We start from the raw sequence: 110,492 nt of genomic DNA, 5'->3' as shown, positions 1-110,492 counted from the left end.
CGTCCTTGCCGGCCTGGTAGTTCGGGGCGATCAGCGCCACCTTGGCCCAGCCCTTGTCCTGGGCGTACTTGCCCATGACCTCGTGGTTCTGGTCGTTCTGATAGGAGACCGAGAAGAAATACGGGCTGCAGCCCTTGCCGGCCAGGGGCGACGGCCCGGCGTTCGGGCTGATCAGGATCTTCCCGGCGCCGGTCACCGGCTTAGCGATCGCCATCATGACATTGGAGAAGACGACGCCGACGACGATGTCGACCTGGTCGCTCTCCAAGAGCTTGCGGACCTTGTTGACGGCGATGTCGGGCTTCAGCTCGTCATCCTCGACCACCACCTCGGTCGGCAGGCCGCCGAGCGTACCGCCCAACTCCTTGACCCCGAGCTGAAAGCCGTCGCGCATGTGCTGGCCCAGCGCCGCCGGCGGGCCGGAAAGCGTGGCCATGAAGCCGACCTTGAGCTTGCCCTCCTCGGCCTGCGCCGCGAGCGGCACCGTCGCCATCAGTGCGGCCGCCAGCAGGGCCGGAACGCGTCTCGCCATGATGCTCTCCCCGTTTCTTGTCGGACGCCGACCATAGCCGCCGGCCGCCAGTCTTTCACGCGCCTCCGTCGGGCGGAAGCGATTGGGATCCATGTAATCACGAAATGCTTTAAGGTTAAAACAGATTCAGGCCGGGTTGCACCGGCGGCCGGCAGGACTATGGTCGCAGCATGCCGAAGCGAACGAAACCCCGCATGCCCTCCACGATGCTGCTGGTCGGCAGCATGTTCACCGTCGGCGCGATCCTGCTGTTCCTGCTGGCGCGGCATCTCTGGTGGACCGAGCATCGCCCGTCGACCGCGCTGGTCATGGTGATCGCCTTCGACTGGGCGGTGGCCGCGATGGTCGGGTCGATGATCCTGGTCTCGATCACCTCGGGCCGCGGCCGCCGGAGGGCCGGTGCGCGAAGAGGCCGAGTGACGGTCGAGCTGCAGGAGAGCGAACCGCGCCGGACGACGCGGCTGACCGGCCCAGGCACCGAGATGTCCGCCTCCGCCGACATCCAGGTCGGCAGCCGCCTGCCCGCGCTGTTCCTCTTCGCAGCTTCGGCCGGCCTCGCCGCCTTCGTCATCTGGTTCCACCTGCGGGGCCAGTCGACCTGGATCGGCACCGGCGTCTCGCTGGTCCTGGCCTCCTATGTCAGCAACTGGGCCCGCAACGCCTGGCCGCGGCCCGAGACGGGATCCTAGCCGAGGGCGGCGGCGAGGCGGGCGAAGCCCTCCTCGCCCCCCGGCAGGCCGAAGCGCAGCAGCGGTGGACGGGCCGGGAAGGGCCGGACCAGGATGCCGGCGCGGCCGAGCCGGTCCCAGACCCTCGCCGCCTGCGGATGCTCCACCAGCCGGAACAGGTCGGTGCCGCCGCGGTCGGCGAAGCCATGGGCGGCGAGCAGGCCGGTGAGCCGATCGGCAGCGGCGGACAGGCGCGCCCGGGTCTCGTCTTGCCAGCCCCGGTCCGACAGCGCGGCGATGCCGATCTCGATCGCCGGTCCCGGCACCGCCCAGGGGCCGAGCCATCGCGCCAGCCGGTCGATCTCTGCCGAAGCGCCGAGGGCGAAGCCGAGGCGGATGCCGGCCAGGCCGAAGAATTTACCGAACGATCGGAGAATCAGCAGGCCGGGGCGTCCGGCCTCGGCCGCGACGCTGGCCCATGGCGTCACCTCGGCGAAGGCTTCGTCGACCACCAGCAGGCCGCCGCGCGGCGCCAGGTCATCGGCCAGGGCCCGCAGGCGTGCGGAATCGACGATCCGGCCGTCCGGATTGTTCGGGTTGACCAGCACGACGACTTCGGCGGCCGCGGCCTCCTCCAGCGAGCCGACGGTGGCCACCGCCGCGCCCTCCGCGGCCCAGCAGGCGGCATGCTCGCCATAGGTCGGGCCGAGGATCGCCACCCGGGCACCGGGACGCAGCCGGGGCAGCAGCTGGATCAGGATCTGGGTGCCCGGCGCGGCGATGATCGGCGTGCCGGCCGGGGCGCCGTAGCAGGCCCGGGCGATCTCCAGCAGCCGGTGCAGCCGGTCGTGCTGCGGCAGCCGGTGCCACGCAGCGGGGTCGATCGCACGGACCGGATAGGGCATCGGATTGATGCCGGTGGAGAGATCCAGCCAGCCCTGGGCGGGGCGGCCCCAGCGGGCCTCGGCCGCGGCCAGATCGCCGCCATGCGGAACCATGCTCATGCCCGGTCGATCAGGTGGAAGAAGGAGCCGAAGACCGAGCCGGCGCGCCGGCCCATCGGGCCGAGCGGCGCGCCCTCCGCGTCCCAGGCCTCGAACAGCGCCTCGCCCGGCCCTTCGGACAGGATCGAGGCGTAGTGGAACTCGTGGCCGCGCCAGACGGTGCCGACGGCGCCGAGCGGCATCGCGGCGGCCAGGACGGCATGGCGATAGCCGAGATGCAGCCGGCGCTCGGCGAAGGAGGTCTCGACCGGCAGCAGCTCGGCCATGGCGTGGCGGTTCCCCTCGGCATCGGTGAGGCCGGGGGCGAGCACCATGTAGCCGCCGCATTCGCCGGAGACCGTCCGGCCCTGCCCCGCCGCCGTGCGCAGCCCGTCGAGGAAGCGGCGGTTGGCCGCGAGGCGACCGGCCTGGAGCTCGGGATAACCGCCGGGGAGGTACACGGCGTCGGCGGAGCGATCCGGCGCCTCGTCGGCCAGCGGCGAGAACGGCAGGATCTCCGCCCCCGCCTCACGCCAGGCGGCCAGGAGATGGGGATAGGCGAAGCCGAAGGCCATGTCCCGGGCCACGGCGATGCGCTGGCCGAGGGATGGCAAGGCCAATCTCTCAACACTCCCCCTCCCCGTGCGGGAGGGGGCCGGCGGGGGGTTTGTCGATCGAAGAGTGCAGGCCCGCCCAATTGTTCTCTCGGCCCGAGCCCCCTCCCCTACCCCCTCCCGCAGGGGGGGAGGATATCTTGCTGGGCTTCAGAACAAGCTTGGCGCAGCCTTTCCACATCCATCCCCGCCCCGACCGCCTCTCCCGCCGCGGCCAGGAACGCCTCCAGCGCCGCATGCTCGCCGGCCTGGACCAGGCCGAGATGGCGGGAGGGCAGCGCCAGGGCCGGCAGCCGCAGGACGAGCCCCAGCACGGGCAGCCCGGCGTGATCTGCAGCACGGCGCAGGATCGTTTCGTGCCGGGCGCTGCCGACCCGGTTGAAGATCACGCCCACAATCCGGACGTCCTCTCGGAAGGCCTTGAAGCCGGCCAGCACCGCGGCGGCGGAGAAGCCCTGGCCGCCGGCGTCCAGCACCAGGATCACCGGCCAGCCGAAGCGGGCGGCGAGGTCGGCGGCCGAGCCGTCGCCGACGGAGCCGGGCCCGGGCGCGCCGTCGAACAGCCCCATCGCCGCCTCGACGACCAGGAGTTCCGCCCCCTCGGCCTGCTGTGCGGCCAGGGCATCCAGCGTCTGCGGCCGCATCGCCCAGGCGTCGAGGTTGACGCAGGGCCGGCCGCCGGCCGCGGCGTGGAAGGCGGGGTCGATATAGTCGGGGCCGGACTTGGCCGAGGCCACGGCGACTCCACGGTCGCGCAGATGCCGCAGCAAGCCGAGCGTCACCACCGTCTTGCCGCTGCCGGAGGCCGGGGCCGCGATCATCAGGCCAGGGCAAGCCCTCATGGCTACGAGGCCGCCTCGCCCTTCCCGCGGGTGCCGAGCGGGTCCGGGGTCAGGGTCCGGCCGTCGAGCGCGCCGAGCCAGTCGAGCGCCGCGCGCAGCCGCACCACCTCGCCCACCACGACCACCGCCGGGGCTTCCATGCCCTGGGCCGCGACATCCTCGGCCGCCCGGGCCAGCGTGGTCTCCAGCACCCGCTGCTGCGGCGTCGTCGCCCGGCTGATCACCGCCACCGGTTCGGCGGGCGACCGGCCGCCCTCGATCAGATGCGCGGCGATCCGGGCGATGTGCTTGATCGCCATATAGACCACGATCACCGGCGAGCCGCGGGCGATCGCGTCCCAGGCGACGCCGGCGGTGACGTCCCCGGTGGCGTCATGGCCGGTCAGGAAGGTGACGGCGTGGTTGGTGTCGCGATGCGTCACCGGGATGCCGGCATAGGCCGGGCCGCCGACGCCGGCGGTGATGCCGGGGACGATGCGGAACGGGATGCCGGCCTCGACCAGCGCCAGCCCCTCCTCCCCGCCCCGGCCGAAGACGAAGGGGTCGCCGCCCTTCAGGCGCAGCACCCGCTTGCCGGCCCGGGCCAGCTGGATCAGCCGGGCGGTGATGTCGGGCTGCTTCGGCGACGGCTTGCCGCCGCGCTTGCCGGCGAATTCCAGCACCGCGCCGGGCGCCGCCAGGCCGATGATCGCGTCGGACACCAGCGCGTCATAGACCACGACATCGGCCGAGCGCAGCGCATGCAGCGCGTGCAGGGTCAGAAGGCCGGGATCGCCGGGGCCGGCGCCGACCAGCCAGACCCAGCCTGGCTCGAAGGCCGGAAAGGACAGAGGAAGATCAACCATCACCGGAACCTTAAAAGCCATGCGGCAAGGCCGCTAGGCAGCTTGCGACGCTTCCTGTATCGAAACCCGTATGGCCCGTAAACCTGAGGGACCGCTGCGGCGCGGCTGGACCACCGGCGCCTGCGCCACCGCCGCGACCGCCGCCGCCTACACCGCGCTGCTGACCGGCCGTTTCCCGGACCCGGTGACGATCACCCTGCCGCGCGGCGAGACGCCGGCCTTCGCCCTGGCGCTGGAGGGACGCGGCGACGGCTGGGCGCGCGCCGGCATCGTCAAGGACGCCGGCGACGACCCCGACGTGACCCATGGCGCGCTGGTGATCGCCGAGGTGCGGCGCGGCGAGGCCGGGACGGGCGTGCGCTTCCAGGCCGGCCCGGGCGTGGGCACCGTCACCCTGCCCGGCCTGCCGGTGCCGCCCGGCGAGCCGGCGATCAACCCGGTGCCGCGCCGGATGATGACCGAAGCCGTGGCCCGGATCGCGGCCGAGCACGGCGATGCCGGCGATGTGGTGATCGAGATCTCGATCCCGGACGGCGAGCGGCTGGCGCAGAAGACCTGGAACCCGCGGCTCGGCATCGTCGGCGGCCTGTCGGTGCTGGGCACCACCGGCGTGGTCGTGCCCTTCTCCTGCTCCGCCTGGATCCATTCGATCCATCGCGGCATCGATGTCGCCCGGGCGCTGGCACTGAGCCATGTCGCCGGCTGCACCGGGTCGACCTCCGAGGCCGCGGTGGCGGCGCGCTACGGCCTGCCGGACACGGCGCTGCTGGACATGGGCGATTTCGCCGGCGGGCTGCTGAAATACCTGAAGGCGCACCCGATCCCGCGCCTGACCATCGGCGGCGGCTTCGGCAAGCTGACCAAGCTGGCGCAGGGCTTCCTCGACCTGCATTCCGGCCGCAGCGAGGTGGATTTCGACTGGCTCGGCGACCGGCTGGCCGAGGCCGGCGCCCCGGCCGGGCTGGTCGAGCAGGCGCGGCGCGCCAACACGGCCAAGCAGGTGCTGGACCTGGCCTCGGGCGCCGGCATCCCGCTGGCCGATCTGGTGGCCCGGCGCGCCCAGGCGACGGCGCAGGGCGTGGTCGAGGGCAGCGGCGTCGCGGTCGAGATCCTGGTGTTCGACCGCCAGGGCGGGCTGGTGGGAGCCGCCGATGGCTGGTAGGCGCCTGCTGATCCTCGGCGGCACCACGGAGGCGGCGGCGCTGGCCCGAGCGCTCGACGGAGCCGGCGAGTGGGAGGTCGTCACCTCCCTGGCCGGGCGCACCCGGGCGCCGGCGGCGCTGCCCGGCGCGGTGCGGATCGGCGGCTTCGGCGGCGCCGACGGGCTGGCATCGTATCTGCGGAGCGAGCGGATCGACCGGGTGGTCGACGCCACCCACCCCTTCGCCGCGACCATGTCCGCCAATGCCGCAGCCGCCTGCGCCGAGGCGGGCGTGCCGCTGCTGCGGATCGCACGGCCGGCCTGGACGCCGGTGCCGGGCGACCGCTGGATCGAGGTGGCCGATGCCGCCGAGGCGGCCGACTGGCTGGCCGGGGCGCTGCCGGCCGGCGCCGCCGTGCTGCTGACCCTCGGCCGGCAGGAGGTGGCGCCGTTCAAGCGCTGCCCGGCCCTGCGCTTCGTGCTGCGCTCGATCGAGCCGCCCGTGCCGGAGGACCTGCCGCCGGACTGCCTGCTGCTGAGCGAGCGCGGGCCGTTCACGCTGGACGGTGAGCGCGCCCTGATCGCCCGGCACGGCATCCGCGCGGTGGTCGCCAAGAATGCCGGCGGCGACGCCACGGCGGCGAAGCTGGCGGCGGCGCGCGAGGCGGCGATCCCGGTGGTCATGATCCGGCGCCCGGCGCCCCCGGCGACGCCGGCCGTGGCCGCTGTCGCCGGGGCGCTGGACTGGCTGAGGGCTTAGCCAGCCGCGATGACCACGCCCGCCACGGCGATGGCGGCGCCCAGCGCGCGCTCCACCGGTGCGAAGCGCAGCCGGTTCAGGCCCAGCGCCGCGCCGATGCCGATGCCGTGCAGGATCGCGGTCGCCGCGATGAAGCCGATTCCGTAGGTCAAGGCCGAGGAATCCGGGTGCATCTCGGCGCCATGGGCGTAGCCGTGGAACACGGCGAAGACCCCGGTCACCGCCATGCCGACCCAGGCCACCGGCCGCACCGCCAGGGCGATCAGGGCGCCGAAGACGATGATCGACCCGGCGATGCCGAGCTCGACCATCGGCAGGCCCAGGCCCTGGATGCCGGCGATGCCGCCGAGCGCCATCAGGGTCAGGAACGCCAGCGGCGCCTGCCAGATGTAGCGGCCGCCGACCTGGCCGGCCCAGATGCCGACCGCGACCATGGCGAGGATGTGGTCGAGGCCCGAGAACGGGTGCTCAAAGCCGGCCGGGAAGCCGACCACGTCATGTCCCGGATGGGCATGGGCCGCCACCGGCAGCAGCGTCGCCAGCGCGGTCAGGGCAAGGGTCTTGGCGAGTTTCATTGGGATCTCCAGGGTCAGAGCATCAAGGTCACACAGACGCAACTTTCGTGCCGCGCTTGGGGCGCAGCACATGGACATGCGCCGGGTCGTAGAGGGCGCTGTCGGTGAACTCGGCGTCGCCCAGCACGCGGCCGACCAGGATCAGCGCGGTGCGGGTGATCTTCGCCTCGCGCACCTTGGCGCCGATATCGGCCAGGGTGCCGCGGATGATCTGCTGGTCCGGCCAGGTGGCGCGATAGACCACCACCACCGGGCAGCCGGCGCCGTAATGCGGCTCCAGCGCCCGGCGGACGGCCGGGATGTTGCGGATCGAGAGGTGGATCGCCAGCGTCGCGCCGGACCGGCCCAGCGTCTCCAGCTCTTCGCCCGGCGGCATGGCCGAGGCCTTCATCGTGGTCCGGGTCAGGATCACGGTCTGGCTGACGTCGGGCAGGGTCAGCTCGGTGCCCAGGGCGGCGGCAGCCGCCGCGAAAGCCGGCACCCCGGGGGTGATGGTGTAGGGGATGCCCAGCGCCTTCAGCCGGCGGATCTGCTCCGCGATCGCGCCGTACAGCGACGGGTCGCCGGAATGCACCCGGGCGACATCCTGGCCCTGGGCGTGGGCAGCCTCGATCTCGGCGATGATCTGGTCGAGGTGCAAGGGCGCGGTGTCGATCACCCGGGCGTCCGCCGGCGCATGCGCCACCACCGCCTCCGGCACCAGCGAGCCGGCATAGAGGCAGACCGGGCAGCGGGCGATCAGGTCGCGGCCCCGCAGGGTCAGCAGGTCCGGGTCGCCGGGCCCGGCGCCGATGAAATGCACGGTCATGCCCGCTGCGCCTCCGGCTTGTCGCCATAGCCGCGCGGCGTGTAGACGCGCGGGGTGCCGTCGCCGAGCACCAGCGCCCGGCTTTCCGAGGAGCCGACCAGCACCAGAGTCAGCATGTCGACCATCTCGACGGTGAGTTCACCCAGCGTGGTGACGGTCAGGGTCTCGCCGTCGCGGCCGAGATTGCGGCCCAGCACCACCGGCGTTGCCTCCGGGCGGTGTGCCAGCAGGATCTTGCGCGCCCGCGCCAGCTGGAAGCGGCGGCGCTGCGACACCGGGTTGTAGAAGGCGACGACGAAATCGCCCTGCGCTGCCGCCGCGATCCGCCGCTCGATCGCCGGCCAGGGCGTCATCAGGTCGGACAGCGAGATGGCGCAGAAATCATGGCCCAGCGGCGCGCCGATGCGGGCCGCGGCCGCCTGCATGGCCGAGATTCCGGGCACGGTGGTGACCTCGACCCGGCGCCAGTCCGGCCGGCCGCCGCGCTCGATCAGCTCCCACAGCAGGCTGCCCATGGCATAGATGCCGGCGTCGCCGGAGCAGATCAGGGCGACGTCCCGCCCCTCCGCCGCCAGGTCCAGCGCCGCGCGCACCCGCATCTCCTCCTCGCCGAGCCTGTAGTCGTGCCGCACCTTGCCGGCGGCGGCCGGCCCCAGCAGGTCGATATAGAGGCTGTAGCCGACCAGGTCGGTGGCAGCGGCGATCAGCCGGTCGGCCTCCGGCGCCCGCCAGTCGGCCCGGCCCGGGCCCATGCCGATCAGCGCCAGCGTGCCGCGCTTCCGGCCGATCCGGCCGGCGTCGAGGATCGCCTGAGCCTCGGCCACGGCGCAGGTGGCGCGGCGGGATTTGTGCTTCTCGACCACCAGTCGCCCGCCCTCCCCGGCCGCAGCCAGCGCCGCCGACTCGGCCACGCCGTGGCAGCCGATCTCGCGGAACACCAGCTCGGACGGGTTGGCCAGGCGCGGCGTCTCGGCCTCCAGCCTCGCCGGATCGAAGACCCGCAGCGGCAGGCCGAGCGCCCGCGCCGCCGCCTGCAGCCCCGCCTCGTCGGCCTTGAGGTCGACCGAGACCAGCGCCGCCACGGCCTCCAGGGCCAGCCCGGCCCCGTCCAGGGTGTCGCGGATCAGCGCCTCGATCTCCGCTGCCTCGGTGCCGCGCTCGCAGCCGACGCCGACCGCGAGCCTCGCCGGGTGGAACACCAGCCGGTCGGGATCGGGCGGGAGAGTGCGAACACTGGAGACGATCGCCTTGCGCGCCGTCGGGTCGAGCGGCAGGCCGGCCCCGGCCAACCAGGGCAGATCGCCATCGAGGCGGACGGGCTCGCCGGCCAGAAGAGCGGCGGCGAAACTCTTGTAATCGCCGGACTCCGACAGCCGCCAGCCGGCCGGCGGATCGTCCAGCGCCACGCCGAAGCGCAGGTCGCCGGCGGTGGTGATCGCCGGGGCGATGCCGAGGATCTGCGCCACCTGCCGGGCCAGGTCGTTGGCGCCGTGATGGCCGCCCAGCAGCGGCACGACCGCGCTGCCGTCCTCCGCCACCGCCAGCACCGGCGGCTCGTTACGTTTGTCGGAGAGCAGCGGCGCCAGGATGCGGATCAGGGCGCCGGCGGCGCAGAGGCCGATGATCGGCTCGCCCGTCGCGAACAGGCTCCGCAGATGGTCGGCCAGCTTGCCGAAGGCGACATCGGCCCCGGTGACGCGGCAGGCCGGCGCATGAATCGCCGCGGCTGGAAGCAGCGGCTTGAGCCGCTGCGCGGTGGCGAGCCCGCCCGCGGTCAGGGTGACCAGCGCCGTCATCGCCACGCCGCCCCGCGCCGATGCGCCAGGATCATCGAGAAATAGGGCACGGTCTCGGGGTCGACCTCTCGTAGCGGCAGCACGCGCTGATGGCCGAGTGTCGCGCGTTCGACGTAGCGCGCGCTATCATACAATTCAGTTTCTTCAAGCAATTGCGATATCTTCTTGAAGTGTCTGCTCAGCTTCATGATGGCCACGGCCTCGGCGGCCAGAAGCCTCGGGCGCAGCTCCTCCTCCGGCAGCGGCGCTGGCAGCACGGTCAGCACGTCGTTGCGGGCGGCCAGCGGCAGGCCGGTGGCGGCGGCGCAGGCGGTGAGCGACGAGACGCCGGGCACCACCTCGACCCGATGGCGCTCCGCCAGCCGGCCGAAGAGATACATGAAGGAGCCGTAGAAGAACGGGTCGCCCTCGCACAGCACCGCCACGTCGCGGCCGACATCGAGATGCGCGCCGATCTCGACCGCCGCGGCGTCGTAGGCCGCCTGGGCCGGGGCCGGATCGACCCGCATCGGCACGCGGATGGCGATCTCCGTCTGCCCGCCCTGCAGATGCGGCGCCACGATCGCGCGGGCGAGGCTGTCGCCGACATCCGGCGCCGGATAGGCCAGCACCGGCGCCGCCCGCAGCAGGCGCAGCGCCTTCAGCGTGATCAGCTCCGGATCGCCTGGGCCCACACCGAGCCCGTAGAGGGTGCCGGTCATTCCTGCCCCCACGGCTTCACCGCGGCCCATTGCGTCACCGGCATCAGCGGGCGCCAGCCCTGGTAGCCGCCGACCGGCTCGGCCCGCGACACGGCGATGCGGGTCAGGCTGCCGCCGAGCCGGGACTGATGGCCGATCACCGCCGCCTCGCCCTCCGCCGTCACCACATTGGAGACCAGCCGGCCGCCCGGCGGCAGCGCGGCCCAGCAGGCTTCGACCACGCCTTCCGCGGTGACGCCGCCGCCGATGAACACTGCGTCGGGCCGCGGCAGGTCGCCGGCCAGCGCCTTCGGCGCCTCGCCGCGCACCACCTTGAGGAAGGGCGTGCCCAGGGCCGCCGCGTTCTGGGCGATCAGGGCCAGACGGCCGTCATCGCGTTCCACCGCCACGGCCCGGCAGCGCGGGTCGCTGCGCATCCATTCGATCGCGATCGAGCCGCTTCCGGCGCCGACATCCCACAGCACCTGGCCGGGCGACGGCGCCAGCGCGGCGAGCGTCATGGCCCGCACCTCGCGCTTGGTCAGCTGGCCGTCATGGGCGAAGGCGTCGTCCGGCAGGCCCGGCGCGGCCGGCAACACGCGCGTCTCCGGCCCGGCGACGCAGTCGACGGCGATGGTGTTGAGGTCGTCGACCTCCTGGTCGCCCCACTCCGCGGCGGTGGCGCGGGTGAGGCATTCGCCCTCCCCGCCCATCCGTTCCAGCACGGCGAAGCCGCTGCGGCCCCAGCCGGTGCGGCGCAGGAGGTCGGCGAGGCGCGCCGGGGTGGTGCGGTCGGCGCTAAGCACCAGGAGCTTCGCGCCGGGCTGCAGATGCGGCACCACCAGCTCCAGCGGCCGGCCGTGAAGCGTCACCATGCGGGCCTCGACCAGCGGCCAGCCGAGCCGGGCGCAGGCCAGGCTGAAGGCCGAGGGCGCCGGCAGCACCACCATCTCTTCGATCGGGATGCGGCGCGACAGGGTGACGCCGACGCCGAAGCACATCGGGTCGCCGCTGGCCAGGACGCAGACCCGGCGGCCGCGCAACGCCTCGATCTCCGGCACCAGGGCCAGCAGCTGCGGCGGCCAGGGAATCCGGCGGCGGCCGTCCTCCGGCACCATCGCCAGATGCCGCCTGCCGCCGACCACGATCTCGGCGCCGTCATAGAGGGCCCGGGCGGCGGGTGACAGGCCGGCCAGCCCGTCTTCGCCGATGCCGATGACGGACAGCCAGGGTGCGGCCATCAGATACCCTCCCGAGCCAAGGCATTCACCGCGGCCGAGGCCATGGCGCTGCCGCCGCGCCGGCCCGGCAGGGTCAGGAACGGCACGTCGCTCTCGGCCAAGGCCGCCTTGGATTCGGCGGCGCCGACGAAGCCAACCGGGAAGCCGAGGATGGCGGCGGGCTTCGGCGCCCCCTCCTCCAGCAGCTCCAGCAGCCGGAACAAGGCGGTCGGGGCGTTGCCGATCGCCACCACCGCGCCGTCCAGCCGGCCGCGCCACAGCTCGACCATCGCCGCCGAGCGGGTGGTGCCGAGACGGCGGGCCAGATCCGGCAGCGACGGGTCGCCGATCAGGGAAACGACCTCGTTCCCCGCCGGCAGGCGGGAGCGGATGACGCCGGCCTCGACCATCCGGCAATCGACCAGCACCGGCGCGCCGGCCGCCAGCGCCGCCCGGCCGCGCGCCGCGACGTCGGGGGTGAAAAGCAGGTCGTCGACCACCTCGACCATGCCGCAGGCATGCGCCACCCGCACCGCGAGCCCGGCCATATCCGGCGGGAACCGCTCCAGCCGCGCCTCCGCCCGGATGGTGGCGAAGGACTGGCGGTAGATCGCCTCCGGGTCGCGGAGATAGGCGTGCGCCATCGCGCCTCTCACCCGGCCCTCTTCAGGCTCTTCGGCCCCAGCGGATGATCGGCGTGGGGATAGGGATGGTGGTGATGGCCGTGGTCGTGGCTGTGACTGTGACTGTGACCATGCCCATGATCGTGATGGTGATGGTGATGGTGGCCGTGGTCACCATGATGGTGATGGTCGTGCCCGTGATCGTGATGGTGGTGATCATGACCATGGTGGTGGTGACCGTGGTCGTGATCATGGTGATGGTGCGCCGGGCCGCTGCCGATGCCTTCGACGTGGTGGTGGTGGCTTTCCTGCGGTAGGCCGACCTCGGCCTCGAAGCCCAGCACCTGCATCCGGTACTTGCACATCTGGCAGTTCATGTTGCCGGTGCCGTCGAGGATTTCGGCGATGCGATCCTCTAGCGTCTCCAGCACCAGGGGGTGATCGTTCAGGTAGCGCGCCTTGACGAACTCGATCTCCGGATGGCGGACGGCCACGGCGTCGGTGGCGTCGTAGATCCGGTCGACCAGGATGCCGGTGAACAGGAAGTACGGGAACACGACGATGCGGCGATAGCCGAGCTTCGCCGCATGCTCCAGCGCCGGCTCGACCAGCGGGAAGGTGACGCCGGAATAGGCGGTCTCGCCCCAGCCGAAGCCGATGCCCTCCCACAGCATCCGCATGACCTTGGCGACGTTGGAGTTGGCGTCCGGGTCCGAGGCGCCGCGGCCGACCACCACCAGCATGGTCTCGTGCCGGCCGATCGGCCCGTCCTCGCGCTTCGCGTCGGCGATCTCCACCGCCTCCTGCACCCGCTCGCCGGCGGCGCGCAGCATCTTGACGTCGATGCCGAGCTCGCGGCCGTAGCGGATGGTCAGACCCGGATGCTGCGCCTGGTAGGTGTTGAGCACCGAGGGGATGTCGTTCTTGGCGTGGCCGGCGGCGAACAGCATTCCGGGGATCGCCAGCACCTCGGTCACGCCGCGGGATCGCAGCCGGTCCAGCCCGTCGCGGATGATCGGGCGAGCGAATTCGAGATAGCCGTAATCGACCTCGTATTGCGGCAGGCGGCGGCGCAGCTGCAGGGAGACGGCGGCGAACTCGTCCACGGCCCCCTGGTCCCGGCTGCCATGGCCGCAGACCATCACGCCCAGCTTGCCCGCCATCATGCCCTCCTGGCTCCACGCCATGCCGGCACGGCCGGCCCGAGGGACCGGCAGCGGACGGTGGGCGGCACGCGCGGATATCGCTTGGATCTATCCGTCCGATGGAACCCCGTCACGACACGTGTCCCGGGGGCGTCGCGGGACGCACCGTCGACGTCCCGGCCGGCACATTGCTATAGGCTTCCCCTGGAAGGCAACAGCGACGCGACATCCGATGGACGATCTGCGACCCGGCCGGCTCTTTGTGTTCGGCCTCGGCTACAGCATGACCCGGCTGGCGCGGCGGCTGCGCGACCTCGGCTGGCAGGTCGCCGGCACCACCCGCGACGCCGACCGGCTGGAGCGGCTGCGCGACGAGGGGTTCGAGGCCCATGCCTTCGGCCCGGACCAGCCGCTGGCCCCCGCCGCCCTGGCCGGCGCCACGCATCTGGTGCAGTCGATCTCGCCGGAAGAATCAGGTGACCCGGCGGTGCCGGCGCTGGCCGACGCATTGCGGGCGCTGCCGCAGCTGGGCTGGGTCGGCTATCTCTCCACCCCTTCGGTCTATGGCGACCGCGGCGGCGCCTGGATCGACGAGTCAGCCGACCCGACCCCAGGTTCGCCGCGCGGCTGGAAGCGGCTGGAGGCGGAGCGCGCCTGGTTCGCGGCGTTCCAGGACACCGGCGTCGCGGTGCAGGTGTTCCGTTTGGCCGGGATCTACGGGCCTGGACGCAGCGCGCTCGACCAGCTGCGGCACGGCCGCGCCCGGCGCATCGACAAGCCGGGCCAGGTGTTCAACCGCATCCATGTCGACGACATCGGCACGGTGCTGATGGCCTCGATGCGCAAGCCCGATCCGGGGGCGGTCTACAACGTCGCCGACGGCCATCCGTCCAGCCCGAACGACCCGATCGAGCATGCCGCCCGGCTACTCGGCATCGACCCGCCGCCGTTGATTCCGTTCGATCAGGCCGGCCTGTCGCCGCTGGGCCGCGAGTTCTATTCGGAGTGCAAGCGGCTGAAGGTCGACCGGATCACCGAGGAGCTCGGGGTGCACCTGGCCTATCCGAGCTATCGCGAGGGGCTGGATGCGATCTGGGCGGAGGAGCGGGCCTAGCCCCGCCCCTCCATGCCCCCTCACGCGGCCTCGGCCAAACCGCGCTTCTTCAGCAGCGCCTGCGGCTCGGGCGGGCGGCCGCGGAAGGGGCGGTAGGCTTCGGCCGGGTCGCGGCGGTAGCCGGCGGAATAGACGAACTCCGCCAGCCGCTCCGACACCGCCGGATCGAAGATGTCGCCCGCCTCCTCGAAGGCGCCGAAGCCGTCGGCGTCCAGCACCTCCGACCACAGATAGCTGTAATAGCCGGCGGAATAGCCGCTGCCGGCGAAGACGTGCTGGAAATGCGGCGGCCGGTGCCGCATCACGATCGCCGATGGCATGCCGATCCGCTGCAGCGTCGCGCGCTCGAAGGCCGCCGGGTCGGAGGCGTCGGCGCCCGCGGCGTGGAAGTCGAGATCGACCAGGGCCGAGGAGATGAATTCGACCGTGGCGAAGCCCTGGTTGAAGGTGCGCGCCGCCAGCACCCGCTGCAGCAGGGCCTCCGGCATCGGCTCGCCGGTGCGGTAGTGCAACGCGTGGCGGCGCAGGATCTCCGGCCGCTCCAGCCAGTGCTCGTAGAGCTGCGACGGGAACTCGACGAAGTCGCGCGCCACGTTGGTGCCGGCGATCGCCGGATAGGTCAGGTCGGACATCAGCCCGTGCAGGGCGTGGCCGAATTCGTGGAACAGGGTGCGGGCGTCGTCGAAGCTGAGCAGGCTCGGCGTGCCCTCGGCCGCTTTGGCGAAGTTCATGACGTTGACGACGATCGGGCGCACTTCGCCGTCGAGATTCTCCTGCTCTCGGATCGCCTCCATCCAGGCGCCGCTGCGCTTGGACGGCCGGGCGAAGTAGTCGCCGTAGAACAGGCCGACGAAGCGGCCGTCCCGCCCCGTCACCTCCCAGGCCCGGACGTCCGGGTGCCAGACCGGCACGTCGCGCCGTTCCCGGAAGGACAGGCCGAACAGGCGGTGCGCCGTGTCGAAGGCGGCCTCGATGATGCGCTCGAGCTGCAGGTAGGGCTTGAGCTCGCTCTCGTCGAGGTCGAACTCGCGCTTGCGCTGCTGCTCGGCGTAGTAGCGCCAGTCCCAGGCGGCGATCTCGAAATTGCCGCCCTCCTCCGCCACCAGCGCCTGCAGCTTCTCCTGCTCCTGCAGGGCGCGGGCCCGGGCCGGCTGCCAGACCGAGTTCAGCAGGTCCAGCGCCGCCTCCGGCGTCTTGGCCATGGTGTCGGCCAGGCGGAAATGGGCGTAGCTGGGATAGCCCAGCAGCCGCGCCTGCTCGGCCCGCAGCGCCACGGTCTCGGCGATGATCGGACGGTTGTCGGCGGCCGCGCTCTCGCCGCGGGCGATCCAGGCCTTGAACGCCGTCTCGCGCAGGTCGCGCCGGGCGGAGAACTGCAGGAACGGCTCGATGCTGGAGCGGCCGAGCGTGATCGCGTGCTTCCCCGGCTGGCCGCGCTCGGCCGCGGCGGCCGCCGCCGCGTCGCGCAGCTCCTGCGGCAATCCCGCCAGGTCGGCCTCGCCGTCCAGCACCAGGGCATAGGCCTTCTCATCGGCCAGCACGTTCTGGCCGAACTGGGTGCCCAGCGTGGCCAGCCGCTCGACGATCTTGGACAGGCGCTGCTTCGCCGCCTCGTCCAGCCCGGCGCCGCTGCGGGTGAAGCCGAGATGATAGCGCTCCAGCACCCGGTCCTGCTCCGGCGTCAGGCCGAGCTCGGCCCGCCGGGCGAACAGCGCGTCGACCCGGCGGAACAGTGCCGGGTTCTGCTGGATCGCGTTGTGATGCCGGGCCAGCAGCGGCGCGACGTCGCGCTCCACCGCCTCCAGCGCGTCGTTGCTGTGGGCCGAGGTCAGGTTGAAGAAGGCGGCGGCCACGCGGCGCAGCAGGCGGCCGCTGCGCTCCAGCGCCGCGACGGTGTTGTCGAAGTTGGGCTCGGCCGGATCACCGGCGATCGCCTCGATCTCGCGGAGATGCTCGGCCAGCGCCACGTCGAAGGCCGGGCGGAAATGGCTTGCCGCGATCCGCTCCCAGGGCGGGCTGCCGAACGGTGTGTCCCACGGCGCGAGCAGCGGGTTGGCGGAGGTCTGCGTCTCGGAGCTCATCGTGACACCGCTGTGATCATCCTTGGCCGCCAGACTAACGAGGATCGCAACCCCGTGTCAGCAATCCCGCATCGCCGTCCGGACGACGCAGGCTTGTCGAGGCAGCTTCGATATTCAGAGATTTAAAACTTATAAATTTTGCATTGCAGCAAAATATTATAGATCTTTGAATTGTGGTCACAAAGATTTAACCGCCGGATTACTGGTTTCCCAATGGCGGTTCCTGATCGGCCTCGCTAGCATACCCCCGTATTCTAAAACGACAGCCCCGGATATCCGGGGTCAGCAGGGGGTTGCAGATGACGACGCTGACGGTGAATGCGCCGAACGGGATCGACGGCGCCGGGTTCTCCTTCGACGCCCTGGCGCAGCTCGATTTCGACAATCCACGAGTGGCCTCCCTCACCTCTACCGCCGGGCATATCGATTTCGACGGGGTGTCGATCGATCTGACCGGCAGCGGCCTGGGCATCGGGCTGTTCGGGATCACCGGCGTGGTGACCGGGCTGGTGCTGTCCCAGAACGGCGTCACGATCGCCACCATTGCCGGCACCTCGCTCAGCGCCGCGACCACCTATTCGCAGATCGCCAACGGCGATTTCACCGGCTTGGCCAACAGCCTGTTCGCCGGCGACGACACCCAGTCCGGCTCGCAGAAGGGCGACACCCTGTCCGGGCTGGCCGGAAACGACGTCCTCAGCGGCCTCGCCGGCAACGACACGCTCGAAGGCGGCGTCGGCAACGACGTGCTGCGCGGGGGCGCCGGGGCGGACCATCTGGTCGGCGGCGCCGGCATCGACACGGTGATGTACAGCGAAAGCGCGGTCGGGGTGACGGTCGACATCGCCGCCGGCACCGGGATCGGCGGCAACGCCCAGGGCGACGTGCTGAGCGGCATCGAGACGGTCTATGGCAGCGCCGGCAACGACGTCATCCGCGGCGGCGCCACGGCCAACAGCCTGGTCGGCGGCGCCGGCAGCGACGTGATCGACGGCCGCGCCGGCAAGGACGCCATGGGCGGCGGCACGGGCGCCGACCGCTTCGTCTTCGATTCGGCCGCGCACAGCACCGTCGGCGCCCCGGACCGGATCGTCGATTTCAGCCATGCCGAGGGCGACCGGATCGACCTGCGCCTGATCGACGCCAACACCGGCGTCGGCGGCAACCAAGCCTTCCGCTTCATCGGCACGGCGGCCTTCGGCCATCATGCCGGCGAGTTGCACGCGACCATCGCCGGCGGCACCACGACGATCTCCGGCGACATCAATGGCGATGCCAAGGCCGATTTCAGCATCGTGCTGACCGGGGCGATCCACCTGGTCGCGGCTGACTTCCTGCTGTAGCGGTACCGGGCGGGCGTCAGCAGCCGGTGAGCCGCGGCGTCCGCTCCACCTCCAGCCCGAAGGCTGGACGCAGATACGTGCCGGCGACATTGCCGAAGAAGGCCGCGGCCAGCCACAGCCAGCCATGCAGGCTGCCCGACGCGATGCCGGAGAAATAGGCGCCGATGTTGCAGCCATAGGCCAGGCGAGCGCCGTAGCCGAGCAGCAGCCCGCCGACCACGGCGGCGGCGACCTGCCGGCCCGGGATGCGCCAGACCGGGGCGAAGCGCCCGGCCAGCCCGGCGGCCAGCAGCGCGCCGACGACGATGCCGATATCCATCACCGAGGTGATGTCCGTCAGGATGCTGCCGTTCAGCGCCGCGGCATTGGCCGGCTTCGACCAGTAGGGCCAGCTGGCCGGGTCGAAGCCGACCAGCGCCGCCGCCTTCGAGCCCCACAGGGCGAAGGCCGAGGTGATGCCCCAGGGCCGCCCGACCAAGGCCAGGGTGACGAAGTTCAGCACCGCCAGGGCGATGCCGCCCCAGACCAGCGGCCAGGGGCCGCGCAGCAGCCGCTGCAGGCCGCGCGTCGCCGGCGCCTCGGGCGCCACCAGGGCGCCATGGATGCGGCGCTCGCGCAGCACGGTCAGGCCCGCGATCGCGGCGAAGACGGCGAGGTTCAGCAGCAGCGCCGGCCACAGCCCGAGGCTGGCGACCAGCGATACGGCCGGCAGCGAGGGCTGCACCGTCCACCAGTGCAGATGCGCCGCGCCGATCGCCGAGCCGGCGATGAAGAAGACCAGCGTCAGCACCATGCGGGTGGAGCCGCCGCCGACCGTGTAGAGCGTGCCGGAGGCGCAGCCGCCGCCGAGCTGCATGCCGATGCCGAAGAGGAAGGCGCCGACCACCACCGAGACGCCGAGCGGCGAGACGTTGCCGCTGACCGGCTGGCCGAACAGCGTGCCGGCCGACAGCGCCGGGAAGAACAGGATGACGGCCACGGCCAGCATCACCATCTGCGCCCGCAGCCCAGCACCGCGGCCGTCGGCGATGAAGACGCGCCAGGCCGAGGTGAAGCCAAAGGCGGCGTGATACAGCACCACGCCGAGCGCCGCGCCTAGGGCGTAGAGCGCCGCCTGGCGGGCGTCGATCGCGGCGGAAAGCAGCAGCACGCCGGCCAGCAGCACGAGGCCGGCCAGACCGGCGACGCGGAGATTGATCGCCGGGGCAAGGCGCAGAGCGGCGGAATTCGGCCCGCCGGGAAGAGTGACCGTCGACATAGCGTGAATCCGGAAGCGGCCGCCGCCGGGCGGCCTGTCGGCAATACATAATCCTGTGGGATAAAATGTCAAATATTTGAAAAAGACATATGTAGAATGGATTTATGATCGCGAGCCCAATCGACCTCACCATGCGGGACGGCACGACCGGCGTCATCGGATCGTCGCTCGAAGGCCATAGACGCCGATTGACTCGGGCGTTTCCGGATCCATGATCTTTCCATCCATGACACCATCGCTTCGGCCTGTGCCGGGGGAGCGGGTGCCGGTGGGACATCGCGGCCAAGCCCACCACGAGCCGGGATCGGGGCCCCGACTTCGACGATCTGGCCGAGACCTGACCTCGCGACGCGGGCCACCCGTCGCCGCCGTGGGGATGAGACCTCCAACGCCGCGAGGCCCTTCAGGAGGATCGACATGGCCTATCTCGACGTGAGCCCGATGATCGTCGCGCTGCGCACCGCTCCGGCCGAGTTCGACATCCGCCGCGGGCTGCTGCGCCACAAGCCCAGCGGCCACCGGGTGGTGTTCGACCCGCTGGGCGGCAGCGCCCGGATCGAGGCGAACTGCGACTGCGCCCTGCTGCGCATCTCGTACCAGCAGAGCCGCGAGCTGACCGAGGCATATCACGACTGGGAGGAAACCTACTGGCGCACCGTGCGGATCAACCGCGACTTCGCCTCGCATTTCGACCGCCGCTTCTGGCCGAGGCTGGCGACCCATCTCGAGCGCATCCTGCAGGCCGGGCTGGCGGCGTTCGGACGGATCATCCCGGCGCGGCGGCAGGCGGGCGAAAGCCCCCGCGCCCCCGCCGTGCCGCCGATGCCGGCGGAGTGACAGCATCGCCGGTTCGCGACAGAGCGAGATCACGTCAGGGCGAGGCGTATGGGTCGCCTCGCCCTCGGCTCACGCAGATTTCACGCTGAGCGGCCGATCACGTCACGGAGCGTGGCGCTGTTCCGGAGAGACTCCTGTCAACGCCCCAGGACAAGGGGCAAGACAGGGAGGCTCTCTTGTACACGACCAGAGCGATCGGCAGGCCCTCGACCCGACCGGGCGGCACAAGATGCAGCCATCGGCATGGCCTGGGCCATGCCCCCAGAATCGAGCGGCAGCGCCTTACCATCCTGGTGGCGGACGTCGTCGGGTTCAGCCGGCTCGTCGAACTCGATGCCCTCGCCACCGCGCTCGATCTGCGAGCGCTCCGGCGACGCTTCGTCCTGCCGACGGTCCTCGCCCATCGGGGCCGCCTGGTCAGCTCCGCGGGCGACGGCGCGCTGATCGCGTTCCCGCGCCCGGTGGACGCGGTGAACTGCGCCGTCGCGCTTCAGCGCGGCGTGAACACCGAGCAGACGGGCGCCGGCATCGACCCGGGCCTTCGGCTGCACATGGGCATCAGCACCGGTGAAAGCATCGCCGTCGACGGGGAGCTGTTCGGACATCCCCTAAACGTCGCCGCGCGCCTCCAGGCGCTGGCCGAACCCGGGGACGTCTACCTGTCCGAGACCGTGGTCGCCGAGGTCACCGACACCGGGATCGGCTTCGAGGCCCTCGGACAATGCCTGCTCAGGAACATGGCCCAGCCGATCGGCGTCTATCGGATCGCCCGCAGCACATTGGCGGGCTGACAGGGCCGGTCGCCGCTTCGACCGCCAGCCCCTTCCGGACGGCGTGCGCATCCGATTGGCGAGCTTCCCATCCCGAGCCATCGGACGCACGGTCATCTCATTTGACAAGCGCCAGGGGGAACGACCATGCCGCGCTTCGATCCCATTGCCACACCGCATGATTTTTCCGTCATCGACCTGGGCAACCGGGACCAGTTGCTCGCCGTCGGCGAGGAGGTCTTCAAGGCCGCCACGAGCCCGACCGACCTCGCCAACTTCATCCTCAACGCGAAGTCCATCCTGCAGCAGCCGACGCTCCGGAACGGGCTCGATCCCAAGGCCGTCGCCGGCAAGAGCCTGAACGTGGTCGTGGACACCGACGATGTGATCAACATCGTCATCCCGCAGGTTCAGACCAGCTTCAAGGACCCGCAGGAGAAGGAGGACTACCTCAGGAGGATCGGGTTCATCGTCCTCTGCGGCTGCCGGTAAAGGACCGATCCGCCTCGGGACGAGGTGATCCGCGACACGGCGTCGACGAACTGCCGTCGCCGGCTTTCGTCGGGGATGAGCACGACCTCGTCGAGCCAGCGCAGGGCGCGTTCCCGCGTGAACGGCTCCTCCCCTCCCCAGCTCCGGCCGAGACGCTGGAAGAATTCCTCGCCGGCCGCCACGGCCTCCATCGCCCGCCCCGAAGATGCCAAGGCTACCGCCCGCCAGGCGATGAGCTCCGGGACCGTCTCCGGGCCGAGCCGAGTCAATGTCAGCGCGCGCTCATAGGCCCCCGCATGGGTGCAGGCGACGGCCAGGTACCAGTAGAAATAGGCCGGCGGGGCCGGGTGAATCTCGAGGGCGCGCTCGCCGCATCGGATCGCGTCGTCGATCGAGCCGAGATGAGCCAACCCTTCGGCACAGGCGATCAGCGTCATCGGGTCGTCGGGGTTGAGCGCACGCCCCTGCTCGAAATGGCGCCGCGCCTGCTCCGGCATGCGCTGGCGCAGATAGGCCCAGGCCGCGATGATATGGCCGTGGCTGTCCCACGGATCGATCGCGATGGCGTCCCGGGCCAGCCGGGTGGCATGCGCCAAGGTCTCCGGATCGCATCGAGCGCCGGGCACGAGCTGCTGCCACGAGAGCTCGATCGAGGCGAGGCCGGACAGCGGGCGGGCAAAGCCCGGGTCCGCCGATGCCGCGCGATTCAGCAGGGGGATGGCCGCGTCGAAGGCCTCGCTGCTGAAGGTCTCCACCATCCGGTCGCCGGCGAGCCAGAGGTCATAGGCCTCTGCGGTCTCGCCGAGCTGCGGGACGCGCGCCGTCCGGACCACGTAATCGACCCGATGCGCGAAGCTCGCCAGGCCCGGCAGCACGGAGACGAGATCCGCGGCCAGCGGAAACGTCAGCACCTCGACGAGATACTGCAGATTCGTCGCCGTGTCGCACAGGCGCAGACCGTATCGGCAGGCGGCTCCGTCGTGCCGGAGGCCGATCCGCAGCAGATAGGGGCCGGCCTCGGCGGCCTGCTGGGGCGAGGCAATCAGTCGGGTGGAGAAGGTCCGGTATCGGGACAGCGCGGTGACGAGCTCGTCTTCCAGAAGCTGCGACAGGTCGCGGACCAGCTCCGGCGGCCCGATCGCGGGCTGGATGAACACCGCCACCACGGGCGTCCGGTGCGGCATGACCCGTATCGCCGAGCCCGAAGGCGCCGACTGCCGACGGCGGAGGGTATCGACATGCGACCGGAGCTCGGCGGAGGGCTCGATGTCGAGCGACTGGGCGAGAGCCTTGCGGCATTGCTCGAACTGGCGGAGCGCGGCCGCTATGGCGCCCTTGCGCGCATGCAGATCGATCAGGGCGCGATGCCCGCGCTCATGCGCCGGGTCGACGCGGAGCAGCGCCCGGGCCAACGCCTCGATGTCCCGGTCTCTCCCGGATCCCTCGGCCTCCGTGACGCTTTTCTCCAGCGCGTGGAGGATGGCGGCTTGGCGGGATGCGCGCTCGGCTTCCAGCCAATGGTCGAAGGCCGTGCCGGGGGATGCGGCGCCGTCGAGCAGATCGCCGACCCAGCCGGCGCTCGCCTGCAGGACCGCCTCCGCGGTCCCGACCGCCAGCAGGCGGTCCATGCCCAGCGCGTCCACGGCCAGGGCTTGCGTGTCGAGCCGTACGGAGAGGCGGTCGGCGATGAGCAGGTCGTCGGCCTGATCGCCGAGGCTCTGCCGAAGCTCGAGCAGCGCATGGCGCAACGATCCCTGGGCCTGGGCCTGGCCACGATCGCCCCAGAGCAGTCCGATCAGGCGCTCCCGCCGAGCCTGGCCGTTCGGCTGCAGGGCGAGATAGGCGAGGAGACAGAACGCCTTCCGCAAGCGCGGCGTGCGGTCGGAACCGTCAGGTCCGATCAGCCGCGGATCCCCGAAAAGCTTCAGCGCAAAGCCGCCCGCACCCATATCCATGACCGTCGCCCCGCACTCCGGGCAAAGAACGTCGCCAGCAACGAAGCCAACCGCGCAATCATCAGAGAAACACGACCGGACCTTCAGATTTCAGGAATTCTCTCTTCTCTACAGAGAGAAGCCCCAAGATGCGGATATCTTCCTTGATCTATCGATCTATTTGGAAATATTAGAAAACAACTATGCTTAAATTATGTCAATCTTAACGCGATTCCGGGACTGATATTATACTTCGGCTTGAACCATCGACTTGTCGTGGCGAGGCGCGCAGCGTCGTGGCCAGCCAGGGTTTTGTGCCGCTGGATGGCCACGGCCCTTCGGGGCTCGCATGATGAAAAGGCCGAAGAGTCGATCTCAAAGGCCACCGGTATTGCCGTCCCGGATCGCCATGCAGTGCGGATAATCACCCGATCGTCATCAGGCTGGCATTGCCGCCCGCCGCGGCGGTGTTGTTGCTGACCGAGCGCTCCAGCAGCAGCCATTCCAGGGCGTAGAAGGCGCGGCCTGCGGCGAGGTCGTCGCGGGCTGCGCCCTGGACCGGCACCAGCGGACCCGGCCGCGCGGCGATCGCCTGGTTCACTGCGTGCAGCGCGTCGCCGTCGCCCTCGAACAGCACCGCGTCGGCCGGCGCCGAGGCCCAGTCGTCGGCACGGGACAGCAGCGGCTTCAGCGATGCCGGCACGGCGCCGAGCAGTATGTCGGCAACCTCCTTCGGGGCCGACAGCACGGCCTCGTTGCCGGTGGCCAGCGCCGCGCCGATCTGCAGCGCCGCGCCGGTCGCGGTCTGGGCCAGGCACAGCACGGTGCCACGCGGCTCCAGGCTGTAGCTGTTCTTCTCCCCGACCGGGCCGGGCAGCTCGAGGGTCACGCCGAGCGGGCTGCGCGCCTCGAAGCCGGCGACACGGTCGGCTTCCGCCGTCCGGCCGGCCTTGCGCAGGGCCGCCGCCCAGTCGCGCAGCGGCTGGAAGCGCTTGCCGTCCGCGGCGCCGTCGGGCGGCACCGGCCCGGCCTCGGGCCGGACCGAGAGCAGCCGGTACAGGTACATCGGGCCGCCCGCCTTGGGCCCGGTGCCGGACAGGCCGTGGCCGCCGAAGGGCTGCACCCCGACCACCGCGCCGATCAGGTTGCGGTTGACGTAGACATTGCCGGCGGCGGCGCGGTGCGCGACCCGAGCGATGGTCTCGTCGATCCGGGTGTGGACGCCGAAGGTCAGGCCGTAGCCGGTGGCGTTGATCGCCTCGAGCAGGCGGTCGAGCTGGCTGCGGCGCCAGCGCAGCACATGCAGCACCGGCCCGAACACCTCGCGCTTCAGCTCGGCGATGTCGTCGATCTCGATCAGGGTCGGCGGCACGAAGGTGCCGTGCTTCGCCGCCTCCGGCAGCGGCAGGGCCAGGATCTTGCGGCCCTTGGCCTGCATCCCTTCGATGTGCTTGGCGATGCCCGCCCGCGCCTCGTCGGTGATCACCGGGCCGACATCGACGGCGAGGCGGTCGGGGTTGCCGATGGCGAGCTCCGCCATCGCCCCTTTCAGCATGGTCAGGACGCGGTCGGCCACATCCTCCTGCAGGCACAGCACGCGCAGCGCCGAGCAGCGCTGGCCGGCGCTGTCGAAGGCCGAGGTCAGGACGTCGCCCACCACCTGCTCCGGCAGGGCCGAGCTGTCGACGATCAGCGCGTTCTGGCCGCCGGTCTCGGCGATCAGCGGAATCGGCCGTCCCTCCGGGTCGAGGCGGTCGGCCAGCACCTTCTGGATGATCTTGGCGACCTCGGTCGAGCCGGTGAACATCACGCCGCGGGTGCGGGGATCGGCCACCAGCCGCGCCCCGACCTCGCCGGCGCCCGGCACCAGCTGCACCGCCCCGGCCGGTACCCCGGCCTCGCGCAGCAGGCGCACGGCGGATGCCGCGATCAGCGGCGTCTCCTCCGCCGGCTTGGCCAGCACGGCGTTGCCGGCGGCCAGCGCCGCCGCCACCTGGCCGGTGAAGATCGCCAGCGGGAAGTTCCACGGGCTGATGCAGACCACGGGGCCGAGCGGCCGGTGGGTGTCGTTGGAGAACTGGTCGCGCACCTGGGCGGCGTAATAGCGCAGGAAATCGACCGCCTCGCGCACCTCGCCGATCGCGTTCGGCAGGGTCTTGCCGGCCTCGCGGATGATGGTGCCGAGCAGGGCCGGCATCCGCGCCTCCATCAGGTCGGCGGCGCGCATCAGGCAGGCGGCACGGTCGCCCGGCGGCGTGGCCTGCCAGATCGGCGCGGCCGCGGCGGCCTGGGCCATCGCCTCGTCGACCTGCTCGGCCGAGGCCTCGACCACCTGGCCGACCACATCGCGCCGGTCCGCAGGGTTCCGTACCTCCCGCGCGGGCCCGTCGCGGTCGCCGTCGCCCAGCATCGGCACGGCGCGGACCACCGCATCGACCCCCGACAGCAGCGCGGCGGAGAGCGAAGCCAGGCGCTGCTCGTTCGACAGGTCGAGGCCGGCCGAGTTCTCACGGCTGTCGCCGAACAGCGCGCGCGGCTGGGCGATCTTCGGATGCGGCGCGCCGAGCGGCTGCACCTTGCGCGCCGCCTCGACCGGGTCGGCGATCAGCTCGTCGATCGAGACGTCCGGGTCGCCGATGCGGTTGACGAAGGAGGTGTTGGCCCCGTTCTCCAGCAGGCGGCGGACCAGATAGGCCAGCAGCGTCTCATGAGTGCCGACCGGGGCGTAGATCCGGCACGGCCGGTCCAGCTTGTCGCGGCCGACCACCTCCTCGTACAGCCCCTCGCCCATGCCGTGCAGGCACTGGAACTCGTACTGGCCGCGATAATAGTTCTCGCCGGCCATCTTGTAGATGGTCGCCAGCGTCTGGGCGTTGTGGGTGGCGAATTGCGGGAACACCGCGTCCGGCGCCGCCAGCAGCTTGCGGGCGCAGGCCAGGTAGGACACGTCGGTGTAGATCTTGCGGGTGTAGACCGGGAAGCCTTCGAGGCCGTCGACCTGGGCGCGCTTGATCTCGCTGTCCCAGTAGGCGCCCTTGACCAGCCGCACCATCAGCCGGTGGCCGCTGCGCCGGGCCAGGTCGATGATCCAGTCGATTACGAAGGGGCAGCGCTTCTGATAGGCCTGGACGACGAAGCCGATGCCGTTCCAGCCGGAAAGCGCCGGGTCGAAGCACAGCGCCTCCAGGAGGTCGAGCGACAGCTCCAGCCGGTCGGCCTCCTCAGCGTCGATGTTGAGGCCGATGTCGTAGCTGCGGGCCAGCACGGCGAGCGCGGTCAGCCGCGGCAGCAGCTCGCCCTTCACCCGGTCGGCCTGGGCGCGGGAATAGCGCGGATGCAGGGCCGACAGCTTGATCGAGATGCCCGGGCCTTCGTAGATGCCGCGCCGCTCCGCCGCCTTGCCGATGGCGTGGATCGCCTGCTCGTAGTCGCGATAGTAGCGGTCGGCGTCGGCCGCGGTGGTCGCCGCCTCGCCGAGCATGTCGTAGGAGTAGCGGAAACCCCTGGCTTCCAGCTTGCGGCCGTTGGCCAGCGCCTCGGAGATGGTCTGGCCGGAGACGAACTGCTCGCCCATCATCCGCATGGCGATGTCGACGCCCTTGCGGATCAGCGGCTCACCGCCGCGGCCGATCAGCCGGGTCAGGGCGGCGGACAGGCCGGCCTCGCTGTTGGTGGTCACCAGCTTGCCGGTCACCACCAGGCCCCAGGCGGCGGCGTTAACGAACATCGACGGGCTCTGCCCGACATGGGACTGCCAGTCGCCGGAGGCGATCTTGTCGCGGATCAGCGCGTCGCGGGTGGCGCGGTCGGGGATGCGCAGCAGCGCCTCGGCCAGGCACATCAGGGCCACGCCCTCATGGCTCGACAGCGAGAATTCCTGGATCAGCCCTTCGACCCCGCCGCCCACGCCCTTGGCGCGCAGCGCCTCGACCAGGGTGCGGGCGATGCCCCGCGCCCCCTCGATCACCGGCTTCGGCAGGGTGGCGCCGGCCAGGATGAAGGGCAGGCACTCCTCCTCCGGCCGGCGGTACGCGGCGGTGATCTTGGCGCGCAGCACGGTCTGCGGCTGCACCGACTGGGCGAAGTCGAGGAAGGGCTGCGGTCCATTCTCCTCGGCGGCCGGGCCATCGAGCACGTCGGCGCCGTCCGCCTCGTCGGGTCCGCCGAAGGTCTCGCCGCGCTCGACCCGGTCGAGCATCGCCAGCATCGCCTGCTTGACCAGCCAGTGCGGGGTCCGGCCTTGCTTTTCCGCCGCTGCCTTCAGCCGCGCCCGCAGCTCGTCATCGATCTTCACGCCGAACGTCGTGCTGCCCATGCCCTGCCCCGCGGGTTTGTTCGCAGGAGTAGTAGCACCGGAGAGGCGGAAGGTGCAACCTTATCCAGGAAGCGGTTGCACCATCCGAATCGCCGACGTCAGAGATATGATCGTCACGGCGAGGAGGCGAAACCGACGTGGCCATCCAGAGATCGGTGATGCCGGATGGCCACGGCCCCTACGGGGGCTCGCCATGATGACGAGCAATTGGTGCTGATGGTGTCAGACCAGATCGCGTGGGATGTCCTCGGACCAGGAGCGTTCGGTCACGACCTGCCCATTCTCCTTCGCCGTCAGCTCGGTGGTCAGGTGCCAGCGATCGAGGTCGGCGGTCAGCACCGACTGGCTCTCGATCAGGATGCGCCAGCCTTCGCGCCCCATCTCGTACGATTGGGTCAGGACGTAGCGGGCCGACAGCGGGTCGTCGTCGCGGATCACCAGCTCGCGCTTCAGGCTGTGGGCCAGCGTGGTGTCGATCTCGTCGAAGCGCAGGATGCCCTCGCCGAACACGCCGCCGACGCCCTCGGTGACATAGGTGGTCTCGCCAGTCACGTGATCCTGCTTGGAGTAACGCCGGATGCTGCCGGCGTCGACCTGGGTGGTCGGCGCCGATGCCCCGCGCACCGGCGGCTCGAAGGTCACCGCATCCCCTGCCCTGCCTTGGCGCACCGGCAGGTCGAGATGGCTGGCGCCGGCCCGCAGGGTCAGGGTGGCGGGATACGGCGCCGGCCAGACGGTCGGCCAATAGCCGGTGGCGACGGCGATGCGGATGCGGGGCCCGGCGGCGAAGCGATGGCCGCAATCGTTCAGCTTCACCCGCACCTGGTAGCGCCTGCCCGGCTCCAGCGGCGCCGGGGCTTCGTGACCGTCGCGATGGGTCAGGTTCAGCACGCCGTAGCTGACCCGGGCCGAGCGGCCGTCCGGCGCCACGTCGCACAGCCGCACCGCCAGCTGCGCCACCGACGCGTTCGAGGCGAGGTCGAGCAGCAGCTCCGGCGCGCCCAGGATCTCCACCGCCTCGTCGAGCGGCGCGGTGTCGAACAGCTGCGCCGCGCCGTCGTCCAGCCGCTGGTCGACCGGCAGCTCGCCGGGGCAGCCGGTGGCCATCCACTCCCCGGCCGCCTTGCCGTGGCTGAGCGGCGAGCGGACCAGGATGTCGCTTTCGGGACTGGCGGCATCGGCCAGCGCGCCCGGCGCGTTCAGGGCCCAGCGCCGCGGCCGGATCGCCGGGCTGGGCCACTCCGCCTCGCCGACCCAGCGGCCCTCGGTCTCGGCCCTTGTGCCCGCCGGTTCGTTCCAGTCCTCGACGAAGGCGCGCAGCATCGGCTCCTCCATCACGCCGGTGTCGTGGCCCTTCAGCCATTGGTCCCACCAGCGCAGCGCCTCCTGCAGGAAGCCGATCGCCGGGCCCGGCGCGCCGTCCTGCGGATAGACATGACCCCAGGGCCCGATGATGCCGCGACGCGGCACCTTCAGCCCGGCCAGCAGGCGCGGCACGGCGTTGGTGTAGCTGTCGGCCCAGCCGCCCACGGCCAGCACCGGGACCTGGATCGCCGACCAGTCCTCGCAGACCGAGCCGTGCTTCCAGTACTCGTCGTAGCGCTGGTGGCGCAGCCACAGGGCCGGGAAGAACGGCATCCGCTCCAGCCGCTCCAGCCACTGCCGGCGCCAGCCCTCGCCGACGATGGCCGGGTCGGCCGGCCGCGCCTGATAGGCCAGCATGATGGCGCCCCACCACAGATTGTCGGTCAGCAGGCAGCCGCCCTGGTAGTGGATGTCGTCGGCATAGCGGTGGTCGGTCGAGTAGACGGTGATGATCGCCTTCAGCGCCGGCGGCCGGCGCGCCGCCACCTGCAGCGAATTGAAGCCGCCCCAGGACTTGCCCATCATGCCGACCGCGCCGGTGCACCAGGGCTGCTCGGCGATCCAGGCGATCACCTCCAGCGCGTCGTCCTGCTCCTGCTTCAGGTACTCGTCCGCCATGTGGCCGTCGGATTCGCCGGTGCCGCGCATGTCGACGCGGATCGCGGCGTAGCCCTGGGCCGCGAACCAGCCATGCATCGGCTCGTCCCGGCCGCGGGTGCCGTCGCGCTTGCGGTAGGGGATGTATTCCAGCACGGCCGGTGCGGGCGCCGTCTCGGCCCCTTCCGGCAGCCATAGCCGGGCGGCCAGGCGGGGGCCGTCGGCCAGCGGGATCCAGATGTTCTCCTCGACGCGGATCGGCATGTCGGGGTCTCCAGGGGCAGCGGGTTAGGCGTTGGCACGCGCGGCGAGGACCTGGTCCAGCCAGTCTCGCCGCAGCTCGGGGACGGAGGCGACCAGGCGACCGGTGTAGTCGTGGAAAGGCGGCGTGAAGATCTCTTCCGTCGGCCCCTGCTCCACCACCCGCCCGCGCTGCATCACCGCGGTGCGGTCGGCCAGGCGGCGGACCACGCCGAGGTCATGGGTGATGAAGAGGTAGGCGACGCCCAACTCGTCCTGCAGCCGGCGCAGCAGGCGCAGGATCTCCTCCGCCACCAGCGGGTCGAGCGCCGAGGTCACCTCGTCGCAGATCATCAGGTCCGGCTTGGCCGCCAAGGCCCGAGCGATGCAGACGCGCTGCTTCTGCCCGCCCGACAGGGCGCCGGGCAGCCGGCCGGCAAAGTCGGGGGCGAGGCCGATCAGGCCGAGCAGGCGGCCGACCTCCTGCTTCCGCTCCCGCCCCTTGAGGCCGAAATAGAAGCCGAGCGGGCGGCCGATCGCCTCGCCCACCGTCTGGCGCGGGTTCAGGGCCACGTCGGGCAGCTGGTAGACCAGCTGGATCCGGCGCAGCAGGTCGCGGCTGCGGCTGGTGTAGGATTGCGGCAGCGCCTGTCCGTCGAGCCGCACCGAGCCGGCCGTCGGCGGCAGCAGGCCGGTGATCACCCGCGCCAGGGTCGACTTGCCGGAGCCGGATTCGCCGACCACCGCCAGCGTCTCGGCCCGGCGCAGGGAGAGCGAGACATCCGAAAGCACCGGCACCTTGTGATAGGCGGCGGAGATGCCGTCGACGGTGAGAAGCTCCGCGCCGCCCTCATGCCGGCGCGGCTCGCCGGCCAGGCTGGCCTGGCGCTCGCCGACCAGGCGGCGTGTGTAGTCCTCGCGCGGCGCCGCCAGCACCTGCTCCGTGGGCCCGAGCTCCACCGGCTTGCCGTGGCGCAGCACCTGGATCCGGTCGGCGATCTGCGCCACCACGGCGAGGTCGTGGGTGATGTAAAGGGCGGCGGTGCCGTAGCGCTGGATCAGCCGGCGCAGCAGGGCCAGCACCTCGATCTGGGTGGTGACGTCCAGCGCCGTGGTCGGCTCGTCCAGCACCAGGATGTCGGGCCGGCAAGACATCGCCATGGCGACCATGGCGCGCTGCAGCTGCCCGCCCGAGACCTGGTGCGGATAGCGGTCGCCGAAGCGCTCGGGGTCCGGCAGGTCGAGCGCGCGGAACAGCTCCAGCATCCAGGCGCGCGCTTCGGCCTGGCCCATCACCCGGTGATGGCGTGGCCCCTCCAGCACCTGGCGGCCGATGGTGAGTGCCGGATTGAACGCCGCCGCCGCGCTTTGCGCCACATAGGCGATGCGGGCGCCCCGCAGCCGGGCGCGGCTCGCCGAACTCTCTCCCGTCACTGTCTGGCCGCCGATCGCCACGGTGCCGCCGGCGATGCGGCAGCCGCCGCGGCCCCAGCCCATGGCGGCCAAGCCGATGGTCGACTTGCCGGCGCCGGATTCGCCGATCAGGCCCAGCACCTCGCCCTTCCTCAGGTCGAGGTCGATGCCGTGTACCAGGACCGTGCCGTCCGGCGCCTCGACCCTGAGGCCGCGGATGGTGAGGATGTCGCTCATCGTCCCTCTCCCTGCGGCCGGCTGCGGCCGGCCAGCAGCCAGTCGACCACCAGGTTGACGCCGATGGTCAGCAGCGCGATGGCCGCGGCCGGGTACAGCGGCGCGTAAAGGCCGTAGAGGATGCCCTGCTGGTTGTCCTTCACCATGCCGCCCCAATCGGCATAGGGCGGCTGGATGCCCAGGCCGAGGAAGGACAGGCCGGCGACGAACAGGAAGGTGAAGCAGAAGCGCATGCCGAACTCGGCGATCAGCGGCGCGGCCGCGTTCGGCAGGATCTCCCTGCGGATCAGCCACCAGGCGCCTTCGCCGCGCAGCCGCGCCGCCTCGGCATATTCCATGACGTTGATCCCCTGTCCCAGGATCCGGGCCAGGCGGAAGACGCGGGTCGAATCCAGCAGCGCGATGGTCACGATCAGCACCGGCAGCGAGGAGCCGAGCGCCTGCAGCACCACCAGGGCCGAGATCAGCACGGGGATGCACATGATGGTGTCGACCAGCCGCGACAGCACCGTGTCGACCCAGCCGCAGCGCAGGGCGGCGAGGAAGCCGAGCGGCAAGCCGACGGCGAAGGACAGCAGCGAGGCCGCCAGCGACACGCCGATCGACATCTGCGCGCCGTAGAGCAGGCGCGAGAGCATGTCGCGGCCGTTCTGGTCCAGGCCGAACCAGTTCAGCGCGGTGGCGGGGTCGAACGGGCCGCCGAGGATGTCCTCCTCGCCGAACGGGGCGAGCCACGGCCCGAACAGCAGCGCGGCGAGGTTGAGGGCGATGATCGCCAGGCCGATCCAGGCCGTGAGCGGGATGCGTCTCATGGGTCTACCGGGGGTGCCGCAGGCGCGGGTTCAGCGCGATGGCGGCGATGTCGGCGACCATGTTCAGGATGACGTAGGCGGCGCCGAACACCATGGCGCAGGCCTGCACCATCGGCAGGTCGCGCTTGGCCACCGCGTCGACCATGAACCGGCCGAGTCCGTTGTAGTTGAACACCGCCTCGACCAGCACCACGCCGGTGATCAGGTAGGCGATGTTGAAGGCGACGACGTTGACCACCGGGGCGGCCGCGTTCGGCAAAGCGTGGCGCAGCACCACCCGGCCGGTCAGCAGGCCCTTGAGATAGGCGGTCTCGACATAGGCCGAATCCATCACCGCCAGCACCGCCGTGCGGGTCATGCGCATGATCTGGGCGACGGTGACCAGCAGTAGGGTCAGCATCGGCAGCGTGGTCGCGTCCAGCCGCTCGGCGAAGCCCATGCCGGGATAGACGTCGGCCAGGCTGGGGAAGACCGGGTTCTGCACCGCCAGCACCAGGATCAGCACCAGACCGAGGAAGTATTCCGGCAGCGACACGGTGCCGAGCGCCAGGATGTTCACCGCCCGATCGAACACCCCGCCGCGGCGCACCGCGGTCAGGATGCCGAGGCCCACCGCCAGCGGCACGCCGATCACCGCGGCATAGGCGGCCAGGAACATGGTGTTCCAGAAGCGCGGCCATAGCAGGTCGGCCACCGGCTGCTGACTGGCGAGGGATTGGCCGAGATCGCCTTGGACGAAGCCCCACAGCCACTGGCCGTAGCGGAGCAGCGCCGGCTGCTCCAGCCCCAGGCTGTGACGCAGCTCGGCCAGCGCCTCCGGCGTCGCCGACTGGCCGAGGATGGCCGAGGCGACGTCGCCGGGCAGCAACTGGGTGCCGGCGAAGACCAGCACCGACACCAGCCACAGGGTGAAGACGCCCAGCCCGATCCGTTTGAGGATCAGCGGCGCCATCACGCCGCCAACCAGACGCGCTCCGCCAGCCGCCCGCCCATGAAGTTGAACATCGGGTGCGGGGTGACGCCCTGCACCTGGGTCGACACGCCGTCCAGATAGTCGCCGAACATCGGGATCATGGCGCCACCGTCGTTCGAGATCATCTCCTGCAGCGTCCAGTAGATCTCCTTGCGCTTGGCGTCATCCAGCAGCGCCCGCGCCTCCAGCAGCAGCTTGTCAAACTGCTCGCTCTTCCAATGGGTGTCGTTCCACTTGGCGTCGGAGGCATAGGCGATGGACAGCATCTGGTCCGCGGTCGGGCGGCCGCCCCAATAGGCCATGCAGAACGGCGCCTGCATCCACACCTTCTCCCAGTAGCCGTCCGGGGATTCGCGCTTGATCGAGACGTCGATCCCGGCCTTGGCCGCGGCGGTACGGAAGATGGCGGCGGCGTCGACCGCGCCGCCGAAGGCGGCGTCGGAGGCCGACAGCTCGACCTTCAGGTCCGACAGCCCGGCCTGCTGCAGATAGTGCTTCGCCTTGTCGGGATCGTAGGCGCGCTGCGGCAGCTCGCTGTTGAAGAAGCGGTCGGTGCGCGGGATCGGGTGGTCGTTGCCGAGCTGGCCATAGCCGCGCAGCGCCACCTTCAGCAGCTGCTCGCGGTCGATCGCGTGCTTGATCGCAAGGCGAACATTGACGTCGGAGAACGGCGCCTTGGTGCAGTCCATCAGGAACGTGAAGTGCTGGCCGCCGGCCGACTGCACGATCTGCAGCTTCGGGTTGCGCTTCAGCAGGTCGACCGTCTTGAAGTCCAGCCGGTTGATGGCGTGGACCTGGCCCGACATCAGCGCGTTGGTGCGGGCGGCGACGTCGTTGATGACGATCACCTCGACCGCATCGACATTGGCGCAGCCCGGCTTCCAGTAGTTCGGGTTGCGGGTGAAGCGCGAGCGCACGCCGGGCTCGTAGCTCTCATAAACGAAGGGGCCGGTGCCGACCGGCTTCGACCAGTCGGTGAAGCCTTCCGGCACCACCAGGAAGTGGTAGTCGGACAGGAGATACGGCAGGTCGGCGTTGCCGCCGGTCAGCTCGATCGCGATCTGGCGGTCGGAGAGCTTGCGGACGTCCTTGATCTGCTCGGCGATGGCGCGGGCGGCGGAGGTGGTCTCGCCGCGATGCAGGTTGATCGAGTAGATCACGTCCTCGACCGTCAGCGCCTTGCCGTTGTGGAAGGTCACGCCCTGGCGCAGGGTGAACACCCATTCGGCCGCGCCGGGCTTGGCCTCCCAGCTCTCCAGCAGCTCCGGCACCGCCTGGTTGTTCCGGTCGATCTCGACCAGCCCGTTCATCAGCATGAAAGCCTGGTTCAGCGGCACCCAGTCGGTCATCACCCGCGGGTCGAGCGTGTCGGTGGTGCTTCCGCCGCCCATGCCCAGCTTCAGCACGCCGCCCTTGCGCGGCGTCTCCTGGGCCAGGGCGCGGCCGAAGCCGCCCGATGCGGTCGCGAGGCCGAAGCCGGCGGCGCCCAGCAGCAGGCCGCGGCGCGTGGTTTCGAGTTGCGGGAAGTCCCTGCGTGTCATGACCGATCCCTGTTGTCCGGGTGGGTGGGCGTTCGAGGACGCCCGGTGCAGCAGCCGTTGCGTCGCGCTGCCTTGAGCGGCCGGACCCTAGTGGAAGACGGCAATAAGTCGGACATGATTTTTGGGCATGACCCCATGAGCAAGAATCGATGCCGCTTCGTCCGGCCGCCACCTATGCAGGGCGCCTTCGCTGCCCCGAGGTCGAATCGTGAGTCTGCCGGATGTGGTTGGCCTTGTCGGTGTTCTGGCCTATCTGCACGCCTACGCCCTGGCGCAGCTGCAGGTCCTCACGATCACGGATTGGCGCTACGCCTTGCTGAACATCGTCGGGGGCGTGCTGGTGATGTATTCGCTGCTGTGGAGCTTCAACCTGGCCTCCTTCGTGGCCCAGGCCTTCTGGATGCTGTTCACCATCATCGGCATGGTGAAGGCCCGGCGGATGCGGGCGCGGCCGGCGACGCCTAGCGCCTAGCCGGCGTTGCTGGCGACCAGCCAGTCCATGGCCTGGCGCACCACCCGGCGGACATGCCGGTCCAGCGGCCGCATCAGGTAGAACGACCCTTCCGAGCGCAAGTGGAAGCCATGCGCCGGCACCAGCGCGCCCGAGGCCAGCTGGTCGCGCAGCAGCCAGGTCCAGCCCAGCGCCGTGCCCAGGCCCTGCGACGCCGCCTGCACCGCCAGGGCGTAGGAGCCGAGCCGCCAGAACCTCGCCTTCGCGGGTATCGTCATGGACGCCGCGCCGAACCAGTGCGGCCAGTCCGTCCATTCGCGCAGCGAATCCTCGATCGCCAGCAGCGTCGGCGCCGGGTCGTCCTGCAGCCCCGGCCGGCCCGGCGCCGCGACCGGCACGACGTCCTCGGTGCCCAGCACATGCAGCGCCACGCCGGTCGGCCGTTCGCGCCGGTAGAAGATGGCGAGGTCGAACTCGTCGAGCCGCAGATGCTGGACGTCGTCGGTCACCCTGAGGCGCAGCTCGATCCCCGGCAGGGCGGCGTCCAGCGCCTGCAGCCGCGGCATCAGCCAGAGGTCAGCAATGCCGTGCGAGCAGGCCAAGGTCACTTGGCGCGGCCCGGCCGAGCCGCGGACGCCGTGCGTCACCGCCACCAGGTCGCCGAGGATGCGGCGGATCTCGGCGACATAGCTCTCGCCCAGCGGCGTCAGGCTGACGCCGGACGGGGTGCGCTGGAACAGCTTGCCGCCGATGAAGGCCTCGAGCTTCAGGATCTGGCGGCTGACCGCGCTCTGGGTCAGGCCCAGCTCGGCCCCGGCGCGGGAGAAATTGGCCAGCCGGGCCGCCGCCTCGAACACGACCAGGGCGTTGAGCGGCGGCAGGCCGAGATGGGAGGAAGCGGGCATTCACGCAGCCGAGGGGACACTGTCCGGACGCGGCGCAGCCTAGCGGGTCCGCGGCGCGGCACAAGCGGCAGCGGCAAGGACGATCGTCATCCGGGCGACAGCAGAACCGTCATCGAACTTGTCTAGACCTCTATACGAGCCTCGCCCGGAGAACCCGATGAGCACCAAGACCCTGGGCCCCGAGCCCCTGATCGACCCGACCGCCCGGGTCTCGTCCTGCCGTCTCGGCCTCTACACCGAGATCGGTGCCCATGCCGTGCTGAACGAGGTCGCGCTCGGCGACTACAGCTACCTGATGGACGGGTCGATGGCCTGGTGCGTCGAGATCGGCAGGTTCTGCTCGATCGCCGCCTACACCCGGCTGAACGCCCCCAACCACCCGACCTGGCGGGCGACCCAGCACCACTTCACCTACCGCTCCGCCGCCTATGGCCTGGCGGACACCGACGACACCGACTTCTTCGCCTGGCGCCGCGACCACCGGGTGGCGATCGGCCATGATGTCTGGATCGGCCACGGCGCCATCGTGCTGCCCGGTGTCACCGTCGGCACCGGGGCGGTGATCGGCGCCGGCGCCGTCGTGACCCGCGACGTGGCCCCCTACACCATCGTCGCCGGCAGCCCGGCCCGGCCGATCCGCCGCCGGGTGACCGAGGCGGTGGAGGCGCGCCTCATGGCCCTGGCCTGGTGGGACTGGCCGCATGACCGGCTGCGCGCGGCGCTGCAGGACTTCCGGACGCTCGACGCCGAGGAATTCTGCGCCCGGCACGAAAGCCGGGGCTGACGGCCGGCGACGGAACTGACCGCTTCGATAACCGGTTGTTGAAACGCCCGCAGTCGCAACCGGGAGGACCGGCCGATTCCGTCGATCATCGCCGCCGCCGCGCCGACGCTGCACGATCCGCAGGCCGAGGCGTTCTATGCCGAAGCGCTGCGCGAGCTGGCGGCGACCGGCCTGCCCTTCCTGCTGGCCGGAACCTACGCCGTCAGCGCCTATACCGGGATCTCGCGTCCGACCAAGGACCTCGACATCTTCTGCAAGGCCGGGGACAGCCCGCGCATCCTCGGGGTGTTCCACGACCTCGGCTATTCGGTCGAGATCGAGGACGAGCGCTGGCTGGGCAAAGTGCACAAGGGCCGGCACTTCTTCGACGTGATCTACGCCTCGTCGAACGGCACCATGCCGGTGAACGACCAGTGGTTCGAGCATGCCCGCGAGATCGAGGTCTTCGGCAGCCAAGTCCGGATCGTCGCGCCGACCGAGCTGATCTGGTCCAAGGCCTTCATCCAGATGCGCCACCGCTACGACGGCGCCGACGTCATCCATGTCATCCTGAAGCAGCACGACGAGATCGATTGGCAGCGTCTGCTCGGCTACATGGAGTTGCATTGGGAGATGCTGCTGGTCCATCTGCTCAACTTCCGCTGGGTCTATCCGACCGAGCGCGACCGGGTGCCGCGCTGGCTGATGGACGAGTTGATGGACCGGCTGCGCCATCAGCTCGACCTGCCGCCGCCGCAGATGAAGGTGTGCCGCGGCCGCATGCTGTCGCGGGTCGACTACGCCGCCGCGGTCGAGCAATGGGGCTTCGCCGATGTCGGCGGCGAGGGCGACTGGCGCGACGCGTGAGACGAGACAGGAGAACGGGACCGACTCATGGCGGAGAACGGAAAATTCACCGTCGCCGCGATCGGCGACATCCATGTCAAGGACCAGTCCGACCCGCTGCGCGAGATGTTCGGCGAGATCGCCCGGGCGGCCGACGCCCTGGTGCTGTGCGGCGACCTGACCGACACCGGCACGGTCCGGCAGGCGGAGCGGCTGGCCGAGGATCTGCACGCCTGCCCGATTCCCGTGATCGGCGTGCTGGGCAACCATGACTACGAATGCGGCGAGGTCGAGACGGTGCGGTCGATCCTGACGCAGGCCGGGCTGCGGCTGCTGGACGGCAGCGCGGTCGAGATCGATGGCGTCGGCTTCGTCGGGGTCAAGGGCTTCGCCGGCGGATTCGGCCGGCGGATGCTGGGCTCCTTCGGCGAGCCGGAGACCAAGGAGTTCGTCGCCGTGGCCGTGTCCGAGGCGATGCGGCTGGAGAACGCGATGCGGACGGTGAAGACACAGCGGGCGATGGTGGTGCTGCACTACGCCCCGATCTCCGAGACGATCGAGGGCGAGCCGCTGGAGATCTATCCCTTCCTGGGCTCCTCGCGCCTGGCGGAGACGATCGACCGCTTCACCGTCAGCGCGGTGGTTCACGGCCACGCCCATCGCGGCGTGTATCAGGGCCACACCCCCGCCGGGGCGCCGGTCTACAATGTCGCCTGGGCGATCGAGAAGCCGAGCGGCCGCCCCTATGCGTTGATCGAGCTGTGAGCGTGCCCAAACGGAAAGGGCCGCCCTGCGGCGGCCCCTGCCCGTCGATGCGGCGTCACCAAGTGCGGATGTCGCCGGTGTCGACGTGGACGAAATTCGACCGCGGGTAGTAGCCGACGCCGCCGGCCTGCAGCCCGATCGCGTTCCGGCGCAGGCTGGCCAGGCTCATATTCGGCATGAAGATGTCCGCCGCCTGGCCCTGGATGTGCAGGGAGTTGCGCGCGACGCCGCGGCTGCGGCGGGCCAGCATGGCGTTGGTGGCGCGGGAGCGATAGCCGCAGACGACATGGATCGGCTCGTCCGACCCACCCTTGCGCTGCAGCGAATACAGGATGTCGAGCAGCTTCGGGTCCATCCCCCGGACCTCGTCCGACCGCCAGTCGCGCAGGAAGTAATTGAACTTGGCCAGGACGTCCGGGTTGTACCAGCCGTCGGCCCAGTACTCTTCCTTGATTTCGACCAGATTGTGAGCGTCGTAGAGATGGAGCGTTCGTCGATTGGTGGCGGCAAGGGCTGAGAGTGGTGCGATTGGCGCGACGGCTGCGGCTGCAACAGCCCCGGCCGACATCCTCAGGAATTGCCGTCTCTGCATCGTTCCCGCTGCTCCTAACCTTCACTAACCGCGCATCCGGCATTTCTGACGCTTTACACGCCTATACTCGGCGCCGGGCGTTCGATGGCGTCCTTTGTGAAGCAGGGCGAAGCGGGAATCAACAGTTTCTTCTCAGCTTTACAAAGAAACGCTGTGGCATATCGGCAACATTGTGGTATATCTGTCGCATCTTTGGTGAAATGACAAGTAAAAAATCATAGAGTCTCAATATAGATTTTGCACCAATTCGAATTCATCAAGGAAAAATAGAAGCGGGCGACCGAAATTCGGTCGCCCGTCGGAGCAACGCTTGAATCGTACGAGGATTTCAGCGTGAAGATGCGAGTTGTTCGCGCCGGGTTTCACGGGCCTGAAGGGCTGCGATGACCTTGGCGTCGATGCCGTAGATATCGTCGCGGAACGCCACCTCGCCGGTCCGATCGATCCAGGCGGTCTGGGAGACGAGGTAGAGCGGCATCGGAGTCGGCAGGTTGATTCGAGTCGTCGGGGTCCAACTGCCCATCACCCGTTCCCGCCGGGCCGGCGACCAGTCGGGCGATCCTTCGAGCAGATAGTCCGCCAGCCAGATCGGATCCTGCAGCCGGACACAGCCATGCGACAGGGCGCGGTTGGCGCGCTTGAAGTAGCTCTTCGACGGCGTGTCGTGGAGATAGACGCTCCAGTTGTTCGCCATCATGAACTTGACCTTGCCGAGGGCGTTGCCCGGCCCCGGCTCCTGCCGGATGCGCAGCGACCGCATGGTGCCGGCACCGATGCCGTTCCAATCGACATAGTCGGCGCTCATCTCGCGCGAGCCGCTGCCCCAGCCGGAGAACAGCCGGTAGTTGCGGCTGGCAAGGTAGCCCGGATTGTTGCGCAGCCTCGGCAGGTACTCCTTGCTGGCGATCGACGGCGGCACTGTCCAGGTCGGGTTGAACTCGAGATAGGTCAGGGCGCTGTTGAACAGCGGCGTCTGGTTCTTGGCCTCGCCGACCACGACGTCCATGGTGCGCACCAGCTGGCCGTCGGCGACGACGTCCATGGTGAAGGCGGCGATGTTGACCATCAGGTAGTCGGGGCCGAGATCGTCCGGCAGCCAGCGCAGCCGCTCCATGCTGGCGACGATCTGGTTCATCCGCTCCGGCCCCTGCCGGTTCAGCATCGCCAGGGTGCCGCGGCCGAGGATGCCGTCCGGCTTCAGCCCGTGCTTGCCCTGGAACTGCTCGACCGCGGCCACCAGCTGCGGATCATAAATGCGGCTCTGGTCGGCGGGATCGCCGACGAATTCGCCGGTGGCGGCCAGACGGGCGCGCAGCACCGGCACGCGGTCGCTCTCCTGCCCCGGCCGCAGGCTCTCGCCCGGCGGGATGGTCGGCCAGCCGGCCTCGGCCAGCGTCTCATAGCCGCTGAGCGCGCCCTTCAGCTGCTGGTACAGCGCGTGCTTCGGCGCCAGATCGGCCAGGAACCGGTCGGGATCGGGCAGCATCGACACCGCGGTGGCCAAAGCCGCCCGGTCGACCGGCTTTGGAGTAATGTCGAAGGTCTTGTCGATCTCGCGCGGGACCAGACGGCCGGCATGCACGTCAACCCCGTACCGCATCACCGCGGCGCTGAGCAGGATCTCGGCAGCGACGACGTCGCCGGTGTCGGGGGAGCGGATCAGCTCCTTCAGCGAGTCGACATAGTAGTCGGACGGGACCAGCCCCTCCTCGCGCGCCTTGGCCAGGCGCGCCACGATCGGCCCGACGCGCGGGTCGAGCCGCCCGTCCATGTCGATCCAGAGTGGAAACCAGCCGCGGCCGGCGTAGAAGTCGCGCACCTCCCGCGCCTTCAGCACCACGCCGCCGACGGTGGCCGTGTCTGCATCGCCGATTGCCGCCTCGATCGCGGCCCGCGGGTCGGACAGTGAGCCCGACTCCAGCGACGCGGCCGCCGGCGTCAGCCCGGCCTGCACCGCGGCCGGCAGGGCCGCCGTGCCGAGCAGGAGGGACAGAAGCGGGACAACGAGGCGTCGCATCGGCAATCTCCAGCAATCCTAAGATACGTAGCGCGGCACCAGGCCTAGAGGAGTCCTTTTGCCGTGATGCGATCGTGAAAGTCACACAGCGTTGCCGCATAGCAACATAATCATTCAATTTTATCAATATACTCCTGACGGCCAATGGATGGCTTTGCCCTTCCCGCCCGCGGATCGCCCGCTTAGGGTACGCACCATGAACGCCGACACGCCCCCTTCCGTCATCGACGCCGCCAAGGGTCGCCATCCCTTGCGCTCGCTCGCCCCCTATCTCTGGCCGGCCGGCCAGCTGGAGATGCGGGCCCGGGTGGTGGCGGCGGTGCTGCTGCTGGTCGCCGCCAAGGTCGCCAGCGTCTACACCCCGATCTTCTACAAGGATGCGATCGACGCCCTGTCCGTGAAGGGCGGGCTGCCGCTGATCCTGCCGGTCGGCGTCATCCTGGCTTACGGCGCGGCCCGGGTGCTGAGCCTGGCCTTCGGCGAGCTGCGTGACGCCATCTTCTCCAAGGTGGCGCAGCGCGCCATCCGCCGCACCGGCCTCGCCACTTTCCAGCATCTGCACAGCCTGTCGCTGCGCTTCCACCTCGACCGCCAGACCGGCGGCCTGTCGCGGGCGATCGAGCGCGGCAACGCGGCGATCGACACGCTGCTGCGCTTCATGCTGTTCAACATCCTGCCGACGCTGGTCGAGATCCTGTTCGTCGTCGCCGTGCTGTGGTGGATCCTCGACCTGTGGTTCGCGCTGGTGACGCTGGCCACCGTCGTCCTCTACATCGCCTTCACCCTGTGGGTGACGGAATGGCGGACCAAATACCGCCGGCAGATGAACGAGACCGACCAGGAAGCCAACACCAAGGCGATCGACAGCCTGCTGAACTTCGAGACGGTCAAGTATTTCGGCAACGAGGACCACGAGGCACGGCGCTACGAGGCATCGCTGATCCGCTACGAGCGGGCGGCGGTGCGCAGCCAGGTGTCGCTGTCGCTGCTGAACATCGGGCAAGCCGCGATCATCGCCGCCGGCCTGACCGCGGTGATGTGGATGGCGGCCGCCGGCATCGTCCAGGGCCGGCTGACGGTCGGCGACTTCGTGCTGGCCAACACCTATCTGATCCAGCTGTACCTGCCGCTGAACTTCTTCGGCTTCGTCTATCGCGAGGTGAAGCAGGCGCTGGTCGACATCGAGAAGATGTTCTCGCTGCTCGGGGTGCCGCCGGAGGTGGTGGACGCGCCGGGGGCCCAACCCCTCCTGGTCCAGGGCGGCACGGTCAGCTTCACCGATGTCGAGTTCGGCTACGACCCGCGGCGGCCGATCCTGAAGGGCGTGACCTTCGCCGTGCCGGCCGGGCACACCGTCGCCATCGTCGGGCCGACCGGGGCCGGCAAGTCGACCATCAGCCGCCTTCTGTTCCGCTTCTACGACGTGACCGCCGGGTCGGTGCGGATCGACGGGCAGGACATCCGCGACATCACGCAATCCAGCCTGCGCGCCGCCATCGGCATCGTCCCGCAGGACACGGTGTTGTTCAACGACACCATCCGCTACAACATTGCTTATGGCCGGCCGGGGGCGAGCGACGACGAGGTGGTGGCGGCGGCACAGATGGCGCGCATCCACGATTTCGTGCTGCGCCTGCCCGACGGCTACGACACCAAGGTCGGCGAGCGCGGGCTGAAGCTGTCGGGCGGCGAGAAGCAGCGCGTGGCGATCGCCCGCACCATCCTGAAGGACCCGGCGATCCTGCTGTTCGACGAGGCGACCTCGGCGCTCGACACCAACACCGAGCGTGAGATCCAGGCCAATCTGCGCGAGGTCAGCCGGGGCAAGACCACGCTGGTGATCGCGCACCGCCTGTCGACCGTGATCGACGCCGACGAGATCATCGTCCTGGCCGACGGCCGCATCGCCGAGCGCGGCAGCCACGCCCAGCTGCTGGCCGAGGACGGCCGCTATGCCGAGATGTGGCGCCGGCAGCAGGAGGCGGCGGAGCGCGGCGAGCTGGCGGCGCCGGAGCGGCCGAACCGCGACCCGGAGGTGGTCGCGGCGTCATGACCGTGCAGCGGCGGCAGGAGCCCGGCGCATCCTCTTCGCCGACCGGCCGGCGATGCGGGCACGCAAATGTGGCGATGTTCTCCTCTGGCTGGCGCGACGGCTTCTACGCCTCCTATTTCGGCCTGGACGAGACCGGCCGCGTGGTCGCGCTGGTTACCGATTTCGGCGTGGTGGAATGGCGCGCCGGGAAATAGAATCGGCGAACCTGCCCGGCACAGGTGGGACGTGCGGCATCGGGAGGGGGATCATGGACATCGGAAACAGCCTTCTGGGCTGGGTCAGGCGCGTCCCACCGCTGGTGGGGCTGCTTCTCGTCGCGGCTTGCGCCACCGCCCGCACCGACAACGGGCAGATACCGCCATCGGCCATGATCGGTAGTGCCTTCGAGGCCGGAGCCAAGGCCCGCGTCATCGCCGACGGGAAGCCCGTCGAGTTTTCCACTGTCTCGCCCGGCGATATCGAGATCCCCAGCGGCCGCATCGTGGTCTGCGACCCGTTCGCGTGCGACCCCGGCATTCCCTTTACCAAAGCCGTCCCTACGGGCCGCTTTCCGGTGCAGCTTGCGGTCGCCAGGGCACCCTCCGGCGAGCAGCAGGTGGCCTATGCCCGAATCCTTTTCTCGGCCCGGCCGGCGGTGCGTTGGGAGATGGCCTTGCCGCCCGGCGAATCCATCGACGGCTCGCAGACGAACTACGCCTTCGGCTTTCCGGTCGAGAGCGGCACCGGCAGTTTCATGGATGCCACCGTCCAGGAGCCATATCTCGCGGCAGCCGCCGACCCGAATACGAAACGCCAGCTGATCGCCGCCCTGAACGAGCACCAGACGAGCGGCGCGACCTGGCTGGTCCGGCCTTTCGGGCCGGGCACGGTCGCGATGTTCTCGACCGGCTTCGGCGACGGCTACTACATCTCCTATTTCGGCCTGGATGATGCCGGCCGGATCGTGTCCCTGACCACGGATCTCGGGGTGATCGAACGGCCGCGTTCCTGATACGGATTTGTGGCCCCTACCGCCTCGGGGCCATCGCGCCCGCCAGGCTCTCGCGCATCGGCGCCGGCGCACTGGCTCCGGACGCCGGGCTGCGCACGAACACCCAGGGGATGGCGTTGACCACGCCCATCGTGGCGATGCTGAGGCCCTGCGCCTTGACCAGATAGTTGGGGAACCGGGACGAGCTGCCGGCCGGAGACATCCCGGAGCGGCTGGAGGGCATCGCCGCGGCCGGGCACGACCTTGCGCCGAGCGAGACGGCGCCCGGCCTGACCGATATGAGCGCGCCCGTCCTCGATTCCTCGGGGCTGGCCGTCGCCGCGCTGACCCTGCCCTTCCTGCCGCAGCGCGGGAACACGGTCTCGCCCGGGGAGGCGCTGGCCGCGCTGCGCGACGCCGACGCACGGATCACGGAGCAGATCGGCGGCCTGGCCGACTGAGGTGTCGCAGCTATCCGGCCGCGGCGGCCAGTTGCCGCGCGGCCCGCAGCAGGCCGGCATTGTCCGCCGCCCGTTCGCCGGACGGCAGGTGGGCGCCGTCCTCCAGCCCGATGCGGCTGTCGAGGCCGCGGGCCAGGGCCATGCGGTAGATCGGCCATTTGGTGGCCTCGTAGCCGTGCAGCAGGCGCGGCAGCGCGATGCCGGCCCGGTCCAGGACCGCCAGGATGCCTTCGGCCACGGCCCGCGCCTCGGCCTCGTCCTGCTCGTTGATCTCGATCAGCACCCGCAGGCAGCGCCCCGTCTCGGGCAGGCGGACGAGGCGTTCGGCATCGGCAACCGACCAGACCCCGGCCTCGATGCCGACGCCCTTGGACAAGGCGAGGCCGATCACCTCCGGCGCGTCTTCCTCGACCAGGTTGACGGAGACGTAGTCGGGCAGGATCTCCCAGCCGCGGATGTCCGCCTGCCGGGCCCGGCCGCCCGGGCGGATCGGCCACCGGGTCGAGACGCCGATCGGGATGCCGGGCACCCGGCCGCGCACGGCCAGCAGCGCCCCGCCGATATCGTCCGGCGCCAGGCTCTCCGCCCCGTCGGCGCTGCGCGGATGGATGTGCAACTCCTCCGCCCCCGCCCGCACCGCGGCCTCGGCGTCACGCGCCAGCTCCTCCGGCGTATACGGCGTCGCCGGATGAAACGACTTGGTGCGGCTTCCGTTCAGACAGCCCTGCAGCATCGGCCCCTCTCGCTTCGGCTGCGCGATCCTGACGATGTTGCCGGCAGCGATCAACGGGACGGAATCGGGATCAGCTTTCGCCCGTCTGCTTCGCCTTGGCCAGCCGCGCACTTTCCCGCTTCAGCGGTCGGCCGACCGGGCAGACCTCCTGGACGAAGCCGTTCAGCGTGTTGGCCAGGTTGTCCTGCAGCAGCCGGTAATAGATGTACTGGCCGCGCTTCTCCCCGACGATCAGCCCGGCGGCTTCGAGCACGCTGAGATGCTGCGAGATCGACGGTTTCGACATCTCGAAGCGCGACGCGATCTCGCCCGCGCTCAGCTCCGCATGGGCGAGATAGGCCAGGATCTTGCGGCGGGGGGCCGAGGCCAGGGCTTCGAAGACGCGCTGCATGACTCATCCTGCCGGCCGGACCGGCGAGTTATTTAGGCATTTAACTAACCATTGACAGATCCGCCGTCGCATAGTTAGGTAAATACCTAAATACAGAACCTCGCCGCACGGCGCAACCCTGCAGGAGGATCCGATGGCTTGCGTCTCCACCGCCCGGATGATCGCCGATCCCGGGACAAGCGCCGTGCACGGCCGGGTGCAATGGGCCCCGGCGCGGTCGCTGTGGACCGGCGGCATGACCGCCGCAGCGCTCGGCCTCGCCCCCTTCGCCAGCAGTTGGGGCGCCGTGGCGCTGTTCGTCGCCACCACCGCCGTCACCATCTGCGCCGGCCATTCCGTCGGCATGCACCGGCTGCTGATCCATCGCAGCTTCTCGGCGCCGCTGTGGCTCGAGCATGTGCTGGTCTATCTCGGCACGCTGGTCGGCATGGCCGGGCCGATCGGCATGATGCGGCTGCACGACACCCGCGACTGGGCGCAGCGCCAGGCGGAGTGCCACGACCTGCACGCCCATCGGGCCGGGATGCTGCGCGACGCCTGGTGGCAGATGCACTGCCGGCTGGTGCTCGACCGCCCGCCCCTTTTCGCGCCGGAGACACGGGTGCTGCGGGACCGCTTCTACCGGGTCCTGGAGCGCAGCTGGATGCTGCAGCAGCTGCCCTGGGCCCTGCTGTTCTGGAGCCTCGGCGGCCTGCCCTGGCTGGTCTGGGGCGTGCCGATGCGAGTGGCGGTGTCGCTGACCGGGCACTGGCTGGGCGGCCCTTTCGCCCCTCGCCGGGGCGACCAGGGGTGGCGGGTCGAGGGCGTGGCGGTGCAGGGCTACAACATCCGCTGGTGCAGCCTCGTCACCTTCGGCGAGTCCTGGCACGGCAACCACCACGCCTTCCCGGACTCGGCGCGCCTGGGCGTCGAGCGCGGCCAGGCCGATCCCGGCTGGTGGCTGCTGCGTGGGCTGGAGCGACTCGGCCTGGTCCGGGATTTGAAGCAGCCCGCCGACCTGCCGCCACGGCCAGGGCTACGGCGGGTGGAGCCGGTACAGGCAGCGATCTGAGCAGATCTCACGATGGGAGGAAGGTCATGCCGTTCGCCTGGATTGGGGCCACTCTTCTCGGTGCGGCCGGTACGGCGGTCTCGGCGCCGCGGGGAGCGCTGGTCTTCTGGCTGACGCTGCGCTGGGCGGGCGCCCTGGATGATCCGTCCTCCGAATAGGCACGCCCGGCCAAATCGCCTAGCCTTCCCGACGCAGAATCAGCGCGAGGGATTGCGGGTGACGGCGGAGACGGTCGAGGGCATGGCGACGCAGATCCGGGGCGGCGACCGCCGGGCCCTGGCCCGCGCCATCACCCTGGTCGAATCCCGCCGCGCCGATCATCGCGAGCGCGCCGAGGCGCTCTTGGAGGCTCTGGCGCCCGCCGCCGGCGGCGCCGTGCGCATCGGCATCTCCGGCCCGCCCGGTGTCGGCAAGTCGACCTTCATCGAGGCCTTCGGCCTGCACCTGACCGGCCGGGGCCATCGCGTTGCGGTGCTGGCGGTGGACCCGTCCTCGCAGCGTTCCGGCGGCTCGATCCTCGGCGACAAGACGCGGATGGAGCTGCTGACCCGCGACCCCGCCGCCTTCATCCGCCCCTCCCCGGCCGGCGCCACGCTGGGCGGGGTGGCGCGACGGACGCGCGAGACCCTGCTGCTGTGCGAGGCCGCCGGCTACGACGTGGTGATCGTCGAGACCGTCGGCGTCGGCCAGTCCGAGACCGCGGTGGCGCAGATGGTCGACGTGTTCCTGCTGCTGCTGCTGCCCGGCGCCGGCGACGAGCTACAGGGCATCAAGCGCGGCATCGTCGAGGTCGCCGACATCCTGGTGGTGAACAAGGCCGACGGCGACCAGAAGGGCGCCGCCAACCACGCGGCCGCCGAATACCGCCACGCTTTGGCCCTGCTGCGCGGCACCGGCGGCTGGACCCCGCCGGTGCTGCAATGCTCGGCGCTGGAGAACCGTGGCATCGACACGGTGTGGGACACGATCGACAAGTTCCGCGCGCAGATGGGCGAGGCCCTGGCCGAGCGCCGCGCCGAGCAGGCCCGCACCTGGCTGTGGCGCGAGCTGGGCGACGGCCTGCTGGACGCGCTGCGCGGTCACCCCGCGGTGGCCGAGGCGCTGCCCGGGCTGGAGGCTGAGGTCGCCGCCGGCCGCCTGCTGCCCACCGCCGCGGCGCGACGGCTGCTGGAGCGGTTCCTGACGGGATGAACGAAGCCCGTGCCGGCCAGGTCTCTCGAAAGGGACCCGGCCGGCGCCGGGTTCAGGCCTTCTTCGTCGCCGAGGCCGCGGCGCCCTTCTTCAGGGCGGCGTCCTTCTTCGGCTTCTTGGCTTCCTTCGGCTTGCGCATTTGACCCTTGGCCATGGCATGCCTCCTTCGCTCGTGGGCGCACACATCATAGCGAAACGCCACGGATCGTCATAAAAATTCAATATCGGCCGGCGGCACGAGAGATCCCGTCCCCGGTCGCCGGATGCGCTATCCTCTCCCCTCGCAACAGGGAGGCGGCGATGACCAGCTACGATGCGATCATCATCGGCACGGGCCAGGCCGGGCCGGCGCTGGCGGACCGGCTGAGCCGGGCCGGGCAGCGTGTCGCCATCATCGAGCGCGCGCGGTTCGGCGGCACCTGCGTCAACACCGGCTGCATCCCGACCAAGACCATGGTCGCCAGCGCCTATGCCGCCCGGATGGCGCAGCGCGCCGCCGAATTCGGCGGCGTCCTGCCCGGCCCGCCGCGGGTCGACATGAAGCAGGTCAAGGCGCGCAAGGACGCCGTCTCCGGCAAATCTCGCGTCGGGGTCGAGAGCTGGGTGCGCGGGATGGAGAACTGCACCGTGATCCAGGGCCACGCCCGGCTGACCGGGCCGCGCAGCGTCCAGGTCGGCGACGAGACCCTGACCGCCGACCGGATCTTCCTGAATGTCGGCGGCCGGGCCGCGGTGCCGCCGATGCCGGGGATCAGGGACGTGCCGTTCCTGACCAACAGCACGATGATGGACCTGGACACGCTGCCGGAGCATCTGGTGATCGTCGGCGGGTCGTATATCGGGCTGGAGTTCGGCCAGATGTTCCGCCGCTTCGGGTCCCGGGTGACGGTGATCGAGATGGGTCCGAGGCTGATCGGCCGTGAGGACGAGGACGTCTCCGATACCATCGCCGGCTTCCTGGAGAAGGAAGGCATCGTCCTCCGCACCAACGCCACATGCCTGAGCGTGGCGCGGCAGGGCGACGGCGTGGCGGTGACGGTCGACTGCACCGCCGGCGCGCCGGTGGTCGAAGGGTCGCATCTGCTGCTGGCGGTCGGGCGCCGGCCGAACACCCACGATCTGGGGCTGGAGGCCGCGGGCGTCACCACCGACGAGCGCGGCTACATCACCGTCGACGACACGCTGCAGACCAGCGTCCCCGGCATCTGGGCGCTGGGAGACTGCAACGGCCGCGGCGCCTTCACCCACACCGCCTACAACGATTTCGAGATCGTCGCCGCCAACCTGCTGGACGGCGACAACCGCCGCGTCAGCGACCGGATCCCGGCCTATGCCCTCTACACCGACCCGCCGCTGGGCCGCGCCGGCATGACCGAGGCAGAGGCGCGCCGCTCCGGCCGCCGCATCCTGGTCGCCAAGCGGCCGATGACCCGGGTCGGCCGGGCCGTCGAGAAGGGCGAGACCGAGGGCTTCATGAAGGTCGTGGTCGATGCCGGCACGCGGCAGATCCTGGGCGCCGCCATCCTCGGCACCGGCGGCGACGAGGTGGTGCACGGACTCTTGGACCTGATGACCGCCAAGGCGCCCTGCGACGTGCTGCAGCGGTCGATGCCGATCCACCCCACCGTCTCCGAGCTGCTGCCGACCCTGCTCGGCTCACTGGAGCCTGCCTCATGAGCGGGCGCGACCGGGTCGAGGCCGAGGTGCTGCGGGTGCTGGGCGCCGCGGCCGGCCGCGCTGTCGCGCCGGAGGACCGGCTGCTGGAGGATCTCGGGCTCGGCCCCGCGGACGTGACGCGGCTGGCCTGGGACATCGAGCAGGGGCTGGGCGCGGAGATCCCGCGCGACGACCTGGCCTCGGTCTTCACCGTCCGCTCGCTGATCGATCTGGTCGACCAGCATTACGACCCGGCGACGGCCGACCCGAAGCACGGGTGGCACATGTGACCGGCGCCGCCCGGCAACCGGCGCCCGCCCTCGCCTTCCATCCGGTCGACGCGGCGCGCTGGCCCGATTTCGAGCGGCTGTTCGAAAGCCGCGGCGGGCCGAAATGGTGCTGGTGCATGGCCTGGCGCGCGACGCCGCAGGAGGTCGGGCTCGATAGCGCCGGCCGCAAGGCGGCGCTGCATGCGCGGGTGCGGGCCGGCGTGCCGATCGGCATCCTGGGCTATTGCGACGGCGAGCCGGTGGCCTGGTGCTCGATCGCCCCGCGCGAGAGCTATCGTCCGCTCGGCGGCCCCGAGGACGGAGAGCGGGTCTGGTCCCTCGCCTGCATGTTCGTGCCCCGCCCGCTGCGCGGCCAGGGCTTGGCCGACCGGCTGATCGCGGCGGCGGTGGAGCATGCGCGGGCCCAGGGCGCCACGGTGGTCGAGGCGTATCCGGTCGATCCGGACTCGCCCAGCTACCGCTTCATGGGCTTCGTCCGGGCCTTCGCCCGGGCCGGCTTCACCGAGATCGGCCGGGCCGGCAGCCGGCGGCATGTCATGCGGCTGAGGGTGTCGGGTTAGCGGCTTCCGTCAGGCCGATGGCGGATGCGGTCAAATCCGCGGGCTCTCCGACCCTAGAGTGGGACAAAACCAGGGGGAGAGCGCGATGCGATCGACGATGCTGGCCGCCATGGCCGTCCTGGCGCTCTCCGGCCCTCCCGTTCTCGCCGCCGACCCGGCGCCGACGGTGCCGGCTTCGGATCTCGCCGATCTGCAGACTGCCTTCGATCCGATGGGACCGGCGGTGCAGGCGCTGACGCTGCCGGACGGCCGTGTGGTGCATTACATCGACGAGGGCGAGCCCGGCTGGCGGCCGGTGCTCTATGTCAGCGGCACCGGCACCAGCGCCCGGGCCTTCGGCATGACAGAATATCTGCGCAGCCTGCGCACCAAGCTGAAGCTCCGCTTCATCAGCGTCGAGCGCAACGGCTTTGGCGACACCGAGTTCCGGCCGGGCTGGACCACCAAGGACTATGCGATGGAGGTCCGCGCCGTGCTGCACCATCTCGGCATCCGGCAGGCCGCCGCCCTGGCGATCTCCGGCGGCGGGCCGTATCTGGCTGAGATCGCGGCAGAGATGCCGGACCGGCTGATCTCGCTGCACTTCCTGGCCGCGACCTCCGGCTTCGGGCCGGAGCGCAAGCCCTGCAAGATGTCAGACGCGGAGCTGGCCGAGACGATGAAGGTGGCGCAGAACCCGGAGGCTTGGTGGGCCTATCCGGAGACCAGCCCGACCCGCAGGATCCCGGGCTTCGCCGACCGGGCCTATGAAGAGGGCGCGCGCACCTATTTCATCCGCGGCCAGATGGGCGACCTGCGCGGCCAGGTGGCCGAATACCGCCGCTACTGCACCGGGCCGAAGGCCGATGTCTCGAAGGTCCAGGTGCCGGCCTATGTCTATCACGGCACCGCCGACGCATCGGTCCCGCTCGACCAGGCGCAGTACTGGCAGTCGCAGTTCCCGAACCTGCGCAAGGCCCGGATCTATGAGGGCGAAGGCCATGACGTGCAGTACCGGCACTGGGACCAGCTGCTGCTGGACGTGGCCGGCCATGCCGAGCTGACCGTGCTGTGCGCCGACGGCAAGTCGCAGGCGGTGCCTGAGGCGGACGCCCGGGCGCTGCTGGCGAAGGGCGCAACGCTGGGCATCTGCGCTTGGAACTGAGCGCCTGGTTGCGGGTAGACTGGAAACCGGATCCCGCAGCGAAGGATGCGCGCCATGGCCGCCACGCCCCCGCCCCTCGAGCTCGACCTGCCGGCCCCCGATTTCCGCCTGCCCGCCACCGACGGCCGGACCTATTCGCTGGACGACGTCGCCGGGCCGCGCGGCACGGTGATCGTCTTCATCTGCAACCACTGCCCCTATGTGAAGGCGGTGATCGACCGGCTGGTGGACGACGCCATGACGCTGCTGTCCGAGGGCATCGGCGTCGCCGCGATCTGCTCCAACGACGCCGCCGCCTATCCGGAGGACAGCTTCGAGAAGATGAAGGCCTTCGACGAGGCGCACGACCTGCCCTTCCCCTATCTGCACGACGAGGACCAGTCGGTGGCGCGGGCCTATGGCGCCGTCTGCACCCCGGACTATTTCGGCTATGACTCGCACCGGCGGCTGAAATATCGCGGCCGGCTGGACGAGGGCCGGACCACACCGCCCCCGCCGCATGCGCGGCGCGAGCTGGTCGAGGCGATGCTCCAGGTCGCCGAGACCGGCCAGGCGCCTGCCGGCCAGGTGCCGTCGATGGGATGCTCGATCAAGTGGAGGGCGGTCTGATACCGGCGAGCCCCCAAAATCGTCATTGCGAGCGCAGCGAAGCAATCCAGGGCCGCTCGCACCGGCCCCTGGATTGCTTCGTCGGCCCGCCTCCTCGCAATGACGGTTCTTTCCCAGGAGAGGGAAGAGCCCGATCACGAATTCGCCGATATAAGCCTCAGCCCTGACCATAGAGGTCGGCAATCACCTGGAAGGCCTGTTTCGGCACCCAGTCCCCGGCGCCGGCCCGGTCTACCCGGACGAGGCCGTAGCCGGCCATGTCGAGGTCACGGCGCGGGTCCGGCGAATGCGGCGCACCGGTGTCGATGAACTGGTAGACGAAGGCGCCGGTAATGCCTTCGGCCCGGCGAGAGGCCTCAGCGCCCCGGGAACGCCGCCTCATACTGCTCCGGCTTGAAGCCCACCAGCAGCGTGCCGCCGGTGTCGAGCACCGGACGCTTGATCATCGAGGGCTGGTCGAGCATCAGCCCGATCGCCCCGGCTTCGGTCAGCCCTTCGCGAGCGGCGTCGGGCAGCTTGCGGAAGGTGGTGCCGGCCCGGTTCAGTAGCACCTCCCAGCCGGCCTTGCGCGCCCAGCCTTCGAGCGTGGCGCGGTCGATCCCGACCGCCTTGTAGTCGTGGAAGGCATAGGCGACGCCGCGCTGGTCGAGCCAGGCCCGCGCCTTCTTCATCGTGTCGCAGTTCTTGATGCCGTAGATCGTGACCGCCTTCGCCATGTCGCTTCCGCTCTCGTGCTGAGTCTGCCGGACGGGCCCGACCATAGGGGCTGCGGATACGGCCGTCACCCTTGCAGCGGCCAACGGCCGAGGATCAGGTAGCGGCTTTCGCCATGGAGGCTGTGGACGAGCGCGAAATCGCGCACCGGGATGGTGATCGGCGCGTCGAGGATCGCCTCGGGAACGACCTTCCGGTCGTACAGGATCGTCATGTGCAGCCCGGAAGGCGAACCGGGGCGGCGCCGGTGCGGGCCGGCGGCCTCCATTGCCGGACCGAAAGCCTCGCAGAGGTCGAGGAGCGCTGCGCTGCCCTCGGCGCAGCGGAGCACGACCGGCCGGGCCTCCGTGCCCGCCCCGAAGCTCGTCACCCGATCGAACGTCACCTCGAACCGCGGCAGCTCGATCGTCCAGGCGGCGCGCATCGCCCGGTCGACCGACGCGAAGGGCGGAGGCTGGTACCAGCCGACGAACTGCAGCGAGATGTGCAGGACCTCCGGCGGCCGCGGCCGCCCCCGCAAGCCTAGATCGAGCCGCAGGGCCTCCGCACGCGCCCGGATCATGGCGGCGTCGGCCGGCGACGGGAGGATCGCGAAGAAGATCCGGTCCGGCGATATCGAGGGCGTCGGCGGCAGCCCCAGATCCAGCGAGAGCTGCCTGGGATCGCGGCGCGACGCTCTGGAACTGCCTTTCGATGCCACTCGGGATGGTCCGCTCCGCGACAAGTGCACCGAGCCTACACCTTGCCGGGCTTGCCGGGGACCCGCGGCGGCCCGGCGTCATCCGTTTCCCGGACCGGAATAGCTGACACGTCCTGGCAGGTGCCGTCCTGTAGTCTCTCCAGGCGCAGCAGACGAGGCCGAGGATGAGCAAGGCAGCAATGGGGAAGGTCCGGAAGGCGCCGGCGGGGGTGGCGGAGGGCCGTTGCCTGTGCGGCCGGGTGCGGATCGAAATCGGCATCCCGGCGCGCTGGGCCTGGCACGACCATTCCAAGGACAGCCGGCTGGCGCATGGCGCCGCCTATGCCACCTATGTCGGGTGCTGGCGCAGCCGGGTGCGCATCGTCAAGGGCGAGACCGCCCTCGCCCGCTTCGTCGAGGAGGAGACCGGACGGTCGCGCAGCTTCTGCCGTCATTGCGGCACGCCGGTGCTGTATGAGCGGCCGCACGCGCCGCAGATGGTGAACATCCCGCGCGCCCTGTTCGAGACCCGCACCGGCCGCGAGCCGCTGTACCACATCGCCATCGAGCAGGCGCCGGAATGGACGTATCGTGGCGAGCCGCTGCGCCCGCTGAAGGGCTTCCCCGGCGTGGTGTGGACGCGGCCGAGGCGGAAGAAGCGGCCGTTGATGGACGAGGAGTTCTGAGAGCCTGTCCGATACTGCTACCGGTACGGCCGTCTGACGGCGATTTTTCCGCTTCCGGTGCTCACGGGCTTGTGTCCGCTGCGCTCCGGTTCTCAAAATCGCCGCCAGCCGACTCACACCAGCGCAGTCTCGAACAGATTCTCACGCCGCCTGGCGCGCCGGCACCGCGACGACGACCGGCCTGTCGTCGATCGGGAAATGCAGCAGGGCCGCCACCAGCCCGGCGACCGCGGTGGCGATCCAGACCAGGGCATAGGAGCCGGTGACGTCGAACACGAAGCCGCCGGCCCAGGCCCCGAGGAACGAGCCGATCTGGTGGCTGAGGAAGCAGACGCCGAACAGCGTGCCGAGATGGCGCGTGCCGAACACCTTGGCCACCAGCCCGCTGGTCAGCGGCACGGTGCCGAGCCAGGTCAGTCCCATCACGGCGGCGAAGACCACCACCGATGCCTCGCTCTTCGGCGCCAGGTAGAAGACGGCGATGGCGGCGCCACGGATCAGGTACAGCCAGCCGAGCACCTGCTGCTGGCGGAACCGCCCGCCGAGCCAGCCGCAGCCCCAGCTGCCGATCATGTTGAACAGCCCGACCAGCGCCAGCGCCGTGGCGCCGAGCCCGGCCGGCATGTGGCACAGCAGCAGGTAGTTCGGCAGATGCGTGCCGATGAAGGCGAGCTGGAAGCCGCAGGTGAAGAAGCCCAGGGTCAGCAGGCGGTATCCCCGATGGCCGAGCGCCTGCGCCACCGCCGCCCGCAGCGGCATCGCCAGTTCGGCCTGCACCGGCGCGCCGCCCCTGCCCTGGCGATCCAGAGCCAGCCCGAGCGGCGCCACGGCGACCAGGCAGCCGGCCAGCACCAGCAGCGACGCCGCGGTGCCCGACAGATCGGTGACCCATTGCGCCAGCGGCACCAGCAGCACCTGGCCGAGCGACCCGCCGGCGCTGGCCAGGCCCATCGCCATGCTGCGCTTCTCCGGCGGCGCCGCCCGGCCGAGCGCGGTCAGCACCACGCCGAAGGTGGTGCAGCTGATGCCGATGCCGACCAGGAGGCCGAGGCCGAGCACCAGCATCACGCCGGACGAGGCCAGGGCGGTGAGAACCAGGCCGGCGGCGAAGGCGACGGCCCCGAAGGCGACCACCGGCGCCGAGCCCCAACGGTCCGCGGCGGCGCCGGCGAAGGGCTGGGCGAAGCCCCAGACCAGGTTGTGCAGGGCGATGGCGAAGGCGGTCAGCGTCACCGGCACGCCGCGGTCGAAGGAGAACGGCCCGATGAACAGGCCGAAGGTCTGCCGCGAGCCCATGGCGGCGCTCATGATCAGCGCCCCGGCCAGGATCACCAGCCCGGCCTGGATGCCGGGGGATGCGAGCCGCCTACCGTCTGTCACCGCCATCATCCGGATCCTCCTCGTCCGGCCCCACAATGGCGAGCGGCGACGGGCGCGGCAAAAGAGAAGGTTTCGACGACGGGTGAAAGATCTTCACCCGTCCGTGCGGCCCGGGCCTCCCCTGTCGCGAACTCACACCCGTCATTGCGAGCGCAGCGAAGCAATCCAGGGCCGCTTGGCGTCGCTCCTGGATTGCTTCGTCGCTGCGCTCCTCGCAATGACGGATTGGAATGTCGCAAGGGAGAGGCCGGCAGCCTCAGGCGATCCGGCGCCCGGTTCCGGCCGCGCCAGGCCCTGCCGCCTCGACCTCGCGCAGCAGCCAGCGCTGGAAGCCCAGCAGGTCCGGCCGGCGCTCCGCCCCCTCGCAGCCGACTAGCCAATAGGCGGTCTCGGCTTCGATCGCAGGCAGGCCTGCCTCGACCAGGGCCCCGGAGGCGAGGTCCTGGTCGACCAGCGGCCGCCGGCCCAGGGCGATGCCGAGCTCCATGGCGGCGGCCTCGAAGGCCATCTGGATGGTGTCGACGCGCAGGCCGGCGGCCAAGTCGACGCCCTCGGTGCCGGTCCGCTCCGCCCAGGCCTGCCAGTCCTCGCTGGCCGGGGTGACGTGGATCAGCGCGGCGCGGCGCAGATCGACCGCCCCGCCCTCGCCGGCCAGGCGATCCCGATATCCGGGGCTGCACACCGGCACCAGCCGCTCTCCGAACAGCCGGGTCCAGCCGGCGCCGGCGGCGGTCGCCCTGCTCATCCGGATGGCGAAATCGAAACCGTCGACCGGGAAGCCGACCTGCCAGCGCGAGGTGTCGACCGTGACGCCGATGGTGGGCCAGCGCTCGCCGAAGCGGTGCAGCCGCGGCAGCAGCCAGCGGGACGCGAAGGTCGGGGCGCAGCTGACGGTGATGGTCCGGCGCCCGCGATGATGCGGCAGGCGCTGGGTGCCGATGGCGATCAGCGACAGCGCCTCGGAGACATAGGGCAGGTAGTCCGCCCCCTCGGGCGTCAGCGAAAGCCTGCGCGGTTCGCGCACGAACAGCTCGACGCCCAGCGCCCGCTCCAGCCCGACGATGCCGTGGCTGACTGCGCTCGGCGTCACGTTCAACTCGGCGGCGGCGAGCTTGAAGCTGAGATGGCGCCCGGCCGCCTCGAAGAAGCGGAGGGCGGCGAGCGGCGGCAGGCGAAGCGGCATCCGCCGAGCATATCCCGGCGGATTTAGGAGCGCAGCCCCCGGGCGATGGCGTCGGCGAAGCCGGCCGCGATGGCGCCGCCAGGATCCAGCGCCGGGTTGAAGATGGTGACGTCGATGCCGGCCATCCGGCCGCTCGCCGCCGCGGCGAGCACCGCCGTCAGCTCGCCGAAGGACAGCCCGTCCGGCATGCGATAGTCGACCGCCGGCATCACCGCGTCGTCGAGCACGTCGGCGTCGAGATGGACCCAGAAGCCGAGCAGCTCGGGCCGGGTCAGCCAGTCCAGCGCGCGTTCCAGCGCCGCCTCGACGCCGGCCTGCCGGACCGCGGCGAGATCGAGCAGCTCGATGCCGCTGTCCTCGATCCTCTGGCTGCCGGCCCTTGCGGCGTCCTCGGCATCGCGGATCCCGAACGCCACCACGTCCTCGTCGCGGACCAGCGGCCGCAGCCCCTCGGGATCGGCCACCAAGGCCGGGCCGCGGCCGGTGGCCAGCGCCAGGTCCATCGACGCCGCCTCGCCGTTGGGCTCGGCTTCCGGCTGGTAGAAATCGGCGTGGCCGTCGAGGAACAGCAGGCCGAAACGCCCGCGGCGGCGCAGCGGCAGCAGACAGCCGAGCAGGATCGAGCAGTCGCCGCCCAGCACCACCGGCACCTCGCCGGCCCCGAGGACGAGCCCGACGGCGTCGGCGAGCGCGATCGAATAGGCGGCGATGCCGGCAGGGTTGAGCAGCAGCGTCTCGGGATCGCGCCGCGGATCGTAGGGCGGCGGCTCGACCCGGCCGGCCCGCCGCGCCTCCAGCCGCTCCGCCAGCCCCGCCCGGAGCAGGGCCTCTGGCAGCCGCTCGACCCCTTTCGGGAACAGCCCCAGCACCGAGGGTGCCTCGACGATGGCGTAGCGGGGACGGCTCATGGCGGCGCCTCCTCTCCGGTCGCGAATCCAACCGCTTCGCAGCGCCCCGGGTTCCCGGACGCGATCCGCCGGGCAGGCCTCAGGGCGCCGGCTCCGGGAACTTCCGCATCACGGCGCCTGTCGTCTTTGGGAATCCCGAACCGGCTGATCCCTCCGCCCTTCACCCGCGCGATCCGTGGAAAGGAAACGACGATGGCCGATGTCGACGGCAAGGAGTTCGTTCTTGCAGGCATCGTCATGAAACGCCTGCTGTCCGGAGACCAGACCGCGGGGCAGTTCTGCCTCCTCGAGAACAGAAGCGACGGGCACACGAGGACGCCGATCCATGTCCACGCCCGGGACGACGAGACGGTCTACGTCATCGAAGGCGAGCTGACCGCGATGATCGACGGCCAGCCTCGGCGCCTGACGGCGGGCGAAGCCGTCTTCCTGCCGCGCGGCGTTCCGCACCAGCTGGTGAACCTGAGCGGCAATCCCGGCCGGTACATCCTGATCGGGACACCCGCTCTGTTCGACCGGTTCCTCGAGGAAGCCGGCCGCGCACTTCAACCAGGCGACGTCGTGGGACCGCCGACGCCCGCAGAGATCGAGCGTCTCCGCCGGGCCGCGCCGAGCTTCGGCATCACCCTGCTTCCGGACTGGCAGGAACATAGGTCAACCTGATCACGTCCTCGCCAACCCGATCGCTGGCCACGAGGCGGAGCGGCGGCCGGGGGCCGGCGAAGAATGGCTTGCCGCGACCCAGCACGACGGGATGGAGGTAGAGTCGATACTCATCGACAAGGCCGAGGTCGGTCAGGCTTCCCGCCATCTCTGGTCCGGACACCGCGATTTCTCCGCCGAGCCGAGCCTTCAGGCCGCGTATCGCCGCCTCGAGATCGTTGCCGACAAGCGTGGCGTTGGGGCCGACCGACGTCAACGAACGTGACACGACCCATTTCGGCTGGCGCCGCCACGCCGCCGCGAATTCGCGTTGCTCCGCGCTCCACTCAGGCCTGTCTTCGTCCCAATAACGCATGACCTCGTACATGCGGCGGCCGTACACGCTGCCGGTCAGGCCGCGCACATGCTCTGTCCAGTGACGGAAGAGCTCGGGGCCTGTCCGCATCTCCATGTGGTCGACGTATCCGTCCAGGGACTGGTTCATTCCAAAGACGAGCTTCGCCATGCGAGAAGTCTCCAATCCGGTTTCTCAGAATAGCATGAGCGGACGGCCGATCCGCGACCCGTCCGAAAACCGCAAGATCGGTCGAGCGCCGCGTCGCCTGAAGGATCTAGTTTGAGCTGCCACGGAGACCGGGACGAATGACCGCAGCGCTTCGGACCTATCATGCGCGGATGCAGCGCGTGCTGGACCATATCGACCGGCATCTCGACGACGATCTCGATCTCGACGTCCTGAGCGGTGTCGCAGCCTTCTCGAAGTTTCATTTCCACCGGCAGTTCACGGCGACCTTCGGGCTGTCCGTGCATCGCTATGTCCAGCTTGCCCGCATGAAGCGCGCCTCATACCGGCTGGCCTACAGGGCCGACGCACGCGTCACGGACATCGCGATGGATGCCGGTTACGATGCGCCGGATGCCTTCGCCCGCGCCTTCCGGCGACGGTTCGGGCAATCGCCTTCGTCGTTCCGGAACTCTCCCGACTGGGAGCCGTGGCTTGCGGCCTTCGGGCCTCTCGACAATGCGAGGAGCAAGCTCATGCGGAAGACCTTTACCCCTGACGACGTGATGATCCGCGATGTCCCCCCGACGCGGGTGGCGATCATGGAGCATCGGGGTGACCCGGCGACGCTCGGCGCGACCATCCGGCGGTTCATCGCGTGGCGCAAGGCCGCCGGCCTGCACCCCAGGACAAGCCCGACCTTCAATGTCTGGCGGTCCGAGCGGCGGCCTGCGTCGCCTGCCGAATACAGCGTAGACCTTTGCGTTGGGACCGACCGGCCGATCGATGCGAACGGCGAGGACATCAAAGCCGGCGAGATCCCCGGCGGACGCTGCGCGGTGCTGCGCGTCGTCGGCAACACCGACAATCTGGAGCCCGCCGCCCTTTATCTGTATCGCGACTGGCTTCCAGCCAGCGGCGAGGAAGCCCGCGACTTCCCGATCTATTGCCAGCGGCTGAGCTTCTTCCCGGAGGTGCCGGAGCATGAGGCGGTGGCGGAGCTGTTTCTGCCGCTGAAGTAGGGGGCTCTGGTGGCGGCTTGTCCGGTCCGATCGCCGGAAACGGACGGGCTGTTGTCCCGGGATCGCTCTCCGCTGGAATTGGACGGCGCCGGGCGCTATATGACTATCTACATGGTCAGGAGCATGACGGTGGATACGGTCAATCTGGCGGATGCCAAGGCCCATCTGAGCGAGCTCGTCGACCGGGTGGAAGCCGGGGATTCGATCGATATCACTCGGCGCGGCAAGCCGGTCGCCAGGCTCACCGCCGTGGCGAGGCCGCGCAAGCGAGTCGCTCTGCCGATGCTTCAGGCCCTGACCGCAACCATGCAGCCGCAGGCACAGGACGCCGCCGAACTGCTGCGATCGATGCGGGATGGCGATCGCTATTGATGCTGTATCTCGACACGTCGCTGATCGTTGCGGCGCTCTCCAACGAGGCCTCGACCGCTCGCGTCCAGGATTGGCTGGCGGCGCAGGATCCGGCGCAGCTTCTGGTCAGCGACTGGACCATCACCGAAATGTCGTCCGCCATGGCGGTCAAGCTGCGGACCGGCCAGATCACGCTCGATCAGCGTGCCGCGGCGCTGGCCATGTTCAACAAGCTGATCGTAGAGAGCTTCACGGTCCTTCCGGTCGCCGGGCGGCATTTCCGGACGGCGGCAACATTCGTCGGTCAGCATGCGCTCGGGCTGCGAGCCGGCGATGCGCTCCACCTTGTCGTCGCGTCGGAGCATGGCGCCACGGTGCACACGCTCGACCAACGGCTTGCCGACGCCGGCCCCGTGCTCGGCATACCGACGCGCCTTCTGCCTTAATCCAGCCTATCCGTCATCTCGGCATGCTCCGGCGCATCATCGAGAGTCGTGGTCGGCTTCCATCCATCTCAGCAGGCGCCGGATCGGCTCCAGCTTCTCCTCGGACAATCCGGCAAGGCTGCCTTCATCGAGGTAGCCTTCGCGGATCGCTGCTGCGAACACGCGAGTAAGCTGCGAATACCGATAGTCGAACAGGGCGTCGATATGCTTGCGCTGCCGGCGCAAATAGTCTTCGAGATCCCACATCTCGGACGGCGTCGCCGCCTGGGCGGCCTTGGCCTTGAACTCGGCCAGGATTCTCGCGAGCGCCACGCCGAGTGCGGCGTCATAGGCGCGGCGTGCGATCTTCTTTTTCGGACGGAGACCATCTGTGGTCGGACATGAGAGGCCCCTCCATTCACAAGGAGAGCGGCAACCAGACATCGGAGCCTGATTGTGCTCCACCGCTACCCCCTCACTCCCACTCGATCGTCCCCGGCGGCTTCGAGGTGATGTCGTAGACGACGCGGTTGATGCCGCGGACCTCGTTGACGATGCGGGTCGAGACCCGGCCCAGGAACTCGTGGTCGAAGGGGTAGTAGTCGGCGGTCATGCCGTCGGTCGAGGTCACGGCCCGCAGCGCGCAGACATAGTCGTAGGTGCGGCCGTCGCCCATGACGCCGACCGTGCGCACCGGCAGCAGCACCGCGAAGGCCTGCCAGATCGCGTCGTAGAGGCCGGCGCGGCGGATCTCCTCGAGATAGATCACGTCGGCCTTGCGCAGGATCTCCAGCATGTCGCGGCTGACCGCGCCGGGGATGCGGATGCCCAGCCCCGGTCCCGGGAACGGATGGCGGCCGACGAAATCCTCGGGCAGGCCCAGCTCGCGGCCCAGCGCCCGCACCTCGTCCTTGAACAGCTCGCGCAGCGGCTCGACCAGGGCCAGCTTCATCCGCTCCGGCAGGCCGCCGACATTGTGGTGGCTCTTGATCGTCACCGACGGGCCGCCGGTGAAGGACACGCTCTCGATCACGTCGGGGTACAGCGTGCCCTGGGCCAGGAAGCGGGCGCCCTCGATCTTCTCCGCCTCGGCGTCGAACACCTCGACGAAGGCGGCGCCGATGATCTTGCGCTTCTGCTCCGGATCGGTGACGCCCTCGAGCCGGCCGAGGAACAGGTCGGACGCGTCGACATGCACCAGCGGGATGTTGTAGTGGCCGCGGAACAGCGACACCACCTGCTCCGCCTCGCCCGCCCGCATCAGCCCGGTGTCGACGAAGATGCAGGTCAGCTGGTCGCCGATCGCCTCGTGGATCAGCACCGCCGCCACGGCGCTGTCGACGCCGCCCGACAGGCCGCAGATCACCTTGCCGTCGCCGACCTGGGCGCGGATCTTCTGGATCTCGGCCTCGCGGAACGCGGCCATGGTCCAGCTGCCGCTGCAGCCGCAGACATGGTGGGTGAAGTTGCGCAGCAGCGCCGCGCCATGCGGGGTGTGCACCACCTCCGGATGGAACTGCACGCCGTAGAAGCGGCGGGCGTCGTCGGCGGTCACCGCATAGGGCGCATTCTCGCTGGTGGCGACGATGCGGAAGCCGTCCGGCAGTCGTGTGACGCGGTCGCCATGGCTCATCCACACCTGCTCGCGCTGGCCCACGCCCCAGGCGCCGTCGAACAGGGCGCAGTTCTCCCGGATGTCCAGCCAGGCGCGGCCGAACTCGCGATGATGCCCGCCCTCCACCGCGCCGCCCAGCTGCTCGCACATGGTCTGCTGGCCGTAGCAGATGCCCAGCACCGGCACGCCCAGCTCGAACACCAGCTGCGGCGCGCGGGGCGAGGCCGCCTCGGTTACCGAGGCCGGGCCGCCGGAGAGAATGATGCCGCGCGGATCGAAGGCCCGGATGCGGTCGTCGCCCGCATGGTTGAACGGCCAGATCTCGCAATAGACCCCGGACTCGCGCACCCGGCGGGCGATCAGCTGGGTGACCTGGCTGCCGAAATCGAGAATGAGGATGCGGTCCGGCGACGGCGTAGCGGTCGGGGCGGTCATGGCAACTCCGGGGTCGGGCGGTGGGACGGAGCTTTACCCTCCCCCCGCCCGCAGGACAAGCGATGCGGCCCGCGCCCGGCGCGCAACGTCCATGCGCGGATGACGGTTCGGTGACGGCACGCCCGTCCTACGGCCATGTTGAAGGCTGGGTCAGCGCAAGCACGGCGAGGATGGCTACCAGCCCCAGCTGCGCCCCGGCGATCCAGAGCAGGCGGGTGCGGAACGGCTCCTTCCGTGTCTTGTGGCGCAGCAGCCGCTGCCCGGCGATGGCACCGGGCGTGCCGCCGATCGCGGCCAAGGCCAGCAGCGTGCGCTCCGGGATCCGCCGCCGGCCGCCGACGGCGCACCATTTGTCCCAGGCGAACAGGGCGAAGGCGGCCGCGCTGGCGGCCAGGAGATAGAGCGCCAGGGCGGTCATGCGGCCGGGGCGATGGGCCGGTCGAAGCGGAAGGCGCTTTCCGCCAGCACGGCGCCGCCGAAGCGCTCCAGCCGGTCGGCATAGGGCTCGCCGCCGAGATGGCGGTAGAAGCCGGTGGCGCGGAAATTCGCGGTCAGGGCCCACAGCATGAAGGGCGTCATGCCGCGCTCGGCGAACCAGGCGGAGGACGCGGCCATCAGCGCCCGGCCGTGCCCCCTGCCCTTCGCCCGGTCGAGCAGGTAGAGGGCGTAGATCTCGCCCCAGTTCCAGCCCGGCGCGCCGCGGGCCCGGCCGCACAGGGCGAAGCCGACCGGCACCGCCCCGCCGGCCGGGGTCGGGTCCAGCGCCAGGAAGGTGGCGGTGCCGTCCTCATGCGCCAGCGAGCGTTCATGGCCGCGCTCGCGCTGGGTCACGGTCATGCGGTCGAGATACTCGTCCGGCACCAGGCCGCGATAGGTCTCCTGCCAGGCCTGGACATGGATCCGCGCGATCGTCGGCGCGTCGGCCAGGACCGCGCGACGGATCATGCCGCCTCCGTCTCGGCGGCGTCGGCCTTCGGCCCGCGCTCCAGCACCGCGACGAAGAAGCCGTCGGTGCCGTTGGCGGCGGGCGACAAGCGCAGCATGCCGCTGGTCGGGGCCGGGCCGGTGCCGACCGCCTCGTCCCACACCGTCTCGACCGGCACCAGCCGGTAGTCGGGGTGGCTGGCCAGGAAGCCCTCGATCTGCGCCTCGTTCTCCTCGCGCAGCAGCGAGCAGGTGGCGTAGATCACCCGGCCGCCATCCGGCTTGGCCAGGCGGGCGGCGCTGTCCAGGATCTCGCGCTGGACGCCGAGCAGCCGCTCCAGCTCCATCGGCCGCCACCGGGCGTCCGGGTTGCGGCGCCAGGCGCCGGTGCCGCTGCAGGGCGCGTCGATCAGCACCCGGTCGAACTTGCCGCGCTGCTTCTTCACCCAGCGGTCGCGCTCATTCTCCAGCAGGCGCGGCTCGACATTGTCGATGCCGGCGCGGCGCAGCCGCTCCTTGCCGCGGTCGAGCCGGCCCTTGGAGACATCGCAGGCGACGACCCGGCCCTTGCCCTTCATCCGCGCTGCCAGGGCCAGGGCCTTGCCGCCGGCGCCGGAGCAGAAATCCACCACCTGCTGGCCCGGCCGGGCGTCGACCAGCAGCGCGATCAGCTGCGAACCCTCGTCCTGCACCTCGATCAGGCCGGACTGGAAGGCGGGATGGCGGCCGAGCTGCGGCCGGCCCTTGACCCGGATGCCCAGCGGCGACAGCGGCGTCGGCACCACGTCGAGCTTGCCGGCGGCCAGGGTCTGCAGCACCTCGTCGCGCGTGCCGCGCAGCTCGTTGACCCGCAGGTCGAGCGGCGCCTGGTCCAGCAGCGCCGCCACCTCTGCCTCGTAGCGGTCGCCGAAATTCGCCTCCAGCGAGGCGGCGGCCCAGTCCGGGATCTCGCTGCGCACATGCTTCGGCATGTCCGGGTGATCGAGCGGCTGACCGGCGGTGGCCTTGACCAGCGCCTCCTCCGGCTTGTCCAGCGGGATCGGCGCGTAGGTCTCGCCGGAGAACAGCCGGCCCATATCCTTGACCGCGACGCCCTCGGCCAGGGTCAGCTCGGCGATCACCCGGTTGCGCGGCGTGTCCTCGGCCTCGGCCCGGGCCAGCCACCAGCCCAGGCGGGCGTGGTGGCGCAGCACGGCGTAGACGCGGGCGGCGATCTCGCTGCGGTCCTTGGAGCCGATGAAGCGGCGGGTGCGGAAATAGGCCGAGACCAGGGCGTCGGCGGGGCGGTTCTCGATGCCGAGGCGCTCGAGAATGTCGATCGTGGCCTGGATGCGGGCGGAGGGGGTCATGGTCCGGAGCGTAGCAGGAAAACGCGCCTTCTACCGCGCTTCGGCTGTGGCGGCCAGCTTTTGCCCGATGGCGCGGGCTAGCTATGCGCTGCCGGTATCAGGCCGCGGTCTGCAGCCCGGCTTCCCACTCCTCGCGCACCTCGGCCTCCGGATCTTCCGCGCGGGTGCCCACCAGCCGGCGCAGCCCGTCCGGCCCGAGCAGCCGGCTGAGAGCCCAAACCGCGGCGCCGCGCACCAAGGGCGAGGCATCGTCCAGCAGCGGCTCGACAGCCGGTGCCAAGCCCGGGTCGCCGCTGTTGCCGATGGCGATCAGCACGTTGCGCAGGAGGCGGTCGCGGCCGATGCGCTTGATCGGCGAGCCGGAGAAGGCGGCGCGGAAGCCGGCATCGTCGAAGCGGAGCAGCGAGGCCAGGGCCGGGCCGTTCAGCCCCGGCCGCGGCGCCAGCGCCGCCTCGCGCCCCACGGCGGCGAACTTGTTCCAGGGGCACACCGCCAGGCAGTCGTCGCAGCCATAGATGCGGTTGCCGAGCAGCGGCCGCAGCTCGCGCGGGATCGGGCCCTTGTGCTCGATGGTCAGGTAGGAGATGCAGCGCCTTGCGTCGAGCCGGTAGGGTGCCGGGAAGGCCGCGGTCGGGCAGACGTCGAGGCAGGCATGGCAGGAGCCGCAGCGGTCGCGCTCCGGCGGGTCCGGCGGCAGCGCGATCGCCAGGTAGATCTCGCCGAGGAACAGCCAGGAGCCCCAGTCGCGCGACACCAGGTTGGTGTGCTTGCCCTGCCAGCCGATCCCGGCCCGCATCGCCAGCGGCTTCTCCATCACCGGCGCGGTGTCGACGAAGACCTTCAGCTCGGTCGCGAAGGTGCGATGGATCCAGCCGCCCAGCGCCTTCAGCTTCTTCTTGACCACGTCGTGGTAGTCGCGGCCCTGGGCGTAGACCGAGATCACTCCCCTCCCCCGCTCCCGCAGCAGCGGCAGCGGGTCCTCGGCCGGGCCGTAGTTGAGGCCGAGCGACAGCACGGTGCGGGCGTCAGGCCACAGCGTCTGCGGGTCGGCGCGGCGGTCGGCATGGGCCTCCATCCAGCCCATGTCGCCGTGCTGGCCCTCGCCGAGGAACAGCTCCAGCCGTTCGCGCAGCTTGGGGTCCGGCGTGGCGGCGGCGAAGCCGGCGCTGTCGAAGCCGAGGACGAAGGCCTCGGCCCGGATACGGTCTTTTATGGCGGCCGCGCCGGTCATCCCCGTCCGCGATAGGGCGGCACGCCCTGGTCGGGCAGCCACAGGCCCTCGGGCGCCGGCCCGCTCTGATAGAACACGTCGATCGGGATGCCGCCGCGCGGATACCAGTAGCCGCCGATGCGCAGCCATCGCGGCTTCATCGCCTGGATCAGCCGCTCGGCCACATAGACGGTGCAGTCCTCGTGGAAGGCGCCGTGGTTACGGAACGAGCCGAGGAACAGCTTCAGCGACTTGCTCTCGACGATCTTCGCCGCCGGGGCGTAGTCGATCACCAGATGGGCGAAGTCGGGCTGGCCGGTGATCGGGCACAGCGAGGTGAACTCCGGCGCGGTGAAGCGCACCAGGTACAGCTGCTTCGGCCGCGGGTTCGGCACCGTCTCCAGCACCGCCGCCTCGGGCGAATCCGGCAACGCCGTCGCCTGGCCGAGCTGGGTGAGGGCTTCCGTGCCCTTCGTCTTCGCCTTGCGGGCCATGATCTCTCCTCAGAGGGCCGGGATGTCGCCCAGCGCCTGCTCCGCCTCGAAGGCGGCGGCGAAGGCGTCGAGCGTGCCGGCCTCGATGGCGCCGCGCAGGCCGGCCATCAGGTCCTGATAATAGGTCAGGTTGTGATGGGTCAGCAGCATCAGCCCCAGCACCTCCTCGCTGCGCACCAGATGGTGCAGATAGGCGCGGCTGTACTGGCGGCAAGCGGGGCAGCGGCAGGATTCGTCCAGCGGCCGCTCGTCGTCCTGGTGCCGGGCGTTGCGCAGGTTGACCGTGCCGCGGCGGGTGAAGGCCTGGCCGGTGCGGCCGGAGCGGGGGGGCAGCACGCAGTCGAACATGTCGACGCCACGCCTCACCGAGCCGACCAGGTCGGAGGGTTTGCCCACCCCCATCAGATAGCGCGGCCGGTCGTCCGGCAGCGCCGGGGTGGTCACGTCGAGGGCGGCGAACATCCGCTCCTGCCCCTCGCCCACCGCCAGGCCGCCGATGGCGTAGCCCTCGAAGCCGATGGCGGTCAGCGCTGCGGCGGATTCGAGCCGCAGCTCGGGGAAGACGCTGCCCTGGACGATGCCGAACTGGCCGTAGCCGGGCCGGGCGACGAAGGCGTCGCGCGAGCGCTTGGCCCAGTCCATCGACAGGCGCATCGAGCTGGCCGCCACCTCCGGCTCCGCCGGGAAGGGCGTGCATTCGTCGAAGGCCATGGTGATGGTGGCGTCGAGCAGGTGCTGGATCTCGGTCGACCGCGCCGGGGTCAGCCGGTGCTCGCTGCCGTCGAGATGCGAGCGGAAGGTCACCCCGTCCTTGTCCATGCGCCGCAGCTGCGACAGCGACATCACCTGGAAGCCGCCGGAATCGGTCAGGATCGGGCCGGGCCAGTTCATGAAGCGGTGCAGGCCGCCGAGGCGCGACACCCGCTCCGCCCCCGGGCGCAGCATTAGGTGGTAGGTGTTGCCCAGCACGATCTGCGCGCCGGTGGCCGCCACCTCCTCCGGCCGCATCGCCTTCACCGTCGCGGCGGTGCCGACCGGCATGAAGGTCGGGGTCTCGACCACGCCACGGGCGGTGTGCAGGCGGCCCCTGCGCGCGGCGCCGTCACGGGCCAGGGTCTCGAAGCGGAACTCAGTCATCTTTGTCCGACCGGTGCAGCAGGCAGGCGTCGCCGTAGGAGTAGAAACGGTAGCCCGCGGAAATGGCATGGGCATAGGCCTGCTTCATCCGCTCCATGCCGGCGAAGGCGCAGACCAGCATGAACAGGGTCGAGCGCGGCAGGTGGAAGTTCGTCACCAGCAGATCGACGGCACGGAAGCGGTAGCCCGGGGTGATGAAGATCGCGGTCGACCCGTCGAAGGGCCGCACGGTGCCGTCCTCGGCCGCCGCGCTCTCCAGCAGGCGCAGGCTGGTGGTGCCGACCGACACGATGCGGCCGCCGGCGGCCCGCACGGCGTTGATCCGGTCGGCGGCCTCCGCGGTCAGCACGCCGCGCTCGGCGTGCATGACATGGCCCTCGACCGTGTCGCTCTTCACCGGCAGGAAGGTCCCGGCGCCGACATGCAGGGTCAGCCGCACCGTCTCGATGCCCCGCGCCGCCAGCGCGTCCAGCAGTGGTGGGGTGAAGTGCAGTCCCGCGGTCGGCGCAGCAACGGCGCCATCGTGCCGGGCGAAGACGGTCTGGTAGTCCGTGCGGTCTCGCTCGTCCGGCCCGTCCGGCCGGTCGATATAGGGTGGCAGCGGGATCTCGCCATGGCGGCGGAGATTGTCCGCCAGAGCGCCGGGATCGTCGAAGGCGACCTCGACCTCGCCGGCCTCGCCCTTGGCCACGATGGTGGCGGCGAAGTCGTCGGCGAAGCGGACCACGTCGCCGGGCTTCAGCTTCTTGGCCGGGCGGGCGAAGGCGCGCCAGCGCCCGGCCTCGGCCGGCTGGTGCAGCATGATCTCGATCCCCACCAGACCGCGCTTGCCGTGCAGCCGGGCCGGGATGACGCGGGTGTCGTTGACCACCAGCAGGTCGCCCGCGCGCAGCCGGCCCGGCAGGTCGCCGATCCGGCGGTCGGTCAGGCCGTCGGCCGCCACCTCCAGCAGCCGGGCGGCGTCGCGCGGCTCGGCCGGCCGGTCGGCGATCAGCTGCCGCGGCAGGTCGAAATCGAACTCGTCGACACGCATGGCGAAGGCGGGGTCAGCCGTTCTGCAGCGCCGGCATCGGCAGGACGACGTTCATCAGCGCCCGGAACGGCGCCAGGAACAGAAGGGCGCAGGCCAGCTTCACCGCCAGGTCGCCGGCCATCAGGGTCAGCAGCGGCAGGCCGGTGCCGGCGAAGGCGATGGTGAAGAACAGGGCGGTGTCGACCACCGAGCCGAGAGCCGAGCCGATGAAGGGCGCCCGCCACCAGGCGGCGCGGCGCAGCCGGTCGAAGATGTGGATGTCAAGCAGCTGGCCGACCAGGAAGGCGGTGCCGGAGGCGACGGCGATGCGCCAGTCGGCCAGCCACAGCGACAGCAGGACGGCGAGCGCGAAGCCGACATAGGCGACCTGACGGGCACGGTGCGGACCGAAGAAGCGGTTGGTCAGGTCGGTGACCAGGAAGGTGACCGGATAGGTGAAGGCACCCCAGGTCAGCCAGTCGTTGATCGGGAACTGGACCAGGTAGTTCGAGGCCACCACGACGGCGATCATCGCGATCAGCGCCAGGCCCATGCCGCGGGTTTCGGTACGCAAGGCAGGCTCTTCCAATACAAAACGCCCGCGGCGCAGCCCTCGGCGCCCGGGTCCGGTGGGGCTTTTAGCGCAAGATGCCGTGTTTGGCCACCGCGCTGCGCGTCATATCCCCGATGCCTAAGGCTGCACCAGCAGGAACAGCACGGCGCCAGCGCCGAGCAGCAGGAACGGGCTGACCCGGGTGAGCAGCAGGGCGAGGCAGGAGATCGCGGCCATGGCCCAGGCCAGCAATCCGCCTTCTGCCGCCTGCAGCAGGGTGAAGGACGCGGCCAGCACCATACCGGCGGCAACCGGCGCCAGACCGGTTTCGACCGCCCGCTGCCACGGCGCGCCGCGATAGCGCGCCCACAGCCGCGCCAGACCGTAGACCAGCAGCGAGGACGGCACGAAGATCGCGGCCGTCGCCACCAGCGCCCCGGCCCAGCCGGCGGCCTGCCAGCCGACCAGCGTCACCAGCAGCGATCCCGGCCCGGGTGTCATCCGCGACAGGCCGAACAGGTCGAGGAAGCGGGCGTCGGTCATCCAGCCATAGACGCCGACCGACTGCCGATGGATGTCGGCGACGATGCTCTGGCCGCCGCCGACGCTGAGGAAGGACAGCGGTACGAAGACGATCAGCAGCCGCAGCAGGATGCTGTCCATCGCTCAGTCCCTCCGCGGCCGCCAGGCGGCGTAAGCGATGCTGAGCGGCGCCAGCACCGCCATCACCGGCAGCAGCGGCAGGCGCAGCACGCCGATCGCCAGGAAGGTGGCAACGATGATCGCGACCGGCACGGCGGAACGGGCCGCCCGGCGCGCCGCCCGCACGCCCATCTGCAGCGACAGCCCGACCGCCGCGGCCGCCGCCCCGGCCAGGGCCAGGTGGACGGAGCGGTATTGCGCGACCTCGCTGAAAGCTGCTGCGGCGGCGATGGCGACCAGCATCGCTGGCACCACCATGCCGAGCACGCCGGCCAGCGCCCCCGCCCCGCCGCGCAGCCGGAAGCCGATCCACAGCGACAGGTTGACGACATTGACGCCGGGGAAGGCCTGGGCCAGGGCGAGGCCGTTGAGGAAGTCGGCCTCGGACACCCAGCGCCGGTTTTGCACGAACTCCCGCAGCATCCAGCCGCTGAGCCCGCCGCCGAAGCTGGTCAGCCCGATCTTGGCAAAGGCCAGGAAGATCTGCCCCAGGCCCGGCGGCCCGGCCGCCGCCTCTTCCACTGCGGTCTCAGCCATGCCGGCTCCCGATTCTCCGCGACTTCGTCACTCAAGCGCAGGCACGACGCGGCAACAAGGGGCGCGACAACAGGTCGACTTGGCGCGATTGCGCACTAACGGATCCGCCCCGATATGTGTATAAACGGGTGTATATACGTGCGTTCACGGCGTTGCGAGGAACCAGGATGAGGATGACGGTCAAGAAGTGGGGCAACAGCGCCGCCGTACGCATCCCCGCCTCGATCATGGAGGTCGCCCAGTTGTCGATCGATCAGCCGGTGGATGTGCGGCTGGAACGCGGCCGGATCATCATCGAACCGATCCTCGAAGACGGCATCGCCGGCGCCGATCTCGACGCGCTGCTGGCCGGCGTCACCGACGAGAACCGGCACGACCCGGTGGATTTCGGCCGGCCCGTGGGCAAGGAAGTCTGGTAGATGGCCAAGCCGCCGGCCTACGTCCCCGACCGCGGCGACATCATCTGGATCGACTTCGATCCGCAGGCAGGCCACGAGCAGGCTGGGCACCGCCCCGCCCTCGTCCTCTCCCCCGCCGTCTACAACGCCAAGGTCGGATTGCTGATCGCCTGCCCGATGACGACGAAGGTCAAGGGCTATCCCTTCGAGGTGCCGATCGCCGGCGCTGTTTCCGGTGCGGCTCTCGCCGACCAGGTGAAGTCGCTCGACTGGCGGACCCGCGGCGCAGTGTTCAAGGGGCGTGCCTCGGCCAATGAGGTCATGGACGTCCGCAAGAAGCTTCGCGCATTGGTTTAGCACCCACGCCGCGCCTCAGAACTCCTCGACGCTGAGCACGCCGGGGACGGACTTCAACGCCGCCTTGGCCCGGCCGCCGACGGCATAGGCGCCGGGCAGCTCGATCTCGACCTCCTCGGTCGGCGACAGCAGCAGCTGAAGGTTGACCTTGCAGCGCCCCTGCCCTTCGCGGTCCAGCAGCCCGTGCAGCGGCTGGATCGCCTGCACCCCGTCGACATAGATGACGAAGCGGGCGGCGCTCTTGGCCAAGGCCTGGTCGATCGGCTCGACCGACAGCGCGGTCAGCCGCAGCTCCTCGCCGCGGCTCTGGATCTCCACCGCCATAGCCAGGGCGGCGCCGACCTCGAGCAACTGTCGCGCGGTCGCCAGGGTCTCGGCGAAGAAGGTCACCTCGAACACCCCGCTGGCGTCGGAGAAGGTGCCGAAGCACATGCGGTTGCCGGTCTTGGTCGTCATCTCGCGCTTCGCCATCAGGATGCCGGCGAGGCGGAGCTGGGTGTGGCCGAGCCGCATCTTCTGGCCAATCTCGGCCGAGCGCACCGAGCCCAGGCGCTTGGTGTTGTAGGTGTCGAGCGGATGGGCGGAGAGGTAGAAGCCGACGGCGTCGAATTCCTGCCGCAGCCGCTCCATCGAATCCCAGTCCGGGATGTTGGGCAGCGGCGGCGCGCTCAATCCTCCGCCGGCCGGGCCGCCGAACAGGCCGATCTGGCCGCTGTCGCGCTCCGCCGCCACGGTATGGGCATAGCGCAGCAGCGTCTCGAAGGAGGCGACGACGCGGGCGCGGTTGCTGTCGATCGAATCGAAGGCGCCCGCTCGCGCCAGATTCTCCAGCTGGCGTTTGTTCAGCAGCTTGAGGTCGAGCCGCCGGGCCAGGTCGAACAGGTCTTTGAAGGGCCCGCCGCGCTCACGCTCCTGCACCAGGCTGCGCATCGCCTCGGGGCCCACGCCCTTGATCGCGCCGAGGGCGTAGCGGATCGCCTTTTTGCCGTCCGGCAGCACCTCCACCGCGAAGACGGCGTCCGACTTGTTGATGTCCGGGATCAGCAGCTTGATGCCGAGGCGCGACAGCTCCTGCCGGAAGACGTTCAGCTTGTCGGTGTTGCCGAGATCGAGCGTCATCGACGCCGCCAGGAACTCGACCGGGTGGTTCGCCTTCAGATAGGCGGTCTGGTAGGCGACGATGGCATAGGCGGCGGCGTGCGACTTGTTGAAGCCGTAGCCGGCGAATTTCTCGACCTGGTCGAAGATGTTGGCCGCCTGCCCCTCCGGCACGCCGCGGGCGGATGCGCCCTCGACGAAGGTCTTCTTCTGGGCATCCATCTCCGCCTTGATCTTCTTGCCCATGGCGCGGCGGAGAAGATCGGCGCCGCCGAGCGAATAGCCCGCCAGCGTCTGCGCCACCTGCATCACCTGCTCCTGATAGACCATGATGCCGTAGGTCTCTTCCAGGATCGGCTGCAGCGAGGGGTGGAGATAGTCCGGCGCCTTGGTGCCGTTCTTGACCTCGATGTAGGTCGGGATGTTGTCCATCGGGCCGGGGCGGTAGAGGGCCACCAGCGCGATGATGTCCTCGACCCGGTTCGGCTTCATCCGTCGCAGCACGTCGCGCATGCCCGAGCTTTCCAGCTGGAACACGCCGGTCGATTCCGCCCGGCCGAGCATGGCGTACGTCGTGGGGTCGTCGAGCGGGATCTTCGCCAGGTCGATGTCGACGCCGCTGGCCTTCAGCAGGTTCTCCGCGGTGCGCAGCACGGTCAGCGTCTTCAGGCCGAGGAAGTCGAACTTCACCAGCCCGGCCTGCTCGACATACTTCATGTTGAACTGGGTGGCCGGGATCGGCGAGCGCGGGTCTCGGTACAGCGCCACCAGTTGGTGCAGCGGCCGGTCGCCGATCACCACGCCGGCGGCGTGGGTCGAGGCGTGGCGGTACAGGCCCTCCAGCTTCATCGCCAGGTCGATCAGGTGGCGCACCTGGGGATCGTTGTCGCGCTCCTGCTGCAGCGCCGGCTCGCCCTCGATCGCCTGGGCCAGGGTCACCGGGTTGGCCGGGTTGTTCGGCACCAGCTTGCAGATGCGGTCGACCTGGCCATACGGCATCTGCAGCACGCGGCCGACGTCGCGCAGCACGGCGCGGGCCTGCAGCTTACCGAAGGTGATGATCTGCGCCACCCGGTCGTGCCCATAGCGGTCGCGGACATAGGCGATCACCTCGTCGCGCCGGTCCTGGCAGAAGTCGATGTCGAAGTCCGGCATCGACACGCGCTCGGGGTTCAGGAACCGCTCGAACAGCAGGCCGAAGCGCAGCGGGTCGAGATCGGTGATGGTCAGCGCCCAGGCGACGGCCGAGCCGGCGCCGGAGCCGCGGCCCGGCCCGACCGGGATGTCGTGCGCCTTGGACCATTTGATGAAGTCCGAGACGATCAGGAAGTAGCCCGGGAAGCCCATCTTCTCGATGACGTCGAGCTCGTAGTCGAGCCGGGCGGTGTATTTCTCCCGAACCGCCTCGCGCTCCTCCGCCGTCATCTCCGGCGTGTAGACATGCGCCTCCAGCCGAGCCTTCAGCCCGTCATGCGCCTGGGCTCGCAGCTCCTCGGCCTCGCTGCGGCCGGCGTCGCCGGTGAAGGCCGGCAGGATCGGGTTCCGCTTCTTCGGCATGAAGGCGCAGCGCCGGGCGATCACCAGCGTGTTGTCGACCGCCTCCGGCAGGTCGGCGAAGAGCTGCCGCATCTCCTCGGCCGAGCGGAAGCGGTGGTCGCGCGTCACCCGCCGCCGGTTGGCCTCGACCACATAGGTGCCGTCGGCGATGCACAGCAGGGCGTCATGCGCCTCGTACATGTCCTCGCCGGCGAAGAAGCAGTCATTGGTGGCGACGAGCGGCACGTCCTCCTGGTAGGCGAGGTCGACCAGCCCGGCTTCGATCCGATCCTCCTCCTCCATGCCGTGACGCATCAGCTCGACATAGAGCCGGCCGGGGAACAGGGTCTTCAGATAGCGCAGCGTGGCCAGAGCCCGCTCCGGATGCTCGGCCAGCAGCAGGCGGCCGACCGGGCCCTTGGGGCCGCCGGTCAGGGCGATGACGCCCTCGGTGTGGCCCTCCAGCGCTTCCAGCGGCAGCTGCGGGGCCAGCCCCTGCTCGGTCTCCAGATAGGCGCGGCTGGTCAGCGCCATCAGGTTCTCGTAGCCGGCCTCGTTCTGGGCCAGCAGCACCAAACAGTCCGGCTCGGCGATCGCCGGGCCGCCGACGCGGGCGCCCGATTCCGTCTCCGCCCTCGTGATGCTGAGGATGGTGCCGATGATCGGCTGGATGCCGTAGTCCTTGGCGGCGAAGGAGAATTCCAGCGCGCCGAACAGGTTGCCGGTGTCGGTGACCGCGACCGCCGGCATCTGCAGCTTCTTGCAGATGCCGACCAGCTCCTTGATCTTGATCGCCCCTTCCGACAGGGAATAGGCGCTGTGCACGCGCAGATGGACGAAATCGGCGTGTGGCATGCGGCGGCTCTCCGCGGCGACGAAACAGGGGCGGCCCGATAGAATCGGGCGCAGCCCTACTCGTACCGCAGAGCCTCGACCGGGTCGAGCCGGGCGGCCCGCCAGGCGGGATAGATCGAGGCCAGCAGCGACAGCGCCAGCGCCATGCCGCAGACCAGCACCACCTCGCCGGCGTCGATCTCGGTCGGGATCCGGGTCAGGGAGTACTGCCGCGGGTCGAAGATCGGCGTGCCGGTCAGCTGCTGCAGCCATTGCCGCAGCGCCTCCAGGCTGTCGGCCAGGGCGATGCCGAGACCGAGCCCGGCCACGGTGCCGATCACGCCGATGGTGGCGCCGGCCAGGAAGAAGATGCGCAGGATCGATCCGCGCGAGGCGCCCATGGTGCGCAGGATGGCGATGTCCGCCCCCTTCTCCTTCACCAGCATGATCAGGCTGGAGATGATGTTGAAGGCCGCCACCAGGACGATCAGCGACAGGATCACGAAGATCACGTTGCGCTGCCCGGCGACGATGTCGAGATAGCCGGACAGCGCCTGCTTCCAGTCGAAGAAGCGGACGCCGGACCCGGCGGCCTCCTGCAGCGGCCTGGCGATGTCGCCGATCCGCTCGGGGTCGCGGACGTTGACGTCGAGCCGGGTGACGCCCTGGAGGCCGAGCAGCGACTGCGCCGCCGGCAGCGGCAGCACGGCGACGCCGCTGTCGAACTGGTACAGCCCGGCGTCGAAGATCGCGGCCACGGTGAAGGCGCGCGCGACCGGGCCGGCGGACTGCTCCCCCTGCCCCGGCGCGCCCGGCGCCAGCAGGGTCAGCTTGCCGCCGAGCCCGAGGCCCAGCTTCTCCGCCAGCCCGCGGCCGATCGCCACCGTGTCGCCGGTGAAGGCGCCCGGCGCCTGCAGCTGCAGGTCCTGCGCCACCAGCGGCCGGGCCAGAAAATCCTCCGGGCTTTCACCCCGGATCTGCACGCCGGCCGAGGCCTTGCCGGCGCTGGCCAGCGCCTGGCCCTCGACCACCGGCACGACCCGGGTGACGCCGTCGACCCCGCGCAGCCGGCCCGCCCTTTCCTGGTAGTCGGCCATGTCGCGGCCGCCCAGCGGCACGACGCTGACATGGGCGTTGAAGCCGAGGAACCGGGCCAGCAGCTCGGTCTGGAAGCCGTTCATCACCGCGGTGACGGTGATCAGCGTGGCGACGCCGATGATGATGCCGAGCAGCGAGAAGCCGGCGATCAGCGACACGAAGCCCTGGCCACGGCGGGCCCGCAGGTATCGGAAGGCGACGGCGCGTTCGAAGGCGTTGAACATCAACGCCCCACCAGAACGCCGTCGCGCATCTCCACCACCCGGTCCATGCGCTCGGCCAGCTCCAGGTTGTGGGTCGCGATCAGGGCGCCGACGCCGGTCGACCGCACCACGTCCGTCAGCATCTCGAACACCGCGTCCGAAGTCGTGTGATCCAGGTTGCCGGTCGGCTCGTCGGCGATCAGCACCTTCGGCGCGTTGGCCAGTGCCCGGGCGATGGCGACGCGCTGCTGCTCGCCGCCCGACAGCTGCGCGGGGCGATGCTCCAGCCTTCCGGCCAGGCCGACCCGGGCCAGCAGGTCCCGCCCGCGCTGGCGCGCGGTGGCCCGCGTCTGGCCGGCGATCATCTGTGGCAGCACCACATTCTCGATGGCGCTGAATTCCGGCAGCAGATGGTGGAACTGGTAGACGAAGCCGATGGCGGAGCGGCGCAGCGCCGTGCGCGGCCCGTCGCCCAGCCCGTCGCAGCGCTGGCCGGCGATGGTGATGGCGCCGCCGTCCGGCTGCTCCAGCAGGCCGGCGATGTGCAGCAGGGTCGACTTGCCGGCGCCGCTGGGGCCGACCAGGGCGACGATCTCGCCTCCGGCCAGCGACAGCTCGGCGCCGCGCAGCACGTCCAGCCGGGTCTCGCCCTGATGGAAGCTGCGGCGGATCCCTTCGAGGCGCAGCACCTCGGCGGCGGAAGGCGGCATGGCGTCACTCATAGCGCAGGGCCTCCACCGGATCGAGCCGGGCGGCCCGCCAGGCCGGGAAGATCGAGGCCAGGAAGGTCAGGCCGATGGCCAGGAGGCAGACGGCGACCACCTGACCCGGGTCGACCAGCGCCGGCAGCGAAGCCAGGAAGCTGAACTCGGCGGCGAAGGTGCCGGGGCCGAGCACGCCCTGCAGCCATGTGCGGATGGCATCGACATTGGCGGCGAGCCCGAGGCCGAGCGCGAGCCCGGCCAGCGTGCCGACGACGCCGATGGTGGCGCCGGTCAGGAAGAAGATGCGCAGGATGGCGCCGCGCGAGGCGCCCATGGTGCGCAGGATGGCGATGTCGCCGCCCTTGTCCTTCACCAGCATCACTAGGCTGGAGATGATGTTGAAGGCCGCCACCAGGATGATCAGCGTCAGGATGACGAACATGGCGCTGCGCTCGACCTGCAGCGCCGTGAAGATGGTGGCGTTGGCGTCGCGCCAGTCCGAGACCTTGAGGTCCGGCCCGATAGTCTCGGCCACCAGCCCCCGCACGGCGTCGAGCCGCTCCGGATCGGTGGTGAAGATGTCGAGCCCGCCGGCCTGGCCCTTCATCTGGAACAGCTGCTGCGCCGCCGCGAGCGGCATGTAGACCGTCGCGGAATCGGGCTCCTGGAGCCCGGTGGTGAAGATCGCGGCCACGGTATAGGTCTTGGCTCGCGGCACCGAGCCGAAGGCGGTCCGGTTGAAATGCGGCGTGACCAGCGTCAGCTCGTCGCCCAGGCGGACGCCGAACTGGGCCGCCAGGCCGCTGCCGATGGTGATGACGTCGGTGCCGGCGAAATCCTCCGGCCTGTCGATCAGGATCGACCGGGCGATCGCCGGGCGGCCGAGGAAATCCGCCGGGTCGACACCCTCCACCGCCGCCGGCGCGCCCTGGAAGCTGGTGAAGTCGGAATCCCGGCTGACCAGCGCCTGGTCCTCGATCACCGGCGACACCCGGACCACGCCGGGGATCTGCCGCAGCCTGTCGGCCAGGGGGCCGTAATCCGGCACGCCGGCGCCGGCCGCGGCGCTGACCTTGAGATGGGCGTCGAGGCCCAGCACGCGCTGCACCAGCTGGGCGCGGAAGCCGTTCATCACCGACATGACGATGATCAGCGTCGCCACGCCCAGCAGGATACCGAGGAAGGAGAAGCCGGCGATGACGGAGATGAAGCCTTCCTTCCTGCGGGCCCGCAGGTAGCGGAAGGCGACTGTCCGTTCGAAGGCGTTGAACATGCGGCTGGGGTCAGGCCGTTGGAGGATGGGGCACGCCCTTGTCCCCCTGTGTGTCATGCCCGGGCTTGACCCGGGCATCCAGAGGCTGTCGACATTCTCTGGATTGCCGGGTCAAGCCCGGCAATGACAATTTGTTTTTCATTGGCAGCCGTTCTCCAGCCCACGCAAAGCTCAGCCCTTGATCCGCGCCACCACCGCGTCGAGCGGCAGCTCGATCTTCTCGCCGGTGGCCCGGCGCTTGATCTCGGCCACGCCATTGGCGGCGCCGCGCGGGCCGATCACCACCTGCCATGGCAGGCCGATCAGGTCCATCTCGGCGAACTTCGCCCCCGCCCGCTCGTCGCGATCGTCGTAGAGCGGGTCGAGGCCGGCGGCCTGGAAGCGCTGATACAGGTCCTGGGCGACCGCGTCACAAGTCGCGTCGCCCGGCTTCAGGTTGATCAGCCCGACATCGAAGGGCGCCACCGAATCCGGCCAGATGATGCCGGCCTCGTCGTGGCTGGCCTCGATGATGGCGCCGACCAGGCGCGACACGCCGATGCCGTAGCTGCCCATCTCGACCGGCCGCGGGGTGCCGTCCGGCCCGGCCACGGTCGCGCCCATCGGCGCCGAGTACTTGGTGCCGAAATAGAAGATGTGGCCGACCTCGATGCCGCGCCGGGTCTGCAGCTCGGCCTCCAGCACCGGGCACTTGGCCGGGTCGTGCATCTCGTCCGCCGCGGCGTACAGGCCGGTGACGCGGTCGACGAAGGCGGCGAGGTCGTCCTCGGGGCCGAGCTGCCGCGCCTCGGTATCCAGCTCCAAGAGGCGCGGATCGACATAGACCTGGCTCTCGCCGGTCTCGGCCAGGATCTGGAACTCGTGGCTCAGGTCGCCGCCGATCGGGCCAGTGTCGGCCTTCACCGGCACCGCCTTCAGCCCCAGCCGGGCGAAGGTGCTGAGGTAGCAGACGAAGAACTTGTTGTACGACTTCCGCGCGGACTCGTAGTCGATGTCGAAGCTGTAGGCGTCCTTCATCAGGAACTCGCGGCCGCGCATCACGCCGAAGCGGGGGCGCACCTCGTCCCGGAACTTCCACTGGATGTGGTACAGCAGCTGCGGCAGCTGCTTGTAGCTTTTCACAGATGACCGGAAGATGTCGGTGATCATCTCCTCATTGGTCGGCCCGAACAGCATGTCGCGGTCGTGCCGGTCGCGGATGCGCAGCATCTCCTTGCCGTAATCGTCGTAGCGGCCGCTCTCGCGCCACAGATCGGCCGGCTGGATCGTCGGCATCAGCAGTTCCTGGCAGCCGAAGCGGTCCTGCTCCTCGCGCACCACCTGCTCGATCTTCTTCAGCACCCGGAAGCCCAGCGGCAACCAGGCATAGATGCCGGCCGCCTCCTGGCGCATCATGCCGGCGCGCAGCATCAGCCGGTGCGACACGATCTGCGCCTCGCTGGGATTCTCCTTCAGGGTGGGCAGGAAGAACTGGGACAGGCGCATCGAGCGGGCTTCCGTCTGGAACCATTGAGGACGTCAGGCGCGCGACTTTAGGGAAGGACCGGCAGCCTGTCCATGCGCGGTTCCACGGGTCGACGAATCTGCCGATGACCGCCCCATTCCCTTCACATGCGGCGATCGGGGATGGTCATCGGGTTCCACCTGGGCTCACCTCGTCCTCCGGCGGCGACACGGCTGGCTCAGGATCCTCTGCATCCACGCCGCCGCCCTCTGATTGCGGCGGCGTGGGCGCCACATTCGATACCCGGTCCTCTTCGATCGCCCGGGGCACCGTCTGGGTGTAGACGAGCACGGTGAACAAGGCGCTCTCCGCGTCGGTCTCCAAAGTGGCTGCGCGTTGCGCGATCAGATCGGGCAGGTCGGCGATCGCGATCGGTTCTTCCGCTGCGACCACCTCACCGTAGAACGCGTCCAGGGCAGCCTCTACCCGCTCATGTCCTTCGCTGCCTTCGGTCAAGACCTCGCTCGGCTTCTGCTTCCTTGTGCCGTATTGCATTTCGTAAATATAGCACAGCCCCAGACAAAATATGCTCGAAATCACTGTATTGACAAAAATACGGAGCGCTTCATTCGGAATCGCATCCTGCCCGGCCGGACCCAGCCTCACTCCCCCATTGAGCGCCAAATATGTATTGAACACCAAGACGAATGCAAAGAACTTATTGCTATCGTTTGCCACTGCAAATGCAGAGCTGAGCAGTTCCTTAGGGCTCTTCTCGAGCAATTCCTTATTCGATTTCCACTCGGCCTCGTATTCGAGCGGGCCGATAGCCCCGAATTGGTTGCCCGCGACCAGTTTCACGAGTGGCGGCGTGAGGACATTGTAACCGACCAGCGCTCCGGCCCACAAGACGCCGATCTGGGCTCCTCTTCGGATGAGGTCGCCGGCATTCTGGTCTGCAAACCTGCCGGGCCCGACGTAATCGTTTGAATATGACCAGGCTGTGGCAGGAATGAAGCTCAAGGTAAACGTGGTGGCTCCCGCCATATATGCTCCGATCTTTCTCCAACCGGTCGGGTCGACGCCAGCAAGCTGCGGCACCTTCATCGTCCTGAATGTCTTTAAGATTTCAGTAAAGGTTGCATAGAAAGCGGCGCCTACCGTCGCCGGCGCAAGGCTGGCAGCGACATTGTAGCTTCTCGCGAATCCAATGCCGCCAAGCATGGACAAGGTATAGATGAGGTCTCCGATGGTGGCATCCCACTTCTGGTCCTTGGCGTTCAAGGCAGCCGAGGTCAGCATGATGAGAGAGCTGACGGCCTGACCTGTGTAGAATACGCCTTCGGCGAGTCCGGTATTTTCGTCAGGCTGGCCGAGATTCAGCGACTGAGCGGTTAAGGATTGGAAACCTGGCCGGAGACCGAAACCCAGGAGGCTGATCAGGCCCGTCGTCTTGGCAACCTGCCAGAAATTGACCGCCCAACGTATGGCGGCATTCTTGTCGGACGGTCTCGCGCCAATTTCGTTGATGATTTGCCGGACAGCGGCCTGGACCGCCTCGAGGTCCGGAGCGGGCTGTGCCGGATCGTCCGAGTCAGTCCGCGCACCCATGAAAGCAACGAAATCGGGATCTTTGAAGACGGCGTCCACCTTCCGGGCCAGTTCGAGGTCGCTGCTGAGCAATTCGGTGACCGCCGCTGTCACCTCCGCTCCGGACGGCAGCATCTCGATCCACTCGCCCCCCGGAGCGGGCTGCGGCGACGCCGCGGTGGCCCCCTCCTGATGTCCCCCGCCGCCCTCCCCGCCTGGGACGATGCGGGGAGGTTGCCACTGGCGCCAGCGCCCGTCAGGGCATTGAGCCAGCTGATAAATCTCGGCTGGTTCGCTAGGTCGGCGTGACCGCTCCGGCCTCCGCTCCGGCCTCCGCTCCCTCGTCCGGTCCCTGATGCATCCGCCATCGGCCTGTCCTCCGTTGCTGTGCCCTCAGAGCCGACTGTGAATCAGCGTGGCATACTGAAGGGATGATTGAACGAACCCGCCGGCGCGGGATGCGAGAGGATCGTGGTTGCGAGCAACCCCGAGACCGGAATCAGTGAGCGGAAGCGGCCGAGATCGCCAGCCCCGGCCTTGGTATGGTTCAATGCACGACCGGAATGAATGGCCTCCGCGACTGCGCTGCGGCGATCGATGCCGCCGGTTTGCGCAATCGCCCAGGGAATAGCCTTCGGCCTTATCGCCTAGGTGGGTGTTAAAGCGCTCGCCGACTGCGTGTGGGATATCGATCCGGCGGCGGGATTCCGGTGGATTTGATTGTGCACAAATTGGCCCTGATCTGGCCGCATGGGGGGCATGCGATTCTGCGTGACAGCCGCATGAATCCTCGCTAAGGTCCGCCTCGCCTGAACAAAAGCAAACGACAAGGGCAGGCTCGAGTTTAGGGAGGAAACTGTCGGGAGTGCCGGCAGGACTAAAGTCCGCTGGACACAACTATAAGGACAGGTTTTCGACCGGCAGGCGCTTCGGCCCTGCCGTTTTTTTGTGCATATCCCCGGACTGCGCCTCCCTGAACATTACCGGTTATGCCGGTCATGGCCGCCGGTTCTTCATCGGCCGGCGATGGTCGTCAGGACATTGAACGGCACCAGCGTCTCGCCGGGCCGCGGCTTCAGTGCCACCAGCATGAGCACGTCGCGGCCGTCCGAGCTTTCATAGCCATGGGCCCACGCCCCGTCGAGCCACGTCTCCGGCGTCACCGTCCGCCAGCGACGGCGATCGACCATCTCCTCGTCGAAGCGGCGCCGCAGCGCCGCGAGATTGGCATCCGCCTGCAGGGTGAGATGGATGAGCCTCAGCCGCGCCTTGCCGCCGTAGCGCTCCGCCAAGGTGTCGAAGACCGGCCCCCAGGCACGCAGGTCGCGTGCGCCGACCGCATCGCCGAAAGCGTACTCCTCCGACCGCCCGACACCCGCCGGCCAGGGCGGCAGGCTGCGCTCGGACGGCGGCGGCCGATCCCAGGCGAAGCCGACGGCCAGCGCCGCGGCGGCCGCGACGACGAACACCAGAGCGGCCCCTCGAGAGGCCGTGGAACGAAGGCCGATCATGAAGTCCCCAGCCTCTGCGCCGCACTGCTCCAGACGGGAGTCATCATTGACGGAGACTCGTGTCTTTTTAGGGGTGCGGCCTTGAGGACGGGATTGGCGCGTCAGCCCCCGCGCCGCCAGGGCGGATCCAGCGTCAGGATCGTGGCGTAGACCGGACAGCCGGGGTGATGCGTGCCCGGCAGGTAGCCGAGGCTCATCAGGAACTCGCCGACGATTTCGCCGCCGGTGAAACGGAAGGTCTTCTTGAACAGCTTCACCCATTCCGCCTTGGTCAGCGGGTGATGGGCGTCGAGCCAGGCGGCGAAGCTGCCGTGGCTTTCCCGGATCGCCTGCAGCCGCCTGGCGTTGTCGATCGCGGCATCCACCTTCAACCGGTTGCGGATGACGCCGGGATCGGCCAGCAGCCGGGCGCGGTCGGCGTCGCCGAAGGCCGCGACCTTGTCGATGTCGAAGCCGGCATAGGCGCGGCGGAAGGTCTCGCGCTTCTTCAGCATCAGGTCCCAGGACAGGCCGGCCTGGTTGATCTCGAGGATCAGCCGCTCGAACAGCACCGCATCGTCGCGGGCCGGGAAGCCGTATTCGGTGTCGTGATAGGCCTTGTGCAGCGGGTCGCTCTCGGCGAAGGCGCAGTAGGTCTTCGCCGGCGCCGGGCCCGTCACTGCTGCGCTCTCGTCCATGATTCCGCCCAGTCCCGGAAGGAGAACACATTCTCGGTGATGAGGATGTCGATCACCACCCATAGCACGACGGTGATGGCGGTGGTGATCAGCACCTTGCGCCATATCCGCGGATTGGCCGGCGCCCCGACCTGGTGGCCCGGCTGCGCGTCGTCGACCTCGGGCCGCACGCCCCAGGGCAGGACCGCGAAGATCACGGTCCACCAGATGATGACGAAGACGACGATGCCGCTGACCAGGCCCATGCTGTTCCCTTCCCGAGTGTTCCTTCTCCTTACCCGTCCATGAAGACGGGATGCATAGGTCTTTTCGTCCCGGCCTTACACCTGCTCGATCTCGGTCAGGGTGCCGGCCAGGTCGGCCGGATGCAGGAACAGCACCGGCTTGCCGTGGGCGCCGATCTTCGGCTCGCCGTCGCCGAGCACGCGCAGGCCCGCCGCGACCAGCCGGTCGCGCGCCGCCAGGATGTCCTCGACCTCATAGCAGAGGTGGTGGATGCCGCCCTTCGGGTTGCGCTCCAGGAACTTGGCGATCGGCGAGGCCTCGCCCAGCGGGTGCAGCAGCTCGATCTTGGTGTTCGGCAGGGTGACGAAGACAGTGGTGACGCCGTGCTCCGGCAGGTCGACCGGCGCCGACACCTCCGCCCCCAGCGTATCGCCATACAGCGCCACCGCGGCCGGCAGGTCCGGCACCGCGATGGCGACGTGGTTGAGGCGGCCGATCATGTCAGAGCCGCACCAGATGCACCTCGGTGACCGGCTTCTTGCCGTGCCAGCTGCGGATGGTCCGCCGCACCGTGACCCGCGCGCTCTCGCTGATCGCCGCATCGTCGTTACGCTGGGCCCGCGGCAGGGACTCGATGGCCGAACGCACCTCCTCCGCCACCTCGGCTTCGCTGTCGGCCTGGTCCTCGGCATCCTCGATACCGAGCAGCGCCACCTTCGGGTCGGCGGCCAGACGGCCGTCGCGGTCCAGCACCAGGGTCACCACCGCGGCGCCGTTATGGATGATGCGCTGACGGTCGCGGATCGCCTCGCCGCCCAGCGGCACCAGATGATGCCCGTCCAGCGCCAGCCTTCCGTGCTCGACATTGTCGACGATCTCAAGCGGTCCGGGCGCCAAGCGGATCAGGGCGCCGTTGCGCGGCACCAGCGTCTGCTTCACCTGTCCGGCCTCGGCCAGCGCCGCATGGGCGCGCATGTGCCGCTCCTCGCCATGCACCGGCACCACCGCCTGCGGCTTCAGCCACTGGTAGAGGGTGGTCAGCTCGTCCCGCGCCGGATGGCCGGAGCAATGGACATTGGCGTCGTCCGGCGTGATCAGGGTGATGCCCTGGGCCACCAGCGCGTTCTGCACCCGGCCGATCGCCTTCTCGTTGCCCGGGATCTCGCGGGCCGAGAAGATCACCGTGTCGCCGGCCTCGAGCGTGATGTGCGGATGGCTGTCGCCGGCGATGCGCGCCAGGGCCGACCGCGCCTCGCCCTGGCTGCCGGTGCAGATCAGCACGATCTTGTCGCGCGGGATGTAGCCGGCCTGGTCCTCGCGCACGAAGGGCTCCGCCAGGTCGGTCATGTAGCCGGTGCTCTGCGCCGCCTCCATGATCTTCCACAGCGACCGGCCGACCAGGGCGCATTGCCGCCCGGCCTGCTGCGCCGCCAGCGCCACGCTGTGGATGCGGGCGACATTGGAGGAGAAGCAGGTGACGACGACACGGTTCGGCTGGGCCGCGATCACCTCCGCCAGGCCCTTCCGCACATCCTCCTCGGAGCCGGAGCGGCCGGGGGTCAGGGCGTTGGTGCTGTCGCCCATCACCGCGACCACGCCCTTGTCGCCGAGCTGGCGCAAGGTCGCCTCGTCGGTCACCGCGCCGATCTGCGGCGCCGGGTCCAGCTTCCAGTCGCCGGTGTGGACGACGGCGCCGTGGCTGGTGCGGATCACCAGGGCGTTCGGCTCCGGCACCGAATGGGTCATGGTGATGAAGCCGACGCCGAACGGGCCGATCTCGACATCGCCGCCCAGCGGCACCTCGATAATCGGCACCCGGTCGGCGAAGTCGGTCTCGCGCAGCTTGATCCGCAGCACCGCGGCGGTGAAGGGCGTGGCGTAGATCGGGCAGCGCAGGTCGGGCCACAGGAGGGTGATGGCGCCGATATGGTCCTCATGCGCGTGGGTGATCACGAGGCCGAGCAGTTTGTCGCGCCGCTGCTCGATGAACACCGGGTCGGGCACGATCAGGTCGACGCCCGGCACCGATTCGTCGGCGAAGGTGACCCCGCAATCGACCATCAGCCAGCGGCCCGCGTGACCGTAGAGATACAGGTTCATCCCGATCTCGCCGGCGCCGCCGAGCGGCAGGAAGTAGAGGGCGTCGTCGGGGCCGTTGGCCGCGGGGGAGAGATTCATGTGGTGGCGTTTCGCTCGTAGATGAGGCGCAATCCGCGCAGGGTCAGTTCGCTGTCGATGTGATCAATCATATCGGTCGCCTGGGCGAAAACGCTACCGAGGCCGCCCGTGGTGATCACCGTGACCGGCGGCGTGCCAGTCGGCGACAGCTCGGCCTTGATGCGGGTGATCAGGCCCTCGATCATGCTGAGATAGCCCCAGAACATGCCGGACTGCATGGCCGGGATGGTGCCGGGGCCGATCACCCGCTCCGGCCGCACGATCTCGACCTTGGGCAGCTGGGCCGCGACCTTGTGCAGCGCGTCGAGCGCGAGCTGCGGCCCCGGGGCGATGATGCCGCCGACGAAGTCGCCGTCGGCGTTGACCACGTCGAAGGTGGTGCCGGTGCCGATGTCGACCACGATCAGCGGCTTGGGATAGGTAGCGCCGGCGGAAACGGCATTGACCAGGCGGTCGGCCCCGGCCTCGCGCGGATTCAGCAACAGGTTCTTGATGCCGAGCTGGACCGACGGGTCGCCGACCCGCATCGGGTCGGTGCCGAAATGGTCGCGGCACAGCTTGGCCAGGTTGAAGGTGGCGGCCGGCACCACGCTGGACAGGATCGAGCGGGTGACGTCGACCGGACGCAGCCCCCGCATCTGCATCAGCGAGACCAGCCAGACGGCGTATTCGTCGGAGGTGCGGCGGCTGTCGGTGGCGATGCGCCACTGGCCCTTCTGCTGGGCGCCGTCGAACACCGCGAAGACGATGTTGGTGTTGCCCGCATCGATGGCGAGAAGCATCTCAGCCCCTCCCGAAGAAGACGTCGCCTGCGGTGATGCTGTGCCGGCCGGTGTCGGTGCGCAAGATCAGAGCGCCGCTGGGGTCGATGTGCTCGAAGACGCCCTCCAGCGTCTCGGTCTCCAGCCTTACCTTGATGCGGGCGCCGAGGCCGACGGCGCGGCCCAGCCAGGCCGCCCGGGTGGCGTCGAAGCCCTCCTCGCGCCATTCCGCCAGGCGGCGGTCCAGCGCCGCAGTGTAGCGTTCCAGCACCGCCTCGACCGTGGCGTCCCGCGCGCCGGCGGCGTGCAGGCTGGTGGCATGGTAGTCGGCGAGCTGAGGATGGTGCGCGATGTTCACGCCGGTGCCGGCGACGATCCAGTCGACCGACCGGTCCGTCGCCACCGCGGCCTCCAGCAGGATGCCGGCCAGCTTGTCGCCGGCGATCTGCACGTCGTTCGGCCATTTCAGCTTCGGCTCGACCCCGAAGCCGGCGACCGCATCGGCCAGGGCGACGCCGACGACGAAGGTCAGCTCCCCGGCCCGGGCGAAGGGGATGTCCGGCCGCAGGATGGCCGAGCAGGCGAGATTGCCTTCCGGCGAGGACCAGGCGCGGCCGCGCCGCCCCCGGGCCGCGTCCTGCCGCCGGGCCCAGACGATGGTGCCGTGCGGGGCGCCCGCCACGGCGAGCGCCCGCGCCTCGTCATTGGTGCTGCCGACGCGGTCCCGCGCGTCGAGCCGCCAGCCCTGCGGCAGGGCGATATTCATCAGCCCCCGAACAGGCTGGCCGCGGCCGCCTGGGCTGCCCCGGTCAGCGGTGCCGGCAGCAGCCAGAACACCACGATGAACAGGGTCGAGACGGCGAGGATCGCCGGGATCGCAGCTCCTTCCGGCTTGTCGAAGGCGATCTTCGGCTCGTCGAAATACATCACCCGGATGATCTTCAGGTAGTAGACCGCCGACACCACGCTGGCCAGCACGCCGATGACGGCCAGCACGATGAAGCCCTGCTCGATCACCGCGCGGAAGACGTAGAGCTTGGCGAAGAAGCCGGCCAGCGGCGGGATGCCGGCCATCGAGAACATCATGATGACGAGGGCGAAGGCCAGGCCCGGGCTGGTCTTGCCGAGGCCGGCGAGATCCTGGATCCCCTCCACCTGCTTGCCGTTGATCCGCATCGACAGGATCACGGCGAAGGCGCCGAGGCTCATCGGGATATAGATCGCCATGTAGACGATTACGCCGGTGATCCCCTGCTGCGTGCCGGCGGCGAGGCCGAGCAGCGCGAAGCCGACATGGCCGATCGAGGAATAGGCCATCAGCCGCTTGATGTTGGTCTGCGCGATCGCGGCGAAGGCGCCGAGGATCATGGACAGGGCCGAGGCGGCGACGATGATCTGTTGCCACTGGCTGGTGAGATGGCCGAAGGGCTCGACCAGGACGCGGACGAACAGCGCCATGGCCGCCACCTTCGGGGCCGCCGCGAAGAAGGCGGTGACCGGGGTCGGCGCGCCTTCGTAGACGTCCGGCGTCCACATGTGGAACGGCACGGCCGAGACCTTGAAGGCCAGGGCGGCGCAGACGAAGACGAGGCCGATGATCACGCCCATCGAGGTGCCGCCGAGCACCCCGCCCGAGGCGGCCTGGCCGGACAGGGCCTGGGCCAGGGCGTCGAAACCGGTGGTGCCGAGGAAGCCGTAGACCAGCGAGGCGCCATACAGCAGCAGGCCCGAGGACAGCGCGCCGAGAACGAAGTACTTCAGGCCGGCCTCGCTCGACCGCTCCGAATCCCGGTTGAAGGCGGCGACGACGTAGAGCGACAGGCTCTGCAGCTCGAGGCCGAGATACAGCGAGATCAGGTTGTTGGCGCTGACCATCAGCATCATGCCGACGGTGGCCAGCACGAACAGCACCGGATACTCGAAGCGCGACATGCCCTCATGCTCGAGGTAGTCGAGCGACATGATCAGCGCCAGCGCCGAGCCGACCAGCACCAGGATCTTCATGAACACGGCGAAACCGTCGGCGACGAACATGCCGCTGAAGGTCACCGCGCGGCCGCCCGGCCCCATCAGCAGCAAGGCGCCCGCGATGATGAAGGACATGACCGCGAGCGAGGCGACGATCCGGGTCGAACGCTCGCCCAGGAAGACACCGATCAGCAGCAGCGCCATGCCGGCGCAGGCCAGGAAGATCTCCGGCAGGGCCGGCATCAGATCGGGAAGAGACACCATGGCGATCGGATCCCCGGATCAGCGGACGGCCACCGCGACCGCGCCGGCGCGGCCGAGATCGGCGTGGTATTGAGTGATGAGGTGGTCGACCGAGACCGACATCACATTCAGGAAGCTGGACGGGTAGATGCCCATCCACAGCACCACCAGGGCCAGCGGCACGAAGAGGGCGATCTCGCGCGGGCTGAGATCGGCCATCTTCCGCACATCCTCGCGCGTGATCTCGCCGAAGATGACCTTGCGGTACAGCAGCAGCATGTAGGTGGCGCCCAGCACCAGGCCGGTCGCGGTCAGGGTCGCGACCCAGGTGTTCACCTGGAACAGGCCGAGCAGGATCATGAACTCGCCGACGAAGCCCGAGGTGGCCGGCAGGCCGACCGAGCCGAGCAGCATGATCATGAAGAACACGGCGTATTTCGGCATGTTGGTGGCCAGGCCGCCGTAGCGCGCGATCTCGCGGGTGTGCAGCCGGTCATAGACCACGCCGACGCAGAGGAAGAGCGCCGACGAGACCACGCCGTGGCTGAGCATCTGGAAGATCGAGCCCTCGACGCCCTGCTGGGTCAGCGAGAACATGCCGGCGGTGACAAAGCCCATATGCGCGATCGAGGAATAGGCGATCATCTTCTTCATGTCCTCCTGCGCCAGGGCGACGAGGGAGGTGTAGATGACCGCCACGATCGACAGGCCGTAGACCAGCGGCGTCAGCAGCGCCGTCGCCTCCGGCAGCATCGGGATCGAGAAGCGCAGGAAGCCGTAGCCGCCCATCTTCAGCAGCACGCCGGCCAGGATCACCGAGCCCGCGGTCGGCGCCTCGACATGCGCGTCCGGCAGCCAGGTGTGCACCGGCCACATCGGCACCTTCACGGCGAAGGAGGCGAACATGGCCAGCCACAGCCAGACCTGCATGTCGTAGCCGAAATCCGTCGCCAGCAGCGTCGGAATGTCGGTGGTGCCGGCCTGGACGTACATGGCCAGCAGCGCCACCAGCATCAGCACCGAGCCGAGCAGCGTGAACAGGAACAGCTTGAAGGCGGCGTAGATGCGGCGCTCGCCCGAGCCCCAGATGCCGATGATCACGAACATCGGGATCAGCACGCCTTCGAAGAAGACGTAGAACAGCACGTAGTCGAGCGCGCAGAACATGCCGATCATCATGGTCTCGAGGATCAGGAACGAGACCATGTACTCCTTCACCCGGCTGTGGATGCTCTCCCAGCTGGCGAGGATGCAGATCGGCATCAGGAAGGCCGACAGGACGACGAACAGCACCGAGATGCCGTCGACGCCCATGTGGTAGGCGATGTTGAGGTCCGGGAACCAGGCCACCTTCTCTTCCATCTGGAAGCCGACCGCGGTCGGGTCGAAGCCGAGCCAGATGGCGACCGTGAGCGCGAAGGTGACGAGCGTGGTCCACAGCGCCACCCAGCGGGAGGTGGCGGCCACGGCGGCCTCGCTGCCGCGGGCCAGGAGCAGGATCAGCGCGGCCCCGACCAGCGGCAGGAAGGTGGCGAGCGAGAGGATCGGCCAATTACCCATGGGTCACTCTCAGATCCGGCCGCCGAGGACATACCAGGAGACCAGCGCGACCACGCCGATCACCATGACGAAGGCATAGTGGTAGACATATCCGCTCTCGAGCCGGCTGGCCCGCCGGGCGACGCCGATCGAGGTGGCGGCGATGCCGTCCGGCCCGAGCCGGTCGATGATCGCGCCGTCGCCGCCCTTCCAGAAGGCGCGGCCGAGGACGAAGGCCGGCTTGACGAAGAGGACGTCGTAGATCTCGTCGAAGTACCACTTGCGGAAGAACAGCTGGTGGATCGGCTTGAACGCCCGCACCACCGCGCCCGGCAGCCCCGGCGCCTGGATGTAGAAGACCCAGGAGGCGGCGAGGCCGATCAGCCCGGCGACCAGCGGCAGCAGCTTGACCCAGAGGGCGACGTGGTGCGCCTCCTCGATGCTGTCCTGGCCGTGCAGCACCAGGATCGCCTCGCGCCAGAAGTGCTCGCGCCCCTCGCCGACAAAGACGTCGTAGCCGATCAGGCCGGCCAGCACCGCGCCGGTGCCGAGGATCAGGAGCGGCACCAGCATCACCGGCGGGGATTCATGGACATGATCCATGGTGTGGTGATCGGCGCGCGGCTTGCCGTGGAAGGTCAGGAACAGCAGGCGGCCGCTGTAGAAGGCGGTCATCACCGCCGCCAGGATGCCGAGCCAGTAGGCGAAGGCGCCGACATTGGTGTGGGCGGCCCAGGACGCCTCGAGGATCATGTCCTTCGAATAGAAGCCGGCGAAGCCGAACACGCCCGGGATGCCGATGCCGGCCAGCGCCAGGCTGCCGATCCACATCAGGGCGTAGGTCCAGGGGATCAGCTTCCAGATGCCGCCCATCTTGCGCATGTCCTGCTCGCCGCCCATGGCGTGGATCACCGAGCCGGCGCCGAGGAACAAGAGCGCCTTGAAGAAGGCGTGCGTCATCAGGTGGAAGATCGCCGCCTGGTAAGCCGAGACGCCGATGGCGAAGAACATGTAGCCGAGCTGGCTCATCGTCGAATAGGCGATGACCCGCTTGATGTCGAACTGGGTCAGGCCGATCGTCGCGGCGACGAAGGCGGTCAGCGCGCCGATGACGCAGACCACGGCCAGCGCGTCCGGGGCGTATTCGAACAGCGGCGACATGCGCGACAGCATGAAGACGCCGGCGGTGACCATGGTGGCCGCGTGGATGAGGGCCGAGACCGGGGTCGGGCCTTCCATCGCGTCCGGCAGCCAGGTGTGCAGGCCCAGCTGGGCCGACTTGCCCATGGCGCCGACGAACAGCAGCAGGCAGGCGGTGGTCAGGCCCGGCAGGTCCATGCCGAGGAAGTTGATCCGGGCATCGACCAGGCTCGGCGCGGCGGCGAAGATCTCCTCGTACCGCACCGTGCCGAAGAGCTTGTAGACGGCGAAGATGCCGAGGGCGAAGCCGAAGTCGCCGACGCGGTTGACCAGGAACGCCTTCACCGCGGCGGCGCGGGCGCTTTCCTTCTCGTACCAGAAGCCGATCAGGAGGTAGGAGGCCAGGCCGACGCCTTCCCAGCCGAAGAACAGCTGGACCAGGTTGTCCGCGGTCACCAGCATCAGCATGGCGAAGGTGAACAGGCTGAGATAGGCGAAGAAACGCGGCTTCGAATGGTCGTGCGACATGTAGCCGATCGAGTAGATGTGCACCATCGCGGAGACGGTGTTCACCACGATCAGCATCACGGCGGTCAGCGTGTCGAACTTCAGCGCCCAGTCGGCGACGAAGGTGCCGCTGCTGATCCACAGCAGCAGCGAATGGGTGCGGACGTTGCCTTCGATGGCGACGTCGAAGAACAGCCACCAGGAGATGACGCAGGCGACGCAGACGGCGAGCGTCGTCACGGCCATCGAGGCGCGGTCGCCGATGAGGCGGCCGAACAGTCCTGCGATCAGGAAGCCGGCCAGCGGCAGGAAGATTGCGGCGATGTCCATCGGGGGCGCCTCAGCCCTTCATCATGTTGATGTCCTCGACCGCGATCGAGCCGCGGTTCCGGAAGTAGACGACGAGGATCGCGAGGCCGATCGCGGCCTCGGCGGCGGCGACGGTCAGCACGAACAGCGCGAACACCTGCCCCACCAGGTCGCCGAGGGCGACCGAGAAGGCGACGAGGTTGATGTTGACGGCGAGCAGCATCAGCTCGACCGACATCAGGATGACGATGACGTTCTTGCGGTTCAGGAACACGCCGAAGATGCCGAGCGTGAACAGGATCGCCGCGAGGACGAGGTAGTGCCCGAGTCCGATCGTCATGGCGTCAGGCCCCTTCCCCGGTGCCGATCTTCTTGATCACCATCACCTCCTCGCGCCGGCGCGCGAGCTGCTGCGAAATCACCTGGCGGCGGACGCCCGCGCGGTGGCGCAGAGTCAGCACGATCGCCCCGATCATCGCGACCAGGAGGACGAGGCCCGCGGCCTGGAACGGAAAGGCGTACTGCGTGTAGATCAGCTGGCCGAGCGCCGCCGTGTTGGTCGGGCCGGGCTGCGCCGCCCCGGCCAGGATCGACGGGCCGCCGACCGAGCCGTAGAGCAGGAACAGCTCAACCAGCAGCACCACGCCGATCAGCGCGCCGACCGGCAGGTAGCGCAGGAAGCCGGCACGGAGCTCGGCGAAGTTGATGTCCAGCATCATCACGACGAACAGGAACAGCACCGCGACCGCGCCGACATAGACGACGACCAGGATCATCGCCAGGAACTCCGCCCCGATCAGCACGAACAGCGCCGCCGCGTTGAAGAAGGCGAGGATCAGGAACAGCACCGAGTGCACCGAGTTGCGGGCCGAGATCACCATCACGGCGGAGGCCACGGTGATCGCGGCGAACAGATAGAAGGCCAAGGCCTGGATGATCATCTCACGGTGCTCCCTGTCGTCCCGATCTGGACGCTCGAGGTCACGGTTGCTCTACCCCTCACGCGGCGCCGGCCCCTTGCGGGAGCCGGGCCGAATCCTCCGGCGAGGCGGCGCGGCGGGTCTTACCGGTAAGGCGCGTCGACCGCAATGTTCGCGGCGATCTGCGCTTCCCAGCGGTCCCCGTTCTGCAGCAGCTTCTCCTTGTTGTAGAAAAGCTCCTCGCGCGTCTCGGTCGCGAACTCGAAGTTCGGTCCCTCGACGATCGCATCCACTGGGCAGGCCTCCTGGCACAGGCCGCAATAGATGCACTTGGTCATGTCGATGTCGTAGCGCGTCGTGCGGCGGCTGCCGTCGGCGCGCGGCTCGGCCTCGATGGTGATGGCCTGGGCCGGGCAGATAGCCTCGCACAGCTTGCAGGCGATGCACCGCTCCTCGCCGCTGGGATAGCGGCGCAGCGCGTGCTCGCCGCGGAAGCGCGGGCTCAGCGGGCCCTTCTCGAACGGATAGTTCAGCGTCGCCTTCTGCTTGAACATGTAGCGGAAGGTCAGCGCCAGGCCGCCCAGGATTTCCTTGAGCAGGAGGCTGCGGGCGGTGCGGTCGATGAACGCCATGTCTCGGCCTCTCAGTTCGGCAGCCAGCCGAAGGCGGTGAGCACGCCGGCGGTGATGACCACCCAGGCCAGCGAGAACGGAAGGAACACCTTCCAGCCCAGCCGCATCAGCTGGTCGTAGCGGAAGCGCGGCAGCGTCGCCCGGACCCAGATGAAGACGAACAGGCAGAAGAGGATCTTCGCCACGAACCAGATCACGCCGGGGATCCAGGTGAAGGGCGCGATGCCGAAGGGCGGCAGCCACCCGCCGAGGAACAGGATGGTGGTCATCCCGCTCATCAGGATCATGTTGGCGTACTCGCCGAGGAAGAACAGCGCGTAGGTCATGGACGAGTACTCGACCATGAAGCCGCCGGTGATCTCGGATTCGCCTTCGGGCAGGTCGAACGGCGCGCGGTTGGTCTCGGCCAGCGCCGAGATGAAGAAGATCACGAACATCGGCAGCAGCGGGATCGCGAACCAGATGTTCTGCTGCGCGTGGACGATGTCCGAGATCCGGAGCGACCCGACGCAGAGCAGCACGGTGATCATGACGAAGCCGATCGAGACTTCGTAGGACACCATCTGCGCCGCGGAGCGCAGGCCGCCGAGGAAGGCGTATTTCGAGTTCGAGGACCAGCCGGCGATGATGATCCCGTAGACGCCGAGCGAGGAGATCGCGAACAGGTACAGCACGCCGACATTGATGTCGGCCAGCACCCAGCCGTCGTCGAACGGGATCACCGCCCAGGCCACGAGGCTGAGGAAGAAGGTGATCATCGGCGCCAGGATGAACAGCATCCGGTTGGCGCCGGAGGGGATGATCGTCTCCTTGCTCAGCAGCTTCAGGCCGTCGGCGATCGGCTGCAGCAGGCCGAAGGGACCGACCACCATCGGGCCCTGGCGCAGCTGCATCGCCGCCATCACCTTGCGCTCGGCATAGGTCAGGTAGGCCACCGCGATGATCAGCGGCAGGACGATCGCGATGATCTGAAGGACGACGAGAACCGTCGGCCAGGCGTATCCGCTCCAGAAGTCCATCGCCGCGTTACTCCGCCGCCGCTTTGTGCTGGCCCAGGATCTCGTCGATGCACTGCGCCATCGTCTCCGAGGCGCGGGTGATCGGGTCCGTCATGTAGAAGTTCTCGACCGCCGAGACGAAGGGCGCGGAGCCCATCGCGCCCTCGGCGCCGAAGGGCCCCCACTCGCCCGCCGCCTGGGTGTCGATCGACCCGAAGACCGGGTTCACCGCGACCAGGCGCTGGCGCACGTCGCGCAGGCTGTCATAGGGCAGCTTGCGGCCCATGACCTCGCTGGCGGCGCGCAGGATCTTCCAGTCCTCGCGCGCCTCGCCCGGCGGGAACACCGCCATGCGGGCCTGCTGCACGCGGCCTTCGGTGTTGACGTAGGTCGCGTTCTTCTCGGTGTAGGCCGCACCCGGCAGGATCACGTCGGCGCGGTGGGCGCCGCGGTCGCCGTGATGGCCCTGATAGACCACGAAGGCCTTGTCAAGACGGCCGGTGTCGATCTCGTCGGCCGCGAGCAGCCAGACGAAGTCGATCTCGCCCTTCTGCGCGCCGTCGAGGATGCCGGCGACGTCGCGGCCGCCCGGGCCCGGCAGGAAGCCGAGATCCAGGCCGCCGACCCGCGCCGCCGCGGTGTGCAGCACGTTGAAGCCGTTCCAGCCGTCGCGGACCAGGCCGTAGGTCTCGGCGATCTTGCGGCAGGCGGCCAGCACCTGGGCGCCGTCCTCGCGGGCCAGAGCCCCCTGCCCCACGATCAGCAGCGGCGTCTTGGCGTTGCGCAGCACCTCGGCGAAGCCGTCGGTGCCGTCGGCGATCGCCGCCAGCGTCTCCGGCCCGGCGCCGAGATGGCGGGTGCGGTAGGTCAGGTCGACATCCGGGCCGACCACGCCGACGGTCAGCCCGTTCTTCAGCCAGCGCTTGCGGATGCGGGCGTTGACGATCGCCGCCTCGGAGCGCGGGTTGGTGCCGACCAGAAGGATGACGTCGGCCTGTTCGATCCCGGCGATGCCGCTGTTGAACAGATAGGCACCGCGCGGCCCGGCCGGCAGCTTCGCCCCGTCCTGGCGGCAGTCGAGATTCGGCGAGCCGAAGGACGCCATCAGGTCCTTCAGCGCGACCATGGCCTCGGCGTCGACGGTGTCGCCGGCGATCGCCGCCATGCGCTTGCCGTCCAGCCCCTTCGCCTTCTCGGCGATGGCCTGGAAGGCCTCGGCCCAGCTGGCCGGCTGCAGCCTGCCGTCACGGCGGACATAGGGCCGGTCGAGGCGGCGGCGCTTCAGCCCGTCGACGGCAAAGCGGGTCTTGTCGCTGATCCCCTCCTCGTTGACGTCCTCGTGCAGCCGCGGCAGCACGCGCATCCCCTCGCCGCCGCGGGCGTCGATGCGGATGTTCGAGCCGATGGCGTCGAGCACGTCGATCGTCTCGGTCTTGCGCAGCTCCCACGGCCGGGCGCTGAAGGCATAGGGCTTGGAGGTCAGCGCGCCGACCGGGCAGACATCGACCAGGTTGCCCGACAGCTCGGACGCGATCGCCTGCTCGACATAGGTCGTGATCTCCATGTGCTCGCCGCGGTTCACGCCGCCAAGCACCGGCACGCCGGCGATCTCGTCGATGAAGCGGATGCAGCGGGTGCACTGGATGCACCGGGTCATGAAGGTCTCGATCAGCGGCCCGAGATACTTGTCGGTGACCGCCCGCTTGCCTTCGGTGTAGCGGCCGCGGTCGAAGCCGTAGGCCACCGCCTGGTCCTGCAGGTCGCACTCGCCGCCCTGGTCGCAGATCGGGCAGTCGAGCGGGTGGTTGATCAGCAGGAACTCCATCACGCCGTGGCGCGCCTTGCGCACCAGCTCGGTGTTGGTCTTGATCACCATGCCGTCGCCGGCCGGCATCGCGCAGGATGCGATCGGCTTCGGCGACTTCTCCATCTCGACCAGGCACATCCGGCAGTTGGCCGGGACCGACAGCCGGTCGTGGTAGCAGAAGCGCGGCACCTCGATGCCGAGGCGCTCGCAGGCCTGCAGCACCGACGTGCCCGGCTCGACCTCGATCTCGATCCCGTCAATCGTCAGCTTGGGCATCGGTGCCTTCCTATTCCGCGGCTTCGCGGCGATAGGCGCGGTCGCGATACTCGCGGATCCGCTGCTCCATCTCGTCGCGGAAATGCCGGATCAGCGCCTGGACCGGCCAGGCGGCCGCATCGCCCAGGGCGCAGATCGTATGGCCTTCGATCTGCTTGGTCACCTCGAGCAGCATGTCGATCTCGTCCGACCGCGCATCGCCGGTGACCATGCGCTGCATCACCCGGTACAGCCAGCCGGTGCCCTCGCGGCACGGCGTGCACTGGCCGCAGCTCTCATGCATGTAGAAGCGCGACAGGCGGGCGACCGCGTAGACCACGTCGGTCGACTTGTCCATGACGATCAGCCCGGCGGTGCCGAGCGCCGACTTGACCTCGCGCAGCGCGTCGAAGTCCATCAGGACGGTGTCGCAGATGTCCTTCGGCAGGATCGGGGCCGAGGAGCCCCCGGGGATCACCGCCTTCAGGTTGTCCCAGCCGCCGCGGACGCCGCCGGCATGGCGCTCGATCAGCTCCCGCATCGGGATGCCGAGTTCCTCCTCGACATTGCAGGGCTGGTTCACATGGCCGGAGATGCAGAACAGCTTCGTGCCCTGGTTCTTCGGCCGGCCGATGCCGGCGAACCAAGCGCCGCCGCGGCGCAGGATCTCGCCGACGACGGCGATGGTCTCGACGTTGTTCACCGTGGTCGGGCAGCCGTAGAGGCCGGCGCCGGCCGGGAACGGCGGCTTGTTGCGCGGCTGGCCCTTCTTGCCCTCCAGACTTTCCAGAAGCGCGGTCTCCTCGCCGCAGATATAGGCGCCGGCGCCGCGGTGCAGGTACAGGTCGAAGTCCCAGCCGGTGCCGGCCGCGTTCTTGCCGAGCAGGCCGGCGTCATAGGCCTGGTCGATCGCGACCTGCATGTTCGAGGCTTCGCCGTAGAACTCGCCCCGGATGTAGATGTAGCAGGCGTGCGCCCCCATGGCGAAGGACGCCAGCAGCGCGCCCTCGATCAGCCGGTGCGGGTCGAAGCGCAGGATCTCGCGGTCCTTGCAGGTGCCCGGCTCGGATTCGTCGGCGTTGATGACGAGGTAGCTCGGGCGGCCGTCCTTGCTCTCCTTCGGCATGAAGGACCACTTCATGCCGGTCGGGAAGCCGGCACCGCCGCGGCCGCGCAGGCCGGAGGTCTTGACCTCCTCGATGATCTTCTCGCGGCCGAGGTCGACCAGCGCCTTGGTGTCGCTCCAGATGCCGCGGCGGCGGGCGCCTTCCAGGCCCCAGTCGTCCCAGCCGTAGAGATTGGTGAAGATGCGGTCTTCGTCGCGCAGCATCACTTCTCTCCCGTATCCGTGGTGCCGGTCTGGCGGCCGGGCGGATCGATCTTCTCCTGGGTCCGCGCCTTCTTCTCCGGCGTGGCGTCGCCGCGATGGGCGCCGGGCGAAGCCTCGGCCTGGTCCGCGACCTCCTGCGGCGACGGAGCGCCGCCGGGCGCCGTGTCCGGCTGATCGCCCTTGGTGCCGTTGCGGACCGGGCCAGCCGAGGCCGGAACGGCCGGACGATGGCCCGGCTTCAGGCCCAGCAGGGTGGTGGCGCCGGACAGCGCCTCGGAGTTGGTGCGGCCGTTCTGCGGGCCCGGCGTGGTCGGCTGGCCGGCCTTCAGCGCCTCGATCAGCGCGACCGTCTTGTCGTAGTCCAGGTCCTCGTAGAAATCGTCATTGATCTGGACCATCGGGGCGTTGACGCAGGCGCCCAGGCACTCGACCTCGAGCACCGAGAACTGGCCGTCCTCGCTGGTCTCGTGGTTGCCGCAGCCGGCCTTGTCCTTCAGCGCCCGCATCACCTCGCCCGACCCGCGCAGCCAGCACGGGGTGGTGGTGCAGACCTGGAAGAAATGGCGGCCGACCGGCGCCTTGTTGAACATGGTGTAGAAGCTGGCGACCTCGTACACCCGGATCCGCGGCATCTCCAGCAGGTCGGCGACATGATCCATCGCCGCCCGCGGCAGCCAGTTGTGGTGCTGGCGCTGGGCGATGTCGAGCAGGGGGATCACCGCGCTCTGCTGCTTGCCCTCGGGGTACTTGGCGATGATGCGCTTCGCCCGCTCGAGATTCTCGGGCGTGAAGGCGAAATCCTTCGGCTGATCCGCCTCCGGCGCAGTTCCTGCGGCCGTCATCGGTCGATCTCCCCGAACACGATGTCCTGGCTGCCGATGATCGCGACCGCATCGGCCAGCATGTGTCCACGGCTCATGAAATCGAGCCCCTGCAGATGGGCGAAGCCGGGGGCCCGGATACGGCAGCGATACGGCCGGTTGGTGCCGTCCGCGACCAGATAGACGCCGAACTCGCCCTTCGGGGCCTCGACCGCGGCGTAGGTCTCGCCGGCCGGGACGTGGTAGCCCTCGGTGTAGAGCTTGAAGTGATGGATCAGCGCTTCCATCGAGCGCTTCATCTCGGCCCGCGGCGGCGGCGACACCTTGCGGTCGGTGGTCTTGACCGGGCCGTCCTTCGGCATCTGCTCCAGGCACTGCCGGATGATGCGGTTGGACTGGCGCATCTCCTCGACCCGCAGCAGATAGCGGGCGTAGCAGTCGCCGGTCAGGCCGACCGGGACGTCGAACTCCATCCGGTCATAGACGTCGTAGGGCTGCGCCTTGCGCAGGTCCCAGGCGATGTTCGAGGCGCGCAGCATCGGGCCCGAGAAGCCCCAGGCCTTGGCCTGCTCCGCCGTCACCACGCCGATGTCGACCAGGCGCTGCTTGAAGATCCGGTTCTCGGTCAGCAGGCTCTCGAGGTCGTCGACGAATTTCGGGAAGCGCTCGGTGTAGGCCCAGATGTCGTCGGCCAGGCCGGCCGGCATGTCCTGGGCGACCCCGCCCGGACGGAAGTAGTTGGCGTGCAGCCGCGCGCCCGAAACCCGCTCGTAGAACTCCATCAGGAGCTCGCGCTCCTCGAAGCCCCACAGCGACGGGGTAACCGCCCCGACATCAAGAGCATAGGTCGTGATGTTGAGAAGATGGTTGAGGACGCGCCCGATCTCGGCGAACAGCACGCGGATGTACTGGCCGCGCTCCGGCGGGGTGATGCCCAGCAGCCGCTCCACCGCCAGGGCGAAGGCGTGCTCCTGGTTCATCGGGGCGACGTAATCGAGGCGATCGAAATACGGCGTCGCCTGCATGTAGGTCTTGTACTCGATCAGCTTCTCGGTGCCGCGATGCAGCAGCCCGATATGCGGATCCGCCCGCTCCACCACCTCGCCGTCGAGCTCGAGCACCAGGCGCAGCACGCCGTGCGCCGCCGGGTGCTGCGGCCCGAAATTCATGGTGTAGGGCTTGATCTGGGTCTCGACCATGGTGCTTAAGCCTTGGGCTCGTTCAACGCGGCCTTCTCATCGCCCGGCAGCACCGGACCCTGCCGCGTCATGCCCTCCCACGGGCTGAGGAAGTCGAAGGTGCGGAAATCCTGGGTCAGCTTGACCGGCTCGTAGACCACCCGCTTCTGCTCGGTGTCGTAGCGGACCTCGACATAGCCGGTCAGCGGGAAGTCCTTGCGCAGCGGGTGCCCTTCGAAGCCGTAGTCGGTGAGGATGCGGCGCAGGTCCGGATTGTCGGCGAAGAAGATGCCGTACAGGTCCCAGGCCTCGCGCTCGAACCAGGTGGCCGCCGGGAAGACGCCCGCGGCGGACGGCACCGGCGTGTCCTCGTCGGTCGTCACCTTGATCCGGATCCGGCGGTTATGCCGGAAGCTGAGCAGGTGATAGACCACCTCCAGCCGTTCCGGCCGGGTTGGATAATCGGCGCCGCAGATGTCGGTCAGCTGTTCGAACAGGGTGTCCGGCGCGTCGCGCAGATGCGTCAGCACCTTGACGATCGACTCGCGCCGCACGGTCAGGGTCAGCTCGGCCGTCGGCGACACCGCGTGATCGAGCACGTCCCCTCCCAGCGCCGCCGCCAGGGCCGCGCCGAGATCGGTCAGTTCCTGGATCGATGCCATTCCTTGCTTCCCGATCCCTCAGCGGACGATCCGGTTGCCGCGCCGGATCTTCTTCTGCAGCTGCATGATGCCGTAGACCAGGGCCTCGGCGGTCGGCGGACAGCCCGGGACGTAGATGTCGACCGGGACGATGCGGTCGCAGCCGCGCACCACCGAATAAGAGTAGTGATAGTAGCCGCCGCCATTGGCGCAGGAGCCCATCGAGATGACCCAGCGCGGCTCCGGCATCTGGTCGTAGACCTTGCGCAGAGCCGGGGCCATCTTGTTGGTCAGGGTGCCGGCGACGATCATGACGTCGGACTGGCGCGGGCTGGGCCGCGGGATGACGCCGAGTCGGTCCAGGTCGTAGCGCGGCATGTAGGCGTGGATCATCTCCACCGCGCAGCAGGCCAGGCCGAAGGTCATCGGCCACAGCGACCCCGTGCGCGCCCAGTCGAGCAGCGAATCGAACTGGGTCAGCAGGAAGCCCTTGTCCTGGATCTCGGCATTGGCGGCGTGGATCACCGCGTCCTGCCCGGCGCCCGGCGGGATCGGCGTGCCGATGCCCACGGGGCTGTTCGGCTGCGTCGCGCTCACTCCCATTCCAGCGCTCCCTTCTTCCACTCGTAGATGAAGCCGACGGTCAGGACGCCGAGGAACACCATCATCGACCAGAAGCCGAACATCCCGATGTCCTTGAGCGCCACCGCCCAGGGGAACAGGAAGGCCACTTCCAGATCGAAGATGATGAACAGGATCGAGACCAGGTAGAACCGGACGTCGAACTTGGAGCGCGCGTCGGCGAAGGCGTCGAAGCCGCACTCATAGGCCGAGAGCTTCTCGCTGTCCGGGTTCTGCTTGCCGACGACGAGGGACGCGCCGACCGCGGCGCCGGCGATCACGATCGCGATCGCCAGGAAGACGAGGATCGGAAAGTACTCCGACACTAGAGAGGTCGTCATCGCTCACCCGTCACACGTGGAGCCTGCGCGATCTTGATCGGCAGGCGCTCCACCCCAAATCTCTTCTTCGTCGTGAAGGCCGTCCGTCACGGCCGCCCTTCCGGCGCGGCCTTTATAGGCCGGCATCTCCGACGAGAGAAGCGAATTTCCGCCATATTTCGTAGATGCGAATGCTTCTCAACCGCATGATTTTACTGGGATCTTCGCCCTTCCGGACGACGCCGCGGGCGGCCCATCCGGGCCGGCGCGTCCAGCCGCGTCCAAATGCAGCAAGGGCCGCAGAACCCGTCGGTGGCGGGGCGGCCCGGACGAACAGCGATGATGGTCGGGAGGAAGTGGCGCGAGTGACGGGACTTGAACCCGCGGCCTCCGGCGTGACAGGCCGGCGCTCTAACCAACTGAGCTACACCCGCGCAGGGTGCCGGAAACGATCACGGGGCCTTCGGCGGAGCGCCGAAACCCGGAGCGAGACCGGAAAACAGGAAGTGGCGCGAGTGACGGGACTTGAACCCGCGGCCTCCGGCGTGACAGGCCGGCGCTCTAACCAACTGAGCTACACCCGCGCATCTGGCCGCTCATCGCGGCGAGGCGCTTGAGATACCCACTCCACCGGGGGCTGTCAACTTGAATTGCCAGCGGGTGGAACGGGATTTTCGCGGCGACCGGATCCGGGGATTCGCTTGGCCGCGACAGCCGGAAACTGGTGGGCGATGACGGGCTCGAACCGCCGACACTCGGTGTGTAAAACCGATGCTCTACCAACTGAGCTAATCGCCCGGGCGGGCCCGCAGGGACGATGACACCCCGGGGCCCGGACATGAAGCGGCCGGTCGGGCCAGGGCACCGACCGGCCGGTTCGGGCACAAGCGCGGAGGCTTACTTCTTCTTGCCGCCGGCGCCGTTGACGGCATCCTTCAGGCCCTTGCCGGCCTTGAACTTGACCTGCTTGGAGGCGGCGATCTTGATGGTCTCGCCGGTCCGCGGATTGCGGCCCTCGGACGCGGCACGCGCCGCAACGCCGAAGGTCCCGAACCCAACGAGGCGGACTTCCCCCCCCTTCGTCAACGTCTTGGTGACGCCGTCGATGAAGCTGTCGATGGCGTTGCCAGCATCGGCACGCGACAGACCGGTGCTTTCCGCGACGTGTGCGACGAGATCGTTCTTGTTCACGTGTCGGCCTCCTTTAGGCTCTGTGTTGGTCGTTCCGGCGGGTTCGCCGGATACAGGCTAGGTACTCTCCAAACCGACAACCGTTCGATGCGCCTTTTCCCGACACCGAAACGTCACGAAATGTAAGCGTATCGCGGAAACACGGTCAATCGTCGGCGGCCCTGAAACACACGGAATTCTGCCGAGTTCCAAGGCCGCCGCAATCGATCAGTGGCGGATCACCGCTTCGTCGTCGCCCTCGGCGGCGACGGGCGCGATGTCGTCCACATCCGTCTCCTTCCATTCGATCGGCTCCAGAGGACGCACCAGGGCGTTCTTCAGAACCTCCTCGACATTGGCCGTCGGCAGGATTGCCAGGGCCTTCTTCACCGAATCCGGAATATCCGCAAGGTCTTTTTCATTATCCTTCGGAATAATCACGGTCTTGATGCCGGCCCGGACCGCCGCCAGCAGCTTCTCCTTCAGCCCGCCGATCGGCAGCACCCGCCCGCGCAGGGTGACCTCGCCGGTCATCGCCACGTCGCGGCGGACCGGGTTTCCGGTCAGCGCCGAGACGATGGCCGTGACCATGGCGATGCCGGCCGACGGTCCGTCCTTCGGGGTCGCCCCCTCCGGCACGTGGACATGGATGTCGCGCTTGCCGAACAGGGTCGGCTTGATGCCGAAGGAGACGGCGCGGGCCTTGGCGAAGCTCTCCGCCGCCTGCACCGACTCCTTCATCACGTCGCCGAGCTTGCCGGTGGCGACCACGCGGCCGCGGCCGGGGACCGGCACGGCCTCGATCGACAGGATCTCGCCGCCGACCTCGGTCCAGGCCAGGCCGGTGACGACGCCGACCATGTCCTCGAGCTCCGCCTCGCCGTAGCGGAACTTGCGCACGCCGGCATACTTCTCGAGATCCTCCGGATTGACGACGATCTTCTTCACGTCGGTCGACAGGATCTCGCGCACCGCCTTGCGGGCTAGGCCCGCGATCTCACGCTCCAGGCTGCGGACGCCCGCCTCGCGGGTGTAGTAGCGAATCAGGTCGCGCAGCGCCTCGTCGGTCAGCGTCCACTCGCCCTTCTTCAGGCCGTTGGCCTCGGCCTGCTTCTGGATCAGGTGGCGCTTGGCGATCTCGACCTTCTCATCCTCGGTGTAGCCGGGGATGCGGATGATCTCCATGCGGTCCATCAGCGGCTGCGGCATGCGCAGGCTGTTGGCCGTGCAGATGAACATCACGTCGGACAGGTCGTAATCGACCTCGAGATAGTGGTCGTTGAAGGTCGCGTTCTGCTCCGGATCCAGCACCTCGAGCAGCGCCGAGGACGGATCGCCGCGGTAGTCGGCGCCCAGCTTGTCGATCTCGTCGAGCAGGAACAGCGGGTTCGACGACTTGGCCTTCTTCATGCCCTGGATGACCTTGCCGGGCATCGAGCCGATATAGGTCCGCCGGTGGCCGCGGATCTCCGCCTCGTCGCGGACGCCGCCCAGCGACATGCGCACGAAGTTGCGGCCGGTGGCCTTGGCGATCGACTTGCCCAGCGAGGTCTTGCCGACGCCCGGCGGGCCGACCAGGCACAGGATCGAGCCGCGGATCTTGCTGGTCCGCTGCTGCACGGCCAGGTACTCCAGCACGCGCTCCTTGACCTTCTCCAGGCCGTAATGGTCGTCGTTCAGCACCTGCTCGGCATGCAGCAGGTCCTTCTTGATCCGGGTCCGCTGCTTCCAGGGAATCGACAGCATCCAGTCGAGGTAGTTGCGGACCACCGTCGCCTCGGCCGACATCGGGCTCATCGACCGCAGCTTCTTCAGCTCGGCCATGGCCTTGTCGCGGGCTTCCTTGGTCAGCTTGACCTTGTTGATCCGCTCTTCGAGCTCCGCCGCCTCGTCGCGGCCGTCCTCGCCCTCGCCCAGCTCCTTCTGGATCGCCTTCAGCTGCTCGTTCAGATAGTACTCGCGCTGGGTCTTCTCCATCTGCCGCTTGACGCGGCTGCGGATGCGCTTCTCGACCTGGAGGACGCCGATCTCGCCCTCCATGAAGCCGTAGACCTTCTCCAGCCGCTCGGTGATCGAGGCGATCTCCAGGATCTGCTGTTTCTCGGGGATCTTCAGCGACAGATGCGCAGCGATGGTGTCGGCCAGCTTGGCGCCGTCCTCGATCTGGTTGACCGAGACCAGCACCTCCGGCGGGATCTTCTTGTTGAGCTTGATGTACTGCTCGAACTGGGCGACCGCGGCCCGGCCCAGCGCCTCGACCTCCTGCGGGTCGGCCCCGACCTCCTCGAGCGGCTCGACCTGGGCCTGGAAGAATTCCGGATTGTCGGCGTAGCGCACGATGCGGGCGCGCTTGACGCCCTCGACCAGCACCTTGACGGTCCCGTCCGGCAGCTTCAGCAGCTGCAGCACCGTCCCGATCGTGCCGACGTCGAAGATCTCCTCCGGCGAGGGATCGTCCTGCGAGGCGTTGCGCTGGGTGACCAGGAGGATCTGCTTGTCCTCCTTCATCACGTCCTCGAGCGCGCGGACCGATTTCTCGCGGCCGACGAACAAGGGCACGATCATGTGCGGGAAGACCACGATGTCCCTCAGAGGCAACACCGGGTACAGCGTGTCTTTGTTCAGGTTCAACATGCGTTCTGCCTTACTGGGGTGGGCAGCGGCCCGAGGAGCGGCGCCGCGCCGGCGCCGGACGGTGGAGACCCGGCGCGCCCAATACACGTGGCGACGACCGGAAGCCGTTCAAGGGACGGGAATGCTGCAGCCCTCATGACCTAGCCACAAGACCCCAATCGGGTGGTCATGGCAAGCCAAAGGCGGCGCTCCGCGGCAATTATGAAACGAAACAGCCGATGCCCGGAGGCATCGGCTGTCAGGTCGGTCAGGATCTGTCGCAGGCCCGGCGTCAGGCGCCGGGAGCGCGGTCCTGCTGTTTCTCGGCGTAGATCAGGAGCGGCTTGGCGCGGCCCTCGACCACCTCGCGGTTGACCACGATCTCGACCACGCCGTTCATGCTCGGCAGGTCGTACATCGGCTCGAGCAGGATGCTCTCCATGATCGAGCGCAGGCCGCGGGCGCCGGTCTTGCGCTGGATCGCGCGGTTGGCGATGCCCTTCAGCGCATCGTCGGTCAGCGACAGATGCACGTCCTCCATCTCGAACAGCCGCTGGTACTGCTTCACCAGCGCGTTCTTCGGCTTGGACAGGATCTCGATCAGCGCGTCCGAGTCGAGATCCTCGAGCGTCGCCACCACCGGCAGGCGGCCGACGAACTCCGGAATCAGGCCGAACTTCAGCAGATCCTCGGGCTCGACCTCGCTGAAGATCTCGCCGGTCGTCCGCTCGTCCGGCCCCCGCACGTCGGCGCCGAAGCCGAGCGAGCTGCCGCGGCCGCGCTGGGAGATGATCTTCTCCAGCCCGGAGAAGGCGCCGCCGCAGATGAACAGGATGTTGGTGGTGTCGACCTGCAGGAACTCCTGCTGCGGGTGCTTGCGCCCGCCCTGGGGCGGCACCGAGGCGACGGTGCCTTCCATGATCTTCAGGAGGGCCTGCTGCACGCCCTCGCCCGAGACGTCGCGGGTGATCGAGGGGTTGTCCGACTTGCGGCTGATCTTGTCGACCTCGTCGATGTAGACGATGCCGCGCTGCGCCCGCTCGACATTGTAGTCGGCGGCCTGCAGCAGCTTGAGGATGATGTTCTCGACATCCTCGCCGACATAGCCCGCCTCGGTCAGCGTGGTGGCGTCGGCCATGGTGAAGGGAACGTCGAGGATGCGGGCCAGGGTCTGGGCCAGCAGCGTCTTGCCGCAGCCGGTCGGCCCGATCAGCAGGATGTTCGACTTCGCGAGCTCGACCTCGCCGTTCTTCTGGCCGTGCGCCAGCCGCTTGTAGTGGTTGTGCACGGCGACCGAGAGCACCTTCTTCGCGTGCTCCTGGCCGATCACGTAGTCATCGAGAACCTTGCGGATGTCCTTCGGCGTCGGGACCCCGTCGCGGTTCTTGACCAGCGTGGTCTTGTTCTCCTCGCGGATGATGTCGGTGCACAGCTCGACGCACTCGTCGCAGATGAACACAGTCGGGCCCGCAATCAGCTTGCGAACCTCGTGCTGGCTCTTGCCGCAGAACGAGCAGTAGAGCGTGTTCTTCGAGTCACCGCCTGCGGTCTTGCCCATCACTGCCTCACTTCCGCATCCGCGCTACCGATCCGCGTGCTCCCCGCCGCGGGGACCTGCGGGCCGGGATGCGGCTGCCTCCAGATGGCGGCGGCTCCACCCTGCGACAAGCTCGTCCCGGCGCAGGGCAGATCCGCATCATCACGAATCAAGATAGCGCCCTTCGACCCGGATCGGTAGGGCCGCGGGCTCAAAGATCGATTATTCAACGGTCGGACGCCGCTCGACGACCTCGTCGACGATGCCGAAGCCCTTGGCTTCATCGGCCGACATGAACTTGTCGCGGTCCATCGAGCGCTCGATCTCCTCGAGGCTCTGGCCGGTGTGCTTGACATAGACCTCGTTCAGCCGCTGGCGCAGCTTCAGGATCTCGCGCGCCTGGATCTCGATGTCCGAGGCCTGGCCGCGGGCGCCGCCCGAGGGCTGGTGCACCATGATGCGGCTGTTCGGCAGGGCGAAGCGCTTGCCGGGGGCACCAGCCGCCAGCAGCAGCGAGCCCATCGACGCCGCCTGGCCGATGCAGACGGTCATGATCTGCGGCTGGATGTACTGCATGGTGTCGTAGATCGCCATGCCCGCCGTGATCACCCCGCCCGGCGAGTTGATGTAGAAGGCGATGTCCTTCTTCGGGTTCTCGGATTCGAGAAACAGCAGCTGGGCGCAGACGAGGCTGGCGAGCTCGTCATAGATCGGCCCGGTCAGAAAAACGATCCGCTCGCGCAGCAGGCGGGAGTAAATGTCCGAGTACCGCTCACCCCGGTTGGTCGTCTCGATGACGCTCGGGATGATGGCATTCATGATCGGCTCATACGGAGGCATACGTTCCTCGAAGGCTCGCGCGGGCCGGCAGGGCGCCGCGGCTCACCCCTACATTAGGGGAGGTCCGCGGCGCCCTTCAACCAGTCAGGCGCCGGTGCCGGTATCGGCGTCGGTGTCGGCGGCCTTCGCGTCGGCGCCTTCGGTCTCGGCGGCGGCCTTGGACTTGGCCGTCTTGCCCTTGGAGGGCTTGGCGTCGGCCGGCTTGGCCTCGACCGCCTCATCCTCGTCCGGGTCGCGCGCCAGCTCCTCCGGCGTCACCGAGGTGTCGTTGACCTTGATCTTGCCGAGGATGACGTCGACGACCTTCTCCTCGAACAGCGGCGCGCGCAGATTCTCGATCGCCTGCGGGTTCTTGCGGAAGAAGTCGACGACCTGCTGCTCCTGGCCCGGATAGCGGCGGGCCTCGGCGATCAGGGCGCGATTCAGCTCCTCCTGCGTCACCTCGACGTTCTCGGCGCGGCCGATCTCGGCGAACAGCAGGCCCAGGCGGACGCGGCGCTCGGCGATGGCGCGGTACTCGGCCTTCAGCTCGTCCTCCGGCTTGTTCTTGTCCGGATTGTCGTCGCCGCCGGTCTCGAGCGACTGCTGCACCTGCTTCCAGATCTGGTCGAACTCGAGGTCGACCATGCCCTGCGGCACGGCGAAGTCGACCAGCTCGGCCAGCTTGTCGAGCAGCTTGCGCTTGGCGCGCAGGCGCGACACGCGGCCGAACTCCTGCTCGGTCTGGCTCTTGACCGCGTTGCGCAGGCCCTCGAGGTCCTCGAAGCCCAGCTCCTTGGCGAAGTCCTCGTTCACCTCGGGCACCACGCCCTTCTCGATCGACTTGACGTCGACCTCGAACTTCGCCGGCTTGCCGGCGTGCTCGGGGCTCGGATACTCCTCGGGGAAGCTCAGCGAGACGGTGACGTGCTCGCCGGCCTTCTTGCCGACCAACTGGTCCTCGAATCCCGGGATGAAGCGGTTCGAGCCGATCTCCAGGCGGAAGTCCTTGCCCGACATCTCCTCGCTCGGGGCCTGCCCGTCGAGGCTGCCCTCGAAATCGATGACGGCGACGTCACCGGTCTCCACGCCGCGCTCCTCGGCCACCGGCTCGAACTTGCGGCGGGTCTCGGCGATGCGCTGCAGGCCGGCGGAGATCTGCTCCTCGGTCACCTCGGCGACGGGACGGTCGATCTCGACGCTGTCGAAGGCCGGCGCGGTGATCTCGGGCAGCACCTCGACATCGACCTTGTACTCCAGGTCCTTGCCCTCGTCGAAGCTGGTCACCTCGACCTTCGGGCGCAGGGCCGGGCGCAGGTTGCGCTCCTCCAGCGCCTGGCGGGTGCCTTCGTCGACGGCCCCTTCCAGGACCTCGCCCATGACCGACTTGCCGTAGCGCTGCTTCATCAGCGACACCGGCACCTTGCCGGGGCGGAAGCCCGGGAGCTTGACCCGGCCCGCGAGCTTGACGAGCTCCGTCTGGACGCGCTGTTCGATGTCGGCCGCCGGCACGACGATCTTGAACTCGTGCCGCAGACCCTCGGTGCTGGTTTCGATCACTTGCATCGGTCTTCAGGAATCCGTCGATGTGACAGGTCGGTCGTGCTGTGCCCTGTCGAGATGTTCAATGGTGCGGGCGGAGGGATTTGAACCCCCACGGCTTTCGCCGCTGGAACCTAAATCCAGTGCGTCTACCAATTCCGCCACGCCCGCGAAGACCCCCAGCCCTGCCCGCCCCCGAAAACGCGCACAAAAAGGCGGGCAACGAAGGGAGTCGGCCCTGCGAAGCGCCGGTCTATAGCACAGGGTTTTTGCGGGCGACAGGCAAAACGCTGGCGCCCGGAACGGCTACAGCCGGTCCAGGACGGCCGGCAGAGCGTCGACCACGTCCTCGGCGATCAGCCCGGCGCCGACGCGCTGCGCCGCGGCGCCGTGCAGCCACACGGCGGCGCAGGCGGCCTCGAATCCCGCCATGCCCTGCGCCTTCAGCCCCAGCACCATGCCGGCTAGGACGTCGCCGGTGCCGCCGGTGGCGAGCGTCGCCGGGGCGTTGGCGTTGATCGCCGCCCGACCGTCCGGCGCGGCGATGATGGTGTCCGCCCCCTTCAGCACCACCACGGCGCCGACCGCCGCCGCGGCCCGGCGGGCCCGGGCCAGGCGCGGGGCGTCCTCCTTGCCGAACAGCCGGTCGAATTCGCCCTGATGCGGGGTCAGCACGCAGTCGTCGTCCAGCGTCCCGGCCAGCGCCTGCGGCTCGCCGGCATAGCTGGCGAGGCCGTCGGCATCGAGCACCAGCGACTTGCCGGCGCCGCGCACCGCCGCCACCGCCTGGCGCAGCGCCGGCCCGGCCCCGCCGCCGGGGCCGATCAGCACCGGGCCGAGGCGCCGGTCGGCCAGCAGCCCGTCCCAGCGCTCCATCGGCAGCGCCATGGCGCCCGGCCAGTCGGCGCGGAAGGCCGGCAGCGCCGCCTCCGGCGCGACCACGGTCAGCAGGCCGGCGCCGACCCGCCGGGCCGCGCGCGCCGCCAGCCGGGCCGCGCCGGTCAGGGTGCCGCCGGCGAGGATCAGCGGATGGCCGCGGTCGTATTTGTGCTGTGCCGCCGCGGCTTGCGGCAGGGCGGCGCGCCACAGCGCCGGGCCGTTCTCGTGGATCGTCGGGCCGATCGCCTCCAGCACCGACGGCTCGATGTCGATGTCGGCGACGCGGGTCTCGCCGCAGAGGGTGCGGCCGGGCAGCAGCAGGTGGCCGGGCTT

109 protein-coding genes and 4 tRNA genes (2 of these 113 only partly in view) are annotated in these 110,492 nt (G+C 69.5%); 31 read left to right on the top strand and 82 right to left on the bottom strand.

The features are described from left to right. Positions 1-532, bottom strand: partial view of an ABC transporter substrate-binding protein gene (locus LG391_RS01330; protein WP_225765131.1) — the 5' end (the start) only. It extends 641 nt beyond the left edge of the window; 532 of the gene's 1,173 nt are visible here — the first part of the coding sequence; it begins with the start codon at positions 530-532; its stop codon lies off the left edge, out of view. 194 nt (positions 533-726) lie between these two features. On the opposite strand from LG391_RS01330, the gene LG391_RS01325 reads away from it, so the two are divergent. Beyond that, on the top strand, positions 727-1,221 hold the full coding sequence (locus LG391_RS01325; protein WP_225765129.1) for a hypothetical protein: 495 nt from the start codon (positions 727-729) through the stop codon (positions 1,219-1,221). Here LG391_RS01325 and cobD read toward each other — a convergent pair. The 4 genes from cobD to cobA form a co-directional block, all read right to left on the bottom strand. After that, positions 1,218-2,204 carry a threonine-phosphate decarboxylase CobD gene (cobD, locus tag LG391_RS01320; RefSeq protein WP_225765124.1) on the bottom strand — a complete coding sequence of 329 codons (987 nt, stop codon included), beginning with the start codon at positions 2,202-2,204 and terminating at the stop codon, positions 1,218-1,220. The two genes, LG391_RS01325 and cobD, sit on opposite strands and share 4 nt — an antisense overlap. Continuing rightward, positions 2,201-2,803 (bottom strand): hypothetical protein, encoded by a 603-nt coding sequence (locus tag LG391_RS34990; RefSeq protein WP_374200712.1) that lies wholly within the window; start codon positions 2,801-2,803, stop codon positions 2,201-2,203. The genes cobD and LG391_RS34990 overlap by 4 nt, the downstream gene beginning before the upstream one ends. Before the next feature lie 104 nt (positions 2,804-2,907). Then, the gene (locus LG391_RS34985) at positions 2,908-3,639 is read right to left on the bottom strand and encodes a cobyrinate a,c-diamide synthase (protein ID WP_255646352.1); all 732 of its coding nucleotides are present in this window, start codon (positions 3,637-3,639) and stop codon (positions 2,908-2,910) included. Between the two features lie 2 nt (positions 3,640-3,641). After that, entirely contained in the window at positions 3,642-4,484 is an 843-nt protein-coding gene (gene cobA, locus LG391_RS01310) for a uroporphyrinogen-III C-methyltransferase (RefSeq protein WP_225765122.1), read from the bottom strand. A 70-nt stretch (positions 4,485-4,554) separates the two neighbouring features. Here cobA and LG391_RS01305 point away from each other — a divergent pair, with 70 nt between their 5' ends. Next, positions 4,555-5,646, top strand: coding sequence for a cobalt-precorrin-5B (C(1))-methyltransferase (locus tag LG391_RS01305; RefSeq protein WP_225765120.1), 1,092 nt, complete (start codon positions 4,555-4,557; stop codon positions 5,644-5,646). Then, complete coding sequence (locus LG391_RS01300; RefSeq protein ID WP_225765118.1) at positions 5,636-6,385, top strand: cobalt-precorrin-6A reductase; 750 nt, start codon at positions 5,636-5,638, stop codon at positions 6,383-6,385. Before LG391_RS01305 ends, LG391_RS01300 begins: the two co-directional genes overlap by 11 nt. On the opposite strand, the gene LG391_RS01295 is transcribed toward LG391_RS01300, so the two are convergent. From LG391_RS01295 to LG391_RS01265, 7 genes are read right to left on the bottom strand one after another with little or no spacing between them, the layout of a single operon-like run. Then, positions 6,382-6,960, bottom strand: a complete 579-nt coding sequence (locus tag LG391_RS01295; RefSeq protein WP_225765116.1) for a HupE/UreJ family protein — start codon at positions 6,958-6,960, stop codon at positions 6,382-6,384. The two genes, LG391_RS01300 and LG391_RS01295, sit on opposite strands and share 4 nt — an antisense overlap. A 28-nt stretch (positions 6,961-6,988) precedes the next feature. Further along, positions 6,989-7,768 (bottom strand): precorrin-4 C(11)-methyltransferase, encoded by a 780-nt coding sequence (gene cobM / locus LG391_RS01290; protein WP_225765114.1) that lies wholly within the window; start codon positions 7,766-7,768, stop codon positions 6,989-6,991. Then, positions 7,765-9,564: a precorrin-3B C(17)-methyltransferase gene (gene cobJ, locus LG391_RS01285; RefSeq protein ID WP_225765112.1), complete on the bottom strand. Its 1,800-nt coding sequence runs from the start codon at positions 9,562-9,564 to the stop codon at positions 7,765-7,767. Before cobJ ends, cobM begins: the two co-directional genes overlap by 4 nt. Next, positions 9,561-10,265: a precorrin-2 C(20)-methyltransferase gene (gene cobI / locus LG391_RS01280; protein ID WP_225765101.1), complete on the bottom strand. Its 705-nt coding sequence runs from the start codon at positions 10,263-10,265 to the stop codon at positions 9,561-9,563. Before cobI ends, cobJ begins: the two co-directional genes overlap by 4 nt. After that, positions 10,262-11,485, bottom strand: a complete 1,224-nt coding sequence (gene cbiE / locus LG391_RS01275; RefSeq protein ID WP_225765100.1) for a precorrin-6y C5,15-methyltransferase (decarboxylating) subunit CbiE — start codon at positions 11,483-11,485, stop codon at positions 10,262-10,264. Before cbiE ends, cobI begins: the two co-directional genes overlap by 4 nt. Then, the gene (locus LG391_RS01270) at positions 11,485-12,108 is read right to left on the bottom strand and encodes a precorrin-8X methylmutase (protein WP_225765098.1); all 624 of its coding nucleotides are present in this window, start codon (positions 12,106-12,108) and stop codon (positions 11,485-11,487) included. The genes cbiE and LG391_RS01270 overlap by 1 nt, the downstream gene beginning before the upstream one ends. 8 nt (positions 12,109-12,116) lie before the next feature. Further along, positions 12,117-13,250: a sirohydrochlorin chelatase gene (locus tag LG391_RS01265; RefSeq protein WP_225765096.1), complete on the bottom strand. Its 1,134-nt coding sequence runs from the start codon at positions 13,248-13,250 to the stop codon at positions 12,117-12,119. A gap of 214 nt (positions 13,251-13,464) precedes the next feature. Here LG391_RS01265 and LG391_RS01260 point away from each other — a divergent pair, with 214 nt between their 5' ends. After that, positions 13,465-14,346: an SDR family oxidoreductase gene (locus LG391_RS01260; RefSeq protein WP_225765094.1), complete on the top strand. Its 882-nt coding sequence runs from the start codon at positions 13,465-13,467 to the stop codon at positions 14,344-14,346. A gap of 20 nt (positions 14,347-14,366) precedes the next feature. Here LG391_RS01260 and LG391_RS01255 read toward each other — a convergent pair whose 3' ends face one another. Then, a complete protein-coding gene (locus LG391_RS01255; protein WP_225765084.1) occupies positions 14,367-16,427 on the bottom strand; it encodes a M3 family metallopeptidase in 2,061 nt (686 codons plus the stop codon). Positions 16,428-16,726: 299 nt separating this feature from the next. Between LG391_RS01255 and LG391_RS01250 the strand changes: the two genes are divergently transcribed. Further along, positions 16,727-17,770, top strand: coding sequence for a calcium-binding protein (locus LG391_RS01250; protein ID WP_225765081.1), 1,044 nt, complete (start codon positions 16,727-16,729; stop codon positions 17,768-17,770). Between the two features lie 16 nt (positions 17,771-17,786). Here the strand turns inward: LG391_RS01250 and LG391_RS01245 are convergent, their stop codons facing one another. Beyond that, positions 17,787-19,028: a YeeE/YedE family protein gene (locus LG391_RS01245; protein ID WP_225765079.1), complete on the bottom strand. Its 1,242-nt coding sequence runs from the start codon at positions 19,026-19,028 to the stop codon at positions 17,787-17,789. 417 nt (positions 19,029-19,445) lie between these two features. Between LG391_RS01245 and LG391_RS01240 the strand changes: the two genes are divergently transcribed. The 3 genes from LG391_RS01240 (at position 19,446) to LG391_RS01230 (ending at position 21,127) form a co-directional block, all read left to right on the top strand. Then, positions 19,446-19,865, top strand: coding sequence for a hypothetical protein (locus LG391_RS01240; protein ID WP_225765069.1), 420 nt, complete (start codon positions 19,446-19,448; stop codon positions 19,863-19,865). A 176-nt stretch (positions 19,866-20,041) separates the two neighbouring features. Further along, positions 20,042-20,656 (top strand): adenylate/guanylate cyclase domain-containing protein, encoded by a 615-nt coding sequence (locus tag LG391_RS01235; RefSeq protein WP_225765067.1) that lies wholly within the window; start codon positions 20,042-20,044, stop codon positions 20,654-20,656. Between the two features lie 126 nt (positions 20,657-20,782). Continuing rightward, positions 20,783-21,127: a hypothetical protein gene (locus tag LG391_RS01230; protein WP_225765066.1), complete on the top strand. Its 345-nt coding sequence runs from the start codon at positions 20,783-20,785 to the stop codon at positions 21,125-21,127. Here the strand turns inward: LG391_RS01230 and LG391_RS01225 are convergent. The 7 genes from LG391_RS01225 to LG391_RS01195 form a co-directional block, all read right to left on the bottom strand. Further along, the gene (locus LG391_RS01225) at positions 21,082-23,082 is read right to left on the bottom strand and encodes a BTAD domain-containing putative transcriptional regulator (protein ID WP_225765065.1); all 2,001 of its coding nucleotides are present in this window, start codon (positions 23,080-23,082) and stop codon (positions 21,082-21,084) included. The two genes, LG391_RS01230 and LG391_RS01225, sit on opposite strands and share 46 nt — an antisense overlap. A gap of 403 nt (positions 23,083-23,485) precedes the next feature. Continuing rightward, complete coding sequence (gene putA / locus LG391_RS01220; protein ID WP_225765063.1) at positions 23,486-27,376, bottom strand: trifunctional transcriptional regulator/proline dehydrogenase/L-glutamate gamma-semialdehyde dehydrogenase; 3,891 nt, start codon at positions 27,374-27,376, stop codon at positions 23,486-23,488. 222 nt (positions 27,377-27,598) lie between these two features. Continuing rightward, positions 27,599-29,602 carry a CocE/NonD family hydrolase gene (locus tag LG391_RS01215; RefSeq protein ID WP_225765061.1) on the bottom strand — a complete coding sequence of 668 codons (2,004 nt, stop codon included), beginning with the start codon at positions 29,600-29,602 and terminating at the stop codon, positions 27,599-27,601. A 24-nt stretch (positions 29,603-29,626) separates the two neighbouring features. Further along, positions 29,627-31,228 carry an ABC transporter ATP-binding protein gene (locus LG391_RS01210; protein WP_225765049.1) on the bottom strand — a complete coding sequence of 534 codons (1,602 nt, stop codon included), beginning with the start codon at positions 31,226-31,228 and terminating at the stop codon, positions 29,627-29,629. Continuing rightward, the gene (locus LG391_RS01205) at positions 31,225-32,040 is read right to left on the bottom strand and encodes an ABC transporter permease (RefSeq protein WP_225765029.1); all 816 of its coding nucleotides are present in this window, start codon (positions 32,038-32,040) and stop codon (positions 31,225-31,227) included. The genes LG391_RS01210 and LG391_RS01205 overlap by 4 nt, the downstream gene beginning before the upstream one ends. A 4-nt stretch (positions 32,041-32,044) precedes the next feature. Continuing rightward, positions 32,045-32,992 carry an ABC transporter permease gene (locus LG391_RS01200; RefSeq protein WP_225765027.1) on the bottom strand — a complete coding sequence of 316 codons (948 nt, stop codon included), beginning with the start codon at positions 32,990-32,992 and terminating at the stop codon, positions 32,045-32,047. After that, a complete protein-coding gene (locus LG391_RS01195; protein WP_225765025.1) occupies positions 32,992-34,554 on the bottom strand; it encodes an ABC transporter substrate-binding protein in 1,563 nt (520 codons plus the stop codon). Before LG391_RS01195 ends, LG391_RS01200 begins: the two co-directional genes overlap by 1 nt. Positions 34,555-34,762: 208 nt before the next feature. Between LG391_RS01195 and LG391_RS01190 the strand changes: the two genes are divergently transcribed. After that, on the top strand, positions 34,763-35,026 hold the full coding sequence (locus LG391_RS01190; protein ID WP_225765023.1) for a hypothetical protein: 264 nt from the start codon (positions 34,763-34,765) through the stop codon (positions 35,024-35,026). Here the strand turns inward: LG391_RS01190 and LG391_RS01185 are convergent. After that, positions 35,023-35,910, bottom strand: a complete 888-nt coding sequence (locus tag LG391_RS01185) for a LysR substrate-binding domain-containing protein (RefSeq protein ID WP_225765021.1) — start codon at positions 35,908-35,910, stop codon at positions 35,023-35,025. The two genes, LG391_RS01190 and LG391_RS01185, sit on opposite strands and share 4 nt — an antisense overlap. A gap of 157 nt (positions 35,911-36,067) precedes the next feature. Between LG391_RS01185 and LG391_RS01180 the strand changes: the two genes are divergently transcribed. The 3 genes from LG391_RS01180 (at position 36,068) to LG391_RS01170 (ending at position 38,284) form a co-directional block, all read left to right on the top strand. Beyond that, positions 36,068-36,694, top strand: a complete 627-nt coding sequence (locus tag LG391_RS01180) for a DapH/DapD/GlmU-related protein (RefSeq protein ID WP_225765019.1) — start codon at positions 36,068-36,070, stop codon at positions 36,692-36,694. 75 nt (positions 36,695-36,769) lie between these two features. Next, positions 36,770-37,540: a nucleotidyltransferase family protein gene (locus LG391_RS01175; protein ID WP_308013033.1), complete on the top strand. Its 771-nt coding sequence runs from the start codon at positions 36,770-36,772 to the stop codon at positions 37,538-37,540. A 27-nt stretch (positions 37,541-37,567) separates the two neighbouring features. Then, positions 37,568-38,284: a metallophosphoesterase gene (locus LG391_RS01170; RefSeq protein ID WP_225765017.1), complete on the top strand. Its 717-nt coding sequence runs from the start codon at positions 37,568-37,570 to the stop codon at positions 38,282-38,284. 55 nt (positions 38,285-38,339) lie between these two features. On the opposite strand, the gene LG391_RS01165 is transcribed toward LG391_RS01170, so the two are convergent. Together LG391_RS01165 and LG391_RS01160 are read right to left on the bottom strand one after the other, a co-directional pair. Then, complete coding sequence (locus LG391_RS01165) at positions 38,340-38,876, bottom strand: DUF882 domain-containing protein (RefSeq protein ID WP_225765007.1); 537 nt, start codon at positions 38,874-38,876, stop codon at positions 38,340-38,342. Positions 38,877-39,204: 328 nt separating this feature from the next. After that, entirely contained in the window at positions 39,205-40,893 is a 1,689-nt protein-coding gene (locus LG391_RS01160) for a murein L,D-transpeptidase (RefSeq protein WP_225765005.1), read from the bottom strand. A gap of 196 nt (positions 40,894-41,089) precedes the next feature. Here LG391_RS01160 and LG391_RS01155 point away from each other — a divergent pair, with 196 nt between their 5' ends. From LG391_RS01155 to LG391_RS01140, 4 genes are all read left to right on the top strand, one after another. Next, on the top strand, positions 41,090-42,946 hold the full coding sequence (locus tag LG391_RS01155; RefSeq protein ID WP_225764996.1) for an ABC transporter ATP-binding protein/permease: 1,857 nt from the start codon (positions 41,090-41,092) through the stop codon (positions 42,944-42,946). Next, positions 42,943-43,140: a DUF4241 domain-containing protein gene (locus tag LG391_RS01150; RefSeq protein ID WP_225764994.1), complete on the top strand. Its 198-nt coding sequence runs from the start codon at positions 42,943-42,945 to the stop codon at positions 43,138-43,140. Before LG391_RS01155 ends, LG391_RS01150 begins: the two co-directional genes overlap by 4 nt. A gap of 53 nt (positions 43,141-43,193) precedes the next feature. Continuing rightward, positions 43,194-43,937 (top strand): DUF4241 domain-containing protein, encoded by a 744-nt coding sequence (locus tag LG391_RS01145; RefSeq protein WP_225764983.1) that lies wholly within the window; start codon positions 43,194-43,196, stop codon positions 43,935-43,937. A gap of 167 nt (positions 43,938-44,104) precedes the next feature. Then, a complete protein-coding gene (locus LG391_RS01140; protein WP_225764982.1) occupies positions 44,105-44,377 on the top strand; it encodes a hypothetical protein in 273 nt (90 codons plus the stop codon). A 10-nt stretch (positions 44,378-44,387) separates the two neighbouring features. On the opposite strand, the gene LG391_RS01135 is transcribed toward LG391_RS01140, so the two are convergent. Both LG391_RS01135 and LG391_RS01130 read right to left on the bottom strand, forming a co-directional pair. Next, positions 44,388-45,110, bottom strand: coding sequence for a 3-keto-5-aminohexanoate cleavage protein (locus LG391_RS01135; protein WP_225764970.1), 723 nt, complete (start codon positions 45,108-45,110; stop codon positions 44,388-44,390). A gap of 70 nt (positions 45,111-45,180) precedes the next feature. Further along, on the bottom strand, positions 45,181-45,501 hold the full coding sequence (locus LG391_RS01130) for a metalloregulator ArsR/SmtB family transcription factor (RefSeq protein ID WP_225764959.1): 321 nt from the start codon (positions 45,499-45,501) through the stop codon (positions 45,181-45,183). Positions 45,502-45,634: 133 nt separating this feature from the next. On the opposite strand from LG391_RS01130, the gene LG391_RS01125 reads away from it, so the two are divergent. The 8 genes from LG391_RS01125 to LG391_RS01095 all read left to right on the top strand — a co-directional run bounded on the left by LG391_RS01125 (position 45,635) and on the right by LG391_RS01095 (position 52,002). Then, complete coding sequence (locus LG391_RS01125; RefSeq protein WP_225764957.1) at positions 45,635-46,552, top strand: acyl-CoA desaturase; 918 nt, start codon at positions 45,635-45,637, stop codon at positions 46,550-46,552. A 26-nt stretch (positions 46,553-46,578) separates the two neighbouring features. Further along, positions 46,579-46,710, top strand: coding sequence for a hypothetical protein (locus tag LG391_RS34645; RefSeq protein WP_255646351.1), 132 nt, complete (start codon positions 46,579-46,581; stop codon positions 46,708-46,710). A gap of 58 nt (positions 46,711-46,768) precedes the next feature. After that, positions 46,769-47,743: a methylmalonyl Co-A mutase-associated GTPase MeaB gene (gene meaB / locus LG391_RS01120; RefSeq protein ID WP_225764955.1), complete on the top strand. Its 975-nt coding sequence runs from the start codon at positions 46,769-46,771 to the stop codon at positions 47,741-47,743. Positions 47,744-48,043: 300 nt separating this feature from the next. Beyond that, complete coding sequence (locus LG391_RS01115) at positions 48,044-49,420, top strand: FAD-containing oxidoreductase (protein WP_225764953.1); 1,377 nt, start codon at positions 48,044-48,046, stop codon at positions 49,418-49,420. Beyond that, on the top strand, positions 49,417-49,689 hold the full coding sequence (locus LG391_RS01110) for an acyl carrier protein (RefSeq protein ID WP_225764941.1): 273 nt from the start codon (positions 49,417-49,419) through the stop codon (positions 49,687-49,689). The genes LG391_RS01115 and LG391_RS01110 overlap by 4 nt, the downstream gene beginning before the upstream one ends. Continuing rightward, a complete protein-coding gene (locus LG391_RS01105; RefSeq protein ID WP_225764930.1) occupies positions 49,677-50,249 on the top strand; it encodes a GNAT family N-acetyltransferase in 573 nt (190 codons plus the stop codon). The genes LG391_RS01110 and LG391_RS01105 overlap by 13 nt, the downstream gene beginning before the upstream one ends. Positions 50,250-50,334: 85 nt before the next feature. After that, positions 50,335-51,393: an alpha/beta fold hydrolase gene (locus tag LG391_RS01100; protein ID WP_225764928.1), complete on the top strand. Its 1,059-nt coding sequence runs from the start codon at positions 50,335-50,337 to the stop codon at positions 51,391-51,393. 54 nt (positions 51,394-51,447) lie between these two features. Beyond that, positions 51,448-52,002, top strand: a complete 555-nt coding sequence (locus LG391_RS01095) for a thioredoxin family protein (protein WP_225764918.1) — start codon at positions 51,448-51,450, stop codon at positions 52,000-52,002. A 157-nt stretch (positions 52,003-52,159) separates the two neighbouring features. Here LG391_RS01095 and LG391_RS01090 read toward each other — a convergent pair whose 3' ends face one another. The 3 genes from LG391_RS01090 to LG391_RS01080 all read right to left on the bottom strand — a co-directional run bounded on the left by LG391_RS01090 (position 52,160) and on the right by LG391_RS01080 (position 53,440). Continuing rightward, positions 52,160-52,384, bottom strand: coding sequence for a hypothetical protein (locus LG391_RS01090; RefSeq protein ID WP_225764916.1), 225 nt, complete (start codon positions 52,382-52,384; stop codon positions 52,160-52,162). Next, entirely contained in the window at positions 52,359-52,718 is a 360-nt protein-coding gene (locus LG391_RS01085; protein ID WP_225764915.1) for an ArsC family reductase, read from the bottom strand. The genes LG391_RS01090 and LG391_RS01085 overlap by 26 nt, the downstream gene beginning before the upstream one ends. A gap of 65 nt (positions 52,719-52,783) precedes the next feature. Beyond that, on the bottom strand, positions 52,784-53,440 hold the full coding sequence (locus tag LG391_RS01080; protein ID WP_225764913.1) for a 2'-5' RNA ligase family protein: 657 nt from the start codon (positions 53,438-53,440) through the stop codon (positions 52,784-52,786). A gap of 140 nt (positions 53,441-53,580) precedes the next feature. Between LG391_RS01080 and LG391_RS01075 the strand changes: the two genes are divergently transcribed. Next, positions 53,581-54,081 (top strand): GFA family protein, encoded by a 501-nt coding sequence (locus LG391_RS01075; protein WP_225764901.1) that lies wholly within the window; start codon positions 53,581-53,583, stop codon positions 54,079-54,081. Between the two features lie 141 nt (positions 54,082-54,222). Here the strand turns inward: LG391_RS01075 and LG391_RS01070 are convergent, their stop codons facing one another. The 3 genes from LG391_RS01070 to LG391_RS01060 all read right to left on the bottom strand — a co-directional run bounded on the left by LG391_RS01070 (position 54,223) and on the right by LG391_RS01060 (position 57,552). Beyond that, positions 54,223-55,470, bottom strand: coding sequence for an MFS transporter (locus LG391_RS01070; protein WP_225764899.1), 1,248 nt, complete (start codon positions 55,468-55,470; stop codon positions 54,223-54,225). 247 nt (positions 55,471-55,717) lie between these two features. Beyond that, complete coding sequence (locus LG391_RS01065) at positions 55,718-56,644, bottom strand: LysR substrate-binding domain-containing protein (RefSeq protein ID WP_225764897.1); 927 nt, start codon at positions 56,642-56,644, stop codon at positions 55,718-55,720. 23 nt (positions 56,645-56,667) lie between these two features. After that, positions 56,668-57,552 (bottom strand): arginase family protein, encoded by an 885-nt coding sequence (locus LG391_RS01060; RefSeq protein WP_225764895.1) that lies wholly within the window; start codon positions 57,550-57,552, stop codon positions 56,668-56,670. 192 nt (positions 57,553-57,744) lie between these two features. Between LG391_RS01060 and LG391_RS01055 the strand changes: the two genes are divergently transcribed. Next, a complete protein-coding gene (locus LG391_RS01055; protein ID WP_225764893.1) occupies positions 57,745-58,215 on the top strand; it encodes a cupin domain-containing protein in 471 nt (156 codons plus the stop codon). Here the strand turns inward: LG391_RS01055 and LG391_RS01050 are convergent. Next, positions 58,175-58,720 carry a dihydrofolate reductase family protein gene (locus tag LG391_RS01050; protein WP_225764891.1) on the bottom strand — a complete coding sequence of 182 codons (546 nt, stop codon included), beginning with the start codon at positions 58,718-58,720 and terminating at the stop codon, positions 58,175-58,177. The genes LG391_RS01055 and LG391_RS01050 overlap by 41 nt on opposite strands. Positions 58,721-58,857: 137 nt before the next feature. Between LG391_RS01050 and LG391_RS01045 the strand changes: the two genes are divergently transcribed. From LG391_RS01045 to LG391_RS01035, 3 genes are all read left to right on the top strand, one after another. Continuing rightward, entirely contained in the window at positions 58,858-59,739 is an 882-nt protein-coding gene (locus LG391_RS01045; RefSeq protein WP_225764880.1) for a GyrI-like domain-containing protein, read from the top strand. A 123-nt stretch (positions 59,740-59,862) separates the two neighbouring features. Beyond that, the gene (locus LG391_RS01040) at positions 59,863-60,111 is read left to right on the top strand and encodes a type II toxin-antitoxin system prevent-host-death family antitoxin (protein ID WP_308013022.1); all 249 of its coding nucleotides are present in this window, start codon (positions 59,863-59,865) and stop codon (positions 60,109-60,111) included. Next, positions 60,108-60,536, top strand: coding sequence for a type II toxin-antitoxin system VapC family toxin (locus LG391_RS01035; protein ID WP_225764870.1), 429 nt, complete (start codon positions 60,108-60,110; stop codon positions 60,534-60,536). Before LG391_RS01040 ends, LG391_RS01035 begins: the two co-directional genes overlap by 4 nt. A gap of 36 nt (positions 60,537-60,572) precedes the next feature. Here the strand turns inward: LG391_RS01035 and LG391_RS01030 are convergent, their stop codons facing one another. The 12 genes from LG391_RS01030 to LG391_RS00975 form a co-directional block, all read right to left on the bottom strand. Beyond that, a complete protein-coding gene (locus tag LG391_RS01030; RefSeq protein WP_225764868.1) occupies positions 60,573-60,980 on the bottom strand; it encodes a hypothetical protein in 408 nt (135 codons plus the stop codon). Positions 60,981-60,990: 10 nt separating this feature from the next. Further along, positions 60,991-62,565 (bottom strand): glutamine-hydrolyzing GMP synthase, encoded by a 1,575-nt coding sequence (gene guaA / locus LG391_RS01025; protein WP_225764866.1) that lies wholly within the window; start codon positions 62,563-62,565, stop codon positions 60,991-60,993. A gap of 127 nt (positions 62,566-62,692) precedes the next feature. Next, the gene (locus LG391_RS01020) at positions 62,693-62,983 is read right to left on the bottom strand and encodes a DUF1294 domain-containing protein (RefSeq protein ID WP_225764864.1); all 291 of its coding nucleotides are present in this window, start codon (positions 62,981-62,983) and stop codon (positions 62,693-62,695) included. Continuing rightward, entirely contained in the window at positions 62,980-63,510 is a 531-nt protein-coding gene (locus tag LG391_RS01015; protein ID WP_225764862.1) for a GNAT family N-acetyltransferase, read from the bottom strand. The genes LG391_RS01020 and LG391_RS01015 overlap by 4 nt, the downstream gene beginning before the upstream one ends. Further along, a complete protein-coding gene (locus LG391_RS01010) occupies positions 63,507-64,838 on the bottom strand; it encodes an RsmB/NOP family class I SAM-dependent RNA methyltransferase (RefSeq protein WP_225764854.1) in 1,332 nt (443 codons plus the stop codon). The genes LG391_RS01015 and LG391_RS01010 overlap by 4 nt, the downstream gene beginning before the upstream one ends. 97 nt (positions 64,839-64,935) lie before the next feature. Beyond that, positions 64,936-66,069: a tRNA epoxyqueuosine(34) reductase QueG gene (gene queG / locus LG391_RS01005; RefSeq protein ID WP_225764852.1), complete on the bottom strand. Its 1,134-nt coding sequence runs from the start codon at positions 66,067-66,069 to the stop codon at positions 64,936-64,938. Further along, positions 66,066-66,542 carry a preQ(1) synthase gene (gene queF / locus LG391_RS01000; RefSeq protein WP_225764850.1) on the bottom strand — a complete coding sequence of 159 codons (477 nt, stop codon included), beginning with the start codon at positions 66,540-66,542 and terminating at the stop codon, positions 66,066-66,068. The genes queG and queF overlap by 4 nt, the downstream gene beginning before the upstream one ends. A 9-nt stretch (positions 66,543-66,551) precedes the next feature. After that, entirely contained in the window at positions 66,552-67,679 is a 1,128-nt protein-coding gene (gene tgt / locus LG391_RS00995; RefSeq protein ID WP_225764848.1) for a tRNA guanosine(34) transglycosylase Tgt, read from the bottom strand. Beyond that, positions 67,672-68,712, bottom strand: coding sequence for a tRNA preQ1(34) S-adenosylmethionine ribosyltransferase-isomerase QueA (gene queA / locus LG391_RS00990; RefSeq protein ID WP_225764846.1), 1,041 nt, complete (start codon positions 68,710-68,712; stop codon positions 67,672-67,674). The genes tgt and queA overlap by 8 nt, the downstream gene beginning before the upstream one ends. A gap of 13 nt (positions 68,713-68,725) precedes the next feature. Continuing rightward, complete coding sequence (locus LG391_RS00985; RefSeq protein WP_374200705.1) at positions 68,726-69,265, bottom strand: queuosine precursor transporter; 540 nt, start codon at positions 69,263-69,265, stop codon at positions 68,726-68,728. Positions 69,266-69,382: 117 nt separating this feature from the next. After that, on the bottom strand, positions 69,383-69,907 hold the full coding sequence (locus LG391_RS00980; RefSeq protein ID WP_225764844.1) for a chromate transporter: 525 nt from the start codon (positions 69,905-69,907) through the stop codon (positions 69,383-69,385). A 3-nt stretch (positions 69,908-69,910) separates the two neighbouring features. Further along, positions 69,911-70,483, bottom strand: a complete 573-nt coding sequence (locus tag LG391_RS00975; protein WP_225764842.1) for a chromate transporter — start codon at positions 70,481-70,483, stop codon at positions 69,911-69,913. A 167-nt stretch (positions 70,484-70,650) separates the two neighbouring features. Here LG391_RS00975 and LG391_RS00970 point away from each other — a divergent pair, with 167 nt between their 5' ends. Both LG391_RS00970 and mazF read left to right on the top strand, forming a co-directional pair. Beyond that, positions 70,651-70,902, top strand: coding sequence for an AbrB/MazE/SpoVT family DNA-binding domain-containing protein (locus tag LG391_RS00970; RefSeq protein ID WP_225764840.1), 252 nt, complete (start codon positions 70,651-70,653; stop codon positions 70,900-70,902). Continuing rightward, the gene (mazF, locus tag LG391_RS00965) at positions 70,903-71,238 is read left to right on the top strand and encodes an endoribonuclease MazF (protein ID WP_225764825.1); all 336 of its coding nucleotides are present in this window, start codon (positions 70,903-70,905) and stop codon (positions 71,236-71,238) included. 15 nt (positions 71,239-71,253) lie between these two features. Here the strand turns inward: mazF and dnaE are convergent, their stop codons facing one another. The 37 genes from dnaE to LG391_RS00780 form a co-directional block, all read right to left on the bottom strand. Continuing rightward, on the bottom strand, positions 71,254-74,727 hold the full coding sequence (gene dnaE, locus LG391_RS00960; RefSeq protein ID WP_225764823.1) for a DNA polymerase III subunit alpha: 3,474 nt from the start codon (positions 74,725-74,727) through the stop codon (positions 71,254-71,256). 56 nt (positions 74,728-74,783) lie between these two features. Further along, the gene (locus tag LG391_RS00955; RefSeq protein ID WP_308013021.1) at positions 74,784-76,028 is read right to left on the bottom strand and encodes a lipoprotein-releasing ABC transporter permease subunit; all 1,245 of its coding nucleotides are present in this window, start codon (positions 76,026-76,028) and stop codon (positions 74,784-74,786) included. Next, positions 76,028-76,729: an ABC transporter ATP-binding protein gene (locus tag LG391_RS00950; protein ID WP_225764810.1), complete on the bottom strand. Its 702-nt coding sequence runs from the start codon at positions 76,727-76,729 to the stop codon at positions 76,028-76,030. The genes LG391_RS00955 and LG391_RS00950 overlap by 1 nt, the downstream gene beginning before the upstream one ends. Then, positions 76,722-77,984: a lipoprotein-releasing ABC transporter permease subunit gene (locus LG391_RS00945; protein WP_225764808.1), complete on the bottom strand. Its 1,263-nt coding sequence runs from the start codon at positions 77,982-77,984 to the stop codon at positions 76,722-76,724. Before LG391_RS00945 ends, LG391_RS00950 begins: the two co-directional genes overlap by 8 nt. A 171-nt stretch (positions 77,985-78,155) precedes the next feature. Then, positions 78,156-79,469: a proline--tRNA ligase gene (gene proS, locus LG391_RS00940; RefSeq protein ID WP_225764806.1), complete on the bottom strand. Its 1,314-nt coding sequence runs from the start codon at positions 79,467-79,469 to the stop codon at positions 78,156-78,158. A 145-nt stretch (positions 79,470-79,614) separates the two neighbouring features. Next, entirely contained in the window at positions 79,615-81,153 is a 1,539-nt protein-coding gene (locus LG391_RS00935; RefSeq protein WP_225764804.1) for a hypothetical protein, read from the bottom strand. An 878-nt stretch (positions 81,154-82,031) separates the two neighbouring features. Further along, entirely contained in the window at positions 82,032-82,487 is a 456-nt protein-coding gene (locus tag LG391_RS00930; RefSeq protein ID WP_225764802.1) for a hypothetical protein, read from the bottom strand. Between the two features lie 143 nt (positions 82,488-82,630). Continuing rightward, positions 82,631-83,206 carry a DNA-3-methyladenine glycosylase I gene (locus LG391_RS00925; protein ID WP_225764791.1) on the bottom strand — a complete coding sequence of 192 codons (576 nt, stop codon included), beginning with the start codon at positions 83,204-83,206 and terminating at the stop codon, positions 82,631-82,633. Next, a complete protein-coding gene (locus tag LG391_RS00920) occupies positions 83,185-83,451 on the bottom strand; it encodes a DUF1467 family protein (RefSeq protein WP_225764789.1) in 267 nt (88 codons plus the stop codon). The genes LG391_RS00925 and LG391_RS00920 overlap by 22 nt, the downstream gene beginning before the upstream one ends. Before the next feature lie 75 nt (positions 83,452-83,526). Then, positions 83,527-83,931, bottom strand: a complete 405-nt coding sequence (mce, locus tag LG391_RS00915; protein ID WP_225764787.1) for a methylmalonyl-CoA epimerase — start codon at positions 83,929-83,931, stop codon at positions 83,527-83,529. 1 nt (position 83,932) lies between these two features. Next, complete coding sequence (locus tag LG391_RS00910; RefSeq protein WP_225764786.1) at positions 83,933-85,609, bottom strand: ribonuclease J; 1,677 nt, start codon at positions 85,607-85,609, stop codon at positions 83,933-83,935. Then, positions 85,606-86,391 carry a type III pantothenate kinase gene (locus LG391_RS00905; protein ID WP_225764783.1) on the bottom strand — a complete coding sequence of 262 codons (786 nt, stop codon included), beginning with the start codon at positions 86,389-86,391 and terminating at the stop codon, positions 85,606-85,608. Before LG391_RS00905 ends, LG391_RS00910 begins: the two co-directional genes overlap by 4 nt. 1 nt (position 86,392) lies before the next feature. Next, entirely contained in the window at positions 86,393-87,136 is a 744-nt protein-coding gene (locus tag LG391_RS00900; protein ID WP_225764774.1) for a biotin--[acetyl-CoA-carboxylase] ligase, read from the bottom strand. Beyond that, positions 87,136-88,602, bottom strand: a complete 1,467-nt coding sequence (gene nuoN, locus LG391_RS00895) for an NADH-quinone oxidoreductase subunit NuoN (RefSeq protein ID WP_225764771.1) — start codon at positions 88,600-88,602, stop codon at positions 87,136-87,138. Before nuoN ends, LG391_RS00900 begins: the two co-directional genes overlap by 1 nt. An 18-nt stretch (positions 88,603-88,620) precedes the next feature. Beyond that, the gene (locus LG391_RS00890; RefSeq protein WP_225764769.1) at positions 88,621-90,141 is read right to left on the bottom strand and encodes an NADH-quinone oxidoreductase subunit M; all 1,521 of its coding nucleotides are present in this window, start codon (positions 90,139-90,141) and stop codon (positions 88,621-88,623) included. Positions 90,142-90,150: 9 nt separating this feature from the next. Then, complete coding sequence (gene nuoL / locus LG391_RS00885) at positions 90,151-92,097, bottom strand: NADH-quinone oxidoreductase subunit L (protein ID WP_225764767.1); 1,947 nt, start codon at positions 92,095-92,097, stop codon at positions 90,151-90,153. A 10-nt stretch (positions 92,098-92,107) separates the two neighbouring features. Continuing rightward, positions 92,108-92,416: an NADH-quinone oxidoreductase subunit NuoK gene (nuoK, locus tag LG391_RS00880; protein WP_034832270.1), complete on the bottom strand. Its 309-nt coding sequence runs from the start codon at positions 92,414-92,416 to the stop codon at positions 92,108-92,110. A 4-nt stretch (positions 92,417-92,420) separates the two neighbouring features. Continuing rightward, positions 92,421-93,017: an NADH-quinone oxidoreductase subunit J gene (locus LG391_RS00875; RefSeq protein ID WP_225764756.1), complete on the bottom strand. Its 597-nt coding sequence runs from the start codon at positions 93,015-93,017 to the stop codon at positions 92,421-92,423. A gap of 122 nt (positions 93,018-93,139) precedes the next feature. After that, the gene (nuoI, locus tag LG391_RS00870; protein ID WP_225764735.1) at positions 93,140-93,628 is read right to left on the bottom strand and encodes an NADH-quinone oxidoreductase subunit NuoI; all 489 of its coding nucleotides are present in this window, start codon (positions 93,626-93,628) and stop codon (positions 93,140-93,142) included. 11 nt (positions 93,629-93,639) lie between these two features. Continuing rightward, positions 93,640-94,647 (bottom strand): NADH-quinone oxidoreductase subunit NuoH, encoded by a 1,008-nt coding sequence (nuoH, locus tag LG391_RS00865; protein WP_225764733.1) that lies wholly within the window; start codon positions 94,645-94,647, stop codon positions 93,640-93,642. A 7-nt stretch (positions 94,648-94,654) separates the two neighbouring features. After that, positions 94,655-96,709, bottom strand: coding sequence for an NADH-quinone oxidoreductase subunit NuoG (gene nuoG, locus LG391_RS00860; protein WP_225764731.1), 2,055 nt, complete (start codon positions 96,707-96,709; stop codon positions 94,655-94,657). Between the two features lie 10 nt (positions 96,710-96,719). Beyond that, on the bottom strand, positions 96,720-98,018 hold the full coding sequence (gene nuoF, locus LG391_RS00855; RefSeq protein ID WP_225764729.1) for an NADH-quinone oxidoreductase subunit NuoF: 1,299 nt from the start codon (positions 98,016-98,018) through the stop codon (positions 96,720-96,722). Beyond that, the gene (gene nuoE / locus LG391_RS00850) at positions 98,018-98,860 is read right to left on the bottom strand and encodes an NADH-quinone oxidoreductase subunit NuoE (RefSeq protein ID WP_308013020.1); all 843 of its coding nucleotides are present in this window, start codon (positions 98,858-98,860) and stop codon (positions 98,018-98,020) included. The genes nuoF and nuoE overlap by 1 nt, the downstream gene beginning before the upstream one ends. After that, positions 98,857-100,038, bottom strand: coding sequence for an NADH-quinone oxidoreductase subunit D (locus tag LG391_RS00845; RefSeq protein WP_225764726.1), 1,182 nt, complete (start codon positions 100,036-100,038; stop codon positions 98,857-98,859). The genes nuoE and LG391_RS00845 overlap by 4 nt, the downstream gene beginning before the upstream one ends. Before the next feature lie 5 nt (positions 100,039-100,043). After that, a complete protein-coding gene (locus tag LG391_RS00840) occupies positions 100,044-100,679 on the bottom strand; it encodes an NADH-quinone oxidoreductase subunit C (RefSeq protein WP_225764715.1) in 636 nt (211 codons plus the stop codon). Between the two features lie 18 nt (positions 100,680-100,697). Then, positions 100,698-101,261, bottom strand: coding sequence for an NADH-quinone oxidoreductase subunit B family protein (locus tag LG391_RS00835; RefSeq protein ID WP_225764714.1), 564 nt, complete (start codon positions 101,259-101,261; stop codon positions 100,698-100,700). Next, complete coding sequence (locus LG391_RS00830) at positions 101,252-101,620, bottom strand: NADH-quinone oxidoreductase subunit A (RefSeq protein WP_034832298.1); 369 nt, start codon at positions 101,618-101,620, stop codon at positions 101,252-101,254. Before LG391_RS00830 ends, LG391_RS00835 begins: the two co-directional genes overlap by 10 nt. A 336-nt stretch (positions 101,621-101,956) precedes the next feature. Next, positions 101,957-102,033 (bottom strand) — tRNA-Asp (locus tag LG391_RS00825). A 73-nt stretch (positions 102,034-102,106) separates the two neighbouring features. Next, positions 102,107-102,183: transfer RNA gene (locus tag LG391_RS00820), tRNA-Asp, on the bottom strand. 138 nt (positions 102,184-102,321) lie between these two features. Then, positions 102,322-102,397 (bottom strand) — tRNA-Val (locus tag LG391_RS00815). Positions 102,398-102,496: 99 nt separating this feature from the next. Continuing rightward, positions 102,497-102,790, bottom strand: coding sequence for an HU family DNA-binding protein (locus LG391_RS00810; RefSeq protein WP_225764712.1), 294 nt, complete (start codon positions 102,788-102,790; stop codon positions 102,497-102,499). A 207-nt stretch (positions 102,791-102,997) separates the two neighbouring features. Continuing rightward, on the bottom strand, positions 102,998-105,403 hold the full coding sequence (gene lon / locus LG391_RS00805; RefSeq protein ID WP_225764710.1) for an endopeptidase La: 2,406 nt from the start codon (positions 105,401-105,403) through the stop codon (positions 102,998-103,000). Positions 105,404-105,674: 271 nt separating this feature from the next. After that, positions 105,675-106,940, bottom strand: a complete 1,266-nt coding sequence (gene clpX / locus LG391_RS00800) for an ATP-dependent Clp protease ATP-binding subunit ClpX (RefSeq protein WP_225764708.1) — start codon at positions 106,938-106,940, stop codon at positions 105,675-105,677. 201 nt (positions 106,941-107,141) lie between these two features. Next, positions 107,142-107,759, bottom strand: coding sequence for an ATP-dependent Clp endopeptidase proteolytic subunit ClpP (clpP, locus tag LG391_RS00795; protein ID WP_225764706.1), 618 nt, complete (start codon positions 107,757-107,759; stop codon positions 107,142-107,144). Positions 107,760-107,843: 84 nt separating this feature from the next. After that, the gene (tig, locus tag LG391_RS00790; RefSeq protein WP_225764696.1) at positions 107,844-109,304 is read right to left on the bottom strand and encodes a trigger factor; all 1,461 of its coding nucleotides are present in this window, start codon (positions 109,302-109,304) and stop codon (positions 107,844-107,846) included. Between the two features lie 62 nt (positions 109,305-109,366). Continuing rightward, a tRNA-Leu gene (locus LG391_RS00785) sits at positions 109,367-109,451 on the bottom strand. Positions 109,452-109,586: 135 nt separating this feature from the next. Further along, a protein-coding gene (locus tag LG391_RS00780; RefSeq protein ID WP_225764684.1) for an NAD(P)H-hydrate dehydratase crosses the window boundary here: on the bottom strand, positions 109,587-110,492 show its 3' portion. 561 nt of this gene lie beyond the right edge of the window; only the last 906 of its 1,467 coding nucleotides appear in the window; the start codon falls outside the window, past its right edge; it ends in the stop codon at positions 109,587-109,589.

Origin of the sequence: Inquilinus sp. Marseille-Q2685, from assembly GCF_916619195.1 — a bacterium.
Classification (GTDB): domain Bacteria; phylum Pseudomonadota; class Alphaproteobacteria; order DSM-16000; family Inquilinaceae; genus Inquilinus.
The sequence above is the reverse complement of the archived record's forward strand: the minus strand, read 5'-3'. Positions and strand labels throughout refer to the sequence as shown.

What these genes read in the sequence shown, in the direction of transcription:
- LG391_RS01185 (WP_225765021.1), bottom strand. Translation starts at nt 35,910, where the DNA reads ATGCCCGCTTCCTCCCATCTCGGCCTGCCGCCGCTCAACGCCCTGGTC.
- LG391_RS00935 (WP_225764804.1), bottom strand. Translation starts at nt 81,153, where the DNA reads ATGCTGCCGTCCGGAGCGGAGGTGACAGCGGCGGTCACCGAATTGCTC.
- queG (WP_225764852.1), bottom strand. Translation starts at nt 66,069, where the DNA reads ATGACCGGCGCGGCCGCCATAAAAGACCGTATCCGGGCCGAGGCCTTC.
- LG391_RS00945 (WP_225764808.1), bottom strand. Translation starts at nt 77,984, where the DNA reads ATGTTCAACGCCTTCGAACGGACAGTCGCCTTCCGCTACCTGCGGGCC.
- cobJ (WP_225765112.1), bottom strand. Translation starts at nt 9,564, where the DNA reads ATGACGGCGCTGGTCACCCTGACCGCGGGCGGGCTCGCCACCGCGCAG.
- LG391_RS01265 (WP_225765096.1), bottom strand. Translation starts at nt 13,250, where the DNA reads ATGGCGGGCAAGCTGGGCGTGATGGTCTGCGGCCATGGCAGCCGGGAC.
- clpX (WP_225764708.1), bottom strand. Translation starts at nt 106,940, where the DNA reads ATGGGCAAGACCGCAGGCGGTGACTCGAAGAACACGCTCTACTGCTCG.
- LG391_RS01130 (WP_225764959.1), bottom strand. Translation starts at nt 45,501, where the DNA reads ATGCAGCGCGTCTTCGAAGCCCTGGCCTCGGCCCCCCGCCGCAAGATC.
- nuoH (WP_225764733.1), bottom strand. Translation starts at nt 94,647, where the DNA reads ATGGACTTCTGGAGCGGATACGCCTGGCCGACGGTTCTCGTCGTCCTT.
- LG391_RS00955 (WP_308013021.1), bottom strand. Translation starts at nt 76,028, where the DNA reads ATGTTCAACGCCTTCGAACGCGCCGTCGCCTTCCGATACCTGCGGGCC.
- nuoI (WP_225764735.1), bottom strand. Translation starts at nt 93,628, where the DNA reads ATGGCGTTCATCGACCGCACCGCCCGCAGCCTCCTGCTCAAGGAAATC.
- LG391_RS01065 (WP_225764897.1), bottom strand. Translation starts at nt 56,644, where the DNA reads ATGCCGCTTCGCCTGCCGCCGCTCGCCGCCCTCCGCTTCTTCGAGGCG.
- guaA (WP_225764866.1), bottom strand. Translation starts at nt 62,565, where the DNA reads ATGACCGCCCCGACCGCTACGCCGTCGCCGGACCGCATCCTCATTCTC.
- LG391_RS01210 (WP_225765049.1), bottom strand. Translation starts at nt 31,228, where the DNA reads ATGAGCGACATCCTCACCATCCGCGGCCTCAGGGTCGAGGCGCCGGAC.
- tig (WP_225764696.1), bottom strand. Translation starts at nt 109,304, where the DNA reads ATGCAAGTGATCGAAACCAGCACCGAGGGTCTGCGGCACGAGTTCAAG.
- LG391_RS01225 (WP_225765065.1), bottom strand. Translation starts at nt 23,082, where the DNA reads ATGGATATGGGTGCGGGCGGCTTTGCGCTGAAGCTTTTCGGGGATCCG.
- cobM (WP_225765114.1), bottom strand. Translation starts at nt 7,768, where the DNA reads ATGACCGTGCATTTCATCGGCGCCGGGCCCGGCGACCCGGACCTGCTG.
- LG391_RS01115 (WP_225764953.1), top strand. Translation starts at nt 48,044, where the DNA reads ATGACCAGCTACGATGCGATCATCATCGGCACGGGCCAGGCCGGGCCG.
- LG391_RS01180 (WP_225765019.1), top strand. Translation starts at nt 36,068, where the DNA reads ATGAGCACCAAGACCCTGGGCCCCGAGCCCCTGATCGACCCGACCGCC.
- LG391_RS00875 (WP_225764756.1), bottom strand. Translation starts at nt 93,017, where the DNA reads ATGATCATCCAGGCCTTGGCCTTCTATCTGTTCGCCGCGATCACCGTG.
- LG391_RS01055 (WP_225764893.1), top strand. Translation starts at nt 57,745, where the DNA reads ATGGCCGATGTCGACGGCAAGGAGTTCGTTCTTGCAGGCATCGTCATG.
- nuoF (WP_225764729.1), bottom strand. Translation starts at nt 98,018, where the DNA reads ATGCTGCGCGACGAAGACCGCATCTTCACCAATCTCTACGGCTGGGAC.
- LG391_RS01010 (WP_225764854.1), bottom strand. Translation starts at nt 64,838, where the DNA reads ATGACCCCCTCCGCCCGCATCCAGGCCACGATCGACATTCTCGAGCGC.
- LG391_RS01125 (WP_225764957.1), top strand. Translation starts at nt 45,635, where the DNA reads ATGGCTTGCGTCTCCACCGCCCGGATGATCGCCGATCCCGGGACAAGC.
- cbiE (WP_225765100.1), bottom strand. Translation starts at nt 11,485, where the DNA reads ATGGCCGCACCCTGGCTGTCCGTCATCGGCATCGGCGAAGACGGGCTG.
- LG391_RS01090 (WP_225764916.1), bottom strand. Translation starts at nt 52,384, where the DNA reads ATGAGGCGGCGTTCCCGGGGCGCTGAGGCCTCTCGCCGGGCCGAAGGC.
- LG391_RS00950 (WP_225764810.1), bottom strand. Translation starts at nt 76,729, where the DNA reads ATGAGTGACGCCATGCCGCCTTCCGCCGCCGAGGTGCTGCGCCTCGAA.
- lon (WP_225764710.1), bottom strand. Translation starts at nt 105,403, where the DNA reads ATGTTGAACCTGAACAAAGACACGCTGTACCCGGTGTTGCCTCTGAGG.
- nuoL (WP_225764767.1), bottom strand. Translation starts at nt 92,097, where the DNA reads ATGGACATCGCCGCAATCTTCCTGCCGCTGGCCGGCTTCCTGATCGCA.
- queF (WP_225764850.1), bottom strand. Translation starts at nt 66,542, where the DNA reads ATGGCCCGCAAGGCGAAGACGAAGGGCACGGAAGCCCTCACCCAGCTC.
- LG391_RS34985 (WP_255646352.1), bottom strand. Translation starts at nt 3,639, where the DNA reads ATGAGGGCTTGCCCTGGCCTGATGATCGCGGCCCCGGCCTCCGGCAGC.
- LG391_RS01085 (WP_225764915.1), bottom strand. Translation starts at nt 52,718, where the DNA reads ATGGCGAAGGCGGTCACGATCTACGGCATCAAGAACTGCGACACGATG.
- LG391_RS01075 (WP_225764901.1), top strand. Translation starts at nt 53,581, where the DNA reads ATGAGCAAGGCAGCAATGGGGAAGGTCCGGAAGGCGCCGGCGGGGGTG.
- LG391_RS00890 (WP_225764769.1), bottom strand. Translation starts at nt 90,141, where the DNA reads ATGGGTAATTGGCCGATCCTCTCGCTCGCCACCTTCCTGCCGCTGGTC.
- LG391_RS00910 (WP_225764786.1), bottom strand. Translation starts at nt 85,609, where the DNA reads ATGAATCTCTCCCCCGCGGCCAACGGCCCCGACGACGCCCTCTACTTC.
- queA (WP_225764846.1), bottom strand. Translation starts at nt 68,712, where the DNA reads ATGCGTGTCGACGAGTTCGATTTCGACCTGCCGCGGCAGCTGATCGCC.
- LG391_RS34645 (WP_255646351.1), top strand. Translation starts at nt 46,579, where the DNA reads ATGCCGTTCGCCTGGATTGGGGCCACTCTTCTCGGTGCGGCCGGTACG.
- LG391_RS01145 (WP_225764983.1), top strand. Translation starts at nt 43,194, where the DNA reads ATGGACATCGGAAACAGCCTTCTGGGCTGGGTCAGGCGCGTCCCACCG.
- LG391_RS01250 (WP_225765081.1), top strand. Translation starts at nt 16,727, where the DNA reads ATGACGACGCTGACGGTGAATGCGCCGAACGGGATCGACGGCGCCGGG.
- cobI (WP_225765101.1), bottom strand. Translation starts at nt 10,265, where the DNA reads ATGACCGGCACCCTCTACGGGCTCGGTGTGGGCCCAGGCGATCCGGAG.
- LG391_RS01305 (WP_225765120.1), top strand. Translation starts at nt 4,555, where the DNA reads ATGGCCCGTAAACCTGAGGGACCGCTGCGGCGCGGCTGGACCACCGGC.
- LG391_RS01110 (WP_225764941.1), top strand. Translation starts at nt 49,417, where the DNA reads ATGAGCGGGCGCGACCGGGTCGAGGCCGAGGTGCTGCGGGTGCTGGGC.
- LG391_RS01195 (WP_225765025.1), bottom strand. Translation starts at nt 34,554, where the DNA reads ATGACACGCAGGGACTTCCCGCAACTCGAAACCACGCGCCGCGGCCTG.
- LG391_RS01240 (WP_225765069.1), top strand. Translation starts at nt 19,446, where the DNA reads ATGGCCTATCTCGACGTGAGCCCGATGATCGTCGCGCTGCGCACCGCT.
- LG391_RS01135 (WP_225764970.1), bottom strand. Translation starts at nt 45,110, where the DNA reads ATGCTGCAGGGCTGTCTGAACGGAAGCCGCACCAAGTCGTTTCATCCG.
- LG391_RS01060 (WP_225764895.1), bottom strand. Translation starts at nt 57,552, where the DNA reads ATGAGCCGTCCCCGCTACGCCATCGTCGAGGCACCCTCGGTGCTGGGG.
- LG391_RS00970 (WP_225764840.1), top strand. Translation starts at nt 70,651, where the DNA reads ATGAGGATGACGGTCAAGAAGTGGGGCAACAGCGCCGCCGTACGCATC.
- LG391_RS01070 (WP_225764899.1), bottom strand. Translation starts at nt 55,470, where the DNA reads ATGATGGCGGTGACAGACGGTAGGCGGCTCGCATCCCCCGGCATCCAG.
- LG391_RS01015 (WP_225764862.1), bottom strand. Translation starts at nt 63,510, where the DNA reads ATGATCCGTCGCGCGGTCCTGGCCGACGCGCCGACGATCGCGCGGATC.
- nuoG (WP_225764731.1), bottom strand. Translation starts at nt 96,709, where the DNA reads ATGCCCAAGCTGACGATTGACGGGATCGAGATCGAGGTCGAGCCGGGC.
- cobD (WP_225765124.1), bottom strand. Translation starts at nt 2,204, where the DNA reads ATGAGCATGGTTCCGCATGGCGGCGATCTGGCCGCGGCCGAGGCCCGC.
- LG391_RS01100 (WP_225764928.1), top strand. Translation starts at nt 50,335, where the DNA reads ATGCGATCGACGATGCTGGCCGCCATGGCCGTCCTGGCGCTCTCCGGC.
- LG391_RS01230 (WP_225765066.1), top strand. Translation starts at nt 20,783, where the DNA reads ATGCCGCGCTTCGATCCCATTGCCACACCGCATGATTTTTCCGTCATC.
- LG391_RS01045 (WP_225764880.1), top strand. Translation starts at nt 58,858, where the DNA reads ATGACCGCAGCGCTTCGGACCTATCATGCGCGGATGCAGCGCGTGCTG.
- LG391_RS01200 (WP_225765027.1), bottom strand. Translation starts at nt 32,992, where the DNA reads ATGGCGCCGCTGATCCTCAAACGGATCGGGCTGGGCGTCTTCACCCTG.
- LG391_RS00830 (WP_034832298.1), bottom strand. Translation starts at nt 101,620, where the DNA reads ATGACGACCTCTCTAGTGTCGGAGTACTTTCCGATCCTCGTCTTCCTG.
- cobA (WP_225765122.1), bottom strand. Translation starts at nt 4,484, where the DNA reads ATGGTTGATCTTCCTCTGTCCTTTCCGGCCTTCGAGCCAGGCTGGGTC.
- LG391_RS00980 (WP_225764844.1), bottom strand. Translation starts at nt 69,907, where the DNA reads ATGGACAGCATCCTGCTGCGGCTGCTGATCGTCTTCGTACCGCTGTCC.
- proS (WP_225764806.1), bottom strand. Translation starts at nt 79,469, where the DNA reads ATGCGCCTGTCCCAGTTCTTCCTGCCCACCCTGAAGGAGAATCCCAGC.
- mce (WP_225764787.1), bottom strand. Translation starts at nt 83,931, where the DNA reads ATGATCGGCCGCCTCAACCACGTCGCCATCGCGGTGCCGGACCTGCCG.
- mazF (WP_225764825.1), top strand. Translation starts at nt 70,903, where the DNA reads ATGGCCAAGCCGCCGGCCTACGTCCCCGACCGCGGCGACATCATCTGG.
- LG391_RS01150 (WP_225764994.1), top strand. Translation starts at nt 42,943, where the DNA reads ATGACCGTGCAGCGGCGGCAGGAGCCCGGCGCATCCTCTTCGCCGACC.
- LG391_RS00845 (WP_225764726.1), bottom strand. Translation starts at nt 100,038, where the DNA reads ATGGTCGAGACCCAGATCAAGCCCTACACCATGAATTTCGGGCCGCAG.
- LG391_RS01205 (WP_225765029.1), bottom strand. Translation starts at nt 32,040, where the DNA reads ATGAGACGCATCCCGCTCACGGCCTGGATCGGCCTGGCGATCATCGCC.
- LG391_RS01255 (WP_225765084.1), bottom strand. Translation starts at nt 16,427, where the DNA reads ATGAGCTCCGAGACGCAGACCTCCGCCAACCCGCTGCTCGCGCCGTGG.
- LG391_RS01260 (WP_225765094.1), top strand. Translation starts at nt 13,465, where the DNA reads ATGGACGATCTGCGACCCGGCCGGCTCTTTGTGTTCGGCCTCGGCTAC.
- LG391_RS01170 (WP_225765017.1), top strand. Translation starts at nt 37,568, where the DNA reads ATGGCGGAGAACGGAAAATTCACCGTCGCCGCGATCGGCGACATCCAT.
- LG391_RS00900 (WP_225764774.1), bottom strand. Translation starts at nt 87,136, where the DNA reads ATGAATATCGCCCTGCCGCAGGGCTGGCGGCTCGACGCGCGGGACCGC.
- nuoE (WP_308013020.1), bottom strand. Translation starts at nt 98,860, where the DNA reads ATGACGGCCGCAGGAACTGCGCCGGAGGCGGATCAGCCGAAGGATTTC.
- putA (WP_225765063.1), bottom strand. Translation starts at nt 27,376, where the DNA reads ATGGGCAGCACGACGTTCGGCGTGAAGATCGATGACGAGCTGCGGGCG.
- LG391_RS01160 (WP_225765005.1), bottom strand. Translation starts at nt 40,893, where the DNA reads ATGCGACGCCTCGTTGTCCCGCTTCTGTCCCTCCTGCTCGGCACGGCG.
- LG391_RS00905 (WP_225764783.1), bottom strand. Translation starts at nt 86,391, where the DNA reads ATGCTTCTCGCCATCGATGCGGGCAACACCAACATCGTCTTCGCGGTG.
- LG391_RS01050 (WP_225764891.1), bottom strand. Translation starts at nt 58,720, where the DNA reads ATGGCGAAGCTCGTCTTTGGAATGAACCAGTCCCTGGACGGATACGTC.
- tgt (WP_225764848.1), bottom strand. Translation starts at nt 67,679, where the DNA reads ATGACTGAGTTCCGCTTCGAGACCCTGGCCCGTGACGGCGCCGCGCGC.
- LG391_RS01040 (WP_308013022.1), top strand. Translation starts at nt 59,863, where the DNA reads ATGACGGTGGATACGGTCAATCTGGCGGATGCCAAGGCCCATCTGAGC.
- LG391_RS01270 (WP_225765098.1), bottom strand. Translation starts at nt 12,108, where the DNA reads ATGGCGCACGCCTATCTCCGCGACCCGGAGGCGATCTACCGCCAGTCC.
- LG391_RS01295 (WP_225765116.1), bottom strand. Translation starts at nt 6,960, where the DNA reads ATGAAACTCGCCAAGACCCTTGCCCTGACCGCGCTGGCGACGCTGCTG.
- LG391_RS00920 (WP_225764789.1), bottom strand. Translation starts at nt 83,451, where the DNA reads ATGGGCCTGGTCAGCGGCATCGTCGTCTTCGTCATCATCTGGTGGACC.
- LG391_RS01095 (WP_225764918.1), top strand. Translation starts at nt 51,448, where the DNA reads ATGGCCGCCACGCCCCCGCCCCTCGAGCTCGACCTGCCGGCCCCCGAT.
- LG391_RS00975 (WP_225764842.1), bottom strand. Translation starts at nt 70,483, where the DNA reads ATGGCTGAGACCGCAGTGGAAGAGGCGGCGGCCGGGCCGCCGGGCCTG.
- clpP (WP_225764706.1), bottom strand. Translation starts at nt 107,759, where the DNA reads ATGCCTCCGTATGAGCCGATCATGAATGCCATCATCCCGAGCGTCATC.
- LG391_RS01300 (WP_225765118.1), top strand. Translation starts at nt 5,636, where the DNA reads ATGGCTGGTAGGCGCCTGCTGATCCTCGGCGGCACCACGGAGGCGGCG.
- LG391_RS01215 (WP_225765061.1), bottom strand. Translation starts at nt 29,602, where the DNA reads ATGCCGATCCGCGTCGAGGAGAACATCTGGATCCCGCTGGCCGACGGC.
- LG391_RS01165 (WP_225765007.1), bottom strand. Translation starts at nt 38,876, where the DNA reads ATGCAGAGACGGCAATTCCTGAGGATGTCGGCCGGGGCTGTTGCAGCC.
- LG391_RS00840 (WP_225764715.1), bottom strand. Translation starts at nt 100,679, where the DNA reads ATGGCATCGATCCAGGAACTGACCGATCTCGGCGCGGCCCTGGCGGCG.
- LG391_RS01245 (WP_225765079.1), bottom strand. Translation starts at nt 19,028, where the DNA reads ATGTCGACGGTCACTCTTCCCGGCGGGCCGAATTCCGCCGCTCTGCGC.
- LG391_RS01020 (WP_225764864.1), bottom strand. Translation starts at nt 62,983, where the DNA reads ATGACCGCCCTGGCGCTCTATCTCCTGGCCGCCAGCGCGGCCGCCTTC.
- LG391_RS01325 (WP_225765129.1), top strand. Translation starts at nt 727, where the DNA reads ATGCCCTCCACGATGCTGCTGGTCGGCAGCATGTTCACCGTCGGCGCG.
- LG391_RS00925 (WP_225764791.1), bottom strand. Translation starts at nt 83,206, where the DNA reads ATGGACGAGAGCGCAGCAGTGACGGGCCCGGCGCCGGCGAAGACCTAC.
- LG391_RS00835 (WP_225764714.1), bottom strand. Translation starts at nt 101,261, where the DNA reads ATGGGAGTGAGCGCGACGCAGCCGAACAGCCCCGTGGGCATCGGCACG.
- LG391_RS01155 (WP_225764996.1), top strand. Translation starts at nt 41,090, where the DNA reads ATGAACGCCGACACGCCCCCTTCCGTCATCGACGCCGCCAAGGGTCGC.
- nuoK (WP_034832270.1), bottom strand. Translation starts at nt 92,416, where the DNA reads ATGACGATCGGACTCGGGCACTACCTCGTCCTCGCGGCGATCCTGTTC.
- dnaE (WP_225764823.1), bottom strand. Translation starts at nt 74,727, where the DNA reads ATGCCACACGCCGATTTCGTCCATCTGCGCGTGCACAGCGCCTATTCC.
- nuoN (WP_225764771.1), bottom strand. Translation starts at nt 88,602, where the DNA reads ATGGTGTCTCTTCCCGATCTGATGCCGGCCCTGCCGGAGATCTTCCTG.